This window comes from Rhodobacter flavimaris (genome assembly GCF_021378075.1).
Lineage (GTDB): Bacteria > Pseudomonadota > Alphaproteobacteria > Rhodobacterales > Rhodobacteraceae > Rhodobacter > Rhodobacter flavimaris.
Window position 1 is genome coordinate 1 of sequence record NZ_JAJUOS010000013.1, and the last position, 97,643, is coordinate 97,643.

The following is a 97,643-nucleotide window of genomic DNA, read 5'->3' on the forward strand; positions in this document are numbered from 1 at the left end:
GGCTTGGTCGGCGATTTTGAATTGGAGGATTTGGGCTTCATCTTCGTTCCTTCGTCACTACGACGAAGCCCAAATCCTCCTTAAATCACAACCTCAAATCTGTGCCATAGGCGCTGACGGGGGACAGTTTGATCGGTATCTTCGACAAATGATTGCCAAGATAGAGGAAAGACCCCTTGATGTCGATTTCTGCAACAGGCTCACCGTCGATAGTCATGGCCAATCGGACTTCAGGCTTTACTAACTGCCACTTCCCATAAATCCGACCACCTTTGTCTAAGCGGCCTTCATTGAAACTACGGTAGCAGCTAGACCAAACCTTGGCCTCTGCCCCTTGAAGCGGATGCTGAGCCATCATTTCATTGATGAGTTGAATCTTGGCAATTTCGTCAGAAATCTGTGGCTCAAACAGTGAGTGACGCAACCGTTTGCCTTTTCGTTTGTTGCCCGAGGCACTGACTTTTGTCGGGGCACGTACGTCAACCAAGCTGCTCATGCCGTGCTTCTCTAACTCTATACTCGAGTGATCTAACTCGTCCGTGACTCGGTAGACTTGGCAAAGTCCCCTCCTCCCGCGCTGAACAATTTTGAGCCAGCCTATTTCAAGCAGTTTATTCCTCAGTTTCTCTGCAATTGCGCGGCCATAAGGGGCATCGTAAAACTTGTCTTCGGTCAGCTGCCAAGCAAGGTGTCCCTTTTCAGAGTGTTTCACTGCTCCGATGACATCGCAAAGTGCAAAGATTGCCTTGCCCCGTGAGGTAGTCCGTAGCGTCGATTCAAACAACTGGTCAACCATGAGTTCCAACGCAAGCCGACTACTATCATTGGCTGGCTTGAATTTTGGGGTTATGAATTTGTCTGCGGATAGCTCTGTCATGGTTGGAACTCCGCGACGAAGTGATCTGGCCAATCGGGATGTAGTGAGTAGCCAAATGTCTTCAGCCTCTGCTCAAGCCCGATCCTAGTTCGGCAGTAGGAGACCGCACGCCAACGCTTACCGGATTGATCTTTCTTCTGAACGATCCACTGCCAATCGTCTTTGCAGGTGACGATGCGTAGCGAGGGGCTCATTAGAGTTAGAACCTTCGCGTACGCGTCATCGCCTTCTCTAGTGGTCAGGGCCTGATGTACTGCTTTGATGGGGGTAAGACTATCTGAAGGGGCGAGCGCGCTCTGGACAAACTTATAGCCGCTCTGCGGAGTTATAAATGACATTCAATATCCTTGGATGGTTAGGCAGCGATGGTGCCCTCGAAGCGTACGAAGTGAGTAGATTGATTCCGTGGAGACGCCCAGACAGGGCGATGCGAAGAGATCCACTTAATATATTGAATAATATGGCAATTTTGCCAATTTGTCCAGAGAAAACATGCCTGAGATTGAAGATTTTGGAATTCTAGACATTGCATCCCGTGGCCATGTGACACAACCTGCATCCTGGTGCATATGGCGAGCACGGGTATCACCAAAGAGCACGTGGCCTGAGCACTTATCAACGCACTTGCAATCGCCGGTAGGTTAGCTATCGTTAAAACTTACAAGCGGCGAAGCGCCTTGGGGCACCCTGCAAAATGCTTCTTGGCTATTTACCAAAACTCGCCACGAGAATAATTGTCGTTGAGGGTTCGGATGATAGTCGATTCAATCGGCGTCGGCTTAGATGCGAGTGGAAAGTCGTGTTTATCATTTGGCGTCAGTCAATATCAATGCCCCACTTGCGGATGCTACAATGTCCAAGTGGGCAAATGTGACCATCTTTATGATGCCTCCACGACGATTATTCTAAACCACAGCTCAATGTCTTGCTTATCATGTGGGCATGAATCCAGAGGAGGTCGCTTCTTTGTGAAAAATGTGCTCGCCGAAAGTGATGCGGATCAACAAGCATTGATTAAGAAAATATCCGAAGATACTGGAGACTTGTTTCGTTACAGGTGACTGCCGAGGTCGGTTTGGTCCCTCAATATTAAGTGAGCATTATAGAGCAAAATCATATCACCATCCCGTTTTGCATTTTTTGTTGTTATGCTTTTTTGGTGAATTTTTCCGAGTGCTCACCTGACTAATGCTTAATAATCAACGCTAGATACCACTAGCTTCAGCTTGGAATAATGTATGTCGAAGCGTGACATTGTGCCGGATAATGTGAGGTCTCTATTTCTGCTGGCTGGCGGCGATGTTTCGCTTGGTGACTTGCACTCCTTTCCTTTGACGGAATACGAGAGGCGCATCGCGCTAGAAGTAATGGCAAACAAATCACATCCATTTTGGAGCGAGATTCGGACGCGAAGCAGCACAAGAGGCAAAAATAGCGCCGATGGCAGTACAGATAGCTATCTGGACGCCCAAGCACAGGCACCTCGACGCGCCGTCGCGCCGATTGTGTCCATGCTATTAATATCCTTCTTGCTTGGTGCAACTATCGTTTATTTTGGCATGAAGGATAGATTTCTAGCCAACCTTTTTGCTGGCATTGTGGTATGGGGCGCATGGATTTTATTAATGCTATTCCTGCTTAGAATGTTCGGGGATAGATTTCGAGGCAATACGATTTATGGATTTTTAGGGTTTTGGGTTTTGTATTTCCCTGCGATCTTTGCTGCCGACTTGTCTGGTCCGATTGCAAATTTTCTTGTTAGTCTTATACCTTTTTTTGCTGCAGCTAGAGTCGGGGATTACGTTCTTAGTTTCTTAATTTGAAATATGGTCCATCAATCCAATCATGACGGACCTACCCAGTTCATGACTGCCTTCTCTGTCGAACGAAGGATCAGGATTCAGTGGTGAAGGCTCTACAAGCTGCGATGCAGGATCAGATGGGGGCTGTAGCCGTATTGGATGTAGAAAGCTTAGGTGTAGAACCAACCTTGATCTTACCCGAGGGAGAATAAGGCATCCCCTTAAGTATTTATATCTACTATATATTTATTGGAAGTAGTGATAGTTAAGGGAGCTTAGGGTACATCCATCAAGACATACCTTTAGGCCCTCTCTTAGTGTTAAGATGTAGAAAACTCCTCCCTTGTCCCTGATCCAGCTTGAACAGGTGACACATAGGGGTTGGAGGGGGGGGCTCTGCCGAATGTGGTTTCCAGACTCCTCAGACCCGATCTCCGTCAACGCCGATACACACACCTATGGCACCCCGTCTGGCCCATGCCCGCCCCCCTAGCTTCGTTTACAGATTCTGGAGGAACTGGCTTCAGGTAGCCCCCAAGGACGGCAGCGAGGCAGCAACTGTCGAACAACTATCACCAATAGAGCGGGCATGTTCCTACTGGCTTACCCCCGAGGAAGGCTTAGGCGGGCGACACGGTATGAACGACCAAATGACTGACCAAGATAAACCGCATTGAGATGAATTCCCTTTTGTCGTATCAATCAAATCAATGCGTTAGATGACATCTGGAGCCTGAGCGAGGATACAGCCCTCGCTACCCGCTCCAATTTATCCTCGGATCACTTCGGCACCAGGCGATAAAGCCCGCCCGAGTCCGAGTCTTCTATGATCCATACATGCCCCGCGCGATCCACCGCGACGTCGCGCACACGCATCCGCAGATCCCACCGCGCAAGCTGGTCCGAGCCATCGCCAGCCACCATCACAAGCCCCTGCCCGCGCAGCGCACCGATCAGCATCTGACCGCGCCACGCGGGGAAATCATCGCCTGCATAGAAGGCCAACCCCGCAGGAGCGATGACCGGCGTCCACCACAGCTTCGGAGCGGTGAACTCCGGGCGGGTATCGTGGTCGGGGATCGGCCAGCCCGTGTAATTGTCGCCGTTCGACACCTCAGGCCAGCCGTAGTTCTGTCCGGGCGTGATTAGGTTCAGCTCATCGCCGCCGCGCGGCCCCATCTCATGCGACCAGAGGCGACCGTCCGGCGCGAAGGCAAGGCCGTAGGGGTTGCGATGCCCTTCGGACCAGATCGCAGCGCGGATCGCACTGCCCGAAAACGGATTGCCGGGCGCGGGCTGCCCGTCGGGCGTCAGGCGCAGGATCTTGCCGCGCGGGTTGTCGGGCACTTGCGCCGTATCGGGCTGCATCCGGTCGCCGACGCTCAGGTAGAGCATCCCGTCGGGGCCGAAGGCGATGATCCCGCCGGGCTGTCCACGCCCGCCCGCGGTCTGCTGCCAGAGGGTCTCGACACCACCTAAAGCGCTGCTATCAAGCCGCGCCCGCGCCAGAACCAGCGCATTCTGGGGTGAAACATAGGTGAAATAGACCCTACCAGACCGTGCAAAATCCGGCGAAACAGCGATATCCAATAGGCCATTCTGACCTGCAAACTGCACTTTTGGAACATTTTCTAATGAAACGCCATCTTCGCTTTCAAACAGCCAAATCTCCCCCGGCTTGGTCGTGACCAGCAGGCGGCCATCCGGCAGCGGCGCGATGGCCCATGGCAGGTCGAGCGTGGCTACACGCTCCAGCCTGAACGGCAGATCGCGGCTTGCCGGTCGCTCGCCCATGTTCTGCGCCCAGACCGGGCCGGTCAGAAAAATCAACGCAACAAGAAATCGTCCAAACACTTTGAAACCTCTTTTCCCGTCAAAGGTAGTGCGCTCACGCGGAAAGCCACTGGCCCCGGCGAAACCCTGCCGCTATCACCTTGGCAATCAATCACGGAGGGGCCAATGGCCGAGATCAAACGTATCGAGTGCGGCGCGCGCATGAGCGAAGCCGTCGTCTATAACGGGCTTATCTGGCTGGCAGGTCAGGTCGGCGCACCAGGTGAAAGCGTGACCGCCCAGACCAAGGCGATTCTCGCCAGCATCGACCGCCTTCTGGCGGAGGCCGGCTCGGACAAGACCCGCATCCTGAGCGCACAGATCTGGCTGGCCGATATCGCCGATTTTGCCGAGATGAACGCCGTGTGGGATGCATGGGTTCCGGCGGGCCATTGCCCGGCGCGCGCGACCGGCGAGGCCCGTCTGGCCGCGCCCGATTACCGCGTCGAAATCATCATCACCGCCGCGCAGGCGTGAACAACGGGGCGGCGGGGCCTAGGCTGCCGCCGCCTCGGCCGCAAGGCGCCGAATACGCTCGACCATCGCCGCGACGCCGTTCGAGCGCTGCTGGCTAAGATGCTCATTGAGGCCCAGACGGCCCAGTTCCGCCTTGGCATCGACCTTGGCGACCTCGGCCACACTCAACCCGGAGTAAAGCGCGTGCAGCACCGCGATCAGGCCGCGTACGATCAGCGCATCCGACTCGCCTTGGAAATCGAAGCGCGCGGTGGGGCCAGTGCCCTCGATCCGCGGCAGCAGCCAGACCTGACTTGCGCAGCCCTCGACCTTGGTCGCGGGCACCTTCACGGCATCCTCCATCGGCGCCATTGCCTTGCCCAGTTCGATCACATGCCGGTAGCGGTCTTCCCAGTCATCGAGAAACTCGAAGGTCTCGGCGATTTCCTCGAAGCTTTCGGTGGCCATGTGCCTCTCCTCTGTAGCGACGCCCCTGCCTAACGCGAGTGCGCGCATGGGTCCAGTGGCGGCTTTTCAAAAGCCACGCAATGGGCTACCCAAGAGCAAACCAGTCCGGAGTCCCCATGCGACAGCCCCTTCTTGCCTCGCTTGCCATCGTCACTGTCGTTGCCGGATGCGGCTTCAGCGAAAGCCGGTTCAACCCGTTCAACTGGTTCGGCGGCGATGAGGAAGTCACCACGCTGGAACCCGAGGGCGGCTACGCTGTCAGCCTTGGCGACAACCGCGCAATGATCGACCAGGTGACCCGGCTTGAGGTGAAGCCCACGCAGGGCGGCGCCATCGTCTCGGCTGCCGGGCTGACCCCGACGCAGGGCTGGTGGGACGCCGAACTGATCGCGGAGAATGACGGTTACGCCGTCGATGGCGTGATGAGCTACACCTTCGTCGTGGCCGAACCCGACCCCTATTCGGATGCCTCCAAGCGTGTGCTCACGCCCGAGTCGCGCGAAGTCACCGTCGCGGCCTTCATCTCGAACGCCCGCCTGCGCGATGTCTCGAAGATCGTGGTGACCGGCGCGAATAACGCGCGCTCGGTCAGCCGCTAAACTCAGCCGGCCAGAACGATCCGGACGGCCCCGCCCGAGGCCGTCAGCGCGATCTCGCCATGCGCAAGACGCAGCGCATCCTGACCGAAGACCTCATTGCGCCAGCCGCTAAGCGCGGGCACGTCGCGTTTGCCCGCGGCGATCCGGTCCAGATCCGAGGCGCTTGCGATCAGCTTGGCGGCAACGCCGGTTTCCTCGGACTTCGCCTTGAGCAGCACGCGCAGCAGGTCGGCCAGCGCGGTGTTCACCTGCAACTGGGTGCTTTCCTCGGGCACGCGCGGCATGTCCTCGGGGCGAACCTCAAGCCCCTCTTTCACCGCCTGAAGGATGCCCTCGGCGATGTCACCCCGACGCGCCTCGCGCAACAGCAGGCGCGACTTCCCCAGCTCATCCATCGAGGTGGGTTTGGTCGAGGCCAGTTCCAGCAGCGCGTCATCCTTGAAGATGCGCGAGCGCGGGATGTTCTTGTTCTGCGCATAACCCTCGCGGAAGCGCGCCAGTTCGCGCACGATGGCGAGGAACCGGCCCGAGGTGGTGCGGGTCTTGACGCGCTGCCAGGCCTCTTCGGGGCGCGTGATATAGGTCTCGGGGTTGAGAAGGATGGCTTCCTCCTCTTCGACCCATTGCTCACGGCCCGATTTCTTCAGCTCTTTCGAGAGGAACTCGTAGATCACCCGCAGATGGGTCACATCGGCCAGCGCGTATTTCAACTGCGCCTCGGTCAGCGGACGGCGCGACCAGTCGGTAAAGCGCGAGGTCTTGTCGAGCTGCTGACGCGCGATCTTCTTGACCAGTGTCTCATAGCCGACCTGCTCGCCAAAGCCGCAGACCATGGCGGCGACCTGGGTGTCGAACAGTGGCAGCGGGAAGACTCCTGCCTCGATGAAGAAGATCTCGAGGTCCTGGCGCGCGGCGTGGAAAACCTTGACCGTGCCCTGGTGCCGGAACAGGTCATAGAGCGGCTCAAGCGAGATGCCATCGGCCAGCGGATCGACAAGGACCGCATCGCCATCCTTGCCGGGCAGCGCCATCTGCACAAGACAGAGCTTGGACCAATAGGTCCGCTCCCTCAGGAACTCGGTATCGACGGTAACGTAGGGCTGGGTCTTTGCCTTCGCGCAGAATGCGGCAAGGGCTTCGGTCGTGGTAATTGTGGGCATCGCGCGCTTCTCTGGTCGCGGGGTCATCCCGCCGTCCCTTCCCCTTTAGGAGGTTGAGACGCGAAAGAAAAGTGCGCGCTGCGCGATTTCGCCTGAAAACGACTAGAGCAGAACCGGCGTGCGGTCCCCGGCGACGTAGCGGCGCAGAACGGCGGGGTAAAGGCGATGCTCCATCACCAGCACGCGTGCGGCCAGTGTTTCGGCTGTGTCGCCCGGCTCGACCGGCACGCGGGCCTGCCCGAGGATCGGACCATCGTCCAGCACGGGCGTGACCTCATGCACGGTGCAGCCGGCCTCGGCATCGCCCGCGTCCAGCGCGCGCTGATGGGTATGCAGGCCGGGATACTTGGGCAGAAGCGAGGGGTGGATATTCAGCATCCGCCCCGCGAATTGCTCGACAAAGCCCGGCGTCAGGACGCGCATGAAGCCTGCAAGGCAGAGCACATCGGGTTCGGCCGCGAGGATGGGTTTGAGCAGTTCGGCCTCGAAGGCCACGCGATCCTTGCCGAAGGGGCGGTGGTCGATGGCGGCCGTGGGTACGCCCATGCGCGCGGCCTTTTCCAGCCCCGCAGCCGCCGCATCGTTCGAGGCCACCAGAACCGGGGCCGCATAACCCTGGGCCTGCATATCCTCGACGAGGCGGACCATGTTCGATCCGCCCCCGGAAATCAGGATCGCGACACGCTTCACAGAAGCGCGCCCTCATAGGCTACGCCGGTGCCCTCGGTCACGGTGCCGATGCGGGTCACGGTCTCGCCCTGCGCGCGCAGCAGCTCGGCCAGCGCCTCGGCGCGGTCGGCGGCGACCACGACGATCATGCCGATGCCGCAGTTGAAGGTCTTGAGCAGCTCGGGCTCGGCCATATTCGCGGTGTCAGCCAGCCAGCGGAACACGGGCGGCAGCTCCCACGACGACAGGTCGATCGTCGCGCCAAGCCCCTCGGGCAGGACGCGCGGCAGGTTCTCGGTCAGACCGCCACCGGTGATATGCGCGAGCGCATGAACGCCACCCGCACGCACCGCAGCCAGTGCCTGCTTGACGTAAAGCCGGGTCGGCGCCAGCAGCGCCGCGCCAAGCGAGCCTTCCGCGAAGGGGCAATCTGCCTCCCAGTCAAGGCCCGAGAGTTCAACCACCTTGCGCACAAAGCTGTAGCCGTTCGAATGCACGCCGTTCGAGCCGAGGCCGAGCAGCACATCGCCCTTCACGACACCCGCCGGAAGATCGGCACCACGCTCCATCGCGCCCACGGCGAAGCCCGCGAGGTCGAAATCGTCCTTGGCATACATGCCCGGCATCTCGGCGGTCTCGCCGCCGATCAGCGCGCAGCCCGACTGGGCGCAGCCCTCGGCGATGCCCTCGATGATACGGGTGGCCTGATCAAGCTCCAGCTTGCCGGTGGCGAAGTAGTCGAGGAAAAAGAGCGGCTCGGCGCCCTGGCAGACGAGGTCGTTGACGCACATCGCCACAAGGTCGATCCCGATCGTGTCCACGTTGCCGGTGTCGATGGCGATGCGCAGCTTCGTGCCCACGCCGTCGGTGGCCGCCACGAGGATCGGATCGCTATAGCCCGCGCCCTTCAGATCGAACAGCGCGCCGAAGCCGCCCAGACCCGACATGGTGCCGGGGCGCGTGGTGCGCTTCGCCGCCGGTTTGATCCGCTCGACCAGAGCATTGCCCGCATCGATATCGACGCCCGCATCGGCATAGGTCAGCCCGTTTTTCCCCGTGGTCATCGCCCGCATCTCCGCCAGTGGAACCTTTGGCCCGCGCCTTAGCGCAAAGGCCGCCCGGGGGCAACGGAAAGGCGCGCGCAGGGCCGATATTCTTGACGCGCCCCGCGCCCCCGGATAAGCCGAGGGCGACCATTGGGGGCCTATAGCTCAATTGGTTAGAGCAGGGCGCTCATAACGCCTTGGTTGGGGGTTCGAGTCCCTCTGGGCCTACCAATGGATTGCTTCAGGTCGTCCCGCATCGACCAGCAACATTTCTCGAATTTCAATCCGCCCGCGAAGCACGCCGACAGATCATCGCGGGTCCCTGCCCGATGAAGCTCGCTGAACGCCGACAGGCAGGCCATGGCTTTCCAATCCCCGCTGAACCTGTTTGTCTTACCCGAGCCTCAAGAGACGTTCACGCCCTGCCCGCAGATGGCTTCGCGGGGCCGCGCGAACCTAGCCTAAACATGGCTCTGCGTCTTTCCAAACGCGGTCGCACTTGCTGGAATCAGGGTGAACGTAAGATCATCGGGGGATCTCGAGCGGAACCTTTGAACCGGAGGCCTTCAATGCGCAGTCTTGGGATCTTGGTCTATCCGAACTTTGAGCTCCTTGATCTCTTTGGCCCGGTAGAAATGTTCGGCTGGCTCGCAGAGGTCTTCGAACTGACCTTGATCGGCCCGACCGCTGGCCCGATAAGAAGCAATATGGGGCTCGCGACCGTGGCGGAGATGGCCATGAACGAGCGCACGGCCTTCGACATTCTGCTGGTGCCCGGGGGCTGGGGCAGGTCCATTCCCGTCGATACCGACGCGCTTCTGCCCTGGCTCAAGGAGGCAGCGCAAAAGGCGGACCGCGTGCTGACGGTCTGCACGGGCAGCGCTTTGCTGGCCCTTACAGGGCTTCTCGATGGACGCAAGGCAACGACCAACAAGGCTCTATTCGATTGGGTTGCTTCGAAACGCCCAGAGGTTAACTGGCAGGCGGAAGCCCGCTGGGTCTGCGACGACAAGTACTACACGTCCTCCGGTGTCTCAGCGGGCATGGACATGGCGCTTGGAGTGATTGCCGAAGTGATCGGGCAGGATAAAGCCGAGGAAGTCGCACAGGGCTGCGAGTATATTTGGCATCGCGATCCCACTTGTGACCCTTTTGCGCGAACCCACTGCGCCCTGGGACCGTAAACCTCGCGCTCTGCGGAAAGAACGCCCCCATTCCGTAGGGCGCGACCAATACAGACCTTGCCGCGTCTTCAGAACCCGGGATGCGTCTTGAGGAACTCGGTCTCCTCCTCCGTCGATGCACGCCCGAGCACCGCGTTTCGGTGCGGGAAGCGACCGAAGCGCGCGACGATATCGCGGTGCAGGATCGCGAATTTCAGCGACTCGGGCTCGCCCATCGCGCGGTAAAGCGCCACGGACAGCTCCTGATCGGCCAACGCTTCGCTATGCATGAAGGGCAGGTAGAAGAACTGCCGCTCGGCAGGGTCCAGCGCGCGGCCGTAGCCCCGTGCAAGGGCCGTGCGGGCATGCGCCAGCGCAATCTCGTTGCTTTCGAACGAACGGGGCGAGCCGCGGAACATGTTGCGCGGAAACTGGTCAAGTACGATCATCAGCGCAAGCGCCGAGCGCTCTTCCTCGATCCAGCCGTCCAATTCGCCGCGATGAGCGGCCTCATAGGTCGCGCTGAACCGCGCGACGATGCTTTGGTCAAAGCTTTCGTCCTTGGCATACCATTTGCGCCGGACTTCCTCGGCGAACCAGAACTCAAGAACCCCTTCGGGCTTTTCCAGAACCATTGCGCGTCCCCCTTATCCGCAACGAGTTAGCCCGCGCGAAATGACAGGCAAGCGATCAGTGCCCGCCAAAGCTGTTGCGGATGCGGCGCACCATCAACCAGACGCCCAGGATCACCACCGGGGTCAGCGCACCCAGCAAAACCTCTTTCGAGGCGCCAAGCTGCTTGGCGACCGGATAGACCAGATAGCCCGCGATGCTGATCGCATAGTAGCTGATTGCGACAACCGACAGTCCCTCGACCGTGTGCTGCAGGCGCAGTTGCAGGTCTGCGCGGCGGTCCATGCTTTCCAGAAGCTTCTGGTTCTGCGCCTGCCGCTCAACGTCCACCCGTGTGCGCAGTAGCTCGCCCGCCCGCGCGGCGCGCTCGACCATGGCACGCAGCCGCACCTCGGCCGATTTTGTGGTCCGCATCGCGGGGTCGTAGCGGCGCATCATGAATTCCGAGAACTTCTGACGCCCCTCGTAGCGGGTCTCGCGCAGCACCTCGACGCGCTCCTTGACGATCGCCTCATAGGCACCGGTCGCGCTGAAACGGAAGCTGTGAGTGACCGCCAGCGCCTCAAGCTCGGACGAAACCGAGATCAGCGTGTTGAGTGTCTCCTCGGCGGGGCAGTCTTCCCTCGACATACTGGCGACCAGCGCGGTCAACTCGGGGTCGAGCGCATTGAGCCGCGCCGACAGCGCCCGTGCACGCCGAAGGCCAAGCATCGACATGGCGCGGTAGGTCTCGATCTCGCACAGGCGCTGGACGATACGGCCAACCCGCCCTGCCCCGGTTCCCGGAGCCACGAAAACCGCAAAGCGCATCTGGCCTGCCGGGTCGATCCTGAAATCACCCGCGAGGATGGCCACGCCGTCCAGCACCCAGGCGCAGGCGAGGCTCTCAGGCACGAACCAGTCATCAAGATCGGCATTGATCTGCTCGGGGTCTGCCGGCAGCGGCAGCACCCGGATCGACACCGCAGCGATGCGCTTTCCGGGAGCCGCATTCAGCCAGTCGGCGGGAAAGATCTCGGCCTCGGCCGGATCGAAGGGGCGCGCCGACAGACCGGGCGCATGGGCCAGGAAGGTCGTGAATTCGGTATGGCTTTCCCACCGCACATGGTGGCGCCCAAGGCTCGCGCTGTGATGCGTCACCCCCGCGGGCGCGGGCGCAGCACCCGAGCGGCGCAACAAATCGTTGAGATGCGTCAGGTCATCCGCACGGTCGCGGTTGGCGGCGTCCATCGGCTCCTTGATCGCCAGATAGACAACCTGCGAGGGCACCGGAATCCGCGGAAACGGACGGGCGTGCAGCTCATTCACGAGCGCATAGCGCAGCGGGTGATCTTCGACAGAAACCATGGGCGCATCTCCTTCGAGATTTCTCTCTAGCCGGAATTCACGTTGAGTAAACAAAAAATATACTGCGATAACAGATATTTATCTGCATACCACGGTGCACAATCGACGCTTTCCATCGCACGAACGGCCCGCCGGAAACGAAAAGCCCCGCCGGAGGGGCGGGGCTTTCAAGATCATTGCCGATCCGATCACATGCGGATCAGGTGCAGCAGCTCTTCGAGCGACTTCTTGGCGTCGCCGTAGAACATGCGCGTGTTCTCTTTGTAGAACAGCGGGTTCTCGATGCCCGAGTAGCCCGTGCCCTGACCACGCTTCGACACGAAGACCTGCTTGGCTTTCCAAACTTCCAGCACCGGCATGCCGGCGATGGGCGAGTTCGGATCGTCCTGCGCGGCCGGGTTCACGATGTCGTTCGAGCCGATCACGATGACCACATCCGTATCCGGGAAGTCGTCGTTGATCTCGTCCATTTCCAGAACGATGTCGTAGGGCACCTTGGCCTCGGCCAAGAGCACGTTCATGTGGCCCGGCAGACGGCCCGCGACCGGGTGGATCGCGAAACGCACGTTCTTGCCACGCCCGCGCAGCATCGAGGTCAGTTCCGACACGGCGATCTGTGCCTGCGCAACGGCCATACCGTAGCCCGGAACGATGACGACGCTGTCGGCCTCGTTCAGCGCATCGGCCACGCCCTGCGCGTCGATCGCGATCTGCTCGCCCTCGACTTCCATCGCCGGACCCGAGGTGCCGCCGAAGCCGCCCAGGATCACCGAGACGAACGAGCGGTTCATCGCCTTACACATGATGTAGGACAGGATCGCACCCGACGAACCCACCAGCGCACCGGTCACGATCAGCAGGTCGTTGCCAAGCGAGAAGCCGATGGCCGCAGCGGCCCAGCCCGAGTAGGAGTTCAGCATCGACACCACGACCGGCATGTCGGCGCCGCCGATGCCCATGATCAGGTGGTAACCGATGAAGAACGCCAGCAGCGTCATGCCGATCAGCGCCCAGGCACCCGCACCATTGACGTAAAGCACCAGCAGCGCAAGCGAGCCGACCGCAGCCAGAGCGTTCAGCATGTGACCGCCCGGCAGCTTCTTGGCCTGCGAGGTGATTTTGCCGGCCAGCTTACCGAACGCGATGACCGAGCCGGTGAAGGTCACGGCACCGATGAACACACCGAGGAACGTCTCGACCTTGAGGATCGACACCTCGACGGAGGTCTTGTGCGCGACGAGCTGTGCAAAGTCCTTCAGCTCTTCATAGGCGGCAGGCATGACGCCGGTCGCGTGATGCTCGGCGATGATGTCCCAGACCTGGCCCAGGGTGATGTGGGTGTTGTAGCCCACGAACACCGCCGCCAGACCGACGAGCGAGTGCATCGCGGCGACAAGCTGCGGCATCTCGGTCATCTGGACCTTCTTGGCGACGATCCAGCCGATGATGCCACCGCCGACGATCATCAGCGCCGACAGGATCCAAAGCCCCTGCCCCGGCCCGACCAGCGTCGCGGCCACGGCCAGAGCCATGCCCACCATGCCATACCAGACGGCGCGCTTGGCGCTTTCCTGACCCGACAGGCCACCGAGCGAGAGGATGAAGAGCACAGCCGCGACGACATATGCGGCAGTGGTGAAACCGAATTCCATGTTACCCTCTCCCCCTTACGACTTCTGGAACATGGCCAGCATGCGGCGCGTGACCATGAAGCCGCCGAAGATATTGATGCCCGCCATGAAGACCGACAGAGCGGCCAGCACGATCACCAGGAAGTTCCCCGAGCCGATCTGCATCAGCGCGCCCAGGATGATGATCGACGAGATCGCGTTGGTGACCGCCATCAGCGGAGTGTGCAGCGAGTGCGAGACGTTCCAGATCACCTGGAAGCCCACGAAGCACGACAGCGCGAAGACGACGAAGTGCGACATGAACGAGGCCGGGGCAACGAGGCCCACACCCAGCAGCAGCGCGCCGCCGATGCCCAGCATCAGGATCTGGTCGCGGGTCTGCTTCTTGAAGGCAGCATGATCGCGCGCCTTGATCTCGGCGGGCGTCAGCTCCTTAGCCTTTTCCTTGGGCTTTTGCGCCGCGATCGCCGCGATCTTGGGCGGCGGCGGCGGGAAGGTGATCGCACCCTCATAGGCCACGGTCGCGCCGCGGATCACGTCGTCTTCCATGTTGTGGTTGACCACGCCGTCCTTGCCGGGCGTCAGGTCGGTCATCATGTGACGGATGTTGGTCGAATAAAGCTGCGAGGCCTGCGCGGCCATACGCGACGGGAAGTCGGTGTAACCGACGATGGTCACGCCGTTTTCCGACACGACCTTCTCGTCCTTGACGGTCAGTTCGCAGTTGCCGCCACGCTCGGCGGCAAGGTCGACCACGACCGAGCCGCGCTTCATCAGCTCGACCATGTCCTTGGTCCAGAGGATCGGCGCGTCACGGCCCGGGATCAGCGCCGTGGTGACGACGATGTCCATATCGGGCGCAAGCTCGCGGAACTTCTTGAGCTGAGCTTCGCGGAACTCGGGGCTCGAGGGCGCGGCATAGCCGCCGGTCGTGGCGCCGTCGGTCTGGGCTTCCTCGAAATCGAGATAGACGAACTCGGCGCCCATCGATTCGATCTGTTCGGCCACTTCGGGACGCACGTCGAAAGCGTAGGTGATGGCGCCAAGCGCGGTCGAGGTGCCGATGGCGGCAAGACCCGCAACGCCCGCGCCGACGATCAGCACCTTGGCCGGGGGAACCTTGCCCGCGGCGGTGACCTGACCGGTGAAGAAGCGGCCGAAGTTGTTACCGGCCTCGATCACCGCGCGGTAGCCCGCGATGTTCGCCATCGAGGACAGCGCGTCCATCTTCTGTGCGCGCGAGATCCGCGGCACCATGTCCATCGCGATGACATTCGCGCCGGTCTTCTCGGCGGCTTCCAGAAGCTCTTTGTTCTGGGCCGGGTAGAAGAACGAGATCAGCGTCTGGCCCTTGGTCAGGCGGCCAAGCTCTTCCATTTCCGGCGGGCGCACCTTGACGACGAAGTCGACGGCCTTGAATAGCTCTTCGACCGTCGGGACAACGGTGACGCCGGCCTTGGTATAGGCCGAGTCCTCAAAGCCTGCGGCATGGCCTGCGCCAGCCTCGACAAAACACTCATGCCCCAGCTTTTGCAGCTGCAGCGCGGAATCGGGCGTCATCGCAACGCGCGACTCGCCCTCAAATATCTCCTTCGGAGCGCCGATCTTCACCTTGTCTCCCCCTTCTTACGCCGCCCGGACGGGTCCGTCCGAGGGTAATTCATGTGGCGAAGGACTGATTAACATCGCGCAATAAAGTTTCACAAGCGGCTTGATTGCCGAAATCCTTGTAAAAACGTCGCATGTCGGGGAAGGCTGAATTGTATACCACGGAGTGCCATGGTATACTGAACTTTATCGAAACATTTCAGATTGTTACGCACCCATTTGCGGGGTGTGAAAAACGGCAACACTACAGCACTTTTTCGCAGCTGCAGAAAATGCGCCGCTTCACCGCGTCTCGCGATCAGAGCCAGCGCCGAGTATGACTGCAATAGGTGGCGTATTCATCGCCAAAAGTGGCCAGAATCCGGGCCTCTTCGCCCAGAATGTAGCGCCGGGTGATCAAAAGCATGAAGGCGGGCACCAGCGGAAGCGCCAACAACCCGTCACTGATCAGCATGAACCCGGTCAACACGAGCGCATCACCCAGGTAGATCGGATTGCGCGAAATCGCGAAAACGCCGCCCGTCACCAAGGCTGATGGATCGCGGCGCGGAATGAAGGTCGTGTTGCGCAGCACCATCTGCCCTGCCGCAGCCAGAACCAGCGCGCCGCCGAGTGCAATCAAACCCCAACCCAGCACCGCGCCATAGGGCAATGCAAGCGGCACCGCGCGGGCCACGAGCCAGCCGAGCGCCGCGAATATGCCGAGCCACAGGGGCGGAATGTCGATTTCACGCAGCATGGGCTCAGTAGCGATAGACCACGACCTCGGGCAGGCCGGTCAGGTCCACCCCGAGCAGCCGCAGCGTCGGCAGCGACATTTGCGAGCCCGACCCCTCGGCGCCCCCGGTCGGGAGCAGGTCGACCTGCGCCGAAGTGCCGGTCGCGGGCAACTCGACCCGCCCCTTGGCGGGCGCGCCGACCAGCGGTGTTTTCAGCCAGAACCCCGGCTGCGTCGGATCGCCGAGGCTGGCCACCGTGACGCCAAGCCGCACGCCCTGCCCGGTGACCTGCGCGGCCTGCGCACGCTCGGCCGAGCTGGTGGTATCAAGCGCCTCTGCCGTCGCCCCCACGGGCATCGGCAGGGCCGAGACCGCGATATCGTCGGTGGGCGCGATCATCGGCGGCATCGCCTCGGGCTTGTCGTCGCCGAAGCCGAGGCGGCCACAACCCGCGACCGCGATCATCATAAGGAATAACCCCTTGCGAACCATGATGCCTCCTCCGGATCTTGCGTTCAGCCTATGCGCTGCCCTGCGCCATGGCAACGCCCAGCCCCCTTGCCGCCGCACATCACCCGGCCTAGGTTCCGGCTATGGAACATGCACCGCTCATCGACCCCTTTGCCCGCCCGATCACCTACCTCCGGGTGTCGGTGACCGACCGCTGCGATTTTCGCTGCACCTATTGCATGGCCGAGCACATGCAGTTCCTGCCCAAGAAAGAGTTGCTGAGCCTTGAGGAGCTTGACCGGCTTTGTTCGGCCTTTGTCGGGTTGGGGGTGAAGAAGCTGCGCATCACCGGGGGCGAGCCCTTGGTGCGCCGCGATATCCTGACCTTCTTCCGCCGCATCTCGCGCCATCTGGACAGCGGCGCCCTGGACGAGCTGACGCTGACCACCAACGGCTCGCAACTCGTGCGCTTTGCCGACGAGCTCGCCGCGCTTGGCATGCGGCGCATCAATGTTTCGCTCGATACGCTCAAGCCCGAGAAATTCGCGGCGATCACCCGATGGGGGCGGCTTGATCAGGTGCTGGAGGGCATCGCCGCTGCCAAGCGCGCGGGGCTGCGCGTCAAGATCAACACGGTGGCGCTCAAGGGCTTCAACGAGGATGAGCTCTTTGACCTGATCGCCTGGTGCGAGGCCGAGGGCCATGACCTGACCTTCATCGAGGTCATGCCGATGGGCGATATGGGCGAGGAATTACGCCTCGATCAATACTGGCCCCTGTCGGATGTGCGCAAGGCGATGGCCGAGCGGTTCACCCTGCAGGAGACCGCCGAGACCACCGGCGGCCCGGCGCGCTACGTGCGCCTGCAAGAGACCGGGCAGCGTATCGGCTTCATCACGCCGCTCACGCATAACTTCTGCGAAAGCTGCAACCGGGTGCGGGTGACCTGCACGGGCGAGTTGTTCATGTGCCTCGGCCAGGAGGATGTCGCCGACCTGCGCGCGCCCCTACGTGCCAGCACCGATGACACAGCCCTGATCGAGGCAATCCGCGCCGCCATCGCGCGCAAGCCGCGCGGGCACGATTTCGATTATTCCCGCGCCGGGGTCGGAGGCCAGATGAGCCGCCACATGAGCCATACCGGCGGCTGATCTGGGTCAATGCGCTGGCGGTCGATCCGGGTCACAAAGGGACAAACGGAAGAGGAGCCTTCGATGTATTCCAATATCATCGTCCCCGTCGCCTTCGACGACGATCACAACCCCGATGCCGCGCTCAACATCGCCCGAGCGCTGGCGGCGCCGGGGGCGCGCGTGACCCTTGTGCATGTCATGGCCGATGTGCCGGGCTTCGCGATTTCCTACATGCCCGAGGGCTATGCCGCCGATCTCAAGCGCACGCTGCAAGGCTCGCTCGATCAGCTGGCGAACGAGTTCGAGAATGGCGCGGGCGTGATCCGCGAGGGCCATGCCGCGAACGAGATCCTCGATCTGGCCGAGGAGATCGGCGCCGATTGCATCGTGATCGCCTCGCATCGTCCGGGTCTGGGCGACTACCTGATCGGCTCGACCGCTGCGCGCGTTGTGCGCCACGCGCCCTGCTCGGTCATGGTGCTGCGTTAAGGCAAGGAAAAGGGGGGCTGTCTGCCCCCCTCTTCGACTGCGTCGAATTCACCCCCCCGACGATATTTCACCCACATTGAAGTGGAGGTCAGGCGGCGGGCATCCGATCCTCGACCATGCCGGCATACCAGCTGGAGCCGAAGGGGATGGCGTTGTCGTCGAAATTATAGGCGGGATGGTGCACCATCGCCGTATCGCCATTGCCAAGGAAGATATAGGCGCCGGGGCGAGCGTTGAGCATGTAGCTGAAATCCTCGGCCCCCATTTGCGGCGCGACATTGGCATCGACCTGACCCGAGACCTTCTGTGCAACCTCGATCGCGTAGCCGGTGTTTTCGGGGGCGTTGATCGTGACCGGGTAGCCGCGCATGTATTTCACCGCCGCCGTCGCGCCGAAGGCCATTGCCGTGCCCTCGGCGATCTCGCTGATGCGGCGTTCGACGTAATCCTGAACGGTCGGGTCCATGGTGCGCACGGTGCCCTTGAGGAGCACGGTTTGCGGGATGACGTTATGGGCCTCGGATTCGGTGCGGAAGGTGCAGACCGAGACCACGACCTGTTTGAGCGGATCGACATTGCGCGAGGCGATGGATTGCAGCGCCACGACGATATGCGAGGCGACCAGAGTGGTGTCGATCGAGTCATGCGGCTTGGCGGCGTGGCCGCCCTTGCCGGTGACGACGATCTCGAACTGGTCGGCGGCGGCCATCAGCGCGCCTTCACGGATAGCAAAGCTGCCGACCGGCAGGCCGGGCCAATTGTGCATGCCGTAGACTTCCTGAATGCCGAAGCGGTCCATCATGCCGTCGTTGACCATCTCGCGCCCGCCACCGCCGCCCTCTTCGGCGGGCTGGAAGATGACCACGGCGGTGCCGTCGAAGTTGCGCGTCTCGGCCAGGTATTTCGCGGCTCCAAGCAGCATGGCGGTATGCCCGTCATGACCGCAGGCATGCATCTTGCCGGGCGTCTTCGAGGCATAGTCGAGGCCGGTCGCTTCGTTGATCGGCAGCGCATCCATATCGGCGCGCAGGCCGATGACGCGGCCCTTGGTGTCGGTCTTGCCCTTGATCACGCCGACGACGCCGGTGCGGCCGATACCCTCGACCACCTCATCGCAGCCAAAGCCGCGCAGCAGGTCGGCCACCTTGCCAGCGGTGCGGTGCACCTCGAACAGGATCTCGGGGTTTTCGTGGAAATCGCGGCGCCAGGCGGTGATTTCGGGCAGAAGCTCGGCGAAGCGGTTCTTGACGGGCATGAGGGGCTCCCAGATTGTTGGCGCCATCAGCCTGTTACAAAGCCCGGCGCCCCGCAAGGGTCAGAAGGTGGGTCCGAGATCAATTTTTGACCCGTCGGTAAATCTGCCATAGCGGAAGCGGCGCATGTCGTGGCCTGCCGGATGGCCCAGCATCAGGTCGGCCATGACGCGCCCCACGCCGGGACCGATGCCAAAACCGTGGCCCGAAAGGCCGGTGGCGATCCAGAAGCCGGGGATCGGGCTTTCGTCGAGCACCGGCACCGTGTCGGGCATCGTGTCGATCATCCCCGCCCATGTCCGGGCAAGCTGCGGGCGGCCGAGCGTCGGGAAGGCCCACGCGAAAGCATCCTGCACTTCGGCCAGACGCATCATGTTGGGCTGTGGATTGAGAATGCGCAGCGCCTCGAACGGGCTTGGGCCGTCGAATGCCCAATTGCGCGGCGTGGTCCAGCCATCTGGCCAGCCCTTGCCCGGCGACCAGCCCTTCATCGCGGTCTTCGACAGGTCGCGGCGCATCTGCGGGACGTATTTGAAGAAATGCCGGAAGGCGTCGGGGCCGATGTAGAAATCGTGCCAGGTGCCCGGCGCAACGGTATAGCTGCCATCGAGCCTGCGCCGCCATGCAAAGACATTGTCGGCGCCCGAGACCTGCGTGACCTCGGGCAGGGCCACGGTCTGGGCGACCGTCGAGCGCACCAACAGCTGCGGCAAGCCAACCCCGTGGCGGCGCGCAAAAAGCGAGGACCAGGCGCCCCCGGCCAGCAGAACCTGCTCGGCGGTGATGCGCCCCTGTTCCGTGATGACACCAGCGACACGCCCTGCGGTCAGATCGAGGCCGCGCACCGCGCAATTCTCGACGATATGCACGCCCGCCTCGGCGGCCAGACGCGCCAGAATCGGCACCGCAACCCAAGGCTCGGCCCGGGCGTCCGAAGGCGTGATCAGACCGGCGATCCAGCCTGCCTTGTTCGGGATCCGCTCGCCCAGTTCCTTGGGCGAGAGCAGGTGGCTTTCGACGCCGTGGCTTGCGGCCAGTTCAACCCATCGGGCGTAACCCTCGACCGCGTCCCTGTCATGCGTCAGGTAGGCAACGCCGCAGCGGCGAAAGCCAAGCTCGGGGCCGAGGCGGGCGGCGAACCCCTCCCACAGGCGCATCGATTCGATCATGATCGGCAGTTCGTCGGGGTCGCGGCGCTGCTGGCGGATCCAGCCCCAGTTGCGGCTGGACTGCTCGCCCGCGATGCGGCCCTTCTCGCACAACACCACGCGGCGACCGGCCTGAGCGAGGTGATAGGCGCTCATCACGCCCGCCACACCGCCGCCGATCACGACGACATCGGCCTGCGCGGGCGCGGGGCCGGGATAGGTGACGGGCGAGGCCTCGGAGATCACGAAACTCATGCGCAGAGCCTTTCGATCAGGTCTTCCATGAAGGCCCAGCCGGCCTCGAATTGCGACAAATCCAGCCATTCGTCGGGCTTATGGGCCTGCTCGATGTCACCCGGGCCGCAGACCACGGCCGACCAGCCGCGCACCTGGAACTGGCCTGCCTCAGTGCCGTAGCTGACGACCTGACTGCCATTGTCGCCGGTGATCGCGCGCACAAGGGTTTCCGCCGCGCCATCCACTTCGGGGGCGAGTCCGGGCAGCGCGAACCGCTCCTCGACCTCGATCCAGGCGTCGGGATGAACCGCCTTCATACCCGCCTCGACCTCGGCCACCTTGGTCAGGAAGGCGCGGCGCCAGTCCTCGGGGTCTTCGCCAGGCAAGACGCGGAAATCGACGCCGAATTCGCACAGGCCCGCGGTGATGTTATGCGCCGTGCCGCCGCGGATCTCGCCGGTATGCACCGTCGTCCAGGGCGGCACGAAGGGCGAGGCTTTCGCCGCCGCCTGCCCCTTGGCGTTCATCTCATTGACCCACATCAGGATCTTGGCGCCTTCGAGGATCGCGCTGACGCCCGTGTGCATGATCGAGCTGTGAACCTCGTGCCCATGCACCTTCAACCAGAAGGCCAGCCCGCCCTTGTGGCCGGTGACCGCCTTCATCATCGTAGGCTCGCCCACCACCACCGCCGAGGCGTGCGGCAGGCCTGCCATCGCCTCGATCATCGGGATGCAGCCGATGCAGCCCAGTTCCTCGTCATGGCTGAGCGCAATCTGCAAGGGGCGCTTGAGCGGACGCCGCACCGCTGCAGCCATCGCCGCCAACGCCAACGCGTCGAAGCCCTTCATGTCGCACACGCCGCGCCCGTAAAGACGCCCCTCGCGCTCGACCACTGTCCAGGGGTCCGAAGCCCAGTCCTGCCCCTCAACCGGCACCACATCGGTATGGCCCGACAGCACCACGCCGCCGGGAACGGCAGGGCCGACCTGCGCGAACAGGCTCGCCTTCGCCGGTTGCGCCGGGTCGGGCACCTTGGTGACGGCGATTCCCTGCTCTTTCAGCCAGTCGGCGACCCAGTCGATCAGATCGAGGTTGCTGTCGCGACTGACCGTGCGGAACGCTACGAGGCGGTCAAGAAGGCTGCGGGCGGTCGCCATGTCTGTCATCGGTTTCTCCTTTGCGCGCAAGCTGCTCCTGCGGCCAAGGGGCCGTCAACCCCCACCCCGCGAAACGCCGCCATGCGAGATGCTCCAGTCACCGCATCCAGAATCGTGCTTGCGCGTTTGATCAAAATCTCTAACACTCGGTCAAATATTCTCGACCAGGCCAAGCCTGCGGGAAAGAACGCGACAGTAAAAATACTGCGAATACAACTGACTTGGGGGTCACATATGCCCGATGGGGCGCTGCCTGTGCTCGATGTTTCGGGCCTGAAGACGATTTTCAGGACCCGTGGTGGCGAAGTCCACGCCGTCAATTCCGTTTCATTCGATCTGCGTCCGGGGGAGCTTCTGGGCGTTGTGGGCGAGTCCGGCTCGGGCAAGTCCGTGACGATGATGTCGCTGATCGGCCTGTTGCCCACGCCGCCCGCCGAGGTGCGCGATGGCCGGGTAATGTTCGACGGCAAGGACCTGCTGCATTGCACCCCGGCCGAGTTGCGCGCCGTGCGTGGCCCCGGCATCGGCTTCATCTTCCAGGACCCGATGACCTCGCTCAACCCGGTCTTCACCGTGGGCTACCAGCTGCGCGAGCCGCTGATGAAGCACATGGGCATGACCAAGGCGCAGGCGCAGGTCCGCGCCAAAGAGTTGCTCGAACTCGTGGGCATCCCGGATGCCGAGCGGAGGCTGCGCGACTTCCCGCACCAGTTCTCGGGCGGGATGCGCCAGCGCGTGATGATCGCCATCGCGCTGGCCTGCGATCCCAAGGTGCTGATCGCGGATGAGCCTACGACCGCGCTGGACGTCACCATCCAGGCACAGATCCTCGAACTGGTGAAAGAGCTGCGCCAGAAACTGGGCATGGCGATTGTCTGGATCACCCATGACCTTGGCGTGATCGCCGGTATCGCCGACCGCATCATGGTCATGTATGGCGGCCAGGTGGTCGAGCAGGGCCCAGTGTCCGAGGTCTTCCACAAGCCGCGCCACCCCTATACCCGCGCGCTGCTCAAGACCGTGCCAAGCGTGCGCGGCGAGCGCACCGCGAAGCTTTCCGTGATCGAGGGCCAGCCGCCGATCCTGCGCGATGCGCCCTCGGCTTGCCCCTTCCGCGACCGCTGCGCCCAGGCCTTCGATCGCTGCGCGTCCGAGAACCCCGCACGCACACCCGTCGGCCCCGGCCATGACGCCGCCTGCTTCTGGGATTTCGACGCCGACGCCCCCCGCACGCACGAGGCCGCCCATGCTTGATGCCCCCGGCAAGGCACTGATCGAGGTCTCGGGCCTCAAGATGTATTTCCCGATCACCGCGGGCGTCTTTCGCAAGCATGTGGGCGATGTGAAGGCGGTCGATAACGTCTCCTTCACGATCTACGAGGGCGAGACCCTTGGCCTTGTGGGCGAGTCCGGCTGCGGCAAATCCACCTGCGGCCGCGCCATCCTGCGGCTTTACGAACCGACCGCCGGAGCGGTGCGCATCGACAGCAAGGACGTGCTGGCCGCCGACGCGGACACCCTGCGCGAGATGCGCCCCAAGATGCAGATGGTCTTTCAGGACCCTCAGGCGAGCCTCAACCCGCGCATGACCGTCGCCGCCATCATCGGCGAGCCGCTGGACGAACACACCAGCCTGTCCAAGAAGGACAAGTTGGCCCGGATCTACGAGTTGATGGATCAGGTCGGGCTGAACCGCGATTTCGCCAACCGCTATCCGCATGAATTCTCGGGCGGTCAGCGCCAGCGCATCGGCATTGCCCGCGCCTTGGCGCTGAACCCCAAGTTCATCGTCTGCGACGAGCCGATCGCCGCGCTCGACGTGTCGATCCAGGCGCAGGTGGTGAACCTGCTGGAAGAGCTGCAGGACCGGCTTGGCCTGACCTACCTGTTCATCAGCCACGACCTGTCGATGGTGCGCCATATCGCCGACCGCGTGGCGGTGATGTATCTGGGCCAGATCATTGAGCTCGCGCCGCGCGACCCGCTCTATGTTGAGCCGCTGCACCCCTATACCCAGGCGCTTTTGTCCGCGGTGCCCGAGCCCGACCCCGAGGCCGAGAAGACCCGCCGCCGCATCATCCTGAAGGGCGACGTCCCCTCGCCCGCCAATCCGCCCAAGGGCTGCAACTTCTGCACGCGCTGCCCGAAGGTGATGGAGATCTGCCGCCAGACCGAGCCGACCTTCCACGAGGTCCAGCCCGGTCGCTTCGTGGCCTGCCACCTTTACCAAGAGACCGCCGACTGAACGGCGGCACTGAAATTCGATCCAACAAGGAGAGGTTTGTATGAAACTCAAGACAATCCTGATGGGCGCGGCGGCAACGCTGGCCCTCGCGCCGGCGGCCTTCGCCGAGCGCGGCAGCGACGGCCAGGTCAATGTGATCTACTGGCAGGCGCCCTCGACGCTGAACCCCTATCTGTCGTCGGGCACCAAAGACGTCGAAGCCTCGTCGCTCGTGCTTGAGCCCTTCGCGGGCTTCAACGAAACGGGCGTGGTCATCCCGCGCCTTGTCACCGAAGTCCCGAGCCTCGATAACGGCGGCATCTCGGAAGACCTCAAGACGATCACCTGGCACATCACGCCGGGCATCCTGTGGTCGGACGGCACGCCCCTGACCGCCGCGGACGCGGTCTTCACCTATGAATATTGCACCCATCCCGAGGGCGGCTGCGCCCAGGAAGCCCGCTACGAGGGCATCGAGATGGTCGAGGCGGTTGACGACCTGACGGTGAAAATCACCTACAAGGAACCGCGCCCCAACCCGTTCACCGCCTTCACCGGTGCAACCTCGCCGATCCTGCAAAAGGCGCAGTTCGCCAACTGCCTCGGCGCGGCGGCCTCGTCCTGCACCGATCAGAACTTCATGCCGATCGGCACCGGCCCGTTCAAGGTCACCGAGTTCAAGACGAACGACGTGATCCAGATGGAAGCTAACCCGAACTACCGTGACCCGGCCAAACCTGCGTTCTCGAACCTCACGCTCAAGGGCGGCGGCGACGCGGCCGCGGCGGGCCGTTCGGTTCTGGAAACCGGCGAATTCGACTACGCTTGGAACCTGCAACTTGCGCCCGACGTGCTGGCCGGCATGGAAGCCGCCGGCAAGGGCAAGCTGGTCGTGGGCTTCGGCACGCTCGTTGAGCGCATCGAGATGAACATGACCGACCCCTCGCCGGAACTGGCTGAGGGTGAGCGTTCGACCGCCAAGCACGCGCATCCGTTCCTGTCGGATATCCGTGTGCGCACCGCGCTGTCGAAAGCCATCGACCGCGAGATCCTGGTCGAGATCGGCTACGGCCAGGCTGGTCGCCCGACCTGCAACCTGGTGCCCGCCCCTGCGATGTTCGCCTCGGACAACACCGACTGCCTGACGCAGGACGTCGAGGGCGCCAAGGCGCTGCTGGACGAAGCCGGTTGGACCGACAGCGACGGCGACGGCATCCGCGACAAGGATGGCAAGAAGCTGAGCGTCCTTTACCAGACCTCGACCAACGCCGTGCGGCAGGACTTCCAGTCGATCATCAAGCAGTGGTGGAACGACATCGGCGTCGAGGTCGAGCTGAAGAACATCGACGGCTCGGTCTATTTCGGCGGTGACGCGGGTTCGCCCGACACCTTCCAGAAGTTCTATGCCGACGTCGAGATGTACGCCAACAACTTCGACGGCACCGACCCCGAGCCCTACCTCGCCCAGTACACCTGCGAGAAGGCACCGAAGCCCGAGAACCAGTGGCAGGGCGAGAATATCAACCGCTTCTGCTCGGAAGAGTATGACGCCCTCGTCGTCGAGCTCGGCAAGACCGGTGACATCGAGAAGCGCGCCGAACTGGCCAAGAAGATGAACGACATGCTGACCAAAGACAGCATGGTCGTCGTGCCGCTGGTCGATCGTGGCCGCGTCTCGGCCCATTCCAACACCCTCGGCGGCGTTGTCCTGAACACCTGGGACTCGGAGCTGTGGAACGCCTCCGACTGGTACCGGATGAAGTGATCTGAACCTTGGGTCCGACCGCCATCGGCGGTCGGACCCGGGGCGGCCGCCACAGGCGGCCGCGCCCCCGCCCACCCCCGATCAAAGAGACATGCCCCGAGGCGCCGATGTTCACATTCACCCTGAGACGGCTTTTGATAGCCATCCCGACGCTTCTGATCATCTCTCTGGTGATCTTCCTTTTGCTTGAGGCCGCCCCCGGCGACCCGCTTGGCGAGGTGCCTCTGACGGTCCCCCCCGAGGTCAAGGCCAAGATGCGCGAGGCGCTCGGCCTGAATTCGGCCTGGTATGTGCGCTACCTGCTTTGGCTCAAGCAGTTCTTCTGGGTCGAGCCCGTGCATCTGTGGGACGCCCTCTTTGGCACCTCCTACGGTGAGGGGATGCAGCGCGTCATCTCGTTCCAGTCGCGCCAGCCGGTGATGCAGATCATCGCCGAGCGCCTGCCCCAGACCCTGATCGTCGTGGGCCTTGCCTATGTCGTGGGCGTGCTGATCGCGCTCCCGATCGGCATCATCTCGGCCTACCGGCAGTATTCGTGGTTCGACAATATCGGCACGTTCATCTCTATGATCGGCTTTTCGGTGCCGACCTTCTTCACCGGCGTCGTTCTGATCATCGTCTTCGCGGTCAAGCTGCACTGGTTCCCCTCGGTCTATGACACCACCTTGCAAGTGACCGACTGGGCGAGCTTCAAAGCGCAGATCCGCCAGATGGTCATGCCGGTAACGGTGCTTGCGCTGTACAACGCCGCCCAGATCAGCCGCTTCATGCGGGCCTCGATGCTCGACAACCTCGGGCAGGATTATGTGCGCACCGCCCGCGCCAAGGGCCTGACCGAGAAGGTCGTCGTGCTGATCCACGTTCTGCGCAACTCGCTGATCCCAGTCGTCACCGTAATCGCGCTTGGCGTGCCCACGATCTTCGGCGGCGCGATCATCACCGAGCAGGTCTTCAAGGTGAACGGCCTCGGTCAGCAGCTGATCCTGTCGATCCACGCCAATGACATGCCGATGGTCATGACGCTGACCTTCATCTTCGCGATCCTGATCGTACTCTTCAACCTGGTTGCTGACCTGCTCTACGGCATCCTCGACCCGAGAATTCGCTATGACTGAGACCGACAAGGCATCTGCGGCCGCCCAACCCTCGGGGGCGAGTCTGTCCTACCGCCCGCCGCGTAGCCAGTGGTGGGACGTCTGGGATCAGTTCAAGACGCATAAAGGCGCACTGATCGGCCTGACGATCTTCGTGCTGATCCTGGCCGCGATCGTGATCGGGCCAATGCTCTGGACGATCGAGCCGACCTATGTGGACCTGCGCGCGCGCAACAAGGGCTTCTCGATGGCGCATCCCTTCGGCACCGACCAATTGGGCCGCGATATCCTTGCGCGGATGATGGCGGGTGGAAAGGTATCGATCTCGGTCGGCATGACGGCCATGGCGCTGTCGATCCTTCTGGGCACCACGATCGGCGTGCTGGCGGGCTATTTCAAACACCTCGAAGGGCCGTTGATGCGGATGACGGACCTGTTCCTTGCCCTGCCTCTGCTGCCGCTTCTGCTGCTGATGGTGACGCTGTTCCGCGACCCGTTGTCAAAAAGCTTTGGCCCCGAAGGCGGCATCTTCCTGTTGATCGTATCCGCCATCGGCGCGACCTCATGGATGCAGACAGCGCGGATCGTGCGCGGCGAGGTTCTGGGCCTCAAGGAGCGCGAATTTGTGCTGGCCGCCCGCTCGATCGGCACACCGTCGCGGCGGATGATAACAAGGCATATCCTGCCCAACGTGCTCTCGCCGATCATGGTCTCGGCCACGCTTGGCATCGCCAGCGCGATCATCACCGAATCCGCTCTGTCCTTCCTGGGCCTTGGCTTCCCGCCGGATTTCCCGACTTGGGGGCGCCTGCTGTTCGATGCCGTCGATCAGATGCAGCTTTACCCCTCGCGCGTGATCCTGCCCGGCGTTGCGATCTCGCTGACCGTGCTGTCGGTCAACTATATCGGCGACGGGTTGCGCGATGCGCTCGACCCGCGCATCCGGGGCCGCTGAGCGCCCCAGAACCTTGGCCCGGAGCTCACGTTCCGGGCCTTTTTCTTGCGCGAAATCATGGAAACGTCACTCCCGGCACGGTAGCCTTCGGCCATGAGCATACCTGTCCTGCGCACCGAAGACATCACTCGCATCTACCGCACCGGCGCGGTCGAGGTGCAGGCGCTGCGCGGCGTCACGATGGAACTGTCCGAGGGCGAGATGGTCGTGCTGCTTGGCGCATCGGGGTCGGGCAAGTCGACCCTGCTCAACATTCTCGGCGCGCTCGACCTGCCAACCTCGGGGCGCGTGTTCTTCCGTGACCTCGAACTCACCCGCGCCTCCGACCGCGAGCTGACCCGCTTTCGGCGCGAGCACGTGGGCTTCGTCTTCCAGTTCTACAACCTGATGCCCGCCCTGACCGCGCGCGAGAACGTGGCGTTGGTGACCGAGATCTCGGAAGACCCGATGCGCCCCGAAGAGGCGCTGGAGCGCGTGGGTCTTGGCCACCGGCTCGATCACTTCCCGGCCGAACTGTCGGGCGGCGAACAGCAGCGTGTAGCCATCGCCCGCGCCATCGCCAAGCGCCCCGAACTTCTGCTCTGCGATGAGCCGACCGGGGCGCTCGACAGTGCCACGGGCGTCAGCGTGCTTGAGGCTCTGTGCGAGGTGAACCGCGATCTTGGCACCGCGACCGCGCTGATCACCCATAACGCTGGCATCCAGGCCATCGCGCATCGCGTCATCCATATTGCCGACGGCCAGATCGCGCGCGAAGAGATCAACGCCACCCGCGTCGATCCGAAGGAGATCACATGGTAAGCGCGCTCGACCGCAAGGCGCTACGCGACCTTCTGCGTCTTTGGGCGCAGGTGCTGGCCATTGGGAGCGTGCTGGCCTGCGGGGTGATGGTGCTGGTGCTTGGCTCGGGCACGCGCGCCTCGCTTGAGGCCTCGCGCGCGGCCTATTACGAGCGCCAGCGTTTTGCCGAGATCTTCGCCGAGGCAACGCGCGTGCCCGAGACGCTTCTGCCCGAGATCGCCGCCATCCCCGGTGTCGCGCGCCTCTCGCCCGGTATCCGCACCACCGCCGTCATCGACCTGCCCGGCGTGTCCGAGCCGGTCTCGGCCGATGTGCGCTCGCTGCCCGCTTCGGGACGCGATCCGGTGCTGAACGCGCCGCTTCTGCGGGCGGGCCGCCTGCCCGATCCGCTGCATCCCGACGAGGTCGCGCTTTACGCGCCTTTCGCCGAGGCTCGCGGGCTGATGCCGGGGGACCGTCTTTCGGCCGTGATTGAAGGCCAGCGCCGCAGCCTCACCGTGACCGGCCATGTGCTGTCGCCCGAATATATCTATACCATCGGCCCCGGCTCGATGATGCCCGACGACACGCGTTTTGGCGTGCTCTGGATCGGGCAGGATGCGGCGGCGGCAGCCACCGACATGAGCGGTGCTTTCAATTCGCTGGCGCTGCAACTGGCACGCGACGCGGTGGCGCCCGCAGTGGTCAGTGCGCTTGACCGGCTGCTCGCGCCCTATGGCGGCACCGGGGCGCATGACCGCACGGACCAGATCAGCCACGCCTTCCTGCAATCTGAACTCGAGCAACTGGGCGCGATGGCACTGATCCTGCCCCCGATTTTTCTGACGGTCTCGGCGTTTCTGGTGAACATGGTGCTCAGCCGCCTGATCGCGCTGGAACGCGCTCAGATCGGCCTCTTGAAAGCCGTGGGCTACACGACCGGCGCGATCGCGACGCATTACCTCAAGCTTGCCGCCGGGATCGCGCTGATCGGCACGGTCGTGGGCTGGGGCGCGGGCTGGTATCTGGGCGCCGCCATGACGCGGATGTATGCCGATTTCTTCCGCCTGCCCTGGCTGATCTACGCCCCCTCTGCCTGGCCCTTCGTACTTTCGGCGGTGCTGGCGCTTTTGACCACGCTGAGCGGGGCCGGGCGCGCGGTCTGGGCCTCGGTCCGCCTGCCGCCTGCTGTTGCCATGAGCCCCCCTGCCCCGCCGGTCTACCGGCGCGGCCTGATCGACGGGCTTGGCACCTGGGCGCAGTTACAACAGACCACGATGATGATCCTGCGCGCGATCACCCGCTGGCCGGGGCGCGCCGCCGTGACCGTCTTTGGGGTAGCCGCCTCGGTCTCGGTGCTGATCGCGTCCTTCTTCACCTATGACGCGATGGACCTGATGGTGGACGAAATTTTCACCCGCGCGAACCGCCAGAACGTCACGCTGATCCTTGCCTCGGCGCGCAACGAAAGCGCACTCGATGACGCCCGCGCTCTGCCCGGCGTGATCCGCGCCGAGGGGGCCTTCGTGCTGCCCGTCCGCCTGCGCAACGCCAACCGGGAAGAACTAACCTCGCTGACCGCGCACCCCGAACACTCGGAGCTGTCGCGTCTGATCGACGACAAGGGCCGTCAGGTACAACTGCCCGACTACGGCCTTGTGCTGCCCGAGGGGCTGGCGGGGAAACTGGGCCTGAGCCCCGGCGACATGGTGACGGTCGAGGCGCTGGCCCCGCCGCGCGAGACATGGGCCGTGCCGCTTGCCGCCACCATTCGCCAGACGCTCGGGCAGGATGCGCATATCGCGGCACCCGCGCTGTTTCGGCTGATGCGCCAGACGCCGCAGGTCAACCAGATCAACCTGCAAGTGGACGCAACGCAGATGGACGCGCTGAACGCAGCGGTGAAATCCACCCCCGCCATCGCCGGGATCGCCGACTGGACGCGCACCCGCAGCCAGTTCACCGCCACCATCGAGGAAAACCTGAGCATCTCGACCGTCATCTACTCGGCGCTTGGGATGCTGATCACGCTTGGCGTGGTCTATAACGCCGCGCGCATCCGCCTGTCGGAACGCGCGCATGAGCTTGCCTCGCTGCGGGTTCTGGGCTTCGGCCGGGGTGAGGTGGCCTGGGTGCTGGTGGGCGAGTTGATGCTGCTGACGCTGATCGGCCTGCCGGTGGGCTGGTTGGGCGGCTACGGCTTTGCCGCCCTTGTGGTGCAGGGCTTCTCGACCGATGTCGTCGCCCTGCCACTGGTGGTCAACCGCCAGACCTTCGCCTATGCCTGCCTGATCGTGCTGGCCACCGCACTTGCCGCAGCCCTGGTCGTTCGACGCAGGCTCGACCGGATCGACATCGTTCAGGCGCTCAAGGCGCGCGACTGAAAGGAGACGCCATGACTCGCACCAAATGGATCCTCACCGGCCTCTCGCTCGCGGCGCTTGCCGCGGTGACGGTCTGGGCGCTCAGCCCCTCGGCGGAGCCGGTGGACATCGCGCAGGTCACGCGCGGCCCCCTGGAGATCACCGTCGAGGCCGAGGGCAAGACGCAGGTGCGCAACCCCTATCTGGTCACCGCGCCGATCACCGGCACCACCACCCGCAGCCCGGTCGAGGTGGGCGATACGGTCGAGCGCGGCGGCACCGTCGTCGCCGAGATCCGCCCGGCCGAGCCCGCCTTCCTTGACGCGCGCGCCCGCGCCCAGGCTGAGGCCGCCGTGACCGAGGCGCAGGCTTCGGTCCGCCTGGCCGAGGCCAATATCGCGCGGGCCGAGGCCGACCTCGCCTATGCCCAGACTGAGTATGCCCGCAACAGCGAGCTGGCCGCGCGCGGGATCGTCCCGCCACGGTCGCTTGAGGCCGCCGATCAGGCCCGCCGCAGCGCCGATGCCGCACTAAACGCGGCGCGCTCGGCCTTGGACCTGAACCGCGCGACACTCGCCAAGGCACAGGCACAGCTGGTCGCCCCTACCGACCCCGGCGCCGGGGCCGCCGCCGTGACCTGCTGCGTGCAGATCACCGCCCCCACCAGCGGCACGATCCTGACGATCGAGGACCGCTCGGCCCGACTTGTGCAGGCGGGTGAAACACTGCTGACCATTGGTGATCTGGGCGATCTGGAGATCGAGGTGGACCTGCTTTCCTCCGACGCCGTGCGTGTCGCCGAAGGCGCACTCGCCCATGTCGAACGCTGGGGCGGCTCCGGTGTGCTTGAGGCCCGTGTGCGTCGCATCGACCCGGCCGCGTTTACCGAGGTCTCGGCCCTTGGCATCGAAGAACAACGCGTGCGCCTCAAGCTCGATATCCTGACCCCGCCTGAGCAGCGAGTGGGCCTAGGCGACGGGTTCCGCACCTATATCCGCATCGTTGTATGGTCCGCCGAGGATGCGCTGCGCGTGCCGCAATCGGCGCTGTTCCGGCAGGGCGGCGGTTGGGTCGTGTTCGCCATCCAGGACGACCGCGCGGTGCTGACGCCCGTTCAGATCGGCCAGTCGAACGCCGACGCCGCCGAGGTTCTCTCGGGCCTTGAGGCGGGGCAAAGCGTCGTCGCCTATCCCGGCAGCCGCATCGCCGACGGCATAAGGATCACCCCGCGCACAACCCCGGATAGCTGATATTTGTTGATTCTCGGAGGTCAGTGCCGACTGGGCCGGAGGATATCACAGGACAGGTTCGCTCACCCAATACCGAAGAACACACAGAGCGAAAAAGCAATATTCTCTGCCCCTCATATGCCCTGGCCCCGCAGAGATTGCGGGCCAGAACAAGATGATACGACAAACTTGTTCAAGGGGAAAAAGGCTTCAGGACAGCAGTCGCTTCGGGTGCCGAGGCGCCCTGTTCCTTGGGCGAGCGGCCCCACTGCGCACCAGAACGATTATTATAACAATCCGTGCAGAACGTCCGAACGCGAAGCCAAGCGCTTTCGGGCATGAATATCTGGATATCGGTGGCAATCGAAGCTGCCTGCCCTTCGAGGCGGGCGATGGCCTCTACAGCCAACCGAGCCTCAAGGATCGGTTGCTGGCAATGCCCGGTGCCTTCAAGGTTTCACGCAGTTGAATTGCACAGGATGCGTTCGCCCCTCGGCGATATTCAGTGCCGCGTTTCGTATGATTTCCGGCGCCATCTTTCCCAGCAAGACATGGTTGCCGAATACGGGTGTCTCCCCCCTTTCCGCCAGTTCGATCGCACGGTTGTACCCTTCCAGATATTTATCACCCGTATCAGTCACTTCGATCTTAACGAACCCCGCGCGCTCCAGCGCCCGAACCGTGTCCGCCGGACGCATCAGGTAGGCCCCGCTTCCATCCTTGGACCACGGCAGTGGATGATGCGGCGTTCCAGCTTCCCCCAAGCCATGTTCGGTAAGCGCAAAGAAGGCGCCCGGCTTGAGCACACGAAACGCTTCAGCAAGGAAAGCATCTCGGTCCGGCACATTCATTGTGACGTGCTGCGTGTATCCCCCGTCGAACGCTTCATTTGCGTAGGGAAGGCTTTGGCCGTCTCCGACACGGAACGACACAGCATCCTGCATACCGACAAGCGCATTCAACTTGTTGGCCGCGTCCACGAATGGAGCCGTAATGTCGATCCCGTCGACACGGCAATCAAATCGCCTGGCAATATACCTTGCCGGCCCACCCAATCCACTTCCGATGTCCAAGATATGCTGGCCGGGCTTGATCGGCAGGGTATCAGCTAGATCCTTGGTCGCCGGAAACCCGCGGGCATGAAAATGGTCCATAGGCGCGAGCTGCTCAAGCGTTACGGCAGACGCATCGATACCGGCTGCCTGCATCGCGCCCAGTATTCGGGAATAGACGTCACCAGTTCCCCAGTGATCAGATATTGCGCTTGCATGAGACATTTTCCGCCCCTCCCCTGGCATGCCTGTAGCTTACCACAGTTTCGGGCTTCGATCTTGGCTGCTTCAGACTCCGTGATGGCTCAGGAATGGCGATGGGCGTTTCTTTGTTCGAAAACGCATACGACCACTCGCTTCAATGAGGAAAGATGGTAGCAGTGCGTAGACGCCAGCTCGGCCGCGCCGCCAAACGACAACCGAACCTGCCCAGACCCGGTTTCAGAGCGTGCAGCTCTGGGAGAGCCTGGCGATCGAAAACGTCGAAAGCGCGACCTCCAACCCGGTCGAAACCTTGGCAATAGTTTCTCTAATGCCAAGCCGATGAACATTCTCCTTTGCGGGAGAGATGGCATTCCCGTTAGCTGAACGGACCAAGATTGCGCGCGGCACCGTCAAGAGAAAGCGGTGCAGACCGCGGTTCAGCCAGGAGACCACGACATGACGCCAAGACTGGTGTTGGAGGGTATTTATACCCCGGTAATCACGCCCTTTTCCGCCGACGGGGAGATCGACTATGACGCGCTCGCTGCGCTGGTCGAGACGCTGATCGAGGCGGGGGTTCACGGCCTCATTTCAGGTGGCTCGACCGGCGAGAACTACGCCGAGACTGTCGAAGAACGTCTTGCGCTCGCACGGTTCATCACAGAGCGCGCCAATGGTCGGGTGCCGGTGATCGTGGGCACGGGCGCGATGCGCACGCCAGATTCCATCGCACTTGCCGTCGGCGCGCGCGAGATGGGCGCCGATGCGATCTTGCTCGGGACACCGCCCTACTCGGTGCCGACCGAGCGTGAGAACGCGCTGAACGCCCTTGCGATCGACCGTGCCGCGGACATGCCGATCATTCTTTACAATTACCCGGGCCGCATGAGCGTCGAGATGGGCCGCGAGTTCCTCGATCGCGTGGGACGGTCGCGCAACGTCATCGGCATCAAGGAAAGCTCGGGCGACATCAACAGGGTGCACCTGCTGGCCCGGGACTATCCGCATATCCAGATGTCCTGCGGCATGGATGATCAGGCGCTGGAGTTCTTCGCCTGGGGTGCGCGGAGCTGGATCTGCGCCGGTTCGAACTTCCTGCCCGAAGAGCACATCTATCTTTACGAGACCTGCGTCGTGAAGGGCGATTTCGCCACCGGGCGCCGTATCATGTCGGCGATGCTGCCCCTGATGCGGGTGCTCGAGCAGGGCGGCAAGTTCATTCAATGCGTCAAGCATGGGGTCGAAACCACGGGCCTCTATGCCGGGCCGATGCGCCCGCCGCTCAAGGGTCTCAACAAGGACGACAAGCGCGAACTCGAACAGGTGATCCGCACGCTCAAACTGGCCGTGGCGGCGATCAAGGAAGGGAACTGACCATGGCTGATCTGCTTACCCGCGAGGAATACCAGGCGATTGCCGCCGTGCTGGACCTGCCCACCAATGCCTTTATCGACGGGACTTTCCGTCCGGCCGCCTCTGGCAAGACCTTCACCTCGAAGAACCCGGCCACCGGCACGGTGCTGTGCGAAATCGCCGCCTGTGGTTCTGCCGATGTCGATTTCGCGGTCGCGAAGGCGCGCGAGGCGTTCGAGGATGGGCGCTGGTCAAAGCGCCACCCCGCCGAGCGTAAGGACGTGCTGATCCGCCTGTGCAAGCTGATGACGCGCAACGCGCGCGAACTGGCCGTGATGGAAAGCATCGATTCCGGCAAGACCATCTACGACTGCGAAACCGTGGACGTGCCCGAGGCAATCCATGTGATCAAGTGGCACGCCGAGTTGATCGACAAGATCTACGATCAGGTCGCGCCGGCCTCGGACAACCATATCGCAATGATCGTGCGTGAGCCGGTCGGTGTCGTGGGCCTTGTGCTTCCCTGGAACTTTCCGCTTCTGATGCTGGCCTGGAAGATCGGCCCGGCGCTTGCGGCGGGTTGCTCGGTCGTCGTCAAACCGGCGGCGGAAACGACCCTGACGGCCTTGCGGCTGGCCGAGCTTGCGCATGAGGCGGGCGTGCCGCGTGGCGTGTTCAACGTGGTGCCGGGCTCGGGCGCAGAAGTCGGTGAGCCGCTCGGCTGTCATCCCGACGTGGACATGGTCTCCTTCACCGGCTCGACCGTGACGGGCCGCCGCTTCCTGCATTATTCGGCCGATAGCAATCTGAAGGAAGTGGTGCTGGAACTGGGCGGCAAGAACCCCTGCATCGTGCTGGACGATGCCGAGGATCTGGACGCCGTGGCGGCGCATGTCGTCAATGGCGCGTTCTGGAACATGGGCGAAAACTGCTCGGCTGCGTCCCGGCTGATCGTTCAGAAGGGTATCAAGGCGGCGTTGCTGGATCGCGTCAAGGCGCATGCCCGCGAATGGGACGTGGGCGATCCGCTCGACCCGCAGGTGCGGGTGGGCGCATTGGTTTCGCCTGCTCATTTCAAGAAGGTCTGCTCTTACCTCGAAGAGGCGAAGGGCGAAAAGATCCATCTGGGCGGCAAGGTAGTCGCAGAGGGTTTCGTTGAACCGACAATCGCCGAAGTGAATTCGCCCGTTGCCAAACTTGCGGTCGAAGAGATTTTTGGCCCGATCCTGACGGTCATCGAGGTGGCAAGCTTCGACGAGGCCATCGCGATCGCGAACGACACTGAATACGGGCTTGCGGCCTCGATCTTCACCGCCAATGGCAAGCGCGCACTACGCGGTGCGCGGGCGCTGCGGGCTGGCACCGTCGCGGTGAACAGCTTTGGCGAAGGCGACATCACCACGCCCTTCGGCGGCTACAAGCAATCGGGTTTTGGTGGACGGGACAATTCGATCCATGCGCATGATCAATATACTCAGATCAAGACGATCTGGCTGGATCTGACCGACCACGCAGACGACTGCGTCGACTGAACCCGGAGGGTGCGATGAGCCGACACGACGCAAGACGTCAGCCGCAGTTCACAGGCCCGGCGGGATGGGCGGATCTCTTGCCCGCCGAAGCTTCGCGCCCGGTGCTGGAGGGGCAAAACGGTTGCGATATCGCCATTACCGGGGCCGGCTATGCCGGCCTCTCGGCGGCCCGCAAGCTCAAGCAGATAGACCCGGCGCTCGACGTGGTCGTGCTGGACGCGGCGCGGCTTGGTGAGGGGGGCACGGGGCGCAACTCGGGCTTCATGATCGACCTACCGCATGAACTGACCGCCTCGGGCTACGAGGGCGGCGGCGAAACGCGGGACCGGCAACTGACGCGATTGAACCGGCAGGCAATCGACTTCGCCGCGCAGACGGTCGAAGAGTTTGCGATCCCGGAGGGGTTCTTCCAACGGGTCGGCAAGGTGAATGGAGCGGGCTCCGACGTCGGCATGGCCGCGAACCACGCCTATGCAGAGCATCTGCGCAGCCTTGGGGAAGCGTTCGAGTTGCTTGACGCGCGCGCAATGCGCGAGTTGACCGGAAGCGACTATTACCACGGCGGCCTTCATACGCCGGGTACGGCGCTGATCCAGCCCGCGGGCTATGCGCGCGGACTGGCCAAGGGGCTCGAACGCGCAGGCGTGCGGATTTTCGAGCGTTCAGGCGTGACCCGGATCGAAAGTGACGCCTCGGGTTGGCGCCTTGCGACCGAGCGCGGTAGCCTGCGTGCCCAGCGGGTGATCCTCGCCAATAACGGCCATCTTGAGAGCTTCGGTTTTGCCCGAGGGCGCTTGATGCATATCATGCTCAATGCCTGCATGACGGCAGAACTGACAGCCGACCAGATCCGCACGCTTGGCGGGTCGGAAAGCTGGGGCATAACGCCGGCAGATCCCATGGGCACCACGGTGCGCCGCATTGGCCCCGGACAGGGCGGAAACCGCATCGTGATCCGCCAGGGCAGCTATTATCGACCCGAGATGGCAACCAGCGAGGCCGATCTTGCCCGCGCCGTCCGGAGCATGCGTGAAAAGTTCGAGGCGCGCTTCCCGATGCTGAAGGCCGTGCCCTTTGAATACGCCTGGTCGGGTCATCTTTGCCTGTCGCGCAACGCCGCATCGGTGATGCGCGAGCTCGAACCCGGCCTGTTTGCGGCATGTGTTCAGAATGGTCTTGGCACGGTTCGCGGAACGCTGTCGGGCATCGGCGCCGCCGAACTGGCCTGCGGTCAGCAAAGCGAGATCACTCGCTACTTTGCTGCCGAGGCCGAACCCGCGCGCCTGCCGCCGCATCCGTTCGACACGATCGGGGCGAATGCGTATCTTCGGTTCAAGGAATGGCAATCGCGCCGCGAATGATCGCGGGACGGGAGGGAACATGCCGCCGATCATCAGACGTCGCCATCTGCCCTCTCTGGGGTCCTTTGCCACATTCGAAGTAGCCGCCAAGCATATGAGCTTCACGCTTGCCGCGCGCGAGTTGCATGTGACCCAAGGCGCAGTAAGCCAACAGATCCGTCTGCTTGAAACCGCGCTTGAAACGCCGCTGTTTATTCGAAAGCACAATGCACTGGAACTGACCGAGGCAGGCAAGGCGCTGCAGGATTCCGTGACGGCCGGGCTCGATACGATCACGGCTGGCGTTGCTGCGATCTCGGGCGGGGATGAACCACAGGTCGTGACGATTTCGGCGACGGACGGGATGGCGCGGTTCTGGCTTGCCCCGCTCATTCGGTCGTTCCGCGACGAGCACCCCGACGTCGGTTTCGTCGTTCTGGCGTCAGATGCGGATGACACGCTGCGCAACTACGCCCAGGTCGATGTCGCGATCCTATGCGGAAATGAGCGGTGCGAGGTCGGAGAAGAGCTGCACTTCCTCTTTCCCGAGGTCGCCCAACCGGTCTGCAGCCCCGACTACCTGAAAGCCTACGGCCCGTTTTCAAGCGCGGAAGGCCTGAACGACGCCAACCTCATGCATCTGCATGACAGCCACTGGAGCGCGGATGCGATCGGCTGGCAGCCGCTTGGCTGGGCCGAGTGGTTCCGGGCGCAGGGCGCGGCATGGGCCAAGGCGCCCTCAAGCCTGACGACCAACAAGGTTGGCCTCTTGATGGAGGCCGCGCTCGCCGGAGAGGGCGTGATGCTTGGCTGGCATCACATGCTGGGTCGCCATCTTGCGGATGGCTCACTGGTCTTTGCGCATCCCGCGACGATCACCGTCGGTCGCGGCAACTTTCTGAACTATCGCAAAGGCGCGCTGAGGCGCCCGGCTGTGTCACGCTTTGTCACCCACCTGCTCGACTCGCTTGGGCGCGCGCCACAGCCGGAATAGTGCCCGACCCGGCCTTGCGCACGGTTTGACGCAGTTTTCCTAATGCCTCACCGGACGAAATTCTGGTTTGCCGCGTTGCTGGCTGCGCAGCGATACTTGAGAAATTCCGGGACACGGGGACTCGCACCTTCAGCGAGAAGCGTTCCGGATCGGGAGAAAAGACAGCGGTTTTCAGACCTCGGAAGCGCCGCCGCAGGCTCTGCGGCGAGTGAAGGCGCATGTCAGCGCTATGGCGACCGCCTGTCTATGAACAACAGTGGAGAGACGAATGCGGAAATTCCTGAATGCGATCTGCGCGGCGGGCGTGGCTGTTGCCTTTGGTGGCATGGCCCAAGCTCAGGAAAAGGTGATCCAGATGGGCACCATGTCCTGGGAAGACCTGACGCCGATCACCGGCATCACCAAGAAGGTGCTCGAAGACAAGGGCTACACGGTCGAGGTAACCGAGTTTTCCGAATGGGGCATCGCCTATGCGGCGCTGACCCGTGGTGACATCGACATCATGGCCTCGCAGACCGACTATGTCGCCCATGACTACTGGGTGAAGAACATGAATGCGCTGGAGAAAATCTCTCCGGTTTCACACGGGCTTTATCAGGCCTTCGCCGTGCCCTCCTATGTCGATATTACCAGCATCGAAGACCTGAATTCCAATGCCGACAAGTTCGGCGGCAAGATTATTGGGATCGAGCCGGGATCGGGCCTGATGCGGGATGCCGCGACTGCCGTGGACGAATACGGCCTGGACCTCGAACTCGTCGAGGGTTCGACCGGTGCGATGACCGCCGCGCTGAAATCGGCGTCGGATCGCCAGGAATGGATCGCCGTCACCGTCTGGCAACCCTCGTGGATGATGCAGAAGTTCGACCTGAAATTCCTGGCCGATCCGAAAGGCATCTTCCCCGGCGCACAAAGCTACTACTGGATTGGCACCAAGGGCTTCTCCGAGGCCAACCCGGCTGCGCGGGAAGCGATCGCCAGCGTTTATGTGCCGCTTGAGAATATCACCGCGATCAACTCGGCGGTGAATGACGGCAAGACGATGGACGAAGCCGTTGCCGCCTGGGTGGGCGCCAACGCCGACCTGATTAGCCGCTGGGAAGACATCAAGAGCGAATGAAACACCAGCCGGCCCGGCATCGCACCGGGCCGACATATTTCAAATGGCCAAGCAAGAGAGCACCCGAATGACAAACGAAGCCCTCGACGTTCTGATCGATTGCCGAAACGTCTGGAAAATCTTTGGTGAACGTTCCGACGAAGCGATCAAGGCTATCCGGGAGCGCGGCGCGGGCAAGCGTGAAGTGCTGCGCGACTACAATTGCGTGGTGGGCGTCTCGGATGCCAGCTTCCAGATCCGAAAAGGCGAGATCTTCTGCATCATGGGCCTTTCGGGCAGCGGCAAGTCAACGCTCGTGCGACTGCTCAACCGCCTGATCGAGCCGAGCATGGGCAAGGTCGAGGTCAAGGGCCGCGACATCGCGCAGATGGGCCCCAAGGATCTGCGCGCGCTGCGCGCGCATGAGATCGGGATGGTGTTCCAGTCCGTCGCACTGATCCCAGGCCGCACGGTGCTCGACAATGCAGCCTTTGGCCTTGAGGTTCAGGGAGTGGCAAAGGCCGAGCGCCACAAGATTGCCAGCGATGCCCTTGCGCGCGTTGGGCTGGCGGACTGGGCGAACCACATGCCGCGCCAGCTCTCGGGCGGGATGCAGCAGCGCGTTGGCCTTGCGCGCGCCATCGCCTCGGACCCCGAGATCATCTTGATGGACGAACCCTTCTCGGCGCTTGATCCGCTCATTCGCAAGCAGCTTCAGGACGAGTTTCGCGAGCTTACCAAGTCGCTTGGCAAATCGGCCGTCTTCATCACGCACGACCTCGACGAGGCGATGCGGATCGGAGACCGGATCGCCATCATGAAGGACGGGATCATGATCCAGCAGGGCACCGCCGAAGATATCGTGCTGCACCCCGCCGATGCCTATGTCGCCGAGTTCGTCGCGGGCATTTCACGGCTGCATCTGGTCAAGGCCCACTCGTTGATGGCGCCGGTGTCCGAGGTGCCCGGCGATGTCCTCGCCCGGTTGCCGCGCACGTCGCCCGAGGCCGATGTTCAGGCCCTGATCGATCTGGTTCTCTCGACGCCAGATCAGGCGGTGGCAGTTGAGGATGCGGGCACCTGCATCGGCGTCGTGACCGCGCGCACGCTGCTTGAGGGCATTCGCGGCGAAGAACACGCCGCCGCAACCATTGAAGTGGTGGCCTGACATGGCCTGGAAACAACAGATCAAAGCCTTCGATGCCTGGATAGATGCCGGCATGACGTGGATCGGCACCCATGGCAGCGCGGCATTCTCTGCTTTGCGAGGCCTTCTTGAGGGTGGCTATGACGGACTGCTTTGGCTTTTGCAGCTTCCACCTTGGTGGGTGCTCGGGCTGGCTGTTGGTGGGCTGGCCTGGCGCCTGGTCGGGCGTGGGTTCGGCGTGATCGCGGCTGCGGGTCTTATCCTTTGCTGGGGGATGGGCCTGTGGCCCGAGACTCTCGAAACACTGGCGCTTGTGCTCTCGGCGACGACGATTGCAGTTCTTGTCGGCGGGATCATCGGAGTTGTCGCAGGCTATAGCCCGCGCGTTGCGGGCTTCGTCGATCCGGTGCTTGACCTGATCCAGACCTTGCCGCCCTATCTTTACCTGCTGCCCGCTATCGCCTTTCTTGGCTACGGGCCAGCCACGGCAATCCTGGCCACGTTCATTGTGGCGGTTCCGCCGACGGTGAAGCTGACCGCGCTTGGTATCTCGCGCACGCCTAACGAGTTCCTCGAGCTCGGTACGGCCACAGGGGCAAGCGGCTGGCAGACCTTCGTCAAGATCCGTCTGCCATTTGCTGCGCGCTCGATCATGGCCGGAGTGAACCAAAGCCTGATGATGGCTTTTGGCATGGTCGTGATCGCTGGCATCGTTGGGTCGGGCGGTCTTGGCGAAACGATCTATGCCTCGGTGCGCACGCTCGACATTGCCAAATCGGTCGACGCGGCCATCGCGATCGTCGTCCTGACCATAGTTCTCGACCGCATCAGCCAAGCAGCTCAGAAGGAGACCCCCTGATGGCCGCCACCACGCCGCTGTTTTCACCGGGCGCATCGATTGCTCAGGCGATCGAATGGCTCAACATTCACGCACATACGTTCTTTGCCATGATTGGCTGGGCCGTCGAGACCGTTCTGGGCGCCGCCGAGCAGCTTTTGCTCTGGCCCGCACCCTGGCTGCTCTTGGCCGCAGTCGTTCTGGTAGCGCTACTTGTTTACGGAGTGCGATATGGCGCATTGGCTGCGGCAAGCCTCGGGCTCTGCCTCGCCAGCGGGCTTTGGAAAGAAGCGATGCAGACCATCGCGCTCGTGAGTGTCTCGGTTACGGTTTCTGTCTTGATTGCCTTCCCGATGGGCATCTGGGCCGCGCGCAAACCGCGCGCTGAGGCCGTCCTTCGCCCGGTGCTGGACATCATGCAGACGGTGCCGCCATGGGTTTACCTGATCCCGGCGGTCATGATTTTCAGCCTTGGCAAGGTGCCCGCGCTGATCGCGACCGTCGTCTATGGCATCCCGCCCATGCTCCGCATCACGACGCTGGCGTTCAAGGAAGTGCCGCGTGAGCTGATCGAACTCGGGCAGGCGTCCGGAGCGGGGTTCTGGCAGGTTCTCGGCAAGCTGGAAATTCCCGCCGCGCGCAAGACGCTTCTGGTAGGGTTGAACCAGACGATCCTGCTTTCGCTTGCCATGGTCGTGCTGGCGGGGCTGGTCGGTGCTGGCGGCCTTGGCGCCGAGGTGACGCGCGGGCTAACGCGGATGGAGATGGGGCTCGGGCTGCGCGCGGGTCTTTCCATCGTGGCGGTAGCAATCTTGCTCGATCGTCTGTCGCGCCGCGCGCTGGGGTGATAAGGGGGGATAATTATGCTCGACAGGGTCAGTAAAGGCATGGAACCCAGCGAACCTCTCGTCCCCGCAGGTGCGGCCTACTATCCGGTGCCCGCTGCCAGCCCCACGCGGTCCTATGCGTTTATCCTTGTTCCGGGTTTTACCCTCCTGGCATTCAGTTCGGCGGTGGAGCCATTGCGCATCGCCAATCAACTCTCTCAGCAGCCGCTCTATCGCTGGCGGCTGATGTCGGAAGGGGGAACGCCTGTCACAAGTTCCTCGGGCATTTCGGTCTGTGTCGATGGGACTCTGGAGTCTATGGAACGAGAGACCCGCGCGTTCGTCTGCGCCGGCAACCCAGCCGCGGCGGCCGCATCCCCCAAGGTCGTGACGGCGATTCAGCGCCATGCCCGTTTCGGCGGCGCGGTGGGCGGCATCTGCACCGGCGCTGTGGCCTTGGCCGAGGCGGGGCTGCTGGCGGATCATCCCTTCACATTGCACTGGGAAAACCAACCCGCCTTTAGCGAGGATTATCCGATGCTATGCCCCACCGCGAACCGTTTTGAGGTATCGGGGCGCGTGATGACCTGCGGCGGCGGCGCTGCCGCCACGGATATGATGCTTTCACTTATCGCGGAGGATCACGGGGCCGACTTTGCCGCGATGGTCTCAGAAATGTGCCTGCGCAAGGTGATGATGGGCATCGAGAAGGAACAGCGCAGCTCCTTGTCGGTCATGATCCGTTCGCGAAATCCGGGCTTGTTGCGTGTCGTCAATCTCATGAACGATCACATTGAAGACCCCCTCACCCTCGACGATCTGGCGCGCGTCGCGGGCTTTTCGCGCCGGCATGTCGAGCGAATGTTCGTCGCGGTTCTCGGTCAATCGCCTGGCGACTACTATCGAGGCATCCGGCTCGATCGGGGACGCAATCTGCTTTCTACGACGGATATGAGCCTTCTCGAGGTGGCAATGGCCTGCGGCTTCGGATCGGTCGCCCATTTCTCCAAGAGCTTCAAGGCGCGCTTTGGTGTGGCTCCGACGAAATTCAATTACCGGCTCGGCGCAAGTCGCCGAGTTCAGAATTGAACCTGAAGAGTTCCCTTGGGCCCAGCGCCCAGCCAGAAAGCCTCAATGTGGAATTGAGACGTCAGGCGTGAACATGACCTGACAGGTGCGGTTTATCCGCGAGTTCAATCAACTCACCGGACAGAGATTCTCTCCCCTGATGAGCTAAGGCCCTGTGCAGCTAAGAGTCACGGGCCTCGCTCTGCCACAGAACGACTCCCGCCCGTTCCACAGACCGCCCAGTCGGACTCTCGGTGACAGTCGCTACGAAGGCATGCTGCAACATGGTTTTCGCAAACCGGACCTTCGCACCGGCATTCAAAGATATGCTTGGCAGGGTTCGCCTCACGCGTCCCAAGGGGGCGAGCGTCACAACACCTCGGTGCCCTGATCGTCGCGCTCGCGGTGCCCCCGGTGTTGACGGTGAGAACCATGCCGCACAATCTCGCGGGGTGTCTCTTTGGCCTTCAAGTCATCATCCAAATGGTAAGCCCGGCCCATCCACTGCTTCTTCCCGCACGGCGATGGCACTGCTCTCCGCAGCAGAACCAAGGGTTTCAGCCCATCCCCGCCACGCCAGTGAATGCATCGATGGATGCCTTGCCTGTGACATCCAGCAACCACGGCCCGCACCCCTAGACACACACGCTCGGATCGATGGTGCGTAACGCTTGAGCCGTCTCAGATGGCACCACGCACGCGCAGCCGGGGACCCGAACTCGATGAAAGCATTTGCTTCAACAGTCGTCTTCAAGCCCGATGCTCAGGCGCGCACGCGGGAAGACTTGGGATCGTAAAGCGGCGCAAGGCTTGCTTCGGCCTCAACAATCTGACCAGCCACATCGATGGTGAAGTTTGATGCAAGGATTTCGGCGGGTGTTTCATCGGCACGGCAGGGAACATAGCCAAGGCCGATCGCGCCACACAGTGCATGGCCGTAATTGCCTGAAGTGAGCTGGCCCACAATCTTGCCATCACGCAAGATCGGCTCGTTATGGAATACGAGCGGCTGCGAGTCTTTGAGGCGAAACTGCACCATCCGCCGCGTGAGGCCCGCTTCGCGCTTGCGCAGCACAGCCTCGCGGCCGATGAAGGTGCCCTTTTCGGGTTTGACTGCGAAGCCCAGACCCGCCTCAAGCACGTGATCCTCGTCGGTAATGTCATGGCCGAAGTGGCGATAGGCTTTCTCGATACGGCAGCTATCCATCGCATGCAGGCCGCACAGCTTTAGGTCAACCTGTTCACCGGCCTCGACAATCGCCTCAAAAACATGTGCAGCCTGATCCGTCGAGACATAAAGCTCCCAGCCCAGTTCGCCCACATAAGTCACGCGATGCGCCCGTGCGAGTCCCATGCCAATCTCGATTTCGCGCGCGCAGCCAAAGGGATGCGCCTCATTTGAAAAATCATTGGGCGAGATCAGCCGCAGCAATTCGCGCGAACGCGGCCCCATGAGAGGGATCACCGCTTCGGCAGAGGTAACGTCGGTGATCGTCACCCAGGCCTCACCCAGATGGTTGCGCAGCCAGACAAGATCGCGCTGAAGTGTTGCGCCGGGCACGACAAGGAAGAAAGCGGTTTCCGAGAGCCGGGTTACGGTCAGGTCGCTCTCGATGCCTCCACGCTCGTTAAGCATTTGCGTGTAAACGATGCGCCCCACGGGCACGTCTACATCATTGGCGCACAGCCGCTGCAAGAAGGGCGCCGCATCGCGCCCCTCGACACGGATCTTGCCAAAGCTGGTCATATCGAGCAGACCCACGCCTTCGCGCATCGCCATGTGCTCGGCGCGCTGATTGTCGAACCAGTTCTGTCGCTTCCAGCTAAAGCGGTATTCCGGGGTTTGACCTTCGTTCGCGAACCAGTTCGCACGCTCCCAGCCTGCGACCTCGCCGAAGACGGCTCCGCGGGCTTTCAGGTGCTCATGCAGGGGCGAACGACGCACCCCGCGCGCGGTGGCCATCTGCCGATAAGGAAAGTGATCGGCGTAGAGTAGGCCAAGCGTTTCGCTCACCCGTTCTTTCAGATAGCGGCGGTTTTTCTGGAACGGTTGGGCGCGGCGGATGTCCACCTCCCACAGATCGAACGGCGGCTCGCCATCGTTCATCCACTGCGACAGTGCCATGCCCGCCCCGCCGGATGAGACGATGCCGATCGAGTTATACCCTGCTGCAATCCAATAGCCGCGCAGATTGGGCGCCTCGCCAAGATAGTAGCGGTCGTCGGGCGTGAAACTTTCAGGGCCGTTGAAGAAGGTGTGGATGCCCGCGTCTGCCAGCATCGGTATGCGGGAAACCGCCTTTTCGAGGATCGGCTCGAAGTGATCGAAGTCTTCCGGCAGCTGGTCAAAGCAGAAGTCCTCCGAAATGCCGTTCATCCCCCAGGGTTTCGCCTTGGGTTCGAAAGCGCCGAGCAGGATCTTGCCCGCGTCTTCCTTGTAGTAGGCGCATTCGTCGGGCACCCGCAGCACCGGAAGCTGCGTCAGATCGGGGATGTTTTCGGTGACGATGTAGAAATGCTCACAGGCATGGAGCGGCAGGGTCACGTCGTTTTGCGCCGCAAGATCGCGCCCCCACATGCCGCCGCAGTTCACTACGTTCTCTGTTGCGATATGACCCTTGTCGCCATTTACCTCCCAGTCGACGCCCGTCACGCGCCCATCGACAGTGGTGACTTTCGTCACCTTCACCTGCTCGATAATCTTGGCCCCACGCATCCGCGCACCCTTGGCAAGCGCCAGCGCGATGTTGCCCGGGTCAGCCTGCCCATCGAGCGGCAGGTGCACCCCTGCCACCACATCCTCAATGTTGAGGTGGGGGTAGCGTTCGAGCACCTCGGCAGGCGACAGCTCGTTGACGTCCACGCCAAAGGCCCGTGCGAGCGCCGCCTGACGGAAAATCTCTTCGCGCCGCTCCTCGGTCAGCGCCACGGTGATCGAACCACACTGGCGGAACCCGGTCGCAAGTCCCGTCTCGGCCTCCAGCTCGCCGTAAAGGTCGGCCGAATATTTTGCGAGCCGGGTCATGTTCTGGCTCGCGCGAAGCTGGCCAATAAGCCCCGCAGCATGCCATGTGGTCCCCGAAGTCAGTTGCTTGCGTTCCAGCAAGACGATGTCAGTCCAGCCGAGTTTGGCAAGGTGATAGGCCACGGAGCAGCCAGAGATGCCACCTCCGATGATGACGACACGGGCTTTGGCAGGAACGTTGGTCATGGGGAAATCCGGTTCGGTGAGGTGGCAGGCACGGCGGATATTTCTGAGGTCGCCCGTCTTCGCCTTCAGAAAGCCATGGCCAAAATGAAATTTCAACAGAAATTTTCATTTTTGTGAATTATCAGATCGTCACCGGTCATAAAACTTCTTCTTGCCTTGAGCTTTTCATTCAACTCCAACATGGTGCAACGCTGAAGGGGGCACTCGATGAGCCATCATGTCGGCGAAGATATCCGCTCGCTGCGTAAGACGCGGGGTATGACGTTGTCCCAACTGGCGGCCGATGTAGGGCGCTCGGTAGGATGGCTCAGCCAGATCGAGCGCGGCCAGACCACGCCTTCGGTCCGTGACCTTGGCCTGCTTGCCGAGCGGCTTGAGGTTAACCTCAGCTTCTTCTTTCGGTCTTCGGCCCGCGCGCCTGAGGAACAGGGACTCGTGCTGCGCGCCGCCGATCGCCCCACCATCGGCTCGGCCGAAAGCGGGCTGACCGAAGAACTCTTGTCCCCCACACTCAGCGGATCGTTCGAGATGATCCGGTCGGTTTTTGCCCCCCGATCGTCAAGTGAGGGGCCGCGTAAGGCGCGTCCCACCGAAGACGGAGGTGTTCTGCTCTCGGGTTCCCTTACCCTCATCGTGGGCGAGACTGAGGTGCAGCTTTCACCCGGTGACAGTTTCCAGTTCAACCAAGCCGATTACGCTTGGCGCAACGATGGCACTGAGCCCGCAGTGGTGATCTGGGTCGTTTCGCCGCCAATATATTAGAAACACAAATGCGCCGACCGGTGAAAAGCGGCCGAAGCTGCGCCGAGACTGGCATTGATATGTATTACTCGGAAAGCCTGTGCCTGTTCGCAACTTTGACGATGTGACCGCCGACCAATGCCACTCAGCATCTGCAGACACGAAACAGGTCTCGCCGAGCTACTAATTGCAGGGCTTTTTGTTCTTCTGGTGCCGACGGAGGGATTCGAACCCCCGACCCTCGACTTACAAGATCGCCGCTCTACCAACTGAGCTACGCCGGCACATGCCCTGCCATACAGGCCGCGCGCGGCCCGCGCAAGATCACGCGCGACTAACGGCGGCGGGCAAGGTTGGCGCGCGCCAAAACCATCGTCGCGATGAGCCCGACCAGCATCACCAGAAGAGCCGCCGGCGCGGCATCGCCCAGGTTCTCGAGGCTCGCCTTTTCATGCACGCGGGTCGCCAGCGTCTCGTAATTGAAGGGGCGCAGCAGCATCGTCGCGGGCAACTCCTTGACGCTTTCAACAAAGACCATCAGCACCGCCGAGGCGATCGAGCCACGGATCAGCGGCATATAGACCTCGCGCAGCGCCCCGCCCGCCGTGCGCCCGAGCGAGCGCGCCGCCATCGGCAGCGAGGGCGAAATGCGCCCAAAGGCGCTATCGGCTGCAGACTGCGCCAGCGCGAAGAACCGCACCACATAGGCCAAAATGATCGCGAAGGCTGAGCCGGTCAGCAATAGCCCCGGATCGGTGCCGGTCAGCGCGAGTATTCCATCGGCCAGGCGGTGATCAATCGCCGCCAGCGGGATCAGGATACCCACCGCCAGCACCGCGCCCGGCGCGGCATAGCCCACCGCTGTCAGCGGCAGCAGGGTGCGCGGCAGCCGCCGACCCGTCATGCGCACCCCATACACCATGAATAGCGCGGCCAGCACGGTCAGCACCGCCGCCGCCCCACCGGTGACCAGCGTATGCACCAGCGCGCGGCTCAGGCCGGGGCCGAACCAGGCCTCGGGGTTGGACCAAGCGTAGGCCGAGATCACAGAAACCGGCAGCACGAACCCCATGGTGAAGGGCGCGAGGCAGAGCCCGGTCGCCACCCAGCCGGTCGCCCCGCGCAGCTCTGTGCGGTTGATCGGTCGGGGTTGGCGCGCCGACTGGTAGTAGCGCGAATGCCGCCTGCTGCGCTTTTCCAGCGCAAGAAGCACCATGATCACCGTCAGCACCACGCCCGCGATCTGCGCCGCACCACCCGCGTTGCCCGCCTCAAGCCAGGTCGTGAAGATCCCAGTCGTCAGGGTCTGCACGCCGAAATAATCCACCACCCCAAAATCGGCGACGGTCTCCATCATGGCAATCGCCGCCCCCGCCGCGATGGCGGGCCGCGCCAGCGGCAGGCCCACGCGCAGAAACAGCCCGACCGGCCCGGCACCAAGGGCACGCGCGACCTCGTAGCTGCCGCCCGACTGCTCGCGGAAGGCCGAGCGCGCCAACAGATAGACGTAGGGGTAAAGCGAGGCCGCCAGCACCAGCACCGCCGCCCAACGCGAGCGCACCTCGGGGAACCAGTAGTCCCGCGCCGAGGTCCAGCCGAAGGCCTCGCGCAGCGCTCCCTGCACGGGCCCCGAGTAATCGAGAAAATCGACCAGCGCATAGGCCGTCACATAGGCCGGGATCGCCAGCGGCAGCAGCAGCAGCCACTCCAGCCACCCGGAAAACGGAAAGCGATACATCGAGATCAGCCAGGCCGAGCCCGCCCCAATCGCCGCCGTCAGCGCAGCAACCCCCACCGCCAGATAGGCCGTATTGCCCAGATAGCGCGGAAGCGTCGTCGCGATCAGATGCGGCCAGATGTTCTCGGTCGGGTTCAGCGCCAGCCAGATCACCGCCACCAGCGGCGCCAGCACTACCGCGGCAATCAGCGCCGCCCCCACCGACCAGATGCCCGAGCCAGAGGTGCGCAACCCCGTGCCCGAACCCGCCGTCATTACCTGAGTCTTCTGATCGGTTACCATGCCCCCGGCTTATACCGAAACCGGTTTGCCTGTCCAGAAAAGCGCCGGTAATCTTTGCCCGATTACGCAGGGAATTCAGTATGCAGGTCGTCTTTCACCTCGGGGCCCATTGCACGGATGAAGACGGCCTGATCCGGGCGCTTGCCCCCGACCGCGGGCGGCTGAATGAAGCCGGGATCTCGGTCCCCGACCCGGCGCGCTACCGCATGAAGCTGCGCGACGCGCTCTATACGCTCAAGGGCGCACCCGCCGACGGCGCGCTGCAACAAGAGATCCTGACGGCTGCGGGCCGCGACACGCCGCCCAAACGGCTGGTCTTCAGCCACGAGTTCTTCACCTGTCTGCCCGACCGCGTGGTGACCAGGCGCGGCTTCTACCAGATGGTGCCGGACAAGCTTGGCCCGCTGGCGAACCTCTTCCCCGAGGCGCAGACCGAATTCCACATGGCGCTGATCAACCCGGCGGTGCTGATGCCAGCGCTCGTGGCGCGGCAACGCAAGAGCAGCTACGAGGAGCTGATCGCCGGGCAGGAACCGCGATCAATGCGGTGGGCGCCGGTGGTGCGCCGCATGGTCGAGGCCGCCGAAGGGCGCCCGCTCGTGTTGTGGTGCAACGAGGACATGCCGCTGATGTGGCCCGAGATCCTGCGCAGCCTGACCGGCCTGAACGAGGGCGCGCGGCTTTCGGGCGACGAGGCGCTTCTGGAGCAGATCATGGAGCCCGAGGGGCTGGAACGCCTGCGCGTCTATCTGCGCAGCCACCCGCCGCGCTCGGCGGCGCAGCGCCGCAAGGTCGTCACGGCCTTCCTGGAAAAGTTCTCACGCCCCGAAGCACTGGAGATCGACATCCCCCTGCCCGGCTGGGACGCGGAGCTGGTGGCCGCGATGACCGCCGATTACGACGCCGATATCGCCGAAATCGCGGCTATGCCCGGCGTGCGGTTCATCGCGCCCTGAGGCTCAGCCCATGCCAAGCGCGGCCTTGTAGATGTCAAGGATCGCCTCTTCCTCGGCCAGGTCGTTCTTGTCGCGCTTGCGCATGGCGATGATCTTTTTCATCACCTTGGTGTCGTAGCCACGTGCCTTGGCCTCGGACATGATGTCCTTTTGCTGCTCGGCGATGTCTTTCTTCTCGGCTTCGAGGCTTTCGAACTGCTCGATGAACTGGCGCAGCTCGTCTGCGGCGACGTTGTAGGCGGCATCGTTGGGCATTTTGGGCTCCTGCTCGAAAGGGTTGGCCATGACTAGCCCGCCGCGCCCCGCGCTTCAAGCGCCCCGGGGCGGCCAAGGCGGTTCCCGGCGCAAATCCCTTGCCTCGCGGGCCGCACCGCGCTAGGCCCGCGCAAAGCACGGAGGACGCGATGGACTATCTGATCTGGGCAGGGGCGGCTGTATCGCTGGTGGGGCTTGCGGGCATCGTCTGGTGCATCCTGTCCGTCTCACGCGCCAAACGTGACGGTCTTGACGACGAGGCGCTGCGCAAGCGCCTGCAAAGCATCGTCGGCATCAATCTGGGCGCGCTGTTCGTGTCGGTGATCGGCCTGATGATGGTCGTTCTGGGGATCATGCTCTGAGCTGACCCTCAGGCGTCGAGTTCGCTGAACCAGCGCCCATTGCGGATCAGCACATCCCATAGCGTAACCGGTGCGGGCGCGCCTTCTTGCGCCAGCGCGCGCAACCGCTTGCGGGTCGCCAGAAGGCCCGCGCGGTCGGCCTGAAACATCGGCCCACCGCGATGTGCGGGAAAGCCAAGGGCAATCGCCGCAAGGTCGATATCGCCAGCGCGATGGGCTCGGCCCCATTGCAGCGCCATCGCGCCTTCTCCCGCCAGTTCAGCGCAGATCCGCGCGACGATCTCGCGTTCGGGCAGCGTGGTGGCGTCTACTCCGGCCTCGGCGCGCAAGGCCGCCAGGATCGCCGCTTGGTCAGAAGGCACGGCAGGCGCAGCACCCTCCGCATAGCGATAGACACCACGCCCCGCCGCGCGCCCCGTCTGCCCCTCAAGATCAAGGAAGGTGAAGAACACCCCCGGCGGGTGGCCTGCATGACCCATCCATTCCATGACCGCCGGAATGCCGATGCGGTCGGCCAGCACGAAGGGCCCATCCGTGAAACCGAAGGCGACCATCGCACGATCGACCGCCTCGGGCGCGGCCCCGGCCATCACGCAACGCTCGGCCGCGGCGAAAAGCGCGGCCTCAAGCCAGACCCCCAACCCCGGCCCTGCATGGATCACCAGCGCGCCCGCATCTTGCAAAACGCGCCCCGCCGCGCCCAGCCATTGTCCCGCCTGCGCGCCTGCGGTCAGTTCCAGCACCATGCCGCTATCGCTCAGCGCAAGGTCGCGCGGCCCGGCGGCGCCATCGAGCACCAGAACCGCGCCCGGTTTCAGCCCGGCACGGATCTGCGGCAACTCGCCATCGCGCGGGGCGGCAACGACCAGATCAGCCCCGGCAAGCGCCGCACATTCCAGCGCCGCGCTCAGCCGGTCCCAGTCGGCCTCTCGCTGCGCGGGATCGAGGCGCCCGGCCTGAACGGCACGCTCCTGCGCCTCGGCGATCGCGGTGAAAGCGGGCTCCAGCGCGGTCGGATCGCTTTCGCCCAGAACTACCTCGTAGCCCGCCGCAATCAGCCCGGCCGCACGTTCGGGCGGCTGGTTCCAAAGGGCGACCCTGGCGATTGTCAGATCCTGCTGCCCCTCGGGCAGCGCCGCGAGGTGCGCCGCGCGACGGGTGATCCTAGCGACATGGCGCAGGGCAGTTGAGACCTCGCCCTCCGCCAGATCGGCATAGGCCACGGCCTCGTAATCCAGCGCCTCTTCCATCGGCAACAGCAACGCAGCCTCGGCCACCTCGGCGGCACGTTGCGCTGCGGGCGCCAGTGCACCACCCGTCAGCCCGCGCCGCGCAGTGGCCAGATCTTCGAGATATTTCTCTGGCTCAGACGCCACAGCCTTGGGCGTGATCGCACCGGGGCCACGCCCGCCGACCGCCTGTGCGAAATCCAGCGCGACCTCCTCGACCGCCTCGTCCGAGACCAGCGCCTCGCACAGGCCGATCTGCATCGCCTCCTGCGCGCTCCAGTCCCGCCGCGATGTCACGAAAGCCAGTGCCGAGGCCGCGCCCACGCGCTGCGCCAGCCGCACGAGCCCGCCGCCAGAAGGAAACAGCCCCACCGCATATTCGGGCGATGCGAAGACCGCCTGATCATGCGCGATCCGCAGACTGGCCGCCTGCGCCAAGGCCAAGGCGCCGCCGTTGACGCGCCCCGACAGGGCGACCACAACCGGGCGGCCCGCATCGGCGATCAGCCCCGCAAGATGAGACAGCGCAGGAGCGGTGTCCTCGGCGTAATCGGTCGCGGGATCGTTGGCCACCGGCCAGCCGCCCTCCTCGGCGCGGATCAGCACCGGCGTGTCACCGGGTTCCGACAGGATCAGCTCAAGCGCGCCGCCAAGGCTTTCCCGCAGATCGGCGTCGAAGCCTTGCCCGCGCCCATCCTCGCCCGGAAGCGTCAGCAGAACGCTCCGCTCGCGACGTTGCAGCTTGACCCGCCGTGTCATGTTTCCCCGCCTGCTCAAGACAGCGCAAGTTTACGGCCTATCCGGCCCGAAGCAATTGCAAACTGCCCAATTTCAGGGGTTTGAACCGATCAATGCCCCGACGCGTGGTTACGGCAGAAGGGCGTGGCGGGCACGACGTCCAGCCGCTCTTCTGCGATCTGCTCGCCGCAGACCGTGCAATAGCCGTATTCGCCCTCTTCGATGCGCTCCAGCGCGGCCTCGATCATGCGCAATTCGGTGCGCGCGGCCTGCCCGAGATCCTCCAGAACCTCGTCGCCCTCGCGCTCGGTCGCCATTTCTTCCCAGTCCTTGGACTCGTGCGTCTCGAACTCCGAGGCGATCTGCCCCATTCGTTCGGTCAGTTGCGCCTTGCGCGCTTCAAGTTCGGCCTTGCGGGTTTCCACGGATTTCATGGCGTCCTCCTGTTCTTGCCCCATCTAACGCCGGCCTGCGCACAAGAGCATTGACGCAGGTCAAACCCTTGTGGCAGGCCGCGCCGGGCGGTGCGCGTGGCACCGGCAAAGGGGAATGACATGCATCAGGACTGGATCTGGGGCGCCGTGGGCGGCCTTATGATCGGCGCCGCGGCGGCGCTTTATCTTCTGGCGAACGGGCGGGTGCTGGGGGCCAGCGGCATCCTGGGCGGGTTGATCGACCGCTCCGGGCGTAACAGCACGGCCGAGCGGCTGAGCTTCCTCGCTGGCCTGATCGCGATCCCACCGCTGCTGGTGCCGCTTTATGCGGTGGTCGATACGCATGTCACCTCGAACCCGGTTCTGCTGATCGTGGCGGGGCTGCTGGTGGGCATCGGCACGCGGCTCGCGAATGGCTGCACCTCGGGGCATGGCGTGTGCGGCATGTCACGCTTTTCGCTGCGCGGCTTCGTGGCCACGGTGTTCTACCTGCTCGGTGGCGGACTGATGCTGGTCCTGGCCCGTCACGTTCTGGAGGTGATCTGATGCGCAACCTTTTCGCGTTTCTTGCCGGGGGCCTCTTCGGAGCGGGCCTGCTGGTCGCGGGCATGGTCGATACGACCAAGGTTCAGGGCTGGCTGGATGTGTTTGGCAACTGGGACCCGACGCTGGCCTTCGTGATGGGCGGCGCGGTGCTGCCGATGGTGTTCGTCTGGCGCATCGCAGCGCGGCGCGAACGCTCTCTGCTCGATCTGCCGATGCCGCAGGATCTCCCGAAGCTGGTCGATCGCAACCTCGTGCTGGGGTCGCTGATGTTCGGCGCGGGCTGGGGGCTGGTGGGGCTGTGTCCCGGCCCGGCAATCGGCGCGCTTGGCTTTGGCGGCTGGCAGGTCGCGCTTTTCGTGCTGGCGATGTGCGCAGGCATGGCCGTGGCGCCGTTGGCGCGCCGGGGCCTTGACCAACTGGACACGGAGAACGACGTCTAGGCGCCAGCCGCCCGGCGAGGAGCAGGTTCGGCCACCTCAAGTCGGGCAGGCGGTGGGGCAGCAGGTCGCGCGGCGATGGGGCTAGAGCCTGCGTCGAATTCGGTTGGCGCGGCACGGGCGGGGCCGGGCTGTGCGGCCTCATCCGCCAGACGCACCGCGCGAAAGCCGTGCAACTGGCCCAACCGCGCGCGCCCCAGAATGCGCCGCCCATGCCCTTCAAGCTGCAACTGCTCAAGGCTGTCGGCCGCGATCGGGATCTGCGTGCCCGGCGAGAATCGCAGAACCGCTGCCAGCGGCAGCGTCACCCTGCCGAGCACGGCGTCGAGCACGGCATGTGTGCCCATCAGCGTGGCCTCCATCCGGCGCGTCCAGTCAGCATCCTCCTCGGTGCGCACGGGGTTCGGAGCAGCCTGAGGCACCGCGGCAGGGCGCTGCCCGCGCCCCTCGGCGGGAACGGCCCAGAGAAAGCCCCCCGCTCGCTCACCCTCGGCCCCGAACACCAGATCGGCCTGCCAGACGCGATAGGCGGTATCTTCCAGCAACAGCCCCAGCGGGCGCGGCCCGTCGAGGCAGGAGGCATAGCGAAACCCACCGGCCCAGATCGCCTCGTCGGTCGCGCTTAGCTCGGCCTCGATCCGCGTCAGGGCGCCGTCGATAAACTCCGCAGCCATCGCCGCGTCGATCCGCGTCGGCTTGCGTGGCGCTGGTGCGCTACGCGCCAGAACGCCCAGGGTCTGAAACTCGATCAGCGCGGCAAGCGTGGCGGGCGGCAGGGCCACCAGCCCCAGCCCCTCCTTCGGCCCCTCGATCACCGCCAGAAGCGAGAATTCCTCCAGCGCCTCGGGCAGTTCGGCCAGCACCATCCGGCTTTCGCGCAACTGCGCCACGCGCAGCGGCAGGCCCATCCCCTCGGCCGTGCGCGCCAACGCCAGCGGGATCGCGCGCGCCGCCGTCACCGGCGCCAAGGTAACCGCAGGCTGCCCCGAGGACGCCTTCCGGCGCATGACTGACTGCTGCTGATCTTCGGTCATTCGAACCGCCCAATCCCCGTGGCGCTAGCCGCAAGGATTCGCAGATCAGTCTTTACAAAGCGTTGAAATCTTAGGCCGAGGCCTTCGCCGCCTCTTCCATCTCGCGGCGCCGCAACGGCAAGGTCACGCGGAACGCCGCGCCGCCTTGGCCTGGCACATAGTCGATCGTGCCGCCCAGGTTGGCCATGATCTCGCGGCAGATCGCGAGGCCCAGACCGGCGCCGCCCGCGCGGCTCGTATCAGTCAGGCGCGCGAATTTCTCAAAGATCAGCGCCTGGCTGGCCTTGGGGATGCCCGAGCCGTTGTCGATGAAGTCGATCTGCACCTTCGAGCCGCGCTTCTTCACCTCGACGCGCAGCACGCCCCGCTCGTTGTCGCAATACTTGCGCGAGTTCGAGATCAGGTTGATGAAGACCTGCACAAGGCGGTCGGTGTCGGTGAAGACCGGCATATGCTCGGACGGGAAGTCGCGCTCAACCCGGAACGAACGCTCGGGCCGGGTGTTCGAGGCCGCCTGCACCGCGCGGTTCAGAAGATCGTGCAGGTTCGCAACACCCACGTTCAGCTGCACCTTGCGGTTTTCCAGCACGCTCAGATCCAGAAGATCGTCCAGAAGACGCGTCAGGCGGCGCGCCTCTTCGTGGATGATCTCGGCATATTGCGAGCGCATGGCGTCGGGCAGGTCGGGTTCCATCAGGATCTCGGAGAACGCCCGGATCGAGGTCATCGGCGTGCGCAGCTCGTGACTGATCTGGCCAAGGAAGGCATCTTTCTGCACCGACAGCGAGGTCAGCTTTTCGTTGGCATCGCGCAGCGCGCGGGCGGTGCGGGCCAGTTCCTCCGATTTTGCCTCAAGTTGGGCCGAGTATTCCTTGATTTCCGCGGCTTCACCTGCCACCGCGATCAGATCCTGCACCGAGACCGAACTGCCCCCGGTCAGCTGCGAAATCATCGCATGGGCCGTGGCCGCACCCACCGAACCAGCCAGCTGCCGCTCAAGCCGCGCGAGGAAATCGGGCGTCGGGTCGGGCAGGAAGCCCTCTTTGCCCTGCCCCGCCGCCTGTGCCTGGAAGAAGCGCTGTGCCTCTTCCGCGCCGAGGATACGCTGCGCCATGGAAAGCAGATCGTCGGCCTCGGCCTGGCCGCGCAGCCAGCTGCGCGCGCTCGGCGTCTGCTCGAAGATATTCACGAAGGCCACGCCCTGAAGGCGCTCCATCGGGCCGGGGAACGAGGCCATCGAGAAAACCATGAACGAGATGGTGTTGAACAGCAGGCTCCAGAACAGCGCATGCAAAAGCGGGTCGAGCGCGTCGATCCCGAACAGTGCCTGCGGCCGCAGCCAGCCGATGCCGAAGGGGCCCGCCGCCATGACCTGCGCCGAGATCAGGCCAGACTCGCCGAAGGACGGCAGGAACAGCGTGTAAAGCCACATCGCGAAGCCGGTCAGCAGCGCCGCCACCGCGCCCATCCGGGTCGCCCCGCGCCAGAACATCCCGCCGAGCAGCGCGGGCAAGACCTGCGCAGCACCGACAAAGGCGATCAACCCGATTGAGGCCAGCGCCGCCGAGCCGCCCGACATGCTGTAATAGCCATAGCCCATCCCCAGCACGACCGCGATCGACAGGCGTCGCGACATCAGCACAAGGCCGCGAATATCGCCCATCTCCTTGCCGCCCTGGCTGCCAAGGGCCAGCCAAAGCGGCGTCACGATATGGTTCGACACCATCGTCGCCAGCGCGATCGCAGCCACGATGACCATCGAGGTCGCCGAGGAGAACCCGCCCAGGAACGCCAGCAGCGCCAGATTGCCCTGCCCCTGCGACAGCGGCAGCGTCAGCACGAAAAGGTCTGGGTTCGACCCCGCAGGCATCAGCTCCAGCCCGATCACCGCGATGGGCATGACGAACAGGCTCATCAGCATCAGATAGCCGGGGAAAGCCCAGCTTGCGGTGGCCAGGTGACGTTCATCCACGTTCTCGACGACCAGCACCTGGAACATTCGCGGCAAGGTCAGGATCGCCGCGGCCGAAACGAAGATCAGACCCGCGAAGCGGCCCGGTTTCAGGTTCCAGTCGGCAATCGGCGAGGCATCGGTGCGCCAAAGTACATCGAGGGGCCCATTGGCTACGCCCCAGACGACGAAGATCCCCACGGCCACAAGCGCGACAAGCTTGACCACCGCCTCCAGCGCGATGGCCATGACGACGCCGTGGTGACGCTCGTTCGCATCAAGGTTGCGGGTACCGAACAGGATGGTGAACAGTGTCAGGCCCGCCGCGATCCAGAGTGCGGTCGAGCCCTGATCGGGCAGGGCCCAGCCCTCGGGCGTGTCGGCGGCGAAGACACCGAAGCTTAGCGTCACCGATTGCAGTTGCAGCGCGATATAGGGCGCCGAGGTCGCCACCGACATCAGTGTGACGATCACTCCCAGCAGGTTCGACTTGCCGTAACGGCTTGAAATCAGGTCGGCAATCGAGGTCACCCGCTGCGCGCGCCCGATCCGAACGAGCTTGCGCAGGATCCACCACCAGCCGATGAAGACCAGCGTCGGCCCAAGGTAGATCGTGACGAATTCAAGCCCCGAGCGCGCCGCGTAGCCCACCGCACCATAGAAGGTCCAGGCGGTGCAATAGATCGACAGCGACAGGGTATAGACGATGGGGCGATGCAGGAATTTCAACCGCCCGCGCTGCGCGCGACGCTCCGCCACGAAGGCAACCAGAAACAGCAGGAACACATAGGCCAGGCAAACCGCGACCAGAACATTGAAGGGCATGGATCAGCCGTCCTCTTCTTGGGGCGGTAATTCCTCGGTGCGTTCTTCTTCCTCCATGGCGGGGGCAAGGCCGCGCGCAAGGCCGAAGGCCAGCACCACAAGCCCGGCCCAGACCGCGAACAGATAAAGCCCGCCGCGCCCGGTGTCGGGGCGGGGCGTCTCGCCCGGCAGCCAAAGGCTGGGCAACAGGAACAGCACCATCCCAAGCACGGGCAGCATTCGCACCGCGTCCATCATGCGCCGGCGGCGATAAGATCTGCGGGCAAGGAAAAGCGGCTGGCCCGTCTGCGGCATGTCAGGCGCTCCGCTGCGCTTCGGCGCGCGTCACGATCTCTTCGAGCATCGAGAGAACATCGCCATTGGCAAAGGGCTTGGCCAGGAACGCCGTCGCGCCCGCCCGCGCCGCAGCATCGCGGTCGCGCCCCTGCCCGCGGGCGCTGAGCATCAGCACGGGCAGCTTGGCCAGCGTCGCGTCGCCCCGCAGACTGGTCAGGATTTCAAGCCCAGAACTTCCCGGCAGCATCAGATCTAGGATCACCGCATCGGGCCTTTCGCTGCCGATACGGGCATAAGCCTGCGCCCCGTCCGCTTCGAGCGAGACCTTCCAGCCTGCGCGTGTCAGGATGAATCGGATCGCCTCGGCGATATGCGGCTCGTCCTCGACCAGAAGCACATGCTTTCCAGACATCGGCGCTTCCTCCTCTTCCCCCGATCCGACTATTGCGGGCCGCGTGTAAACTGTCAAACCCCGCTCTCAGGCCTCGGACAGGATCGAGGGCTCGCGCCGCCCCGCGCATTCCCCGCGCGGACAGATCCGGCAGGACGAACCGATGGCCCGCTCGCCCGGCGTGCGCTCGGGCGGGGGCGGCAGGATCAGCATCATCGCCTCCATCAGCACCGGGCCGTCGAAACCGCCGGGCTGGCTCGGCTGGCAGATCGCGTAGGTCAGGAAGCGTTCCGGCAACCGCCCGGCCATATCGACGACCGCACGGATCGGCTGCATCGGGCGGGCAAGCGCCTCGTACAGAGGCCAGAGCGGGCAGGCCGCACCGAAGCGCGGCAGGGCAAACCCCGGCACGCCGCGCCGGAAGGTCAGCGCCCCCGAGCCGTCGCAGATCACCAGCCCCACCGGTTGCGCGCCCGCACCCACGGGCAGAGTCGCGAGACGCCGGAAAACTGCACCCAGAGGCGCGCCGAAGCGTTGCGCGAGCAACGCCGGGTCCATGCCCAGTTCGGCCACGGCCGCGCGGAACGGTTCGAGCGGCAGGGCCCTAGCATCGGCCTGCGCGCGCTCGATATGCGCAATCGCGAGCTTGCGCGCCGCGCTCGAGGCAAGCTCGGCCACGCCCGTGATCAACGCCTCGGGGGGCGGCGGGGTGGCCTCCTCCAATTCCTCAAGATGCCAGTTGCGTGCCGACAACCAGGCCTCGACCTGCTCCAGTGGCGAGCTGAGGCCCGTTTCGGCCTCCTCCAGATCGTCAAGATAACCCACCAGCGCCTCGGCGGTCTCGGACAGACGCAGGCTTTCCTCCTGGATCGTGCGCAGGAAGCGCGCCCGCCAGATGGGTTCGATATCGTCGGTCTCTACCAGGATCGCCGCGGTCGAGCGCAGCGAGGTCACCGCCGAGAGTACCTCGTGTAGCGAGGCCAGCAGGAACGGGTCCTGCGCCATCCGTTCCGAGTAGCTTTCGACCACGCGTTCCAGCGCGTTCACCCGCGCCTGACGCCCGGCAAGAATCGCGGCCCAGCCGGGAAAGCGGCCAACGAATTCCTCGATCCGCTCCAGTTCCGGCAGGCCCGCGACCTGCGCGCCCCCCTCGGTCTCTGCCCCGGCCACAGCCTCGCGCAACCCGTCAAACAGCGCACCCTCGGCGCCTTCGGACAGGGCGACCGGATCGACCGCCATCGCACCAGCGATCTGGCCCAGCAGCTCGTCACCGACACGGCGACGGTTGTGCTCGATCAGGTTGAGATAGGCCGGAGATATCCCCACCGAGCGCGCAAGATCGGCCTGCTTCATGCGCAGCGCGGTGCGCCGCTCGCGGATGCGGGTTCCGGTCAGGGCCGAACGGGCCATGGGCTGCTCCTTGCTGGTTCACACCAGATTTACAGCCAATTACCCGCTTTTCAAACCGATTTACAAAAGCCTGCGGGCGACACCCAAGGCACCGCCCGCCGCGTCTTTACACACAGCTCGGAACCGCGGTCACCACTTGCGAGATATCGGCAACCCCCGGCTCGCACTCGCCGATGTCTTCCTCGATCTGCGCACAGCCAGCTATCACCGCAGCAGCCATGAGCAGCGCAACGATCGTCTTCTTTCCAAGCATGATTCACCTCCTCTAGCTTGCCACCTCAACTGAACTATGCAGTCTAGTTTCAGGGCAAGCCCTGATCTGCATCAAGTGCCGCAAGGTCACCGGGTAAAAATCCCTGACACAGGGGGCGGAATTCGCTAAGCTGCAACGCAGCATGATGGAAGCCGAGATCAAGACCCTGCTTTCGCGGGTGACCCTCTGGATGCCGGACTGGGCCGCAACCGTTATGATCCTGGTCGCTGCGGCCGGGGCGGCAGTTTTCGCCTGGCGGATCGTAGCGAACCTGCTCAACCGGATCGTGACATCGCGTGAGTTGTTCTGGCGCTCACTCGTGGCGCGCGGAGCGCGACCCCTGCGGCTTGCCCTTGTCATCGCGGCGCTTGCCTTCGGGGTCGGCGTCTCGCCTCTCCCGGCGGCATGGGCCGACACGCTGCATCACTTGCTGCTGGTCGGCATTATCCTGTGTATCGCCTGGATCGCCGACACCGCGCTTTACATCTGGACCACGATCCACCTGAGACGCTTCAAGCTGGATGCCGAGGATAACCTGCTGGCGCGCAAGCATGTCACGCAATCGCGCATCCTGCTGCGGACCGCCCGGATCATGATCTTCCTGGTGGCCCTGGGCGCCGCGATGATGACCTTCGACGCCGTGCGCCAGTATGGCGTGTCCATCCTGGCGGCGGGCGGGGCTGCGGGTCTTGTGGTGGGCCTTGCGCTGCAACCGGTACTCAAGAACCTTTTCGCGGGTATCCAGCTTGCGGTCACCCAGCCGATCCGCATCGACGACGCGCTGATCGTCGAAGGGGAATGGGGCAACGTCGAAGAGATCACCTCGACCTATGTCGTGATCCGCCTGTGGGACTGGCGCCGACTGATCGTGCCGCTAAGCTATTTCATCGAGCAGCCCTTCCAGAACTGGACCCGTGAAAGCGCCGAGTTGATTGGCACCGTCATGCTCTATCTCGATCACTCCGCCCCGATCGAGCGCATCCGGCAGCGCGGCCACGAGATCGCCGAGGCCTCTGCCCTGTGGGATGGCAAGGTCTACGCCCTGCAGGTCACCGACTTTCGCGAGCGCGAGATGGAGGTGCGCGTGCTCGTATCGGCCCGCACCGCCCCGCGCGCCTTCGATCTGCGCTGCGAGATGCGCGAAAAGCTGATTGCGTGGTTGCAGCAAGAGATCCCCTCGGCCCTGCCCCGCACGCGCGCCGATCTCAGTCCAGCGTCCGGAAATGCGCGCCATAGGTGATGGCGCGGCGCACGCAGGCCTCCATCGCATCCAGCAGCCAGACCCGATCACCCTGCCCCAAGTCGCGCGCCATCGCGGCCTGCCCTGCGGCAATGGGCGGCGCCATGTCCGAGGTATAGCCGCGCAGTCGCGCTATCCAGAAATCCTGCGCCTCGGCGATTGGGCCGCCAACGGGCACCCCACCCCCACCCACGGCCTGCGCGACGGCCAGGCAATAGCCTGCCTCGACCGGTTGCGTGGGCGTGTCGAACAGATAGCCGGCCGGGGCGGCGAACTGGCTTTTCCAGACCAGCCAGAACAGCCCTGCCACCACCGCCACCAGAAGAGTTCCGCCCCCCAGAACCAGGGATCGGGGCAGCCGATCCTCGGCATATCGCTTCACGTCCTGCATCAACGCCTCCCCGTGCTTTGTCATAGCGAAACACAAACGGGTTAACGGGCGCTGAAACGCAAAAGGCGCGCCGCAGGGGCGCGCCTTTCGGGATCTGTGCGAGGCCTTACTTCAGGGCTTCGTCGGTGATGTCCAGCGTATAGGCGCCGGTCGGTGCGGCCGAAATCACCGGGTCCGAGCCGCCGCCGAGCAGGATCTTCACCGTGCGCTCATAGTCAGCCGGGTCCAGCGCGCCGTTCGAGCCAGCGGTCAGCTTGGCGATCTCGCCCATCATACGCTTCTGGTGGGCCTCGGTCTGGGCACCGGATTCGTCGTTGTCCAGAACGATGCCAGCGGCTTCATCCGGGTTCTCCTCGGCGTATTTCCAGCCCTTCATCGAGGCGCGCACGAACTTGACCATCTTTTCCTTGAAGGCCGGGTCGGCGAGGTTCGATTCGAGCACATACAGGCCGTCTTCCAGCGTCGCCACGCCCTCGTCCTCATACTTGAAGGTCACCAGATCCTCGGGGGCGAGCCCCGCGTCGATCACCTGCCAGTATTCGTTGTAGGTCATGGTCGAGATACAGGCGGCCTGCTTTTGCAGCAGCGGATCGACGTTGAAGCCCTGCTTGAGGACAGTCACGCCGCCTTCCGAGCCATCGGTCGGAATGCCAAGCGTCGCCATCCAGCTCAGGAAAGGGTATTCGTTGCCGCCGAACCAGACGCCAAGGGTCTTGCCCTTGAAGTCCTCGGGGCCGGCGATCCCGGTTTCCTTGAGGCAGGTCAGCATCATGCCCGAGGACTTGAACGGCTGGGCGATGTTCACCAGCGGCAGGCCCTTTTCACGCGCTGCGAGCGCCGAGGGCATCCAGTCCACGGTCACATCGGCGCCGCCGCCAGCCATGACCTGCGTGGGCGAGATATCCGGGCCGCCCGGCATGATCGTGACCTCAAGGCCCTCTTCGTCGTAGAAGCCCTTTTCCTTGGCGACGTAATAGCCCGCGAACTGCGACTGGGTGACCCATTTCAGTTGCAGCTTGACCTCTTCGGCCGTCGCCGTCCCGGCAGCAAGCGCGGCCAGCGCCGCACCGATCAGAAATTTCTTCATCACTTTCTCCACTGTTGAACCCGGATATTTTTCCGGTGTTGAAAACTCAGCGCCTGCGTTGCGAGGGGTGCCAGAAGGTCACCGCCTTTTCGATCAGCGCCATCAGTCCGAAGAAGCCCGAACCGGCGAGGGCCGCCACCGCAATCTCGGACCAGACGAGCGGCATATCAAGCTGCCCGACCGCCGTCGAAATGCGAAAGCCCATGCCGCGCGTCGGGCTGCCGAAAAATTCGGCAACGATCGCCCCGATCAGCGCCAGGGTCGTGGCGATCTTGAGCCCATTGAACAGGAAGGGCATCGCCGCGGGAAGGCGCAACTTGGCCAGTGTCTGGCTGTAGCTGGCCGAATAGGTAGCCATCAGGTCACGCTGCAAACGGTCGGTCGCTGCCAGCCCCGCCACCATGTTCACCAGCACCGGGAAGAAGACCATCATCACCACCACCGCCGCCTTCGACTGCCAGTCGAAGCCGAACCACATGACGAGGATCGGCGCGATCCCCACGATGGGCAGCGCCGCCACGAAATTGCCCACCGGCAGCAGCCCGCGCTTGAGGAAGGGCGAGCGGTCGATGGCAATCGCCACAAGCACCGCCGCACCGCAGCCGATCACGTAACCCGCCAGCGCACCCTTGAGGATCGTCTGCGCAAAATCACCCCAGAGCACATCGGTGCTTTCCGCGAACCGCGCCGCAATGGCCGAGGGCGCGGGCAGGATGACCGGGCTGACATTGAGGCCGCGCACCAGCCCTTCCCACAGGATCAAGAGCGTCGCGCCAAACAGCGCGGGCACGAACAGCTTGGCCCAACGGGCGTTCGGTCGGGTGCGGGCAATCCAGCCGTTCAGTGCGGTGGCCGCAACCCAGAAGACAATGGCAATGATCAGCGCGCTCATCGGGCCATCCCCATCTTGCGCAGCACGACCTTCTCGATCGCGCCGACCACGATTACCAGCACAGCCGCCAAGGCCGCCGCCGCGAACAACGCCGCCCAGATCTGGATTGTCTGCCCGTAGTAGCTGCCCGACAAGAGCCGCGCGCCAAGACCCTGGGTCGCGCCCGCAGGCAGCTCGGCCACGATCGTGCCCACAAGCGCCGCCGCGATCCCCACCTTCAGCGAAGCGAAGAAATAGGGCATCGACGAGGGCAGGCGCAGCTTCCAGAAGGTCTCGGACCCGCTGGCGTTATAGGTGCGCAGCAGGTCAAGCTGCATCCCGTCAGGCGCGCGCAACCCCTTCACCATCCCCACGAGGATCGGGAAAAAGCTCAGGTAAGCGGCGATGATCGCCTTCGGCAGCAGGCCCTTGATGCCAAGGCTGGCCAGCACCACGATCACCATCGGCGCAATCGCAAGGATCGGGATGGTCTGGCTGGCGATGGCCCAGGGCATCACGCTCATGTCCATGGCGCGGTTATGCACGATCCCGACAGCAAGCAGGATGCCCGCCACCGCGCCCAGCACAAACCCCGCCATCGTGGCCGAGAAGGTGACGCCGCCGTGATAGACCAAGCTGCGCTTTGAGGTGATCTTTTGCCCCGCAACCCCTTCCCACAGGCCCTTCGCCACCTGATGCGGCGCGGGCAGGACGGGGCGCTCTTGCGTCATCGTATCGGTCACAAGCTGGCTGAACGAGACATCTTGCCCCGCGCGCGCGGCCTGATCGTAGGTCCATTTGCTGTTCAGCCCGACCGCCGCGCCGTACCAGATGACGACGATGGCCGCGAGAACCGTCAGGATCGGAAGCACGGACTTCATGGCCGGCCTCCGCCGAACGGATATGCCCGGGTTCTGCACGGCCGGAGCATGGACATCATATGCGGCTTATTCGTCATAGGCGTGCCCCGCGCGCAAACCTTCGCGCACCCGATGCGCTATGGCCAGAAACTCGGCGCTGTCGCGGATCTCTAAGGGCCGCTCGTCGCGCGGCAGGGTGCTGTCGATGACATCGGTAATCCGGCCCGGGCGCGGCGACATGACCACGATCTTGGTGCTCAGATAGACCGCCTCGGGGATCGAGTGCGTCACGAAACCGATGGTTTTCTCGGTACGCTTCCACAGCTTCAGCAGCTCTTCGTTCAGCTTGTCGCGGACGATTTCATCTAGCGCGCCAAAGGGTTCGTCCATCAGCAGGATCTCGGCATCAAAGGCCAAGGCGCGCGCGATTGAGGCGCGCTGCTGCATGCCCCCCGAAAGCTGCCAGGGGAATTTCTTGCCGAACCCGCCGAGGTCCACGAGGTCGAGCACCTTTTCGACCCGCTGATCCATCTCGGCACGGGAATAGCCCATGATCTCCAGCGGCAGCTTGATGTTGCCCGCGATGGTGCGCCACGGATAAAGCCCCGCCGCCTGGAACACATAGCCATAGGAACGCGCCTTGCGCGCGTCATCTGGCGACATGCCATTCACCGTCAGGCTGCCCCCCGTCGGCGTCTCCAGCGCCGCGATACAGCGCAGGAAGGTGGTCTTGCCACAACCCGACGGCCCGATGAACGAGACAAACTCGCCCTTCTCGATAGCCAGATTGACATCCTTGAGCGCGTGGACCGGCCCGTCATTCGTCTGGAACGTCAGGTTCAGGTCCTTGGCTTCGATCACCGGCATGGGAATTGCGTCTCTCTTATCGTTCTGTCGTTGATCCTGAGGTCGGGGGCGGCTCCCCGCCCCCTTCGATTACACGCCCGACGCCGGAATGCCAGAGCGCGAGACCGGGCGCGGCGCGGTCAGCTCTTTCCAGGTCGAAAGCGCCCGGCCAACGGGCGTGCCTGGCTGACGGGCGACGAACTCGCCATGCCCCTCGCGGCCCTTGAAGGTGCCGTCCTCAACAGTCACCACCCCGCGCGAGAGCGTGTAGCGCGGCAGGCCGGTCACTTCCTTGCCCTCGAACACGTTGTAATCAATCGCGGATTGCTGGCTCGTGGCCGAGATCGTCTTGCTCTTCGCCGGATCCCAGACAACGAGGTCCGCGTCCGCGCCCACCAGAACCGCACCCTTCTTGGGATACATGTTCATAATCTTGGCGATATTGGTCGAGGTCACGGCTACAAACTCGTTCATCGTGATCCGGCCGGTGTTGACGCCTGTGCTCCACAGCATCGGCATCCGGTCCTCAAGCCCGCCGGTGCCGTTCGGGATCTTGGTGAAGTCGCCCACGCCGAAACGCTTTTGCTTGGTGGTAAAGGCACAGTGGTCGGTCGCCACGACGCTCAGACTGCCCGAGGCAAGCCCGGCCCACAGGCTGTCCTGATGCTGCTTGTTGCGGAAGGGCGGGCTCATGACGCGGCGCGCGGCATGGTCCCAGTCGGCGTTGAAATACTCGCTTTCGTCCAGCGTCAGGTGCTGGATCAGCGGCTCGCCATAGACGCGCTTGCCCTGCATCCGCGCCCGTCGGATCGCCTCATGCGCCTCCTCGCAAGAAGTATGCACGACGTAAAGCGGCACCCCCGCCATGTCGGCAATCATGATGGCGCGGTTGGTGGCCTCGCCCTCGACCGCGGGGGGGCGCGAATAGGCATGGGCCTCGGGGCCGACGTTGCCCTCGGCCAGAAGCTTCGCCGACATCTCGGCCACGATATCGCCGTTCTCGGCATGAACCAGCGGAATTGCCCCCAGCTCGGCGCAGCGCTTGAACGAGGCGAACAGCTCGTCGTCATTCACCATCAGCGCGCCCTTGTAGGCCATGAAATGCTTGAACGAGTTGATGCCGCGATCGACGACCTCTTTCATTTCGTTGAAAACCTGCTCGCTCCACCAAGTCACCGCCATGTGGAAGCTGTAATCGCAATGCGCGCGGGTCGATTTGTTGTCCCACATCTTCAGCGCATCCATCAGCCCCTGCCCGGGGCTCGGCAGCGCAAAGTCGATCACCATGGTCGTGCCACCCGCCAAAGCCGCGCGCGTGCCGCTTTCGAAATCGTCCGAGGAATAGGTGCCCATGAAGGGCATCTCAAGGTGGGTATGCGGGTCGATCCCGCCCGGCATCACATAGCACCCCGAGGCATCCAGAACCTCGCCGCCCTTCAGATCCTGCCCGATCTCGATGATCTGGCCGCCTTCGATCAGCACATCCGCCTTGTAGGTCAGATCGGCGGTGACGATGGTTCCGTTCTTGATCACAGTGGTCATGACAACTCTCCCATGGCCTTCAATGTGGCCCAAATATCCCGGGGGTCCGGGGGCGGCGCCCCCGGCCGCGCTCAGCCGACGATCTCGGCGGTTTCCAGAACCGCGTGCAACAGCACATCCGTGCCCGCCGCTGCCCATTCCGGGCTGATCTCCTCGGCCTCGTTATGGCTCAACCCGTCCACGCAGGGGCACATCACCATCGTCGCGGGTGCGACCTTGGCGGCCCAGCAGGCATCGTGCCCGGCACCCGAGATGATGTCGAGGTGGCTGTAGCCGAGCGTCTCGGCTGCCTTGCGCACGCGCCCCACCAGCTCGGGCGCGAAGGTCACCGGGTCGAAATGGCCGACCGGCTCGACGGCACAGCCCACGCCCAGGTCCTCGCAAATCACCGCCGCACGTTTCTCGATCTCGGCGCGCATTCCATCCAGCTTGGCCTGATCTGGGGAACGAATATCGACGGTGAATACCACCTTGCCCGGCAGCACGTTGCGCGAGTTCGGCGCGAATTTCACCTGCCCCACGCCGCCCACGGCATTGGGCTGGGCGGCCATCGCCACCTCTTGCACCATTTCGAAGATCCGCGCCATCGCCAGACCCGCATTCACCCGCATCGGCATGGGGGTGGAGCCAGTATGCGCCTCCTTGCCGGTCAGAGTGAACTCCAGCCACCACAGCCCCTGGCAATGGGTGACCACGCCAATGGTCTTTTCCTTGGCCTCAAGGATCGGCCCCTGTTCGATATGCAGCTCGAAATAGGCGTGCATCTTACGCGCGCCGACCTCTTCCTCGCCTTTCCAGCTAATCCGCTCCAACTCGGCGCCGAAACTTGCGCCCTCCAGATCCGTGCGGCCATATGCGTATTCGAGCGGGATTACCCCCGCGAACACTCCCGAGGCCAGCATCGCGGGCGCAAACCGTGCGCCTTCTTCGTTGGTCCAGTTCGTCACAACAATCGGATGCTTGGTCTTGATCCCCAGATCGTTGAGCGTGCGCACCACCTCCAACGCGCCCAGAACCCCCAGCACCCCGTCGTATTTCCCGCCCGTGGGCTGGGTATCGAGATGGCTGCCGACATAGACCGGCAGGGCATCGGGGTCTTCACCGGGGCGCGTCATGAACATCGTACCCATCTGGTCCACGCCCATGCTCAGTCCCGCATCCTCGCACCATTTCCGGAACAGCGCGCGCCCCGCGGCGTCATCGTCGGTCAAGGTCTGACGGTTGCAACCACCCGCAACGCCGGGGCCGATCTTGGCCATCTCCATCAGGCTGTCCCAAAGGCGCGCGGAATTGATGCGGAGGTTCTCTCCGGGTGCGGACATCGTTCATACTCCCTGTCGGCTGCGGGGCGATTTATGCCCTCTTGCGACGAATCTTTTTCTGACCGTATGGTCAGGTTCAGGGAGCCATGTTCTGACCATTCGGTCAATGGAAAATCCGGAGGGCGCGTGGATGGATGATGCAGTCGGGGGCGAGCGCCCAAAAATTAGGCGAAACACGTCTGCCACACGCGCGGCCACTCGCAAGGCCAATGAAGACGCGATCCTGAAGGCCGCCGAAACGGTCTTTGCCGAGGCCGGTTTTGGCGGCGCGACCATGCAGTTGATCGCCGATATGGCGGGCCTGCCCAAGGCCAACCTGCATTACTATTTCGCCACCAAGGAAGAGCTTTACCGCAAGGTGGTCGAGCGGATTTTCAAGATCTGGCTCAAGGCCGCCAACGCGATGGACGATGCCGCCGGCCCCGCCGAAGGGATCGGCGCCTATATCGACGCCAAGATGGAGATTTCGCGCAAATATCCCAATGGTTCCAAGGTCTGGGCCTCCGAGGTCATGCATGGAGCGCCGGTGATCCAGGACTATCTTGAAACCACGCTGCGCGAATGGACCGAGGGGCGCTGTGCCGTCATCCGGCGCTGGATCGCCGAGGGCAAGATGGCCCCGGTGGACCCCGCGCACCTGCTTTACATGCTCTGGGCAACGACCCAGCACTATGCCGATTTCGGCCACCAGATCGAGACGCTGAACGGCGGCCCGCTAAGCAACGCCGACTGGGCCGCTGCCAAAACGAGCGTCAAGGCGATCATTCTGCGCGGCATCGGCGTTCCGCCCCCGAACTGATCACGACTCCGCGCTGCCGCCCCTGAAATAGGGGCCGCGCGGGCATTGGGGCGACGTAACGTAAGCCTGATACCGCAAACTGTGCAAAAAGAACAACGACCTTGGGCAGAATGCCCAGAAAACGGCGGTCTCGCGTTGAATCGCTAAATTTGCTAGGCTATAGGCGGCCCGGAACAGGGGGCTCCGCATTGACAGACACTTCGCCGCAGCGACCGCAGACGCGCATCCAGCGCCGCAACACCGAAGCGATCCTCGAAGCCGCGCTCGAGGTCTTTTCGGCGCAGGGCTTTCGTGGCGCCACGCTTGACCAGATCGCGCAGGCCGCCGGGCTGTCGAAACCCAATCTGCTCTATTACTTCCCCTCGAAAGAGGCGATCCATATCGAGCTGCTGAGCGGGCTGATGGATATCTGGCTCGCGCCACTGCGCGCGCTGGACCCTGACGGCGACCCCAAGGCCGAAATCATGGGCTACATGCGCCGCAAGCTCGAGATGAGCCGCGAAATGCCGCGCGAAAGCCGTCTGTTCGCCAACGAGATCCTGCAAGGCGCGCCGCGCTTCATCGAGGGGATCGAGGGCGACCTCAAAGCGCTGGTCGACGAAAAGGCGGGCGTCATCCGCGCCTGGATCGAGGCGGGCAAGCTGGCCCCGGTCGATCCTTATCACCTGATCTTCTCGATCTGGGCACTGACCCAGCATTACGCGGATTTCGACGTGCAAGTGCGCGCGATCCTCGGCCCCGGGCATGACCCCTTCGCGGAAGCGGGGAATTTCCTTGATATGCTGTTCGAGCGGCTTCTGGCGCCCTGAGCCACGCCCCCGCCTGTGCACTCAGCCCTTGGGATTGGTGCGCTCTGCCCATGCGCGATAGCGATGGATCAGTTCGGATTCGAAGATCTTGAAGATCATCCAACCGCCAAGCGAGACCGCGCCGAACAGAACGATCTCGGCCAGCTGTAAAAGCGCGCCGTCCTGAACGGCGATCAGCCCTGCGCGCCCGATCAGGTCGAAATTCGCCATCGCCATCGTGAAAAGATTGAACGAGGCGAAGGAAAGCAAAGTGGCCGCGCCACCTGCCCCGGCGAAGAGCAAAGCGACCGGCCACCGCGTGATGTTCAGTATCTGCATGGCAAGCGCCCCTCCCCCGGCAGGATGCCGCGCGGCCAGAAGAGGGGCAAGCCGAACTATTCCGCGGCCGGTGCGGCCATCGGGTTGTTGGGATGCGTCGTCCAGTTCGCATAGGGCGAAACCGGGCGCCCGGTGCGCGGATCGACCTCGCCCATCGGCAGCTTGCGCATCGTGATGCAATCGACCGGGCAGACATCGACGCAGAGGTTGCAGGCCACGCACTCGTCATCCTTCACCGAATAGACCCGATCTTCATCGACCGCGATCGCCTGGTGCGAGGTGTCCTCGCAAGCCGCATAGCAGCGGCCGCATTTGATGCAGTCGTCCTGGTTGATCTCGGCCTTGGTGACGTAATTAAGGTTGAGATACTGCCAGTCGGTAACCTTGGGCACCGCGCGCCCGACGATCTCGGCGGTCGAGGCAAAGCCCTTTTGGTCCATGTAGTCCGACAGGCCCGAGATCATCTCTTGCACGACCTTGAAGCCATAGGTCATCGCCGCAGTGCAGACCTGCACGTTGCCCGCGCCAAGCGCCATGAACTCGGCCGCGTCGCGCCAGGTGGTGACCCCGCCGATGCCCGAGATCGGTATGCCTGCGGTTTCAGCCGAACGCGCGATCTCGGCCACCATGTTCAGCGCGATGGGTTTCACCGCCGGGCCGCAATAGCCGCCATGGGTGCCCTTGCCGTCGATCATCGGCTCGGGGCAGAACTCATCAAGGTTGACCGAGGTGATCGAGTTGATCGTGTTGATCAGGCTGACCGCATCGGCGCCCCCGCGCTTGGCGGCCTCGGCCGGTTTACGGATGTCGGTGATATTGGGCGTGAGCTTCACGATGCAGGGCATACGCGAGTGCTGTTTGACCCAGCGGGTCACCATCTCGATATATTCCGGCACCTGCCCCACGGCCGAGCCCATGCCCCGCTCGGCCATGCCATGCGGGCAGCCGAAGTTCAGCTCGACGCCGTCAGCCTCGGTTTCCTCGACACGCTTGAGGATCGCCTTCCAGCTTTCCTCGTCGCAGGGCACCATCAGGCTGACGATCAGCGCGCGGTCCTTGTAGTCGCGCTTGACCGATTTGATCTCTTGCAGGTTTACCTCAAGCGGGCGGTCCGTGATCAGTTCGATGTTGTTGATGCCAAGTACCCGGCGGTCGGCGCCATGGATCACGCCATAGCGCGGCCCGGAAACGTTGACGACGGGCGGCCCCTCGGAGCCGAGCGTTTTCCACACGACGCCGCCCCAACCGGCCTCAAAGGCGCGGCGGACGTTGTATTCCTTGTCGGTGGGCGGCGCCGAGGCCAGCCAGAACGGGTTCGGAGATTTGATGCCGATGAATTCGGAACGCAGGTCAGCCATGGATCAGGCCCCCATCAGGTATTGGTGAATGTCTTCGGCGGCATCGCGGCCCTCGGCCACGGCCGTCACGGTCAGATCGTCGCCGCCGACGGCGCAATCGCCCCCGGCCCAGACCTTAGCGACCGAGGTGCGGCCCGCCCCGTCCACGGCAATCTTGCCGCCAGCGGTTTTGACCCCCTCGGGCAGCGGCCCAAGTGCCTGACCGATCGCGGTAAAGACCTGATCGGCCTTGAGGCGGAAGGTGTCATCAAGCTTGCGCAGCCCCGCGCTGGTCATCTCGGTGCGGGCAAATTCGACCTCAAGCCCGTCCGCAACCTTGTGGATCGCCACCGGTGCCGCGTAGGTCATGATGCGCACGCCGCTGGTGGCCGCGTGTTCCTGCTCATGCGCCGAGGCGGGCATTTCGGCCTGGCTGCGGCGGTAGACGATGGTCGAGGTCTCGGCCCCCAGCAGTTTCGACTGCACGGCAGCATCGACGGCGGTCATGCCGCCGCCGATCACCACCACCTTGCGCCCGATCGGCAGGGTGGCGAGGTCGGCAGATTGACGCAATTCGGCGATGAATTCGGTGGCCGGGGTGGCCAGCTCCTCACCCGGAAGGCGCAGCGCGTTGACGCCCGCAAGGCCCATGCCCAGGAAGACCGCGTCATATTCGGCCAGCAGATCCTCAAGCGTGCCATCGCCCGCGCGGCCAAGCGCCCAGTTCTGCACCACCGTGATGCCGCCGATCTGCATGAGCCAATCGACCTCGGCCTGAGCAAAGCGGCCCGGCGCCTTATACGAGGCAATGCCGTATTCATTCAGCCCGCCCTGCTTGGCGCGCGCATCATAAAGCGTGACCGAATGGCCCTTCCTCGCCAGACGGTGCGCGGCGGACAATCCCGCAGGCCCAGCCCCGACGACCGCCACGCGCTTGCCGGTCTCGGCCGCGCGAGCAAAGGGGTGGGCGCCCTTTTCCATCAGCGTATCGGTAGCGAAACGCTGCAAAAGGCCGATCTCCACCGGCTTGCCCTCGGCGGTTTCGCGCACGCAAGAGCCCTCGCAGAGGTTCTCGGTCGGGCAGACGCGGGCGCACATGCCGCCCAGAATGTTTTGCGACAGGATCGTTTTCGCCGCCGCGTCGGGCGTGCCCGTGGCGATCTGGCGGATGAACAGCGGAATGTCGATCGAGGTCGGGCAGGCGGTGACGCAGGGCGCGTCATGGCAGAAATAACAGCGATCCGCCGCAACACGCGCCTCATGCGCGTTCAGCGGCGGCGCGACATCCGCGAAGTTCTCGCAATATTGTTCCGGCGAAAGCCGCCCCGGCACGACACCGGGTGTAAGCTGGCTTGTGGTCACGTCGGACCTCCCTGGCTGGCGTTATGTTTTTTTCCACGCTGCCACAGGCACAAATTTTATCAAGTGGTAAAATTCAGAAAATCGCTTTCCGGGCGACATCGCCGATTTTCAGGCAGCAAGCCCCGCAAAACGGCGCTTTTTTGGGCACCATCTCCGGCCCGGCCCGCGACAAAGGATGACGCCGGGGCAGTCGTTGACGCTTTCCTCCCTCGTTCTGCTGGCGTATAACCCCCCCATATCAAGGCGCGGCCCGCATCTCAAAAGGGCCGACAAGAGAACCGACACCACCCTTCGAGGACGGCATGAGTAAACATTCCCATGAAAACGACGTGGCATTCATTCAGGCGCTGGCAGAGCTTCTGAACAAGAATGAGCTGACGGAGCTTTCCGTCGTGCGCGAGTATGGCGAGGATGACAGCCTTGAGGTGCGCGTGGTCAAGCAGGCGACCGTCGTTGCCGCCCCCGCCCCGGTCTATGCCGCCGCGCCGATGGCCGCTCCGGCTGCGGCAGCCGCGCCCGCCGCAGCCGCCCCTGTCGCCGCCACCGAGGCTGACCCGGCCGCCCACCCCGGCGCCGTGACCTCGCCGATGGTTGGCACCGTTTACCTGTCGCCCGAGCCCGGCGCCTCGGCCTTCGTCAAGGTCGGCGATGCTGTCAAGGAAGGCCAGACGCTGCTGATCGTCGAAGCGATGAAGACGATGAACCACATCCCCGCACCGAAATCCGGCACCGTGAAGCGCATCCTCATTGATGACGCGGCGCCCGTCGAGTTCGGCACTCCGCTGATGATCGTCGAGTAAGGGGGCCCCATGTTCGACAAGATCCTGATCGCCAACCGCGGCGAGATCGCGCTGCGCGTGATCCGCGCCTGCCGCGAGATGGGGATCGCTTCGGTCGCGGTGCACTCCACCGCCGACAGCGACGCGATGCATGTGCGCATGGCGGACGAAAGCGTCTGCATCGGCCCGAACTCCTCGGCCGAAAGCTACCTGTCGATCCCCGCGCTGGTCGCCGCCTGCGAGATCACCGGCGCGCAGGCGATTCACCCCGGCTATGGCTTCCTCTCCGAGAACGCGACCTTCGTTCAGGTGCTCGAAGACCACGGCATCACCTTCATCGGTCCCTCGGCGGCGCATATCCGCATCATGGGCGATAAGATCACCGCCAAGGAGACCGCCAAGAACCTCGGGATTCCGGTGGTTCCGGGCTCGGACGGCGGTGTGCCGGATTACGAGACCGCCAAGCGCGTCGCGGCCGAGATCGGTTATCCGGTCATCATCAAGGCTACCGCCGGCGGCGGTGGTCGCGGCATGAAGGTCGCGCAGAACGAAGAGGCGCTGGAAATCGCCTTCCGCACCGCGCGCTCCGAGGCCAAGGCCGCCTTCGGAAATGACGAGGTTTACATGGAGAAATATCTCCAGAAGCCGCGTCACATCGAGGTTCAGGTTTTCGGCGACGGCAAGGGCCGCGCCGTGCACCTGGGGGAGCGCGACTGCTCGCTCCAGCGCCGTCACCAGAAGGTCTTCGAAGAGGCCCCCGGCCCCTGCATCACCCCCGAACAGCGCGCCCGGATCGGTGGCATCTGCGCCGACGCCATGGCCGAGCTGCAATACTCGGGCGCGGGCACGATCGAGTTCCTGTTCGAGGATGGCGAGTTCTACTTCATCGAGATGAACACCCGCCTTCAGGTGGAACACCCGGTGACCGAGGCGATCTTCAGCGTCGATCTGGTGCGCGAACAGATCCGCGTGGCCGCAGGCCTGCCGATGGAATTCCGCCAGGAAGACCTGACGATCCGCGGCGCCGCGATCGAGGTGCGCATCAACGCCGAGAAGCTGCCGAACTTCAGCCCCTGCCCCGGCAAGATCACCCAGTATCACGCCCCCGGCGGGCTGGGTGTGCGGATGGATTCGGCGCTTTATGACGGCTACAAGATCCCGCCCTATTACGACAGCCTGATCGGCAAGCTGATCGTGCATGGCCGCGACCGGGACGAGGCGCTGGCCCGACTCAGCCGCGCCCTGGGCGAGCTGATCGTGGACGGCGTCGATACCACCGTGCCGCTGTTCAACGCACTGCTGGCCGAGCCCGACATCCAGAAGGGCGACTACTCGATCCACTGGCTCGAGAAGTGGCTGGCAAAGACCTTCGGCTGAACCCGATACGCCCCCGGAAGGGGGCGTTTTCATTTGCAGCAATCGGTTTGAATGCCGGGCGGAATCGGACCATGCTTGCCGCACGGGACGATCTCGGGGACGGGCATGGCACAGAAGCTGACAGCGCGGATGCTGCTATCGGGATATGCCCAAGGCATCTTCCCGATGGCTGAAAGCCGCGACGCTCCCGAGCTACACTGGTTCGACCCACAGCGGCGCGGCATTTTCGATCTGCAAAATTTCTACATTTCGCGCTCCCTTGCGCGCGCAATCCGGCGCGAGACTTTCACTATTCGAACCGACACAGCCTTTCGCGCCGTTGTTGAGGGCTGCGCCGCCCGCCCCGAGACCTGGATCAACGGACCGCTCTTCGATCTTTATGACGAGCTCTTCGCCGCTGGCTTTGCCCATAGCGTCGAGACTTGGCGGGATGGGCAGTTGGTGGGAGGGGTTTATGGCATTACCCTTGGCGGGGCCTTCTTTGGCGAAAGCATGTTCTCGCGCGCGACCAATGCCTCAAAAGTCGCGCTGGCCTATACGGTGGATCGGCTCCGCGTCGCGGGCTTCACGCTGTTCGACACGCAATACCTGACGCCGCATCTGGCAAGCTTGGGTGCGACGGAAATCCCGCGCGCGGAATATCGCAAACGGCTGGAGGCGGGGCTGGAGATCGACGCGGATTTTACCGCCCCTGCGATCCCCGACCCTCACTCAATCTTGCAGCGGATGACCCAGACGTCATAACGCTGATGGTCCAGCGCCGAAAGCGCCGGACTGTCGGCGATCATCCAGCCGGCGAAGGCGGGCGTAGCCGCGCCTTTGTCATTGACCACAAGGTAGGCATAGGCGTTCGACGACGGATCTTCCGCCGGATATCGGCACTCGCGTAGCGTCACGCTGATCGAGCCGAACTCAGCCGTCTGACCCCCCGACAGGATGATATCCGAGGACGTCCCCGCCACCTTGTCGAGGCCACGCAAAATCGCGCCCGGCGCCTCGGTCAGCCCCTCGGGCGTGTCCTGCGCCATCGCGGCCCCGGTGCCCAGCACCAGCGCCAGCATCGCCAACCGGATCATTACTGCCCTTCCTGCGAGCTGCCGCCCGCGAATTTCATCATCAGGGCGAGCACGGAAACCGCGCCCTGGGTATCGAGGATCTCGTCGCCCGCCGCCAGCGTCTCAAGGCTGCCACCCGGGACCAGCTCGACGAACGAGCCGCCCATCAACCCCTCTGAGGATACCAGCGCCGCCGAATCGTCGGGCAGCTGGATGTCGTCGCGCAGCGCGAGCGTGGTGTCAGCAAAGAAGGTCTGCGGGTCGAGCTTGATCTCGGTCACGCTGCCGACCTTCACGCCCGCCATGCGCACGTCGGTGCCGACAACGATTCCCTCGACCGAGCGGAATGAGGCATGCAGCGGATAGGTACCCGCGCTCGGCCGGGAATCACGACCGGCCCAGACCATAAAGCCCACAGCGACGGCCAGAACGACCGCCCCTGCAAACACCTCTACGCGATTTTCACTCATGCCGCCCTCCTTGAAGGGGCAGCCTCACTCCGGCTGCCAGGCCTCGTAATCGCGACGCTCGATCAGCGACGCACGACGGATCGAACCGGCGGGAACATATGCATCGGCCAAGCCGGTGCGGTTGTCCTTGTGCGGCAGTTCCCAGGATTTGTGCTGCAGCGGCTGCTTGGTCGGCGGCTCGGAATAGGTGAAGTGCATCCAGCCATGCCAGTCGGGCGAAATGCGGCTTGCCTCGACCTCGCCGTTGTAGATCACCCAGCGGCGCTTGCCATCTTGGGTCTGGTAATAGACGTTGCCCTGCTCATCCTCGCCGACCTTCACGCCCTTGCGCGCGGTAAAGATCTGGGTGCCGAGGGTCTGGCCGTTCCACCAGGTCAGAAGGCGAAGCAGGAATTTCATGTCTATCCTCCGCAGAGCTTGCTTGGCCCCTTATAGCGCAGGGCGCGGCAAGGTCCAGTGATTTGGGCGCAATTTGCAGGCCCCGGAAAGCAAAACGGCGGGCCTTGGCCCGCCGTCTTCGCCTTAACCGGCAGTCTTGGGTTCTTTCTTGGCATCCGCGTAGATCAGAAGCGGCTTGGCCTCGGATTTCTCCACGGCCTCCTCGTTCACCACGACCTCCTGAACGCCATCGAGTCCAGGCAGTTCGAACATCGTGTCGAGCAGGATATCCTCCATGATAGAGCGCAGGCCGCGCGCACCGGTCTTGCGCTTGATCGCGCGCTTGGCGATGGCGCTGAGCGCATCCGGCGTGAAGGTCAGCTTGACGCCTTCGATGTCGAACAGGCGCTGATATTGCTTGACCAAGGCGTTCTTCGGCTCGGTCAGGATGGTGATCAGCGCCGCCTCGTCGAGGTCTTCCAGCGTGGCGATCACCGGCAGACGGCCGACGAATTCGGGGATCAGGCCGAATTTCAGCAGATCTTCCGGCTCAAGCTCTTTGAACAGCTCGCCCGCGCCGCGTGCATCGGGGTCTTTGACCTCGGCGCCAAAGCCGATGGCCGAGCCCTTGCCGCGCTGCGCGATGATCCGATCGAGACCGGCAAAGGCGCCGCCGCAGATGAAAAGGATGTTCGTGGTATCCACCTGCAGGAATTCCTGCTGCGGATGCTTGCGCCCGCCCTGCGGCGGAACCGAAGCCACGGTGCCTTCCATGATCTTCAAGAGCGCCTGCTGCACACCCTCGCCCGACACATCGCGCGTGATCGAGGGGTTGTCGGACTTGCGGGTAATCTTGTCGACCTCGTCGATATAGACGATGCCGCGCTGCGCGCGCTCGACGTTGTATTCCGACGCCTGCAACAGCTTGAGGATGATGTTCTCGACATCCTCACCGACGTAGCCGGCCTCGGTCAGGGTGGTCGCATCGGCCATGGTGAAGGGCACATCAAGGATGCGCGCCAGCGTCTGCGCCAGCAGCGTCTTGCCGCAGCCCGTCGGGCCGATCAGCAAGATGTTCGACTTCGCCAGCTCGATATCGGTCTTGGCGCTGTGATTGAGCCGCTTGTAGTGGTTATGCACGGCGACCGAGAGGACGCGCTTCGCGTGTTCCTGCCCGATCACGTAATCGTCCAGAACCTTGCAGATGTCGCGCGGGGTGGGAACGCCGTCGGTGGCCTTGAGGCCACCGGTCTTCGTTTCCTCGCGGATGATATCCATGCACAGCTCGACGCATTCGTCGCAGATGAACACGGTCGGGCCCGCAATCAGCTTGCGCACCTCGTGCTGGCTCTTGCCGCAGAACGAGCAGTAGAGCGTGTTCTTGCTGTCTGAGCCGTTGTTGTTAGCCATCGTCGTCCTCTGCGCTGTCCCGGACTGCTCCGGGGCCTTTGAAGGGCTGTCTTTCCAAAAGTCTAGGGCAGCCCCCCGTCCATCACAATGTCAAAATTCTGTCGCGAGCGACCGGATCACTTGGCCTCTTCGACCTTGCCGCGGCTGTCGAGGATCTCGTCGATCAGGCCCCAGTTCTTGGCCTCTTCGGCGGACATGAAGTTGTCGCGCTCCAGCGCGGCCTCGACCTTGTCGTATTCGTTGCCGGTGTGCTTGACGTAGATCTCGTTCAGGCGCCGCTTGAGCTTTTGCGTCTCCTGCGCGTGGATCATGATATCGGTCGCCTGACCCTGATAGCCGCCTGAGGGCTGGTGGACCATCACGCGCGAGTTCGGCAGCGAGAAGCGCATGCCCTTTTCGCCCGCAGTCAGCAGCAGCGAGCCCATCGAGGCCGCCTGACCGATCACCAGCGTCGAGACCTTCGGGCGAATGTATTGCATCGTGTCGTAGATCGACAGGCCCGAGGTCACCACACCGCCGGGCGAGTTGATATACATCGCGATTTCCTTCGAGGGGTTCTCGGCCTCAAGGAACAGAAGCTGCGCGCAGATCAGTGTCGACATGCCGTCATGCACCGGACCCGCGAGGAAGATAATCCGCTCCTTGAGCAGGCGCGAATAGATGTCATAGGCACGCTCGCCGCGCGAGGTCTGCTCGACCACCATCGGTACCAGCGTGTTCATGTAGAGGTCCATCGGGTCTTTCATTGGCCTGCCCTTCCCTGCGTATCTCGCGAAACGATTATTCGAAGTCCTTTACCGGAGTCTTAGTGTCGCGGGCAGGCCCCTGCAAGGCCACCTCGGCAAATGTTCGGGGCCCCGCGCCGTGCGCGCCGTGTCAGCCCCTGGTCGCCGCGCGATACCACTCTCGGATCTGCGCGCGTTCGGCGGGTTCCATGAAGCTGAGATTAGCGGGCGGCATCGCATGGGTCAGCCCAGATTGCACATAGATCTGATGCGCGGCATTGGCGATCTGCGCGGGGGTTTCCAGATGCACGGCCTTGGGCGCGCGTCCGATCCCGTCAAAGCCCGGCTCGGACGCATGGCACATCGAACAGCGGCCCATCACGATATCCGTCACCGCCTCGAACCCCGGCGCCTCGGCAAAGCGTTGCGCGGCGGGCGGCAGGGCGGCTTCGTCCATCTCTTCCTGCGCGCCGGTCAGGCTGGAAAGCCACACGACCAGCGCGAACAGAACGGCGGTCACGCCCCAGGTCCACCAGGGCGTGCCCTTATGCGCATGATGAGTGTTGAAGAAATGCCGGATCGTCACGCCCATCAGGAAGACAAGCGAAGCGATCAGCCAGTTCCACTCGCTCGCGAAGGCCAGCGGATAGTGGTTCGACAGCATCAGGAACAGCACCGGCAGCGTCAGGTAGTTGTTATGGGTCGAGCGCTGCTTGGCGATCTTGCCGTATTTCGGATCGGGCGCGCGGCCTGCCATCAGGTCCGCGACCACGATTTTCTGATTCGGGATGATGATGAAAAAGACGTTGGCCGACATGATCGTGGCGGTGAAGGCGCCCAGATGCAGCAGCGCCGCCCGCCCCGAGAAAACCTGCGTATAGCCCCAGGCCATCGCCACGAGGACGACGTAGAGGAACAGCATCAGCCGGGTATTGTCGTCACCGAAACGCGACTTGCAGATCAGGTCATATGCGATCCAACCAATCGTCAGCGAGCCAAGCGAGATCGCAATCGCCGCCCAGACCGGCAGGTCCGCCACGCTCGGGTCGATCAGATAGAACTGCGCACCCGCCCAATAGACAAGCACCAGCATGGCAAAGCCCGACACCCAGGTCATGTAGCTTTCCCATTTGAACCAGGTCAGGTCGGCTGGCATCCGCTCGGGCGCGACCAGGTATTTCTGGATATGGTAGAAGCCCCCGCCATGCACTTGCCAGGCGGCCCCGTGGACGCCCTGCGGCGCGCCGTCCTCGGGGCGCAGGCCCAGATCGAGCGCGATGAAATAGAAGGACGAGCCGATCCAGGCGATCGCCGTGATCACATGAAGCCAGCGCACGGCGAACTGCGCCCATTCCAAGAAAAAGGTATAATCGAGCATCGGACCCTCGTTTTTCGTGCAGCTTCCGCCGCCATCAGGGAAACGGCAAGCCCTCAATCCGAAGCGCACCGCGCGCGACGGGCGTTACTGCCCGCTTTCACGCCATCGCGCCCAATTGCCGGGCACGGCGCAACTTAGCTGCCGCGATAGGTGGAATAGCCGTAGGGCGACAGTAACAGCGGCACATGGTAATGCGCGCCCGCGTCGCTGATCCCGAAGCGGATCGGCACGAGGTCGAGAAACAGCGGCGCGATGCCCGCCTGCCCTGACGCACGCAGATAATCGCCCGCGTGGAAAACCAGCTCATATTCGCCCACTGCGAACGCTCCCTTGGGCAGAATCGGGCCATCGGTGCGCCCATCGGCATTGGTCACCGCCTCGGCAATCATCTCGCGCCCGCCGTAGCGATGGGCGTAAAGCTCGATGCGCAGCCCCTCGGCCGGAACGCCCCGGGCGGTATCGAGTACATGCGTCGTCAGGTATCCGTCCATGTCGCACTCCTTTTGGGCGACTATGCGCCCGCCCCGCCTGCCCCGCAAGGCACCCCTTGCGCCCGCGAAAGTTTCGGCCTTTGATCGGCAAGTAAAAAGATCGGAGCCCCCAATGATCCGCTACCCCCGAGATATGCGCGGCTACGGCGCCAATCCCCCTGACGCGGCCTGGCCGGGCGGGGCGCGCATCGCGATCTCGATGGTGCTGAACTACGAAGAGGGCGGCGAAAACAACGTCCTGCATGGCGATGCGGCCTCCGAGGCGTTCCTGTCCGACATCGCGGGCGCGGCCATGTGGCCGGGTCAGCGCCACTGGAACATGGAGTCGATCTACGAATACGGTGCGCGCGCGGGCTTCTGGCGGCTCCACCGCCTGTTCACGGGCCTCAATATCCCGGTGACGATCTACGGCGTCGCCACCGCCCTTGCGCGGAACCCCGAACAGGTCGCCGCGATGCAATCCGCGCGATGGGAGGTCGCCAGCCACGGCCTGAAATGGGTCGAGCACAAGGACATGCCCGAAGACGAGGAACGCCGCCAGATCGACGAGGCGATCCGCCTGCATACCGAGGTCGTGGGTAGCCCCCCGCGCGGCTGGTACACCGGCCGCTGCTCGGTCAACACGGTGCGGCTGACCGCCGAGACGGGCGCTTTCGACTGGATTTCCGACACTTATGACGACGACCTGCCCTACTGGCGCCGCATCGCCGGGCGTGATCAACTGGTCATCCCCTATACGCTCGAAGCCAATGACATGCGCTTTGCCACGGCGCCGGGCTATATCGAGGGCGAGCAGTTCTTCACCTACCTCAAAGACACCTTCGACACGCTTTACGCCGAGGGGCTTGCGGGTCAGGCCAAGATGTTCTCGGTCGGGCTGCACAACCGCCTGATCGGGCGCCCCGGCAAGGTCGCGGGCCTGAAGCGCTTCCTCGACTACGCGCGCGGGCATGAGGGCGTCTGGTTCGCCACCCGCGGCCAGATCGCAGCGCATTGGGCCGCCACTCACCCGCCCGTATACTTCGAGCGCCCAAGCGAGATGGACCGCACCACCTTCGTCAGCCGCTACGGCTCGATCTTCGAGCACAGCCCTTGGATCGCCGAGCGCGCCTTTGACCTCGAACTCGGCCCCGCTCATGACAGCGCGATCGGTCTGCACAACGCCCTTGCCCGCATGTTCCGCTCGGCGAGCCCCGATGAACGCATGGGCGTGCTGCGCGCCCACCCCGACCTTGCGGGCAAGCTCGCACAGGCCAAACGCCTGACCGCCGAGAGCACTTCGGAGCAGGCCAGTGCCGGGCTCGACGCGCTGACAGATGACGAACGCACGGCCTTCACCCGCCTCAATGACACCTATACCGCCCGCTTCGGCTTTCCCTTCATCATCGCCGTGCGCGACCATGACAAGGGAGGCATCCTGCGTGCCTTCGAGACCCGCAGCGCCAACAGCCCCGAGCAAGAATTCGCCACCGCCTGCGCCCAGGTCGAGCGGATCGCTTACCTGCGCCTGAAGGATCAACTGCCATGACCGGCTATTACACCCCCCCCGGGGGCCTGCCCCCGCAAACCGCCCTGATGACCGGCCGCGCCATCTTCACCGAGGCCTATGCCTTCATCCCGAAGGGCTGCTTTTCGGACATCGTCACCAGCTACCTGCCCGGCTGGACCGACACGCGGCTCTGGCTGATTGCACGCCCGATGACCGGATTCTCCGAAACCTTCAGCCAATACGTGATGGAGGTCGGTCCCGACGGCGGCTCGGACACGCCCGACGCCGAAGAGGGCGCCGAACACGTTCTTTTCGTCACCGATGGCGAGATGTGGCTCTCACTCGACGGGCAGGAATACGAGCTTTCCGCGGGCGGCTACGCCTATATCCCGCCCGGCTGCACCTGGCATGTGCGCAACGGCGCCGACCACCCTCTGCGCTTCCACTGGGTGCGCAAACTCTACGAGCGCGTCCACGGCCTACCCGCCCCCGAAGCCTTCGTCACGAACGAGCGTGAGATCGCCCCCATCGCCATGCCCGACACGCAGGGCCGGTGGGCCACCACCCGTTTCGTCGATCCGACCGACCTGCGCCACGACATGCATGTCAATATCGTCACCTTCCAGCCGGGCGGTCTTATCCCGTTCGAGGAAACCCATGTGATGGAGCATGGCCTCTACGTCCTCGAAGGCAAGGCGGTCTACAAGCTCAACACCGACTGGGTCGAAGTCGAGGCAGGCGATTTCATGTGGCTGCGCGCCTATTGCCCGCAGGCCTGCTACGCCGCCGGCCCCGGCCCGTTCCGCTACCTGCTCTACAAGGACGTCAACCGCCACGCCAAATTGCGCGGCCCCTTCGCGCGCTGATCCCTTCAACGTGGCCGAAATATCCCACGGGGGTCCGGGGGTGTGAAACCCCCGGCCTTGCCAACCGGAGTGCCCATGCAAATTCACGCCGAACCCCTGACACCCGAAGCCTTCGCCCGCTTCGGTGATGTGCTCGAGGCTACGGGCGAGCCCGACAAGCTGATCAACGCGGGCCTCTGCGGCCGCTTCCATGACCGCGCACGGCTTGACTTCGGCGCCGACAGCGGCGGGCGCCCCGGGATCTCGGTCTTCAAGGCGGTGCCGCGCGCCCTGCCCTACCGCTGCGATCTGCTCGAACGCCACCCAGAGGGCAGCCAGGCCTTCATCCCGATGACAGCCGATCCCTTCCTTGTCATCGTCGCGCCCGACGCGGGCGGCCAACCCGGCACCCCGCGCGCTTTCCTGACCAATGGCGCTCAGGGCATCAACCTGCATCGCGGCACCTGGCACGGGGTGCTGACCCCGCTCGCAGAACCCGGCCTCTTCGCCGTGATCGACCGGATCGGCACGACGCCGAACCTCGAAGAGGTCCACCTGCCCACCCCCTTCACCGTCATCACCTGAAACGGTTTTCTTGAGCGCCCCGCCGGGCTATGCAGAGGCAAACCGCCTCGCAGGAAACCCGATGACCACGCCCAGCACCCAACGCACCGCTCTTGTCACCGGCTCGGCCGGGTTCATCGGATATTTCACCTGCAAGCGCCTGCTCGCCGACGGGTTCCGCGTGATCGGCCTCGACGCGATGACCGACTATTACGACGTCGCGCTGAAAGAGCGCCGTCAGTCCATGCTGCTGCAAAACCCCAATTTCCGCGCGTTGAACGACCGGCTGGAAACGCCGGGCCTGCTGATGGGCCTGATGGCGGATGAGCGCCCCGACATCGTGATCCACCTCGCCGCACAGGCGGGCGTGCGCTACTCGATCGCGAACCCGCGCTCCTATCTCGACAGCAACATCACCGGCACGTTTGAACTGCTCGAGGCCGCCCGCGCTTATCCGCCGCAGCACCTGCTGCTCGCCTCCACCTCTTCGGTCTTTGGCGCCAATACCGAGATGCCCTACCGCGAGACCGACAAGGCCGACCATCAGATGTCGTTCTACGCAGCGACCAAGAAGGCGACCGAGGCCATGGCGCATAGCTATGCGCATCTCTTCAACCTGCCGGTGACGATGTTCCGCTTTTTCACGGTCTACGGCCCCTGGGGCCGCCCGGACATGGCGCTTTTCAAATTCACCAAGGCGATCCTGAACGGCGAGCCCATCGACGTGTACAACTACGGCGACATGAAGCGCGACTTCACCTATGTCGAGGATCTGGTCGAGGGCATTCGCCTGCTGATCGACACGCCGCCCGTCCGCCCTGATAACGGAGAGGTGCCCGAGGGCGACAGCCTCTCGCCCATGGCGCCCTGGCGCGTGGTGAACATCGGCAACTCCGACGCCGTGCAGCTGACCGATTTCATCGCCGCGATCGAGGCCGCCACGGGCCGCGCCGCCACCCGCAACCTGATGCCGATGCAGGCAGGCGACGTGCCCGCCACATGGGCCGATGCAAGCCTTCTCAAGCGCCTCACTGACTACGCGCCCAAGACCCGCGTGCCTGAGGGGGTGAAGGCATTCGTCGCCTGGTATCGCGACTATTACGGCGTCTGAGGCAGGATCAGGAAGGCCCGGAAATCGTTGACATTGGTCAGCGTCGGGCCGGTCACCACCTGCGCCCCTACCTCGGCAAAGAAGCCGTGGCTGTCCTGACGGGCCAGCGCGGCTTGCACGTCCAGCCCCTCGGCTTCGGCCTGCGCCAGAGTATCGGGGCCGATGAGCGCCCCCGCAACCTCGGCCGCGCCATCGACGCCATCGGTATCACAGGCAATCGCGTAGATACCGGGAGCGCCCTGCAATTCCAGCGCGGCAGCAAGCGCGAGTTCAGCATTCGGGCCGCCGACGCCATCCGAGCCGGCAACCCGAGTCACCGTGCATTCGCCCCCAGACAGCAGCACCAAGGGCCGCTCCAGCCCCGAGGTCGCCAATTCCCGCGCCATGCGGGCCTGCGACCGGCCCAGATCGCGGGCCTCACCCTCCAGCGCATCGCCCAACATCCGCACATCGCATCCGGCCGCCCGCGCGACCTCGGTCGCAGCGGCAAGGGACTGCGCGGGGGCGGCGACGATCCGGGTCTCGGCACGGCTCAGGCGCGGATCATCCGGCGCCAGAACCCGCCCGCCCTGGGCCAGCACCGCCTCAGCCGCCGGTGGCAGGGCGATCCCGTAACGCGCAACGATGGCGCGCGCCGCGTCAATGCCACGCGCATCGCCCACTGTCGGCCCCGAGGCGATGAAGGCCGGATCGTCCCCCGGCACGTCCGAGATCATGAGGGTGAGCATCCGCGCCGGATAGGCCGCTGCCGCCAGTTGCCCGCCCTTCACCGCACTCAGATGCTTGCGCAGGGTGTTCATCTGGTCGATGGGCGCGCCCGAGGCCAGCAGCGCGGCATTGACCGCCTGCTTGTCCGCCAGCGTCAGATCACCCGCCGGGGCACAAAGCAGCGCCGAGCCGCCGCCCGAGATCAGCGCCAGAACGAAATCGTCCGGCCCCAGCCCTTCTAGCAGCGTCAGCATCCGCCGCGTGGCCGCGACTCCGGCTACGTCGGGCACCGGATGGGCGGCCTCGACAATCTCGATGCCCTGCGTCGGGCGCGCATAACCGTAGCGCGTGATCACCAGCCCCTCGCAGGGCCCCCAAACCGCCTCGACGGCCTCGGCCATCCGGGCCGAGGCCTTGCCCGCCCCGACCACGACCACCTGCCCGGCCGGGCGTGGAGGCAGAAGCGCGGGGATGGCGCGCATCGGATCTGCGGCGGCGACAGCGGCGTCGAACATTGCGAGCAACAGGGTCTGGGGTGTCTGGATGTCCATCGTCTCCTCCTGCAGCGATCCTAGGCTTGTGGCCGGGGCGCGCAAGAAAAAGCGGGGGCCGAAGCCCCCGCTACATTGGCATTTTCGGCCGCTTACTTGCGGGTAATCCGCCCATCGAGCGCCGGGTTATAGGGGCCAACCTTGGCCAGATACTCCGCCGTCACATCGGCAAGGTCGGGGCCATAGTCATAGGCGTTCATGCCCTCGGCATCGAACATCTTGTAACCGTCGCCGCCCTGACGAACGTAGTTGTTGGTCACCACGCCATAGACCTTCGCCGGATCGATCGGCATCCAGCTACCCGCGTCCATCACCATGACCTCGGAAATCCGGCTGCCCGCCGGTTGCGCCGGGTCGAGCGTGTATTTCAGGCCCGCAACTTGGGTGAAACGGCCCGCGCCTTCCTCAAGCTGGCTCGCGCCGTTCTCCAGCGCCGCAACGATGGTCGAGCCCTTCGCCTCGAACGTCGAGAGCGTGTTCTGGAACGGCAGCACCGTCAGAACCTCGCCCATGGTCACCGGACCCGCGTCGATCGAAGCGCGCAGACCGCCGCCGTTCTGGATGGCGATGGTCACACCCTGGCCTTTCACGCGGTCGAGCATCGCATCTGCCACAAGGTTCCCCATGGCGCATTCCATCTGCCGGCAAGTGTCGCGCGAGCCATCCACCTCGGCGGTGGTCTCGGCCACGACCTTGGCGCGCACCTCTTCAAGCGGCTTGGCAAGTTCGGCAACGCGCGCGGCGATCTCGGCATCGGGGGTGACCGACGCATCAAGCAAAACGGTATCGCCCGAGGCATCCTTGAGCACACCGGCGTCGTCGAAGGTCAGCACAAGATGGCCGACGTATTTCGAATAGGCATAGGCCGAGACGACCGGCACCGCGCCCGCCATCGTCGGGTATTTCTCGGCCCCTTCCTCGGTGTTCGAGAACTTGGTGTGCGAGTGGCCGCCAACAACCGCATCGACCCCGGCAACCGCCTCGCCAAGCGCCTTGTCCTTGACGAAGCCCACATGGGTCAGCGCGATGATCTTGTTGACGCCCTCGGCCTCCAGCGCGGCCACATCGGCCTTCAGGCTTTCGGCCTCGTCCTGGAAAATCACCGCCGGACCGGGCGACGAGGTCTCGACCGTATCGGTCGCCAGCGCCGAGACGATGCCGACCTTCTCGCCGCCGACCTCAAGCACGATCGCGTTGCTGATCTTGCCGTTAAGCACGTTCGACTGGCTCAGGTCGAGATTGCCCGACACCATCGGGAAAGAAATCGCGTCGAGGAAGCCGACCAGCCCCTCGGGGCCGTCGTCGAATTCGTGGTTGCCCACGGCCATCGCGTCGAAGCCGATCTTGTTCATGAACTCGGCCGTGTCGGCGCCCTTGTAGGTCGTGTAGAACAGCGAGCCCTGGAACTGGTCGCCCGCGTCCAGCACGATCACGTTGCCGCCCTCGGCTTTGATCGCATTGCGCAATTCGTTGATCTTGGTGGCCACGCGTGCAACGCCGCCAAAGCACTTACCCTCGGCCGAGTCCTCGGCCGAACAGGTGGAGTCGTATTTGTTAATCTCTTCAATGCGGCTGTGCATGTCGTTGATATGCAGCACATGCAGCGTGTAATCGGCCGAGGCCGTGCCCGCCGACAGCGCGAGCGCTGCGGCTGAGGCCAGGAAACGAGTTTGCATCGAACCCTCCGGTTTTGTCAGACAGTTTTTACTGTGAGGTCAGTTTCTCGCGCTGTCAAAGGTTGCGCATGCACTTTGGCTAGCGGGCACGCGTAACAGGGCGATGACTTGGCGGCATATCGGTGCATTGCCGGGATTGACCATTTTCCGGGCACAGGGCATTTGGTTGCCATGCTGATTTACAAGATCTTTCGCCGCCCTGAATGGAATGCGTTCCGCGACGCGGGCCGCACCCTTGGCGCCCCGGTCGATCTGGCCGATGGCTTCATCCATTTCTCGACCGCGTCGCAGGTGGCCGAAACCGCTGCCAAGCATTTCGCGACCGAAAGCGATCTGGTGCTGGTGGCCGTTCACGCCGAGGGGCTTGGCGCCGATCTGAAATGGGAACCCTCGCGCGGCGGGGCGCTGTTTCCGCATCTTTACCGTCCGCTGGAACTGACCGAGGTGGCCTGGGACCGTTCCCTGCCACTAGGCGCTACCGGCCATATCTTCCCCGAGGGCTTGCTGTGAACATGATCGAACGCACCGGGCTGGCGCTGTTGCACCGCTTCGACCCCGAGACCGCCCATGGCCTGTCGCTGCGCGCGCTGCGCGCGGGCCTTGTGCCGCTTCCCGGCCCGATCTCTTCGCCGCGTCTGGCGACGCAACTGGCGGGGATGGATCTGCTGAACCCGATCGGGTTGGCGGCGGGCTTTGACAAGAACGCCGTGGCCCTGCCGCAGCTGATGCGCTCTGGCTTCGGGTTCCTTGAGGTCGGCGCCGCGACCCCGCGCCCGCAAGAGGGCAACCCGCGCCCGCGCCTGTGGCGCCTGACCGAGGATCGCGCGGCGATCAACCGCTTTGGCTTCAACAACGAGGGGATGGAGCCGATCACGACCCGTTTGGCCGCCAAGCCCGACGGTATCCCCGTAGGCCTGAACCTCGGCGCGAACAAGGACAGTGCCGACCGCGCGGCCGATTTCGCGACCGTCCTGCGCCATGCCGGGCCTCATATCGATTTCGCCACGGTCAATGTCAGCTCGCCCAACACCGAGAAGTTGCGCGACCTTCAGGGCAAAGAGGCGCTCTCGGCGCTGCTGGCCGGGGTGATCGACACGCGCAACGGCCTGTCGCGCCGCATCCCGGTTTTCCTAAAGATCGCGCCAGATCTGAGCACGGCGGAACTGGAAGAGATAGCCGAGGTAGCGCTTGGCTCGGGCATCGACGGGCTGATCGCCACGAATACGACGCTTTCGCGCGAAGGTTTGAAAAGTGCAGATCGCGGCCAGCAAGGCGGCCTTTCGGGGCAGCCCTTGTTCGAAAAGTCCACTCGCGTGCTAGCGCAGATGTCGCGCCTGACGCAGGGCAAGCTGCCGCTGATCGGGGTTGGCGGGGTCAGTAATGCCGAACAGGCCTATGAAAAGATCCGCGCAGGTGCCTCGGCCGTGCAGCTTTACACCGCGATGGTCTATGGCGGGCTTTCGCTGGCCGCAGAGATCGCGCGCGGCCTCGATGCGCTGTTGGCGCGCGACGGGTTCGGCTCGGTCTCGCAGGCCGTCGGCACGGGGCGCGACAAATGGCTCTGACGATCTGGCACAACCCGCGCTGCAGCAAGTCGCGCGAGACGCTTGCGCTGCTGGAGGCGCGAGGACTGGCGCCAGAGGTGCGGCTTTACCTCACCGATCCGCCGAGCGTTGCCGAACTTGCTGAGGCACTGGCCCTGTTGGACCAACCCGCCGCATCGCTCGTTCGCTGGAAAGAGGCCGAGCGCCCCGCGGCGCTGACCCGCGATGCCGATACCGCGACCATCCTTGCCGCGCTGGCCGCGCAGCCCAAGCTGATCGAGCGTCCTCTGGTGCTGACCGACAGCGCCGCGCGCCTTGGGCGCCCGCCCGAAGCCGTTCTGGATATTCTATGAACCTCAGGCGTTGAGGTCCTTGAGCAACCGCCCGTGCTTGCGCACCTCGGCCACGACCTCACCAAAGGTGTTCAGCCCGCGCGCCTTCAACGCCGGAAGCAGCTTGAGGAAGGCATCCGCCGTCGCCACCGTGTCACCGATCGCGGTGTGACGCGCCTCCTCGGGGATCGTGATCCCCAGCCGGTGGGTCAACGCATCAAGGCTATGCGTCTCAGACTGACCAAAGACCACCGCCGACAGCAGCACCGTGTCCAGGATCGGGTTGTCGAAATGCTGCCCGATCGCCAGTTCCTTGCGGCGCAGGAACTCCATGTCGAAAGGCGCGTTATGCGCGATCAGCACGGCCCCTTCGGCAAATTTGTGGAAGCGCCGCCCGACCTCGATGATATCGGGCGCATCGACGACCATCGCGTCCGAGATCCCGTGCACCTCGGTCGAAGCGGGCGGGATGCTGCGGTGCGGGTTCACGAGCGTGTCGAAGACCTCGGTCTCGACCCGGCGGCCGTTCACGATACGCACGGCGGCGATTTGCACGATCTCGTCGCCCTCGGTCGGTAGGAGGCCGGTGGTTTCCGTGTCGAAAACAACGTAGGTCAGCCGCTCCAGCGGCGTGCCGGCGACCTCGGCATCGCGCACCTGGCCCAGGAGTTCGAAATCGTAAACCACAGCGCGCGGAATCGGCTTGGGGCGCTTAGTCACCCGGCGCGCCTCGCGCAGCGGGATACACAGGCGCCCGCGCCCACCGGCCATTGGTTCGGGCCAGATTTCGCTGGCGTGGGTAATCAGCACCCGCCGCCCGGTCACATCGGCCATCCCCACTTCAAGGGGCGCGTCGAGCCATTGCTCAAGATCGCTGATCGGGACGGGCGCGCCATGCCATTCCAGTGCGATAAGGGCGCCGCCCTCCTCTTCCGAGATCTCAAGACGGAATTCCGAACGTCCCTTGAGCCGCGATGCAAGCATTCCCAGAAGGGCAACCATCTCGAAACCCTCGCAGCGCAGCATCAGCGGGGCAGATTCGATTTCGATCTCGCCGTGATCGGCCTCGACCCGCGCACGCACCGCGTCGCCAAGGTCCGAGGCCCGGATCATCCCGAGCGGCCACCAGTCGGCGCGGTTCGCCTCGTGCCGCTCAAAGAGCGTATGGATCGCGTCGGCAAGCATCAGCGCCTCGGTCCGCGCGGCGGAACGCACCTTGTCGCGCGCAGGGCCGGTCGGGCCGTCATCGGCCGTCAGCACACCGGTCAGCGATTGCAGCGCTGCGGCGGGGCGGCGGATCCGGTCGAACAGCTCATCCATCAACTGCTCGCGTTGCGCATGGGCGCGCATGTCGCCCGAGACGTCGCGCAGCGTCAGCACATAGCCGGGGCGCGAGGTAATGTGGCGATCCTCGCCCTCGGACAAAAGCCGCATCCGCGCGGCCAGAACCTTGCCGTCAGCCACCGTGGAACACAGCAGGTCCGAGGCGGCGTCGGGGTCGTCAGTCTCGATCAGACGGGCATAGGCATGGGCGACCGGCGCCTGATGCAGGTAATCGAACACGCGCCGATCAAGGCCCGGAGCATGGCCACCGCCCAGCAGGTCCACCGCCTGCCCGTTGTAGAAAACCAGCTGGTGATCGGGTGTGCACAAGAGAACGCCCACCGGCACGTCCGAAAGCAGCGCCTCGAGCCGCTCTTTCTCGCGCGCCAGGCGGTTGGTTTCGCGCTGCACCGACTCGATGAGGGCCGAACGGGTCTCGGCCAGATGCTGAGTGACGGCAGCCGCCGCGGGAGCGAGATCGCCAAGGTATCGGCCCGCCGACTGGTCAAGTTCCGAGGCGACTTCGGCATGGGTGCGCGCGCGCATCCCGCCCGCCAGACGCTCGATCGGTTTGGCCACGTTTTCATCGAAAAGGAACCAGACCCCGGCGATCAAGCCCAGGATTACGAAGCCCGCAACAGTGCCGCCGATGATGAATCCGTCCAGTGCCTCGGGCACACCCAGCTTCTCGAACCCGAACACCATTCCGGCAATCAGCGCACCGATATTCCCAGCCGCAAGCGCGGCAAAGAACAAGAACACGCGCAGACGAAGACTGAGACTGGCAAGCTTCATCCCTGCCCTCCCGCGTCGAGAAGCCGATGCACCTCGTCGCGCAGCTCCTTGAGCTCGAACGGCTTTGCTATGAAACCGTCTGCGCCAAGAGCCAGGCCCTTGCGACGCTCCATGGCCGAGCCGCGCGCGGTCATCATCAATATCTTCACATCGGCAAGGCCACTGTCGGCCCGCACTTCCTGGCAGATTTCATAGCCCGAAACCTCGGGCAACATGACATCCAGAAGCACCAGATCCGGATGCATTGCGCGGATCCGGTCGATCGCGCCCGCACCGGTGGCGATGCGGTCATGATCGAACCCCTCGCGGCTCATCAGGTAGTCGAGCGCGATTGCGATATTGTCCTCATCCTCCACGATAAGGACACGATGTTTCCTCCCACCGTCGGCCATGTTCATCCTCCCAGACAGGCGGCCTTCAGTCCCTCATCGGTGGCATCCAACGGGTACCATTCGGCCCCCGTCAGCGTGCCATCCGGGTTTATCTGCGCCCCCTCCACAAGATCGGCGCGTGCCGCGTTTTCGCAGTCATAGGCAACGCTGACCGCCTGTACCGGCGCCCAACGCTGCATTAGCAACAGTTCGGTTTGTGCAATCCCGGGCGCCGGATGGCGGATCGTGTCGCTATCCAGCGCCATCGCCCGCACCGTCATCGGGAATACGTAGGTCCAGGGGCGCCAGGGCTTGCTGTCCTCGACCGTGCGCAGGATCGTCACGCTTTCGGGCAGACCCGCGCGCAGGCGCGGATACCAAGCATATTCGCTCCAGATCGTCGCGCCCAGCATGGCCAGACCGGCCGTCGCAGGCATCGCCCATTTGGGCAGCTGCACGCCGAAAACCTTGCGCAGCGCATGGCGCGACGCAAAGACCACCACAACGGCCAGGAAGGCCGCCGCCAGCATGGTGATGAAATCGTTGACCATTGAAACCCCTTAACTCACCGCTGCCTTGCCATGCCCGATGGCCGATTGCATCGTGCGCACCACCACAAAGGCGTCGCGCAGATGCGAGCGTTCGAAATCCGACAGATCCGAGGGCGCCAGATAATTGTCGGGCTTGCGCCCGGCCTTGATCAGATGCGACTGGTTTTCAAGCCGCATCGTGGCGATCAGGTCATAGGCCTCGATCAGGTCGCGCGCCCCCGAGGCCGAGATGATCCCCGCCTCTTCGGCGCCAAGCAGACGCGCCCGCGTATTGGCCGCCGTCAGCCGCCCCTGCAACGCATAGACGCGGCCCAGATCGGTCACCGGCACCACGCCATTGTGCTTCATGTCGATATGATTGCGATGCTCGCCCGAGCGGATCGTGGCAAAGCCGCGGATCAGGCCAAGCGGCGGCGTATGCTTGAGCGAGTTCGAGATCATATGCGCCACGAAGATCGAGTTGCGCGCCGCGATCTCCAGCGTCTCTTCCTGAAGGTTCTGATAGAGGCTTGGGCCGTTGCCCCCGATCGGACGCAGGTCGAACATGACCGACGCCAGCATCTGCGCCTCGGGATTGGGCTTGTTGATCCAACCGTGGAAATAGTCGCGCCAGACCCGCGCGGGCTGGCACCAGCGATCGGCCGTCGCCATCATGTCGCCGGGACAATAGACGTAGCCGCAGGCGTGCAGACCGTCCGACACGATCTTCGCGAGCTTATGGAAGTAAACCATGTCCTCGGGCGTGGCAGCGTCGTCAATGATCAGGCAGTTGTCCTGATCGCTGACGCCGGTCTGCTCTTGCCGACCCTGGCTGCCGCAGGCCAGCCACAAATAATGCACGGGCGCCGGGCCAAGCTCGGCCTCGGCCATGGCCAGCAAGCGGCGTGTGACCGCATCGGCGATATCGGTGATCAGGCGGGTGACTACCTCGTGGCTGTGATGCCCCCCGACCAGTTGCACAAGCAGCTGCGGGATGCGTGCGGTAACCCCAGCCATCTCCTCGATACTGTCCGCCGAGGCCACATCGCGGATCAGCACGGCCGAGCTGACCGCCTGAAAGCGCGTCAGGTCGGTCTGGGTAATCATCCCGGCAAAGCGACCGCCTTCGACGATCGGCAGATGGCCGATGCGGCGTTCAAGCATGATGTGCAGGATGTCCGAGCCAAGCGCGCTAAGCGGCAGCGAGATCGGATCTGGCGTCATGACCTCGCGCACCGGCAGATCGGGGCTAAGCCCACCCGCGAGCACCTTGTTCGACAGATCGCGCACCGTGACGATGCCGCGCAGCTTCTCGCCCTCGGTCACCCCGAGCGAGGAGACATGGGCGTCGCGCATGATCTGCGCCGCTTCGCGCACCGTGGCATCGGGCGCGCAGCTCATCGGCTTGCGCGACAGCAGATCGGCGATCTTCATGGTCGCGATATCAGCCTGACGCGTCTCGCGCCCACGGGTGCGGTTGAAGAAGCGCCTGAACGGCGGGAACTCTTCGCTTAGGCGCACGAACTCGGCTTCTGGAAGCATCAGGAGCACGGATTGCTCGGTCGCCTTCGCGCTGGTCACGGCAATGCCCTCGCGCATCAGACCACGCTCGCCGAAAGAGTTGCGCGGCCCCAGGATCGACACGAGGGCACCGTTCTCCTCGGTGATCTCCACGCCGCCCGACTTGATCAGGTAGAGGCCCTCAAGCTGATCGTCCTTGCGGTAGATTTCCGTTCCAGCGGGAACTTCCCTGCGGCTGAAGGAACTGGCGACGCGCACCAACTCGTCCCGCGGCAGGTTATCATAGGGATGGACGCTCTCGAGAAACGCGATGATGGCCTGTTGTGCGCCGCCCATGATGACTTTCTCCGGAGAAGGAGGGCCGCCCTGTCGGGCGACCCGGATCTTGTGGGGTGGCGCCATAGCGCCACCCAAGCCCAAGCGCTTAGTGGCCGGTGGCCGCGCCAGCGCCTTTCGGGATGCGGATCGACTCGACCAGCTCCTGGACGTCGGCCGGAACTTCGTCGCTCGCATTCGACACGAAGTAGGCGACGGCGAAGTTGATCGCTGCACCGATCGCGCCGAACGAGGTCGACTTGATCGAGAGGAACAGCGGATCGCTATCCGAGAACGAGGCGGTGTCGGCCAGGAAGAACCAGCCCTTGTGCAGGAAGATGTACACAATGGTGCTCAGCAGACCGGCGAGCATACCCGCGACCGCACCCTTCGAGTTGATGCGCTTCGAGAAGATGCCCATCATCAGCGCCGGGAAGATCGACGAAGCTGCCAGACCGAAGGCCAGAGCCACGGTTTGCGCCGCGAAGCCGGGCGGGTTCAGACCCAGGTAGGTCGCCACGACGATCGCCACGGCCATCGAGATACGGGCGGCCAGAAGCTCGCCTTTTTCCGAGATGCCCGGGTTGATCTGACCTTTGATCAGGTCGTGCGACACAGCCGACGAGATTGCCATCAGCAGACCAGCAGCCGTCGACAGAGCGGCAGCCAGACCACCGGCGGCGACCAGCGCGATCACCCAGCCCGGAAGCTGCGCGATTTCGGGGTTCGCAAGCACCATGATGTCGTTGTTCACGGTCAGTTCGTTGGCGTCTTTCGCACCGACGTAGTTGATCAGGCCATCACCGTTCTTGTCTTCGAACTTGAGAAGACCGGTCTTCTCCCAGTTCTTGACCCAGTCGGGACGGGCTTCATAGGACAGCGGAGCCGCCTGCACGCCTTCCGGGTACACGGTGTTGATCAGGTTCATACGCGCCATGGCCGCAACAGCCGGAGCCGTCAGGTAGAGCAGCGCGATGAAGACCAGCGCCCAGCCAGCCGACGAACGGGCGTCCGACACTTTCGGCACGGTAAAGAAGCGCACGATAACGTGCGGCAGACCTGCGGTACCGATCATCAGCGACACGGTGAACAGGAACATGTTCAGCGTGGTGTCCGACTGGTTCAGATAGGACTTGAAGCCAAGGTCGGTCACGAGGCCTTCCAGCGTCGTCAGCAGCGGCTGGCCCGAGGTCTTGGCTTCCGAGAAGAGGCCCAGAGCCGGGATCGGGTTACCGGTCAGGTTGAGCGAGATGAACACCGCCGGGATGGTGTAGGCGATGATCAGAACGACGTACTGGGCAACCTGCGTGTAGGTGATGCCCTTCATGCCGCCAAGAACGGCATAGGCGAACACGACGGCCGCACCGATGTAGAGACCGGTCGAGGCCTCGACTTCGAGGAAGCGCGAGAACGCAACGCCAACGCCCGACATCTGGCCGATAACGTAGGTAATCGAGGCGATCAGAAGGCATATAACGGCGATAACGCGCGCGGTACCCGAGTAGAAGCGATCACCGATGAATTCCGGCACGGTGAACTTGCCGAACTTGCGCAGGTAAGGCGCAAGCAGCATCGCCAGAAGCACGTAGCCACCGGTCCAGCCCATCAGGTAGGCCGAGGTGTCGTAGCCACCGAAAGCGATGATACCAGCCATCGAGATGAACGACGCGGCCGACATCCAGTCAGCGCCGGTCGCCATACCGTTCAGAACCGGGTGAACGCCGCCGCCGGCAGCGTAGAATTCTGCGGTCGAGCCGGCACGGGCCCAGATCGCGATCCCGAAGTAAAGCGCGAAGGTCGCACCCACCACGAGAAGGTTGAGGGTAAACTGATCCATTGTCCCTGCTCTCCCTTATTCTTCCACGCCGTGTTCTTTATCCAGTTTGTTCATGCGCGCGGCATAAGCAAAAATCAGGATCAAGAAGACGATGATCGAACCCTGCTGGGCGAACCAGAAGCCCAGATCAGTACCACCAACACCGATGCCCGAAAGCATCGGGCGCAGAAGGATGCCAAGACCGAACGAGCTGACGAACCAGATCACCAGATACAGCTGGATGGTCCGGATATTCGCTCTCCAGTAGGCATTGGACGAAGATTTGTCCGCCATAAGCGTAACTCCCTGTTTTTATTCCTCCGAAACGGGCCCAGAGCAGGCCCGTCCCTTCCCCCAAATTAAGCCGATACGCGCTCCACGATCGACCCTAGACCCGAGGCGATTTCGTCGATGTTACCCATCGCGTCGATCTTCTCGAGCACGCCGAGGGCCCCGTAGTGGGCGATCAGCGGTGCCGTCTGGGCGTGGTA

Annotated in this window: 94 protein-coding genes, 2 tRNA genes and 1 pseudogene; 43 read left to right on the forward strand and 54 right to left on the reverse strand. The window is 63.8% G+C overall.

Features of this window, described 5'->3' with window-relative positions; all coding sequences use genetic code 11:
- Positions 1-85: 85 nt before the first annotated feature.
- Complete coding sequence (locus LZA78_RS14870; protein WP_233677711.1) at positions 86-877, reverse strand: hypothetical protein; 792 nt, start codon at positions 875-877, stop codon at positions 86-88.
- Positions 878-2,115: 1,238 nt separating this feature from the next.
- Here LZA78_RS14870 and LZA78_RS14875 point away from each other — a divergent pair.
- On the forward strand, positions 2,116-2,700 hold the full coding sequence (locus tag LZA78_RS14875; RefSeq protein ID WP_233677712.1) for a hypothetical protein: 585 nt from the start codon (positions 2,116-2,118) through the stop codon (positions 2,698-2,700).
- A 759-nt stretch (positions 2,701-3,459) separates the two neighbouring features.
- Here the strand turns inward: LZA78_RS14875 and LZA78_RS14880 are convergent.
- Positions 3,460-4,533, reverse strand: a complete 1,074-nt coding sequence (locus tag LZA78_RS14880) for a PQQ-dependent sugar dehydrogenase (RefSeq protein WP_233677713.1) — start codon at positions 4,531-4,533, stop codon at positions 3,460-3,462.
- A gap of 105 nt (positions 4,534-4,638) precedes the next feature.
- Between LZA78_RS14880 and LZA78_RS14885 the strand changes: the two genes are divergently transcribed.
- Entirely contained in the window at positions 4,639-4,989 is a 351-nt protein-coding gene (locus tag LZA78_RS14885; protein WP_233677714.1) for a RidA family protein, read from the forward strand.
- A gap of 18 nt (positions 4,990-5,007) precedes the next feature.
- Here the strand turns inward: LZA78_RS14885 and LZA78_RS14890 are convergent, their stop codons facing one another.
- On the reverse strand, positions 5,008-5,436 hold the full coding sequence (locus LZA78_RS14890) for a SufE family protein (protein ID WP_233677715.1): 429 nt from the start codon (positions 5,434-5,436) through the stop codon (positions 5,008-5,010).
- A 116-nt stretch (positions 5,437-5,552) separates the two neighbouring features.
- Here LZA78_RS14890 and LZA78_RS14895 point away from each other — a divergent pair, with 116 nt between their 5' ends.
- Complete coding sequence (locus tag LZA78_RS14895) at positions 5,553-6,035, forward strand: hypothetical protein (protein ID WP_233677716.1); 483 nt, start codon at positions 5,553-5,555, stop codon at positions 6,033-6,035.
- Positions 6,036-6,037: 2 nt separating this feature from the next.
- On the opposite strand, the gene rnd is transcribed toward LZA78_RS14895, so the two are convergent.
- The 3 genes from rnd to purM form a co-directional block, all read right to left on the reverse strand.
- The gene (gene rnd, locus LZA78_RS14900; RefSeq protein WP_233677800.1) at positions 6,038-7,195 is read right to left on the reverse strand and encodes a ribonuclease D; all 1,158 of its coding nucleotides are present in this window, start codon (positions 7,193-7,195) and stop codon (positions 6,038-6,040) included.
- A 102-nt stretch (positions 7,196-7,297) separates the two neighbouring features.
- Positions 7,298-7,885 carry a phosphoribosylglycinamide formyltransferase gene (purN, locus tag LZA78_RS14905; protein ID WP_233677717.1) on the reverse strand — a complete coding sequence of 196 codons (588 nt, stop codon included), beginning with the start codon at positions 7,883-7,885 and terminating at the stop codon, positions 7,298-7,300.
- A complete protein-coding gene (gene purM / locus LZA78_RS14910) occupies positions 7,882-8,928 on the reverse strand; it encodes a phosphoribosylformylglycinamidine cyclo-ligase (RefSeq protein WP_233677718.1) in 1,047 nt (348 codons plus the stop codon). Before purM ends, purN begins: the two co-directional genes overlap by 4 nt.
- A gap of 136 nt (positions 8,929-9,064) precedes the next feature.
- Here purM and LZA78_RS14915 point away from each other — a divergent pair.
- Together LZA78_RS14915 and LZA78_RS14920 are read left to right on the forward strand one after the other, a co-directional pair.
- Positions 9,065-9,141 (forward strand) — tRNA-Ile (locus LZA78_RS14915).
- Positions 9,142-9,479: 338 nt separating this feature from the next.
- Positions 9,480-10,094 (forward strand): DJ-1/PfpI family protein, encoded by a 615-nt coding sequence (locus tag LZA78_RS14920; protein WP_233677719.1) that lies wholly within the window; start codon positions 9,480-9,482, stop codon positions 10,092-10,094.
- Positions 10,095-10,162: 68 nt separating this feature from the next.
- On the opposite strand, the gene LZA78_RS14925 is transcribed toward LZA78_RS14920, so the two are convergent.
- The 6 genes from LZA78_RS14925 to LZA78_RS14950 form a co-directional block, all read right to left on the reverse strand.
- A complete protein-coding gene (locus tag LZA78_RS14925; protein WP_233677720.1) occupies positions 10,163-10,708 on the reverse strand; it encodes a DUF924 family protein in 546 nt (181 codons plus the stop codon).
- 55 nt (positions 10,709-10,763) lie between these two features.
- A complete protein-coding gene (locus tag LZA78_RS14930; protein ID WP_233677721.1) occupies positions 10,764-12,053 on the reverse strand; it encodes a DUF3422 family protein in 1,290 nt (429 codons plus the stop codon).
- A gap of 188 nt (positions 12,054-12,241) precedes the next feature.
- Positions 12,242-13,705, reverse strand: a complete 1,464-nt coding sequence (locus tag LZA78_RS14935; RefSeq protein ID WP_233677722.1) for an NAD(P)(+) transhydrogenase (Re/Si-specific) subunit beta — start codon at positions 13,703-13,705, stop codon at positions 12,242-12,244.
- Positions 13,706-13,720: 15 nt separating this feature from the next.
- A complete protein-coding gene (locus tag LZA78_RS14940; RefSeq protein WP_233677723.1) occupies positions 13,721-15,295 on the reverse strand; it encodes a Re/Si-specific NAD(P)(+) transhydrogenase subunit alpha in 1,575 nt (524 codons plus the stop codon).
- A 295-nt stretch (positions 15,296-15,590) separates the two neighbouring features.
- Complete coding sequence (locus LZA78_RS14945; RefSeq protein ID WP_233677724.1) at positions 15,591-16,031, reverse strand: methyltransferase family protein; 441 nt, start codon at positions 16,029-16,031, stop codon at positions 15,591-15,593.
- Between the two features lie 4 nt (positions 16,032-16,035).
- Positions 16,036-16,503, reverse strand: coding sequence for a D-galactarate dehydratase (locus LZA78_RS14950; RefSeq protein WP_233677725.1), 468 nt, complete (start codon positions 16,501-16,503; stop codon positions 16,036-16,038).
- 101 nt (positions 16,504-16,604) lie between these two features.
- Between LZA78_RS14950 and moaA the strand changes: the two genes are divergently transcribed.
- Together moaA and LZA78_RS14960 are read left to right on the forward strand one after the other, a co-directional pair.
- Positions 16,605-17,612, forward strand: coding sequence for a GTP 3',8-cyclase MoaA (gene moaA / locus LZA78_RS14955; protein WP_233677726.1), 1,008 nt, complete (start codon positions 16,605-16,607; stop codon positions 17,610-17,612).
- Between the two features lie 63 nt (positions 17,613-17,675).
- Positions 17,676-18,083: a universal stress protein gene (locus LZA78_RS14960; RefSeq protein WP_233677727.1), complete on the forward strand. Its 408-nt coding sequence runs from the start codon at positions 17,676-17,678 to the stop codon at positions 18,081-18,083.
- Positions 18,084-18,171: 88 nt separating this feature from the next.
- On the opposite strand, the gene LZA78_RS14965 is transcribed toward LZA78_RS14960, so the two are convergent.
- The 3 genes from LZA78_RS14965 to argE are packed head-to-tail and all read right to left on the reverse strand — an operon-like array spanning position 18,172 to position 21,890.
- Positions 18,172-19,338 carry a M20 aminoacylase family protein gene (locus LZA78_RS14965; RefSeq protein ID WP_233677728.1) on the reverse strand — a complete coding sequence of 389 codons (1,167 nt, stop codon included), beginning with the start codon at positions 19,336-19,338 and terminating at the stop codon, positions 18,172-18,174.
- 60 nt (positions 19,339-19,398) lie between these two features.
- Entirely contained in the window at positions 19,399-20,739 is a 1,341-nt protein-coding gene (locus LZA78_RS14970) for an NAD(P)/FAD-dependent oxidoreductase (protein ID WP_233677729.1), read from the reverse strand.
- Positions 20,736-21,890 (reverse strand): acetylornithine deacetylase, encoded by a 1,155-nt coding sequence (gene argE / locus LZA78_RS14975; protein ID WP_233677730.1) that lies wholly within the window; start codon positions 21,888-21,890, stop codon positions 20,736-20,738. Before argE ends, LZA78_RS14970 begins: the two co-directional genes overlap by 4 nt.
- A gap of 225 nt (positions 21,891-22,115) precedes the next feature.
- On the opposite strand from argE, the gene LZA78_RS14980 reads away from it, so the two are divergent.
- From LZA78_RS14980 to LZA78_RS15015, 8 genes are all read left to right on the forward strand, one after another.
- Entirely contained in the window at positions 22,116-23,135 is a 1,020-nt protein-coding gene (locus LZA78_RS14980) for an ABC transporter ATP-binding protein (protein WP_233677731.1), read from the forward strand.
- Positions 23,128-24,126, forward strand: a complete 999-nt coding sequence (locus LZA78_RS14985; RefSeq protein ID WP_255697509.1) for an ABC transporter ATP-binding protein — start codon at positions 23,128-23,130, stop codon at positions 24,124-24,126. Before LZA78_RS14980 ends, LZA78_RS14985 begins: the two co-directional genes overlap by 8 nt.
- Positions 24,127-24,166: 40 nt before the next feature.
- Positions 24,167-25,870 carry a peptide ABC transporter substrate-binding protein gene (locus LZA78_RS14990; RefSeq protein WP_233677732.1) on the forward strand — a complete coding sequence of 568 codons (1,704 nt, stop codon included), beginning with the start codon at positions 24,167-24,169 and terminating at the stop codon, positions 25,868-25,870.
- Between the two features lie 107 nt (positions 25,871-25,977).
- A complete protein-coding gene (locus LZA78_RS14995) occupies positions 25,978-26,985 on the forward strand; it encodes an ABC transporter permease (protein ID WP_233677733.1) in 1,008 nt (335 codons plus the stop codon).
- Positions 26,978-27,919 carry an ABC transporter permease gene (locus tag LZA78_RS15000; RefSeq protein ID WP_233677734.1) on the forward strand — a complete coding sequence of 314 codons (942 nt, stop codon included), beginning with the start codon at positions 26,978-26,980 and terminating at the stop codon, positions 27,917-27,919. The genes LZA78_RS14995 and LZA78_RS15000 overlap by 8 nt, the downstream gene beginning before the upstream one ends.
- 93 nt (positions 27,920-28,012) lie before the next feature.
- Complete coding sequence (locus LZA78_RS15005; RefSeq protein WP_233677735.1) at positions 28,013-28,720, forward strand: ABC transporter ATP-binding protein; 708 nt, start codon at positions 28,013-28,015, stop codon at positions 28,718-28,720.
- On the forward strand, positions 28,714-31,083 hold the full coding sequence (locus tag LZA78_RS15010; RefSeq protein WP_233677736.1) for an ABC transporter permease: 2,370 nt from the start codon (positions 28,714-28,716) through the stop codon (positions 31,081-31,083). Before LZA78_RS15005 ends, LZA78_RS15010 begins: the two co-directional genes overlap by 7 nt.
- 11 nt (positions 31,084-31,094) lie before the next feature.
- Positions 31,095-32,312, forward strand: coding sequence for an efflux RND transporter periplasmic adaptor subunit (locus tag LZA78_RS15015; RefSeq protein WP_233677737.1), 1,218 nt, complete (start codon positions 31,095-31,097; stop codon positions 32,310-32,312).
- A gap of 428 nt (positions 32,313-32,740) precedes the next feature.
- On the opposite strand, the gene LZA78_RS15020 is transcribed toward LZA78_RS15015, so the two are convergent.
- Positions 32,741-33,568, reverse strand: a complete 828-nt coding sequence (locus LZA78_RS15020; RefSeq protein ID WP_233677738.1) for a class I SAM-dependent methyltransferase — start codon at positions 33,566-33,568, stop codon at positions 32,741-32,743.
- A gap of 435 nt (positions 33,569-34,003) precedes the next feature.
- On the opposite strand from LZA78_RS15020, the gene LZA78_RS15025 reads away from it, so the two are divergent.
- The 9 genes from LZA78_RS15025 to LZA78_RS15065 all read left to right on the forward strand — a co-directional run bounded on the left by LZA78_RS15025 (position 34,004) and on the right by LZA78_RS15065 (position 43,766).
- Complete coding sequence (locus tag LZA78_RS15025; RefSeq protein WP_233677739.1) at positions 34,004-34,921, forward strand: dihydrodipicolinate synthase family protein; 918 nt, start codon at positions 34,004-34,006, stop codon at positions 34,919-34,921.
- A 2-nt stretch (positions 34,922-34,923) separates the two neighbouring features.
- Positions 34,924-36,432 carry an aldehyde dehydrogenase gene (locus tag LZA78_RS15030; RefSeq protein ID WP_233677740.1) on the forward strand — a complete coding sequence of 503 codons (1,509 nt, stop codon included), beginning with the start codon at positions 34,924-34,926 and terminating at the stop codon, positions 36,430-36,432.
- A gap of 14 nt (positions 36,433-36,446) precedes the next feature.
- The gene (locus tag LZA78_RS15035) at positions 36,447-37,793 is read left to right on the forward strand and encodes an NAD(P)/FAD-dependent oxidoreductase (RefSeq protein ID WP_233677741.1); all 1,347 of its coding nucleotides are present in this window, start codon (positions 36,447-36,449) and stop codon (positions 37,791-37,793) included.
- A gap of 19 nt (positions 37,794-37,812) precedes the next feature.
- Positions 37,813-38,766 (forward strand): LysR substrate-binding domain-containing protein, encoded by a 954-nt coding sequence (locus LZA78_RS15040; RefSeq protein ID WP_233677742.1) that lies wholly within the window; start codon positions 37,813-37,815, stop codon positions 38,764-38,766.
- A 268-nt stretch (positions 38,767-39,034) separates the two neighbouring features.
- Positions 39,035-39,886, forward strand: a complete 852-nt coding sequence (locus LZA78_RS15045; protein ID WP_233677743.1) for a glycine betaine ABC transporter substrate-binding protein — start codon at positions 39,035-39,037, stop codon at positions 39,884-39,886.
- Positions 39,887-39,953: 67 nt separating this feature from the next.
- A complete protein-coding gene (locus tag LZA78_RS15050; protein ID WP_233677744.1) occupies positions 39,954-41,033 on the forward strand; it encodes a quaternary amine ABC transporter ATP-binding protein in 1,080 nt (359 codons plus the stop codon).
- A gap of 1 nt (position 41,034) precedes the next feature.
- On the forward strand, positions 41,035-41,871 hold the full coding sequence (locus LZA78_RS15055) for an ABC transporter permease (protein WP_233677745.1): 837 nt from the start codon (positions 41,035-41,037) through the stop codon (positions 41,869-41,871).
- On the forward strand, positions 41,871-42,698 hold the full coding sequence (locus tag LZA78_RS15060) for an ABC transporter permease (RefSeq protein ID WP_233677746.1): 828 nt from the start codon (positions 41,871-41,873) through the stop codon (positions 42,696-42,698). Before LZA78_RS15055 ends, LZA78_RS15060 begins: the two co-directional genes overlap by 1 nt.
- A 39-nt stretch (positions 42,699-42,737) precedes the next feature.
- Positions 42,738-43,766, forward strand: a complete 1,029-nt coding sequence (locus LZA78_RS15065; RefSeq protein ID WP_438811087.1) for a GlxA family transcriptional regulator — start codon at positions 42,738-42,740, stop codon at positions 43,764-43,766.
- Between the two features lie 742 nt (positions 43,767-44,508).
- Here the strand turns inward: LZA78_RS15065 and LZA78_RS15070 are convergent.
- On the reverse strand, positions 44,509-46,956 hold the full coding sequence (locus LZA78_RS15070; RefSeq protein ID WP_233677748.1) for a GcvT family protein: 2,448 nt from the start codon (positions 46,954-46,956) through the stop codon (positions 44,509-44,511).
- 207 nt (positions 46,957-47,163) lie between these two features.
- Between LZA78_RS15070 and LZA78_RS15075 the strand changes: the two genes are divergently transcribed.
- Complete coding sequence (locus LZA78_RS15075) at positions 47,164-47,718, forward strand: helix-turn-helix domain-containing protein (protein WP_233677749.1); 555 nt, start codon at positions 47,164-47,166, stop codon at positions 47,716-47,718.
- A gap of 187 nt (positions 47,719-47,905) precedes the next feature.
- Here LZA78_RS15075 and LZA78_RS15080 read toward each other — a convergent pair.
- A tRNA-Thr gene (locus LZA78_RS15080) sits at positions 47,906-47,981 on the reverse strand.
- 50 nt (positions 47,982-48,031) lie between these two features.
- The gene (locus tag LZA78_RS15085; RefSeq protein WP_233677802.1) at positions 48,032-49,690 is read right to left on the reverse strand and encodes an ABC transporter permease; all 1,659 of its coding nucleotides are present in this window, start codon (positions 49,688-49,690) and stop codon (positions 48,032-48,034) included.
- Between the two features lie 107 nt (positions 49,691-49,797).
- Between LZA78_RS15085 and LZA78_RS15090 the strand changes: the two genes are divergently transcribed.
- Positions 49,798-50,673, forward strand: a complete 876-nt coding sequence (locus tag LZA78_RS15090; protein ID WP_233677750.1) for a hypothetical protein — start codon at positions 49,798-49,800, stop codon at positions 50,671-50,673.
- Positions 50,674-50,676: 3 nt separating this feature from the next.
- On the opposite strand, the gene LZA78_RS15095 is transcribed toward LZA78_RS15090, so the two are convergent.
- On the reverse strand, positions 50,677-50,928 hold the full coding sequence (locus LZA78_RS15095) for a DUF2312 domain-containing protein (protein ID WP_218631033.1): 252 nt from the start codon (positions 50,926-50,928) through the stop codon (positions 50,677-50,679).
- Between the two features lie 149 nt (positions 50,929-51,077).
- Between LZA78_RS15095 and LZA78_RS15100 the strand changes: the two genes are divergently transcribed.
- A complete protein-coding gene (locus tag LZA78_RS15100; protein ID WP_233677751.1) occupies positions 51,078-51,290 on the forward strand; it encodes a hypothetical protein in 213 nt (70 codons plus the stop codon).
- Positions 51,291-51,298: 8 nt separating this feature from the next.
- Here LZA78_RS15100 and LZA78_RS15105 read toward each other — a convergent pair whose 3' ends face one another.
- Entirely contained in the window at positions 51,299-53,278 is a 1,980-nt protein-coding gene (locus LZA78_RS15105; protein ID WP_233677752.1) for an enoyl-CoA hydratase-related protein, read from the reverse strand.
- An 89-nt stretch (positions 53,279-53,367) separates the two neighbouring features.
- Positions 53,368-53,691: a TraR/DksA family transcriptional regulator gene (locus tag LZA78_RS15110; RefSeq protein WP_233677753.1), complete on the reverse strand. Its 324-nt coding sequence runs from the start codon at positions 53,689-53,691 to the stop codon at positions 53,368-53,370.
- A gap of 120 nt (positions 53,692-53,811) precedes the next feature.
- Here LZA78_RS15110 and LZA78_RS15115 point away from each other — a divergent pair, with 120 nt between their 5' ends.
- Positions 53,812-54,237 carry a YeeE/YedE family protein gene (locus LZA78_RS15115; RefSeq protein WP_233677754.1) on the forward strand — a complete coding sequence of 142 codons (426 nt, stop codon included), beginning with the start codon at positions 53,812-53,814 and terminating at the stop codon, positions 54,235-54,237.
- Positions 54,237-54,677 carry a DUF6691 family protein gene (locus LZA78_RS15120; protein WP_233677755.1) on the forward strand — a complete coding sequence of 147 codons (441 nt, stop codon included), beginning with the start codon at positions 54,237-54,239 and terminating at the stop codon, positions 54,675-54,677. The genes LZA78_RS15115 and LZA78_RS15120 overlap by 1 nt, the downstream gene beginning before the upstream one ends.
- Here LZA78_RS15120 and LZA78_RS15125 read toward each other — a convergent pair.
- From LZA78_RS15125 to LZA78_RS15150, 6 genes are all read right to left on the reverse strand, one after another.
- On the reverse strand, positions 54,674-55,708 hold the full coding sequence (locus LZA78_RS15125) for a FliM/FliN family flagellar motor switch protein (protein ID WP_233677756.1): 1,035 nt from the start codon (positions 55,706-55,708) through the stop codon (positions 54,674-54,676). The genes LZA78_RS15120 and LZA78_RS15125 overlap by 4 nt on opposite strands.
- Before the next feature lie 70 nt (positions 55,709-55,778).
- Positions 55,779-58,484, reverse strand: coding sequence for an ATP-binding protein (locus tag LZA78_RS15130; protein ID WP_233677757.1), 2,706 nt, complete (start codon positions 58,482-58,484; stop codon positions 55,779-55,781).
- 3 nt (positions 58,485-58,487) lie between these two features.
- Positions 58,488-58,778 carry a hypothetical protein gene (locus tag LZA78_RS15135; protein WP_233677758.1) on the reverse strand — a complete coding sequence of 97 codons (291 nt, stop codon included), beginning with the start codon at positions 58,776-58,778 and terminating at the stop codon, positions 58,488-58,490.
- 1 nt (position 58,779) lies between these two features.
- A complete protein-coding gene (locus LZA78_RS15140; protein WP_233677759.1) occupies positions 58,780-59,172 on the reverse strand; it encodes a response regulator transcription factor in 393 nt (130 codons plus the stop codon).
- A gap of 66 nt (positions 59,173-59,238) precedes the next feature.
- The gene (locus LZA78_RS15145; protein WP_233677760.1) at positions 59,239-60,561 is read right to left on the reverse strand and encodes a helix-turn-helix transcriptional regulator; all 1,323 of its coding nucleotides are present in this window, start codon (positions 60,559-60,561) and stop codon (positions 59,239-59,241) included.
- A gap of 106 nt (positions 60,562-60,667) precedes the next feature.
- Positions 60,668-60,814, reverse strand: coding sequence for a hypothetical protein (locus tag LZA78_RS15150; protein ID WP_233677761.1), 147 nt, complete (start codon positions 60,812-60,814; stop codon positions 60,668-60,670).
- Positions 60,815-60,956: 142 nt separating this feature from the next.
- Here LZA78_RS15150 and LZA78_RS15155 point away from each other — a divergent pair, with 142 nt between their 5' ends.
- A complete protein-coding gene (locus LZA78_RS15155) occupies positions 60,957-62,054 on the forward strand; it encodes a mechanosensitive ion channel family protein (protein ID WP_233677762.1) in 1,098 nt (365 codons plus the stop codon).
- Here the strand turns inward: LZA78_RS15155 and LZA78_RS15160 are convergent.
- From LZA78_RS15160 to LZA78_RS15190, 7 genes are all read right to left on the reverse strand, one after another.
- Positions 62,020-62,445 (reverse strand): hypothetical protein, encoded by a 426-nt coding sequence (locus tag LZA78_RS15160; protein ID WP_233677763.1) that lies wholly within the window; start codon positions 62,443-62,445, stop codon positions 62,020-62,022. The genes LZA78_RS15155 and LZA78_RS15160 overlap by 35 nt on opposite strands.
- A 106-nt stretch (positions 62,446-62,551) precedes the next feature.
- Positions 62,552-63,532, reverse strand: coding sequence for an ABC transporter substrate-binding protein (locus LZA78_RS15165; protein WP_233677764.1), 981 nt, complete (start codon positions 63,530-63,532; stop codon positions 62,552-62,554).
- Positions 63,533-63,578: 46 nt separating this feature from the next.
- Positions 63,579-64,424: an ABC transporter permease gene (locus tag LZA78_RS15170; protein ID WP_233677765.1), complete on the reverse strand. Its 846-nt coding sequence runs from the start codon at positions 64,422-64,424 to the stop codon at positions 63,579-63,581.
- A complete protein-coding gene (locus LZA78_RS15175) occupies positions 64,421-65,284 on the reverse strand; it encodes an ABC transporter permease (RefSeq protein WP_233677766.1) in 864 nt (287 codons plus the stop codon). Before LZA78_RS15175 ends, LZA78_RS15170 begins: the two co-directional genes overlap by 4 nt.
- A gap of 66 nt (positions 65,285-65,350) precedes the next feature.
- Positions 65,351-66,130: an ABC transporter ATP-binding protein gene (locus LZA78_RS15180; RefSeq protein WP_233677767.1), complete on the reverse strand. Its 780-nt coding sequence runs from the start codon at positions 66,128-66,130 to the stop codon at positions 65,351-65,353.
- 69 nt (positions 66,131-66,199) lie between these two features.
- Complete coding sequence (gene hydA, locus LZA78_RS15185) at positions 66,200-67,651, reverse strand: dihydropyrimidinase (protein ID WP_233677768.1); 1,452 nt, start codon at positions 67,649-67,651, stop codon at positions 66,200-66,202.
- A gap of 71 nt (positions 67,652-67,722) precedes the next feature.
- Positions 67,723-68,973 carry a Zn-dependent hydrolase gene (locus tag LZA78_RS15190; RefSeq protein ID WP_233677769.1) on the reverse strand — a complete coding sequence of 417 codons (1,251 nt, stop codon included), beginning with the start codon at positions 68,971-68,973 and terminating at the stop codon, positions 67,723-67,725.
- Between the two features lie 130 nt (positions 68,974-69,103).
- On the opposite strand from LZA78_RS15190, the gene LZA78_RS15195 reads away from it, so the two are divergent.
- Together LZA78_RS15195 and LZA78_RS15200 are read left to right on the forward strand one after the other, a co-directional pair.
- Entirely contained in the window at positions 69,104-69,772 is a 669-nt protein-coding gene (locus LZA78_RS15195) for a TetR/AcrR family transcriptional regulator (RefSeq protein WP_233677770.1), read from the forward strand.
- Positions 69,773-69,960: 188 nt separating this feature from the next.
- Positions 69,961-70,581, forward strand: coding sequence for a TetR family transcriptional regulator C-terminal domain-containing protein (locus tag LZA78_RS15200; protein WP_233677771.1), 621 nt, complete (start codon positions 69,961-69,963; stop codon positions 70,579-70,581).
- A 21-nt stretch (positions 70,582-70,602) separates the two neighbouring features.
- Here LZA78_RS15200 and LZA78_RS15205 read toward each other — a convergent pair whose 3' ends face one another.
- The 3 genes from LZA78_RS15205 to LZA78_RS15215 are packed head-to-tail and all read right to left on the reverse strand — an operon-like array spanning position 70,603 to position 73,598.
- Complete coding sequence (locus LZA78_RS15205; RefSeq protein WP_233677772.1) at positions 70,603-70,899, reverse strand: hypothetical protein; 297 nt, start codon at positions 70,897-70,899, stop codon at positions 70,603-70,605.
- 56 nt (positions 70,900-70,955) lie between these two features.
- Positions 70,956-72,257, reverse strand: coding sequence for an NAD-dependent dihydropyrimidine dehydrogenase subunit PreA (preA, locus tag LZA78_RS15210; protein WP_233677773.1), 1,302 nt, complete (start codon positions 72,255-72,257; stop codon positions 70,956-70,958).
- A 3-nt stretch (positions 72,258-72,260) separates the two neighbouring features.
- On the reverse strand, positions 72,261-73,598 hold the full coding sequence (locus LZA78_RS15215) for an NAD(P)-dependent oxidoreductase (protein ID WP_233677774.1): 1,338 nt from the start codon (positions 73,596-73,598) through the stop codon (positions 72,261-72,263).
- Between the two features lie 23 nt (positions 73,599-73,621).
- On the opposite strand from LZA78_RS15215, the gene LZA78_RS15220 reads away from it, so the two are divergent.
- From LZA78_RS15220 to aat, 4 genes are all read left to right on the forward strand, one after another.
- A complete protein-coding gene (locus LZA78_RS15220) occupies positions 73,622-73,777 on the forward strand; it encodes a hypothetical protein (RefSeq protein WP_233677775.1) in 156 nt (51 codons plus the stop codon).
- Between the two features lie 123 nt (positions 73,778-73,900).
- Positions 73,901-74,398, forward strand: a complete 498-nt coding sequence (accB, locus tag LZA78_RS15225) for an acetyl-CoA carboxylase biotin carboxyl carrier protein (protein ID WP_233677776.1) — start codon at positions 73,901-73,903, stop codon at positions 74,396-74,398.
- A gap of 9 nt (positions 74,399-74,407) precedes the next feature.
- Positions 74,408-75,754 carry an acetyl-CoA carboxylase biotin carboxylase subunit gene (accC, locus tag LZA78_RS15230; protein ID WP_233677777.1) on the forward strand — a complete coding sequence of 449 codons (1,347 nt, stop codon included), beginning with the start codon at positions 74,408-74,410 and terminating at the stop codon, positions 75,752-75,754.
- A gap of 105 nt (positions 75,755-75,859) precedes the next feature.
- Complete coding sequence (gene aat / locus LZA78_RS15235; protein ID WP_233677778.1) at positions 75,860-76,498, forward strand: leucyl/phenylalanyl-tRNA--protein transferase; 639 nt, start codon at positions 75,860-75,862, stop codon at positions 76,496-76,498.
- Here the strand turns inward: aat and LZA78_RS15240 are convergent.
- The 7 genes from LZA78_RS15240 to uraH form a co-directional block, all read right to left on the reverse strand.
- Positions 76,462-76,830 carry a DUF2155 domain-containing protein gene (locus LZA78_RS15240; RefSeq protein ID WP_233677779.1) on the reverse strand — a complete coding sequence of 123 codons (369 nt, stop codon included), beginning with the start codon at positions 76,828-76,830 and terminating at the stop codon, positions 76,462-76,464. The two genes, aat and LZA78_RS15240, sit on opposite strands and share 37 nt — an antisense overlap.
- Positions 76,830-77,279, reverse strand: a complete 450-nt coding sequence (gene mlaD / locus LZA78_RS15245) for an outer membrane lipid asymmetry maintenance protein MlaD (RefSeq protein WP_233677780.1) — start codon at positions 77,277-77,279, stop codon at positions 76,830-76,832. Before mlaD ends, LZA78_RS15240 begins: the two co-directional genes overlap by 1 nt.
- A 24-nt stretch (positions 77,280-77,303) precedes the next feature.
- Positions 77,304-77,678, reverse strand: a complete 375-nt coding sequence (locus LZA78_RS15250; RefSeq protein ID WP_233677781.1) for an NADH:ubiquinone oxidoreductase subunit NDUFA12 — start codon at positions 77,676-77,678, stop codon at positions 77,304-77,306.
- A gap of 123 nt (positions 77,679-77,801) precedes the next feature.
- Complete coding sequence (clpX, locus tag LZA78_RS15255; RefSeq protein WP_233677782.1) at positions 77,802-79,067, reverse strand: ATP-dependent Clp protease ATP-binding subunit ClpX; 1,266 nt, start codon at positions 79,065-79,067, stop codon at positions 77,802-77,804.
- A 116-nt stretch (positions 79,068-79,183) separates the two neighbouring features.
- On the reverse strand, positions 79,184-79,813 hold the full coding sequence (locus tag LZA78_RS15260; RefSeq protein ID WP_218631002.1) for an ATP-dependent Clp protease proteolytic subunit: 630 nt from the start codon (positions 79,811-79,813) through the stop codon (positions 79,184-79,186).
- Positions 79,814-79,943: 130 nt separating this feature from the next.
- On the reverse strand, positions 79,944-81,170 hold the full coding sequence (locus LZA78_RS15265) for a urate hydroxylase PuuD (protein WP_233677783.1): 1,227 nt from the start codon (positions 81,168-81,170) through the stop codon (positions 79,944-79,946).
- 134 nt (positions 81,171-81,304) lie between these two features.
- On the reverse strand, positions 81,305-81,661 hold the full coding sequence (gene uraH / locus LZA78_RS15270; protein ID WP_233677784.1) for a hydroxyisourate hydrolase: 357 nt from the start codon (positions 81,659-81,661) through the stop codon (positions 81,305-81,307).
- A gap of 112 nt (positions 81,662-81,773) precedes the next feature.
- On the opposite strand from uraH, the gene puuE reads away from it, so the two are divergent.
- The 4 genes from puuE to LZA78_RS15290 all read left to right on the forward strand — a co-directional run bounded on the left by puuE (position 81,774) and on the right by LZA78_RS15290 (position 85,670).
- Positions 81,774-83,189: an allantoinase PuuE gene (gene puuE, locus LZA78_RS15275; protein WP_233677785.1), complete on the forward strand. Its 1,416-nt coding sequence runs from the start codon at positions 81,774-81,776 to the stop codon at positions 83,187-83,189.
- On the forward strand, positions 83,186-84,016 hold the full coding sequence (locus LZA78_RS15280; RefSeq protein WP_233677786.1) for a bifunctional allantoicase/(S)-ureidoglycine aminohydrolase: 831 nt from the start codon (positions 83,186-83,188) through the stop codon (positions 84,014-84,016). Before puuE ends, LZA78_RS15280 begins: the two co-directional genes overlap by 4 nt.
- A 75-nt stretch (positions 84,017-84,091) precedes the next feature.
- Positions 84,092-84,580: an ureidoglycolate lyase gene (locus LZA78_RS15285; RefSeq protein WP_233677787.1), complete on the forward strand. Its 489-nt coding sequence runs from the start codon at positions 84,092-84,094 to the stop codon at positions 84,578-84,580.
- Between the two features lie 61 nt (positions 84,581-84,641).
- Complete coding sequence (locus LZA78_RS15290; RefSeq protein WP_233677788.1) at positions 84,642-85,670, forward strand: NAD-dependent epimerase/dehydratase family protein; 1,029 nt, start codon at positions 84,642-84,644, stop codon at positions 85,668-85,670.
- Here the strand turns inward: LZA78_RS15290 and LZA78_RS15295 are convergent.
- Positions 85,658-86,929 (reverse strand): glycerate kinase type-2 family protein, encoded by a 1,272-nt coding sequence (locus tag LZA78_RS15295; protein ID WP_233677789.1) that lies wholly within the window; start codon positions 86,927-86,929, stop codon positions 85,658-85,660. The genes LZA78_RS15290 and LZA78_RS15295 overlap by 13 nt on opposite strands.
- 92 nt (positions 86,930-87,021) lie before the next feature.
- Positions 87,022-88,605, reverse strand: a complete 1,584-nt coding sequence (locus tag LZA78_RS15300) for a bifunctional metallophosphatase/5'-nucleotidase (RefSeq protein ID WP_233677790.1) — start codon at positions 88,603-88,605, stop codon at positions 87,022-87,024.
- A 171-nt stretch (positions 88,606-88,776) separates the two neighbouring features.
- Between LZA78_RS15300 and LZA78_RS15305 the strand changes: the two genes are divergently transcribed.
- From LZA78_RS15305 to arsC, 3 genes are read left to right on the forward strand one after another with little or no spacing between them, the layout of a single operon-like run.
- Positions 88,777-89,115: a DUF952 domain-containing protein gene (locus tag LZA78_RS15305; RefSeq protein ID WP_233677791.1), complete on the forward strand. Its 339-nt coding sequence runs from the start codon at positions 88,777-88,779 to the stop codon at positions 89,113-89,115.
- The gene (locus tag LZA78_RS15310; RefSeq protein ID WP_233677792.1) at positions 89,112-90,170 is read left to right on the forward strand and encodes a quinone-dependent dihydroorotate dehydrogenase; all 1,059 of its coding nucleotides are present in this window, start codon (positions 89,112-89,114) and stop codon (positions 90,168-90,170) included. Before LZA78_RS15305 ends, LZA78_RS15310 begins: the two co-directional genes overlap by 4 nt.
- Positions 90,161-90,502, forward strand: coding sequence for an arsenate reductase (glutaredoxin) (arsC, locus tag LZA78_RS15315; RefSeq protein WP_233677793.1), 342 nt, complete (start codon positions 90,161-90,163; stop codon positions 90,500-90,502). The genes LZA78_RS15310 and arsC overlap by 10 nt, the downstream gene beginning before the upstream one ends.
- Before the next feature lie 3 nt (positions 90,503-90,505).
- Here arsC and LZA78_RS15320 read toward each other — a convergent pair whose 3' ends face one another.
- From LZA78_RS15320 to LZA78_RS15350, 7 genes and pseudogenes are all read right to left on the reverse strand, one after another.
- On the reverse strand, positions 90,506-92,599 hold the full coding sequence (locus tag LZA78_RS15320) for a 3'-5' exonuclease (RefSeq protein ID WP_233677794.1): 2,094 nt from the start codon (positions 92,597-92,599) through the stop codon (positions 90,506-90,508).
- A complete protein-coding gene (locus LZA78_RS15325; protein ID WP_233677795.1) occupies positions 92,596-92,991 on the reverse strand; it encodes a response regulator transcription factor in 396 nt (131 codons plus the stop codon). Before LZA78_RS15325 ends, LZA78_RS15320 begins: the two co-directional genes overlap by 4 nt.
- Before the next feature lie 2 nt (positions 92,992-92,993).
- The gene (locus LZA78_RS15330) at positions 92,994-93,521 is read right to left on the reverse strand and encodes a hypothetical protein (RefSeq protein WP_233677796.1); all 528 of its coding nucleotides are present in this window, start codon (positions 93,519-93,521) and stop codon (positions 92,994-92,996) included.
- 9 nt (positions 93,522-93,530) lie between these two features.
- Positions 93,531-95,357: a DUF294 nucleotidyltransferase-like domain-containing protein gene (locus tag LZA78_RS15335; RefSeq protein WP_233677797.1), complete on the reverse strand. Its 1,827-nt coding sequence runs from the start codon at positions 95,355-95,357 to the stop codon at positions 93,531-93,533.
- A gap of 88 nt (positions 95,358-95,445) precedes the next feature.
- A complete protein-coding gene (locus LZA78_RS15340) occupies positions 95,446-97,173 on the reverse strand; it encodes a sodium:solute symporter family protein (protein WP_233677798.1) in 1,728 nt (575 codons plus the stop codon).
- Positions 97,174-97,188: 15 nt separating this feature from the next.
- Positions 97,189-97,446, reverse strand: coding sequence for a DUF4212 domain-containing protein (locus LZA78_RS15345; RefSeq protein WP_233677799.1), 258 nt, complete (start codon positions 97,444-97,446; stop codon positions 97,189-97,191).
- Positions 97,447-97,511: 65 nt separating this feature from the next.
- Positions 97,512-97,643: pseudogene (locus LZA78_RS15350) on the reverse strand (adenylate kinase); the annotation flags it as partial.

Bases quoted from the DNA above. Each gene is read 5' to 3' on its own strand.
- LZA78_RS14870 (WP_233677711.1), bottom strand. From the start codon at position 877: ATGACAGAGCTATCCGCAGACAAATTCATAACCCCAAAATTCAAGCCA.
- LZA78_RS14875 (WP_233677712.1), top strand. From the start codon at position 2,116: ATGTCGAAGCGTGACATTGTGCCGGATAATGTGAGGTCTCTATTTCTG.
- LZA78_RS14885 (WP_233677714.1), top strand. From the start codon at position 4,639: ATGGCCGAGATCAAACGTATCGAGTGCGGCGCGCGCATGAGCGAAGCC.
- LZA78_RS14890 (WP_233677715.1), bottom strand. From the start codon at position 5,436: ATGGCCACCGAAAGCTTCGAGGAAATCGCCGAGACCTTCGAGTTTCTC.
- LZA78_RS14895 (WP_233677716.1), top strand. From the start codon at position 5,553: ATGCGACAGCCCCTTCTTGCCTCGCTTGCCATCGTCACTGTCGTTGCC.
- rnd (WP_233677800.1), bottom strand. From the start codon at position 7,195: ATGCCCACAATTACCACGACCGAAGCCCTTGCCGCATTCTGCGCGAAG.
- purM (WP_233677718.1), bottom strand. From the start codon at position 8,928: ATGACCACGGGGAAAAACGGGCTGACCTATGCCGATGCGGGCGTCGAT.
- LZA78_RS14920 (WP_233677719.1), top strand. From the start codon at position 9,480: ATGCGCAGTCTTGGGATCTTGGTCTATCCGAACTTTGAGCTCCTTGAT.
- LZA78_RS14925 (WP_233677720.1), bottom strand. From the start codon at position 10,708: ATGGTTCTGGAAAAGCCCGAAGGGGTTCTTGAGTTCTGGTTCGCCGAG.
- LZA78_RS14930 (WP_233677721.1), bottom strand. From the start codon at position 12,053: ATGGTTTCTGTCGAAGATCACCCGCTGCGCTATGCGCTCGTGAATGAG.
- LZA78_RS14935 (WP_233677722.1), bottom strand. From the start codon at position 13,705: ATGGAATTCGGTTTCACCACTGCCGCATATGTCGTCGCGGCTGTGCTC.
- LZA78_RS14945 (WP_233677724.1), bottom strand. From the start codon at position 16,031: ATGCTGCGTGAAATCGACATTCCGCCCCTGTGGCTCGGCATATTCGCG.
- LZA78_RS14950 (WP_233677725.1), bottom strand. From the start codon at position 16,503: ATGGTTCGCAAGGGGTTATTCCTTATGATGATCGCGGTCGCGGGTTGT.
- moaA (WP_233677726.1), top strand. From the start codon at position 16,605: ATGGAACATGCACCGCTCATCGACCCCTTTGCCCGCCCGATCACCTAC.
- LZA78_RS14960 (WP_233677727.1), top strand. From the start codon at position 17,676: ATGTATTCCAATATCATCGTCCCCGTCGCCTTCGACGACGATCACAAC.
- LZA78_RS14965 (WP_233677728.1), bottom strand. From the start codon at position 19,338: ATGCCCGTCAAGAACCGCTTCGCCGAGCTTCTGCCCGAAATCACCGCC.
- LZA78_RS14970 (WP_233677729.1), bottom strand. From the start codon at position 20,739: ATGAGTTTCGTGATCTCCGAGGCCTCGCCCGTCACCTATCCCGGCCCC.
- argE (WP_233677730.1), bottom strand. From the start codon at position 21,890: ATGACAGACATGGCGACCGCCCGCAGCCTTCTTGACCGCCTCGTAGCG.
- LZA78_RS14980 (WP_233677731.1), top strand. From the start codon at position 22,116: ATGCCCGATGGGGCGCTGCCTGTGCTCGATGTTTCGGGCCTGAAGACG.
- LZA78_RS14985 (WP_255697509.1), top strand. From the start codon at position 23,128: ATGCTTGATGCCCCCGGCAAGGCACTGATCGAGGTCTCGGGCCTCAAG.
- LZA78_RS14990 (WP_233677732.1), top strand. From the start codon at position 24,167: ATGAAACTCAAGACAATCCTGATGGGCGCGGCGGCAACGCTGGCCCTC.
- LZA78_RS14995 (WP_233677733.1), top strand. From the start codon at position 25,978: ATGTTCACATTCACCCTGAGACGGCTTTTGATAGCCATCCCGACGCTT.
- LZA78_RS15000 (WP_233677734.1), top strand. From the start codon at position 26,978: ATGACTGAGACCGACAAGGCATCTGCGGCCGCCCAACCCTCGGGGGCG.
- LZA78_RS15005 (WP_233677735.1), top strand. From the start codon at position 28,013: ATGAGCATACCTGTCCTGCGCACCGAAGACATCACTCGCATCTACCGC.
- LZA78_RS15010 (WP_233677736.1), top strand. From the start codon at position 28,714: ATGGTAAGCGCGCTCGACCGCAAGGCGCTACGCGACCTTCTGCGTCTT.
- LZA78_RS15015 (WP_233677737.1), top strand. From the start codon at position 31,095: ATGACTCGCACCAAATGGATCCTCACCGGCCTCTCGCTCGCGGCGCTT.
- LZA78_RS15020 (WP_233677738.1), bottom strand. From the start codon at position 33,568: ATGTCTCATGCAAGCGCAATATCTGATCACTGGGGAACTGGTGACGTC.
- LZA78_RS15025 (WP_233677739.1), top strand. From the start codon at position 34,004: ATGACGCCAAGACTGGTGTTGGAGGGTATTTATACCCCGGTAATCACG.
- LZA78_RS15030 (WP_233677740.1), top strand. From the start codon at position 34,924: ATGGCTGATCTGCTTACCCGCGAGGAATACCAGGCGATTGCCGCCGTG.
- LZA78_RS15035 (WP_233677741.1), top strand. From the start codon at position 36,447: ATGAGCCGACACGACGCAAGACGTCAGCCGCAGTTCACAGGCCCGGCG.
- LZA78_RS15040 (WP_233677742.1), top strand. From the start codon at position 37,813: ATGCCGCCGATCATCAGACGTCGCCATCTGCCCTCTCTGGGGTCCTTT.
- LZA78_RS15045 (WP_233677743.1), top strand. From the start codon at position 39,035: ATGCGGAAATTCCTGAATGCGATCTGCGCGGCGGGCGTGGCTGTTGCC.
- LZA78_RS15050 (WP_233677744.1), top strand. From the start codon at position 39,954: ATGACAAACGAAGCCCTCGACGTTCTGATCGATTGCCGAAACGTCTGG.
- LZA78_RS15055 (WP_233677745.1), top strand. From the start codon at position 41,035: ATGGCCTGGAAACAACAGATCAAAGCCTTCGATGCCTGGATAGATGCC.
- LZA78_RS15060 (WP_233677746.1), top strand. From the start codon at position 41,871: ATGGCCGCCACCACGCCGCTGTTTTCACCGGGCGCATCGATTGCTCAG.
- LZA78_RS15065 (WP_438811087.1), top strand. From the start codon at position 42,738: ATGGAACCCAGCGAACCTCTCGTCCCCGCAGGTGCGGCCTACTATCCG.
- LZA78_RS15070 (WP_233677748.1), bottom strand. From the start codon at position 46,956: ATGACCAACGTTCCTGCCAAAGCCCGTGTCGTCATCATCGGAGGTGGC.
- LZA78_RS15075 (WP_233677749.1), top strand. From the start codon at position 47,164: ATGAGCCATCATGTCGGCGAAGATATCCGCTCGCTGCGTAAGACGCGG.
- LZA78_RS15085 (WP_233677802.1), bottom strand. From the start codon at position 49,690: ATGACGGCGGGTTCGGGCACGGGGTTGCGCACCTCTGGCTCGGGCATC.
- LZA78_RS15090 (WP_233677750.1), top strand. From the start codon at position 49,798: ATGCAGGTCGTCTTTCACCTCGGGGCCCATTGCACGGATGAAGACGGC.
- LZA78_RS15095 (WP_218631033.1), bottom strand. From the start codon at position 50,928: ATGCCCAACGATGCCGCCTACAACGTCGCCGCAGACGAGCTGCGCCAG.
- LZA78_RS15100 (WP_233677751.1), top strand. From the start codon at position 51,078: ATGGACTATCTGATCTGGGCAGGGGCGGCTGTATCGCTGGTGGGGCTT.
- LZA78_RS15105 (WP_233677752.1), bottom strand. From the start codon at position 53,278: ATGACACGGCGGGTCAAGCTGCAACGTCGCGAGCGGAGCGTTCTGCTG.
- LZA78_RS15110 (WP_233677753.1), bottom strand. From the start codon at position 53,691: ATGAAATCCGTGGAAACCCGCAAGGCCGAACTTGAAGCGCGCAAGGCG.
- LZA78_RS15115 (WP_233677754.1), top strand. From the start codon at position 53,812: ATGCATCAGGACTGGATCTGGGGCGCCGTGGGCGGCCTTATGATCGGC.
- LZA78_RS15120 (WP_233677755.1), top strand. From the start codon at position 54,237: ATGCGCAACCTTTTCGCGTTTCTTGCCGGGGGCCTCTTCGGAGCGGGC.
- LZA78_RS15125 (WP_233677756.1), bottom strand. From the start codon at position 55,708: ATGACCGAAGATCAGCAGCAGTCAGTCATGCGCCGGAAGGCGTCCTCG.
- LZA78_RS15130 (WP_233677757.1), bottom strand. From the start codon at position 58,484: ATGCCCTTCAATGTTCTGGTCGCGGTTTGCCTGGCCTATGTGTTCCTG.
- LZA78_RS15135 (WP_233677758.1), bottom strand. From the start codon at position 58,778: ATGCCGCAGACGGGCCAGCCGCTTTTCCTTGCCCGCAGATCTTATCGC.
- LZA78_RS15140 (WP_233677759.1), bottom strand. From the start codon at position 59,172: ATGTCTGGAAAGCATGTGCTTCTGGTCGAGGACGAGCCGCATATCGCC.
- LZA78_RS15145 (WP_233677760.1), bottom strand. From the start codon at position 60,561: ATGGCCCGTTCGGCCCTGACCGGAACCCGCATCCGCGAGCGGCGCACC.
- LZA78_RS15150 (WP_233677761.1), bottom strand. From the start codon at position 60,814: ATGCTTGGAAAGAAGACGATCGTTGCGCTGCTCATGGCTGCTGCGGTG.
- LZA78_RS15155 (WP_233677762.1), top strand. From the start codon at position 60,957: ATGATGGAAGCCGAGATCAAGACCCTGCTTTCGCGGGTGACCCTCTGG.
- LZA78_RS15160 (WP_233677763.1), bottom strand. From the start codon at position 62,445: ATGCAGGACGTGAAGCGATATGCCGAGGATCGGCTGCCCCGATCCCTG.
- LZA78_RS15165 (WP_233677764.1), bottom strand. From the start codon at position 63,532: ATGAAGAAATTTCTGATCGGTGCGGCGCTGGCCGCGCTTGCTGCCGGG.
- LZA78_RS15170 (WP_233677765.1), bottom strand. From the start codon at position 64,424: ATGAGCGCGCTGATCATTGCCATTGTCTTCTGGGTTGCGGCCACCGCA.
- LZA78_RS15175 (WP_233677766.1), bottom strand. From the start codon at position 65,284: ATGAAGTCCGTGCTTCCGATCCTGACGGTTCTCGCGGCCATCGTCGTC.
- LZA78_RS15180 (WP_233677767.1), bottom strand. From the start codon at position 66,130: ATGCCGGTGATCGAAGCCAAGGACCTGAACCTGACGTTCCAGACGAAT.
- hydA (WP_233677768.1), bottom strand. From the start codon at position 67,651: ATGACCACTGTGATCAAGAACGGAACCATCGTCACCGCCGATCTGACC.
- LZA78_RS15190 (WP_233677769.1), bottom strand. From the start codon at position 68,973: ATGTCCGCACCCGGAGAGAACCTCCGCATCAATTCCGCGCGCCTTTGG.
- LZA78_RS15195 (WP_233677770.1), top strand. From the start codon at position 69,104: ATGGATGATGCAGTCGGGGGCGAGCGCCCAAAAATTAGGCGAAACACG.
- LZA78_RS15205 (WP_233677772.1), bottom strand. From the start codon at position 70,899: ATGCAGATACTGAACATCACGCGGTGGCCGGTCGCTTTGCTCTTCGCC.
- preA (WP_233677773.1), bottom strand. From the start codon at position 72,257: ATGGCTGACCTGCGTTCCGAATTCATCGGCATCAAATCTCCGAACCCG.
- LZA78_RS15220 (WP_233677775.1), top strand. From the start codon at position 73,622: ATGTTTTTTTCCACGCTGCCACAGGCACAAATTTTATCAAGTGGTAAA.
- accB (WP_233677776.1), top strand. From the start codon at position 73,901: ATGAGTAAACATTCCCATGAAAACGACGTGGCATTCATTCAGGCGCTG.
- accC (WP_233677777.1), top strand. From the start codon at position 74,408: ATGTTCGACAAGATCCTGATCGCCAACCGCGGCGAGATCGCGCTGCGC.
- aat (WP_233677778.1), top strand. From the start codon at position 75,860: ATGGCACAGAAGCTGACAGCGCGGATGCTGCTATCGGGATATGCCCAA.
- LZA78_RS15240 (WP_233677779.1), bottom strand. From the start codon at position 76,830: ATGATCCGGTTGGCGATGCTGGCGCTGGTGCTGGGCACCGGGGCCGCG.
- mlaD (WP_233677780.1), bottom strand. From the start codon at position 77,279: ATGAGTGAAAATCGCGTAGAGGTGTTTGCAGGGGCGGTCGTTCTGGCC.
- LZA78_RS15250 (WP_233677781.1), bottom strand. From the start codon at position 77,678: ATGAAATTCCTGCTTCGCCTTCTGACCTGGTGGAACGGCCAGACCCTC.
- clpX (WP_233677782.1), bottom strand. From the start codon at position 79,067: ATGGCTAACAACAACGGCTCAGACAGCAAGAACACGCTCTACTGCTCG.
- LZA78_RS15260 (WP_218631002.1), bottom strand. From the start codon at position 79,813: ATGAAAGACCCGATGGACCTCTACATGAACACGCTGGTACCGATGGTG.
- LZA78_RS15265 (WP_233677783.1), bottom strand. From the start codon at position 81,170: ATGCTCGATTATACCTTTTTCTTGGAATGGGCGCAGTTCGCCGTGCGC.
- uraH (WP_233677784.1), bottom strand. From the start codon at position 81,661: ATGGACGGATACCTGACGACGCATGTACTCGATACCGCCCGGGGCGTT.
- puuE (WP_233677785.1), top strand. From the start codon at position 81,774: ATGATCCGCTACCCCCGAGATATGCGCGGCTACGGCGCCAATCCCCCT.
- LZA78_RS15280 (WP_233677786.1), top strand. From the start codon at position 83,186: ATGACCGGCTATTACACCCCCCCCGGGGGCCTGCCCCCGCAAACCGCC.
- LZA78_RS15285 (WP_233677787.1), top strand. From the start codon at position 84,092: ATGCAAATTCACGCCGAACCCCTGACACCCGAAGCCTTCGCCCGCTTC.
- LZA78_RS15290 (WP_233677788.1), top strand. From the start codon at position 84,642: ATGACCACGCCCAGCACCCAACGCACCGCTCTTGTCACCGGCTCGGCC.
- LZA78_RS15295 (WP_233677789.1), bottom strand. From the start codon at position 86,929: ATGGACATCCAGACACCCCAGACCCTGTTGCTCGCAATGTTCGACGCC.
- LZA78_RS15300 (WP_233677790.1), bottom strand. From the start codon at position 88,605: ATGCAAACTCGTTTCCTGGCCTCAGCCGCAGCGCTCGCGCTGTCGGCG.
- LZA78_RS15305 (WP_233677791.1), top strand. From the start codon at position 88,777: ATGCTGATTTACAAGATCTTTCGCCGCCCTGAATGGAATGCGTTCCGC.
- arsC (WP_233677793.1), top strand. From the start codon at position 90,161: ATGGCTCTGACGATCTGGCACAACCCGCGCTGCAGCAAGTCGCGCGAG.
- LZA78_RS15320 (WP_233677794.1), bottom strand. From the start codon at position 92,599: ATGAAGCTTGCCAGTCTCAGTCTTCGTCTGCGCGTGTTCTTGTTCTTT.
- LZA78_RS15325 (WP_233677795.1), bottom strand. From the start codon at position 92,991: ATGGCCGACGGTGGGAGGAAACATCGTGTCCTTATCGTGGAGGATGAG.
- LZA78_RS15330 (WP_233677796.1), bottom strand. From the start codon at position 93,521: ATGGTCAACGATTTCATCACCATGCTGGCGGCGGCCTTCCTGGCCGTT.
- LZA78_RS15335 (WP_233677797.1), bottom strand. From the start codon at position 95,357: ATGGGCGGCGCACAACAGGCCATCATCGCGTTTCTCGAGAGCGTCCAT.
- LZA78_RS15340 (WP_233677798.1), bottom strand. From the start codon at position 97,173: ATGGATCAGTTTACCCTCAACCTTCTCGTGGTGGGTGCGACCTTCGCG.
- LZA78_RS15345 (WP_233677799.1), bottom strand. From the start codon at position 97,446: ATGGCGGACAAATCTTCGTCCAATGCCTACTGGAGAGCGAATATCCGG.